The organism is Ureibacillus sp. FSL K6-2830 (genome assembly GCF_038004145.1).
Taxonomy (GTDB): Bacteria; Bacillota; Bacilli; order Bacillales_A; family Planococcaceae; genus Ureibacillus; species Ureibacillus thermosphaericus.
Genome location: NZ_JBBOQR010000001.1, coordinates 2,287,501 through 2,402,843, shown reverse-complemented (window position 1 = coordinate 2,402,843; position 115,343 = coordinate 2,287,501). Strand labels below are relative to the sequence as shown.

At 38.5% G+C, this 115,343-nt stretch carries 102 protein-coding genes, 16 tRNA genes, 2 rRNA genes, 4 pseudogenes and 3 riboswitches (2 of these 127 only partly in view); of the genes and pseudogenes, 37 read left to right on the top strand and 87 right to left on the bottom strand.

Features of this window, described 5'->3' with window-relative positions:
- Positions 1-6, top strand: the 3' portion of a protein-coding gene (locus NSU17_RS11840; RefSeq protein WP_340705091.1) for a TraR/DksA C4-type zinc finger protein. It extends 792 nt beyond the left edge of the window; 6 of the gene's 798 nt are visible here — the last part of the coding sequence; its start codon lies beyond the left edge, outside the window; the stop codon is at positions 4-6.
- 36 nt (positions 7-42) lie between these two features.
- Here the strand turns inward: NSU17_RS11840 and NSU17_RS11835 are convergent, their stop codons facing one another.
- From NSU17_RS11835 to NSU17_RS11820, 4 genes are all read right to left on the bottom strand, one after another.
- Entirely contained in the window at positions 43-834 is a 792-nt protein-coding gene (locus tag NSU17_RS11835) for an HAD family hydrolase (protein WP_016838158.1), read from the bottom strand.
- Between the two features lie 155 nt (positions 835-989).
- Entirely contained in the window at positions 990-2,510 is a 1,521-nt protein-coding gene (locus NSU17_RS11830) for a coproporphyrinogen III oxidase (RefSeq protein WP_340705090.1), read from the bottom strand.
- A gap of 161 nt (positions 2,511-2,671) precedes the next feature.
- Positions 2,672-3,016, bottom strand: a complete 345-nt coding sequence (locus NSU17_RS11825) for a YlbF family regulator (protein ID WP_016838160.1) — start codon at positions 3,014-3,016, stop codon at positions 2,672-2,674.
- An 18-nt stretch (positions 3,017-3,034) separates the two neighbouring features.
- Positions 3,035-4,177, bottom strand: a complete 1,143-nt coding sequence (locus NSU17_RS11820) for a DUF445 family protein (protein WP_340705089.1) — start codon at positions 4,175-4,177, stop codon at positions 3,035-3,037.
- Positions 4,178-4,593: 416 nt separating this feature from the next.
- Here NSU17_RS11820 and NSU17_RS11815 point away from each other — a divergent pair, with 416 nt between their 5' ends.
- Together NSU17_RS11815 and NSU17_RS11810 are read left to right on the top strand one after the other, a co-directional pair.
- Positions 4,594-5,928, top strand: coding sequence for a hemolysin family protein (locus NSU17_RS11815; protein ID WP_172597925.1), 1,335 nt, complete (start codon positions 4,594-4,596; stop codon positions 5,926-5,928).
- Positions 5,929-6,003: 75 nt separating this feature from the next.
- Positions 6,004-6,888, top strand: a complete 885-nt coding sequence (locus NSU17_RS11810) for a cation diffusion facilitator family transporter (protein ID WP_340705088.1) — start codon at positions 6,004-6,006, stop codon at positions 6,886-6,888.
- Between the two features lie 113 nt (positions 6,889-7,001).
- Here NSU17_RS11810 and NSU17_RS11805 read toward each other — a convergent pair whose 3' ends face one another.
- Together NSU17_RS11805 and NSU17_RS11800 are read right to left on the bottom strand one after the other, a co-directional pair.
- Complete coding sequence (locus NSU17_RS11805; protein WP_340705087.1) at positions 7,002-7,652, bottom strand: response regulator transcription factor; 651 nt, start codon at positions 7,650-7,652, stop codon at positions 7,002-7,004.
- 13 nt (positions 7,653-7,665) lie between these two features.
- Complete coding sequence (locus NSU17_RS11800; protein WP_016838170.1) at positions 7,666-8,781, bottom strand: GAF domain-containing sensor histidine kinase; 1,116 nt, start codon at positions 8,779-8,781, stop codon at positions 7,666-7,668.
- 195 nt (positions 8,782-8,976) lie between these two features.
- Between NSU17_RS11800 and NSU17_RS11795 the strand changes: the two genes are divergently transcribed.
- The 4 genes from NSU17_RS11795 (at position 8,977) to NSU17_RS11780 (ending at position 11,833) form a co-directional block, all read left to right on the top strand.
- On the top strand, positions 8,977-9,402 hold the full coding sequence (locus tag NSU17_RS11795) for a disulfide formation protein C (RefSeq protein ID WP_016838171.1): 426 nt from the start codon (positions 8,977-8,979) through the stop codon (positions 9,400-9,402).
- Complete coding sequence (locus tag NSU17_RS11790) at positions 9,403-9,873, top strand: thioredoxin family protein (protein ID WP_016838172.1); 471 nt, start codon at positions 9,403-9,405, stop codon at positions 9,871-9,873.
- Positions 9,874-9,929: 56 nt separating this feature from the next.
- The gene (locus tag NSU17_RS11785; protein WP_340705086.1) at positions 9,930-10,784 is read left to right on the top strand and encodes an RluA family pseudouridine synthase; all 855 of its coding nucleotides are present in this window, start codon (positions 9,930-9,932) and stop codon (positions 10,782-10,784) included.
- Positions 10,785-10,897: 113 nt separating this feature from the next.
- A complete protein-coding gene (locus NSU17_RS11780; protein ID WP_340705085.1) occupies positions 10,898-11,833 on the top strand; it encodes an IS30 family transposase in 936 nt (311 codons plus the stop codon).
- A gap of 379 nt (positions 11,834-12,212) precedes the next feature.
- Here NSU17_RS11780 and NSU17_RS11775 read toward each other — a convergent pair whose 3' ends face one another.
- Positions 12,213-13,040, bottom strand: coding sequence for an aldo/keto reductase (locus NSU17_RS11775; protein ID WP_096551985.1), 828 nt, complete (start codon positions 13,038-13,040; stop codon positions 12,213-12,215).
- A gap of 241 nt (positions 13,041-13,281) precedes the next feature.
- On the opposite strand from NSU17_RS11775, the gene NSU17_RS11770 reads away from it, so the two are divergent.
- Positions 13,282-14,892 carry a long-chain fatty acid--CoA ligase gene (locus NSU17_RS11770; protein WP_168412583.1) on the top strand — a complete coding sequence of 537 codons (1,611 nt, stop codon included), beginning with the start codon at positions 13,282-13,284 and terminating at the stop codon, positions 14,890-14,892.
- 40 nt (positions 14,893-14,932) lie between these two features.
- On the opposite strand, the gene NSU17_RS11765 is transcribed toward NSU17_RS11770, so the two are convergent.
- Positions 14,933-15,127 (bottom strand): multidrug ABC transporter ATPase, encoded by a 195-nt coding sequence (locus tag NSU17_RS11765; RefSeq protein WP_340705084.1) that lies wholly within the window; start codon positions 15,125-15,127, stop codon positions 14,933-14,935.
- 362 nt (positions 15,128-15,489) lie between these two features.
- Here NSU17_RS11765 and NSU17_RS11760 point away from each other — a divergent pair, with 362 nt between their 5' ends.
- Positions 15,490-16,374 carry a VOC family protein gene (locus tag NSU17_RS11760; protein WP_340705083.1) on the top strand — a complete coding sequence of 295 codons (885 nt, stop codon included), beginning with the start codon at positions 15,490-15,492 and terminating at the stop codon, positions 16,372-16,374.
- 175 nt (positions 16,375-16,549) lie between these two features.
- Here the strand turns inward: NSU17_RS11760 and trmL are convergent, their stop codons facing one another.
- Together trmL and queG are read right to left on the bottom strand one after the other, a co-directional pair.
- A complete protein-coding gene (gene trmL / locus NSU17_RS11755) occupies positions 16,550-17,050 on the bottom strand; it encodes a tRNA (uridine(34)/cytosine(34)/5-carboxymethylaminomethyluridine(34)-2'-O)-methyltransferase TrmL (protein WP_445684035.1) in 501 nt (166 codons plus the stop codon).
- A gap of 19 nt (positions 17,051-17,069) precedes the next feature.
- Positions 17,070-18,206: a tRNA epoxyqueuosine(34) reductase QueG gene (queG, locus tag NSU17_RS11750; RefSeq protein ID WP_340705081.1), complete on the bottom strand. Its 1,137-nt coding sequence runs from the start codon at positions 18,204-18,206 to the stop codon at positions 17,070-17,072.
- Positions 18,207-18,340: 134 nt separating this feature from the next.
- Here queG and NSU17_RS11745 point away from each other — a divergent pair, with 134 nt between their 5' ends.
- Entirely contained in the window at positions 18,341-19,042 is a 702-nt protein-coding gene (locus NSU17_RS11745) for a B3/B4 domain-containing protein (RefSeq protein WP_340705080.1), read from the top strand.
- A complete protein-coding gene (locus NSU17_RS11740) occupies positions 19,039-19,554 on the top strand; it encodes a DIP1984 family protein (protein ID WP_096551997.1) in 516 nt (171 codons plus the stop codon). Before NSU17_RS11745 ends, NSU17_RS11740 begins: the two co-directional genes overlap by 4 nt.
- Positions 19,555-22,007: 2,453 nt before the next feature.
- Here NSU17_RS11740 and NSU17_RS11735 read toward each other — a convergent pair.
- The 6 genes from NSU17_RS11735 to NSU17_RS11710 form a co-directional block, all read right to left on the bottom strand.
- Positions 22,008-22,901: a S66 peptidase family protein gene (locus NSU17_RS11735; protein ID WP_340705079.1), complete on the bottom strand. Its 894-nt coding sequence runs from the start codon at positions 22,899-22,901 to the stop codon at positions 22,008-22,010.
- Between the two features lie 122 nt (positions 22,902-23,023).
- A complete protein-coding gene (gene nagB / locus NSU17_RS11730; protein ID WP_340705508.1) occupies positions 23,024-23,737 on the bottom strand; it encodes a glucosamine-6-phosphate deaminase in 714 nt (237 codons plus the stop codon).
- Positions 23,738-23,812: 75 nt separating this feature from the next.
- Positions 23,813-25,099, bottom strand: coding sequence for a mechanosensitive ion channel family protein (locus tag NSU17_RS11725; RefSeq protein ID WP_340705078.1), 1,287 nt, complete (start codon positions 25,097-25,099; stop codon positions 23,813-23,815).
- A gap of 233 nt (positions 25,100-25,332) precedes the next feature.
- Positions 25,333-26,541: a dicarboxylate/amino acid:cation symporter gene (locus NSU17_RS11720; protein ID WP_340705077.1), complete on the bottom strand. Its 1,209-nt coding sequence runs from the start codon at positions 26,539-26,541 to the stop codon at positions 25,333-25,335.
- Positions 26,542-26,748: 207 nt separating this feature from the next.
- A complete protein-coding gene (gene pabB, locus NSU17_RS11715) occupies positions 26,749-28,500 on the bottom strand; it encodes an aminodeoxychorismate synthase component I (RefSeq protein WP_340705076.1) in 1,752 nt (583 codons plus the stop codon).
- Between the two features lie 114 nt (positions 28,501-28,614).
- The gene (locus tag NSU17_RS11710) at positions 28,615-29,502 is read right to left on the bottom strand and encodes a LysR family transcriptional regulator (RefSeq protein ID WP_096552010.1); all 888 of its coding nucleotides are present in this window, start codon (positions 29,500-29,502) and stop codon (positions 28,615-28,617) included.
- A gap of 127 nt (positions 29,503-29,629) precedes the next feature.
- On the opposite strand from NSU17_RS11710, the gene hutG reads away from it, so the two are divergent.
- Positions 29,630-30,565 (top strand): formimidoylglutamase, encoded by a 936-nt coding sequence (gene hutG, locus NSU17_RS11705; protein ID WP_340705507.1) that lies wholly within the window; start codon positions 29,630-29,632, stop codon positions 30,563-30,565.
- Positions 30,566-30,570: 5 nt separating this feature from the next.
- The gene (gene gltS, locus NSU17_RS11700) at positions 30,571-31,749 is read left to right on the top strand and encodes a sodium/glutamate symporter (RefSeq protein ID WP_340705075.1); all 1,179 of its coding nucleotides are present in this window, start codon (positions 30,571-30,573) and stop codon (positions 31,747-31,749) included.
- Positions 31,750-33,181: 1,432 nt separating this feature from the next.
- On the opposite strand, the gene NSU17_RS11695 is transcribed toward gltS, so the two are convergent.
- The 6 genes from NSU17_RS11695 to NSU17_RS11670 form a co-directional block, all read right to left on the bottom strand.
- A complete protein-coding gene (locus NSU17_RS11695; RefSeq protein ID WP_096552018.1) occupies positions 33,182-33,718 on the bottom strand; it encodes a D-glycero-alpha-D-manno-heptose-1,7-bisphosphate 7-phosphatase in 537 nt (178 codons plus the stop codon).
- Positions 33,719-33,780: 62 nt separating this feature from the next.
- The gene (locus NSU17_RS11690; protein ID WP_096552020.1) at positions 33,781-34,935 is read right to left on the bottom strand and encodes an anti-sigma factor; all 1,155 of its coding nucleotides are present in this window, start codon (positions 34,933-34,935) and stop codon (positions 33,781-33,783) included.
- Positions 34,904-35,449, bottom strand: a complete 546-nt coding sequence (locus NSU17_RS11685) for an RNA polymerase sigma factor (RefSeq protein WP_145986161.1) — start codon at positions 35,447-35,449, stop codon at positions 34,904-34,906. Before NSU17_RS11685 ends, NSU17_RS11690 begins: the two co-directional genes overlap by 32 nt.
- A gap of 64 nt (positions 35,450-35,513) precedes the next feature.
- Complete coding sequence (locus NSU17_RS11680; RefSeq protein WP_340705074.1) at positions 35,514-36,518, bottom strand: DUF1835 domain-containing protein; 1,005 nt, start codon at positions 36,516-36,518, stop codon at positions 35,514-35,516.
- Between the two features lie 314 nt (positions 36,519-36,832).
- Positions 36,833-37,129 (bottom strand): RNA polymerase alpha subunit C-terminal domain-containing protein, encoded by a 297-nt coding sequence (locus NSU17_RS11675; protein WP_096552576.1) that lies wholly within the window; start codon positions 37,127-37,129, stop codon positions 36,833-36,835.
- 4 nt (positions 37,130-37,133) lie between these two features.
- Positions 37,134-37,769, bottom strand: coding sequence for a hypothetical protein (locus tag NSU17_RS11670; RefSeq protein ID WP_096552028.1), 636 nt, complete (start codon positions 37,767-37,769; stop codon positions 37,134-37,136).
- A 258-nt stretch (positions 37,770-38,027) separates the two neighbouring features.
- Here NSU17_RS11670 and NSU17_RS11665 point away from each other — a divergent pair, with 258 nt between their 5' ends.
- Together NSU17_RS11665 and NSU17_RS11660 are read left to right on the top strand one after the other, a co-directional pair.
- Entirely contained in the window at positions 38,028-39,302 is a 1,275-nt protein-coding gene (locus NSU17_RS11665; RefSeq protein ID WP_340705073.1) for an ISL3 family transposase, read from the top strand.
- A gap of 48 nt (positions 39,303-39,350) precedes the next feature.
- A complete protein-coding gene (locus NSU17_RS11660; protein ID WP_445684077.1) occupies positions 39,351-39,857 on the top strand; it encodes a DIP1984 family protein in 507 nt (168 codons plus the stop codon).
- A gap of 582 nt (positions 39,858-40,439) precedes the next feature.
- Here NSU17_RS11660 and NSU17_RS11655 read toward each other — a convergent pair.
- Positions 40,440-41,321 (bottom strand): S66 peptidase family protein, encoded by an 882-nt coding sequence (locus NSU17_RS11655; protein ID WP_096552036.1) that lies wholly within the window; start codon positions 41,319-41,321, stop codon positions 40,440-40,442.
- 183 nt (positions 41,322-41,504) lie between these two features.
- On the opposite strand from NSU17_RS11655, the gene NSU17_RS11650 reads away from it, so the two are divergent.
- The 3 genes from NSU17_RS11650 to modB are packed head-to-tail and all read left to right on the top strand — an operon-like array spanning position 41,505 to position 44,022.
- A complete protein-coding gene (locus NSU17_RS11650; RefSeq protein WP_208650548.1) occupies positions 41,505-42,578 on the top strand; it encodes an ABC transporter ATP-binding protein in 1,074 nt (357 codons plus the stop codon).
- Between the two features lie 18 nt (positions 42,579-42,596).
- Positions 42,597-43,364: a molybdate ABC transporter substrate-binding protein gene (gene modA / locus NSU17_RS11645; protein WP_340435275.1), complete on the top strand. Its 768-nt coding sequence runs from the start codon at positions 42,597-42,599 to the stop codon at positions 43,362-43,364.
- Positions 43,345-44,022 (top strand): molybdate ABC transporter permease subunit, encoded by a 678-nt coding sequence (gene modB, locus NSU17_RS11640; RefSeq protein ID WP_340435277.1) that lies wholly within the window; start codon positions 43,345-43,347, stop codon positions 44,020-44,022. Before modA ends, modB begins: the two co-directional genes overlap by 20 nt.
- Positions 44,023-44,056: 34 nt before the next feature.
- Here modB and moaD read toward each other — a convergent pair whose 3' ends face one another.
- Genes moaD through NSU17_RS11615 form a run of 5 tightly spaced genes read right to left on the bottom strand, consistent with a single transcriptional unit; the run spans position 44,057 to position 47,564 of the window.
- Positions 44,057-44,290 (bottom strand): molybdopterin converting factor subunit 1, encoded by a 234-nt coding sequence (moaD, locus tag NSU17_RS11635; RefSeq protein ID WP_096552044.1) that lies wholly within the window; start codon positions 44,288-44,290, stop codon positions 44,057-44,059.
- A 13-nt stretch (positions 44,291-44,303) separates the two neighbouring features.
- The gene (locus tag NSU17_RS11630) at positions 44,304-44,762 is read right to left on the bottom strand and encodes a molybdenum cofactor biosynthesis protein MoaE (RefSeq protein ID WP_340435280.1); all 459 of its coding nucleotides are present in this window, start codon (positions 44,760-44,762) and stop codon (positions 44,304-44,306) included.
- Entirely contained in the window at positions 44,743-45,279 is a 537-nt protein-coding gene (gene mobB / locus NSU17_RS11625; protein WP_096552048.1) for a molybdopterin-guanine dinucleotide biosynthesis protein B, read from the bottom strand. Before mobB ends, NSU17_RS11630 begins: the two co-directional genes overlap by 20 nt.
- Positions 45,240-46,532, bottom strand: coding sequence for a molybdopterin molybdotransferase MoeA (locus tag NSU17_RS11620; RefSeq protein WP_096552050.1), 1,293 nt, complete (start codon positions 46,530-46,532; stop codon positions 45,240-45,242). Before NSU17_RS11620 ends, mobB begins: the two co-directional genes overlap by 40 nt.
- 15 nt (positions 46,533-46,547) lie before the next feature.
- Entirely contained in the window at positions 46,548-47,564 is a 1,017-nt protein-coding gene (locus NSU17_RS11615) for a MoeB/ThiF family adenylyltransferase (protein ID WP_096552578.1), read from the bottom strand.
- Positions 47,565-47,657: 93 nt separating this feature from the next.
- Here NSU17_RS11615 and NSU17_RS11610 point away from each other — a divergent pair, with 93 nt between their 5' ends.
- The 3 genes from NSU17_RS11610 to moaC are packed head-to-tail and all read left to right on the top strand — an operon-like array spanning position 47,658 to position 49,215.
- Positions 47,658-48,149, top strand: coding sequence for a MogA/MoaB family molybdenum cofactor biosynthesis protein (locus tag NSU17_RS11610; RefSeq protein WP_096552052.1), 492 nt, complete (start codon positions 47,658-47,660; stop codon positions 48,147-48,149).
- Complete coding sequence (mobA, locus tag NSU17_RS11605; protein ID WP_208650551.1) at positions 48,146-48,730, top strand: molybdenum cofactor guanylyltransferase; 585 nt, start codon at positions 48,146-48,148, stop codon at positions 48,728-48,730. Before NSU17_RS11610 ends, mobA begins: the two co-directional genes overlap by 4 nt.
- Positions 48,730-49,215 (top strand): cyclic pyranopterin monophosphate synthase MoaC, encoded by a 486-nt coding sequence (gene moaC, locus NSU17_RS11600; RefSeq protein ID WP_096552056.1) that lies wholly within the window; start codon positions 48,730-48,732, stop codon positions 49,213-49,215. The genes mobA and moaC overlap by 1 nt, the downstream gene beginning before the upstream one ends.
- Before the next feature lie 23 nt (positions 49,216-49,238).
- Here moaC and moaA read toward each other — a convergent pair whose 3' ends face one another.
- The 3 genes from moaA to NSU17_RS11585 are packed head-to-tail and all read right to left on the bottom strand — an operon-like array spanning position 49,239 to position 51,409.
- Entirely contained in the window at positions 49,239-50,240 is a 1,002-nt protein-coding gene (gene moaA, locus NSU17_RS11595; RefSeq protein WP_096552580.1) for a GTP 3',8-cyclase MoaA, read from the bottom strand.
- Positions 50,241-50,248: 8 nt separating this feature from the next.
- A complete protein-coding gene (fdhD, locus tag NSU17_RS11590; RefSeq protein WP_340705071.1) occupies positions 50,249-51,049 on the bottom strand; it encodes a formate dehydrogenase accessory sulfurtransferase FdhD in 801 nt (266 codons plus the stop codon).
- Positions 51,050-51,061: 12 nt separating this feature from the next.
- The gene (locus NSU17_RS11585; RefSeq protein ID WP_096552060.1) at positions 51,062-51,409 is read right to left on the bottom strand and encodes a DUF2294 domain-containing protein; all 348 of its coding nucleotides are present in this window, start codon (positions 51,407-51,409) and stop codon (positions 51,062-51,064) included.
- A 388-nt stretch (positions 51,410-51,797) separates the two neighbouring features.
- Between NSU17_RS11585 and fdhF the strand changes: the two genes are divergently transcribed.
- The 3 genes from fdhF (at position 51,798) to NSU17_RS11570 (ending at position 55,529) form a co-directional block, all read left to right on the top strand.
- Positions 51,798-54,722 (top strand): formate dehydrogenase subunit alpha, encoded by a 2,925-nt coding sequence (gene fdhF / locus NSU17_RS11580; protein WP_340705070.1) that lies wholly within the window; start codon positions 51,798-51,800, stop codon positions 54,720-54,722.
- Positions 54,723-54,819: 97 nt separating this feature from the next.
- Positions 54,820-55,299 carry a DUF1641 domain-containing protein gene (locus tag NSU17_RS11575; protein ID WP_096552063.1) on the top strand — a complete coding sequence of 160 codons (480 nt, stop codon included), beginning with the start codon at positions 54,820-54,822 and terminating at the stop codon, positions 55,297-55,299.
- 59 nt (positions 55,300-55,358) lie between these two features.
- Positions 55,359-55,529 carry a hypothetical protein gene (locus NSU17_RS11570; RefSeq protein ID WP_340705069.1) on the top strand — a complete coding sequence of 57 codons (171 nt, stop codon included), beginning with the start codon at positions 55,359-55,361 and terminating at the stop codon, positions 55,527-55,529.
- A gap of 935 nt (positions 55,530-56,464) precedes the next feature.
- Here the strand turns inward: NSU17_RS11570 and NSU17_RS11565 are convergent.
- From NSU17_RS11565 to NSU17_RS11550, 4 genes are read right to left on the bottom strand one after another with little or no spacing between them, the layout of a single operon-like run.
- A complete protein-coding gene (locus tag NSU17_RS11565; protein ID WP_340705068.1) occupies positions 56,465-60,883 on the bottom strand; it encodes a hypothetical protein in 4,419 nt (1,472 codons plus the stop codon).
- Positions 60,867-61,610 carry a DUF6063 family protein gene (locus NSU17_RS11560; protein ID WP_328219744.1) on the bottom strand — a complete coding sequence of 248 codons (744 nt, stop codon included), beginning with the start codon at positions 61,608-61,610 and terminating at the stop codon, positions 60,867-60,869. The genes NSU17_RS11565 and NSU17_RS11560 overlap by 17 nt, the downstream gene beginning before the upstream one ends.
- Entirely contained in the window at positions 61,597-63,105 is a 1,509-nt protein-coding gene (locus NSU17_RS11555; protein ID WP_168412867.1) for a replicative DNA helicase, read from the bottom strand. Before NSU17_RS11555 ends, NSU17_RS11560 begins: the two co-directional genes overlap by 14 nt.
- The gene (locus NSU17_RS11550) at positions 63,075-64,109 is read right to left on the bottom strand and encodes a Wadjet anti-phage system protein JetD domain-containing protein (protein WP_016838196.1); all 1,035 of its coding nucleotides are present in this window, start codon (positions 64,107-64,109) and stop codon (positions 63,075-63,077) included. Before NSU17_RS11550 ends, NSU17_RS11555 begins: the two co-directional genes overlap by 31 nt.
- Positions 64,110-64,668: 559 nt before the next feature.
- Here NSU17_RS11550 and NSU17_RS11545 point away from each other — a divergent pair.
- Positions 64,669-65,133, top strand: a pseudogene (locus NSU17_RS11545) (transposase); the annotation flags it as partial.
- A 1,007-nt stretch (positions 65,134-66,140) separates the two neighbouring features.
- Here NSU17_RS11545 and NSU17_RS11540 read toward each other — a convergent pair.
- From NSU17_RS11540 to NSU17_RS11505, 8 genes are all read right to left on the bottom strand, one after another.
- The gene (locus NSU17_RS11540) at positions 66,141-67,049 is read right to left on the bottom strand and encodes a hypothetical protein (protein WP_340705067.1); all 909 of its coding nucleotides are present in this window, start codon (positions 67,047-67,049) and stop codon (positions 66,141-66,143) included.
- Between the two features lie 412 nt (positions 67,050-67,461).
- On the bottom strand, positions 67,462-68,427 hold the full coding sequence (locus tag NSU17_RS11535) for an asparaginase (RefSeq protein ID WP_340705066.1): 966 nt from the start codon (positions 68,425-68,427) through the stop codon (positions 67,462-67,464).
- Between the two features lie 169 nt (positions 68,428-68,596).
- On the bottom strand, positions 68,597-69,283 hold the full coding sequence (locus tag NSU17_RS11530; RefSeq protein WP_340705065.1) for a phosphoribosylaminoimidazolesuccinocarboxamide synthase: 687 nt from the start codon (positions 69,281-69,283) through the stop codon (positions 68,597-68,599).
- A gap of 324 nt (positions 69,284-69,607) precedes the next feature.
- Positions 69,608-70,384, bottom strand: a complete 777-nt coding sequence (locus NSU17_RS11525) for an ABC transporter ATP-binding protein (RefSeq protein ID WP_340705064.1) — start codon at positions 70,382-70,384, stop codon at positions 69,608-69,610.
- Entirely contained in the window at positions 70,381-71,346 is a 966-nt protein-coding gene (locus NSU17_RS11520; protein ID WP_340705063.1) for an ABC transporter ATP-binding protein, read from the bottom strand. Before NSU17_RS11520 ends, NSU17_RS11525 begins: the two co-directional genes overlap by 4 nt.
- A gap of 11 nt (positions 71,347-71,357) precedes the next feature.
- Positions 71,358-72,221 carry an ABC transporter permease gene (locus tag NSU17_RS11515; protein WP_340705062.1) on the bottom strand — a complete coding sequence of 288 codons (864 nt, stop codon included), beginning with the start codon at positions 72,219-72,221 and terminating at the stop codon, positions 71,358-71,360.
- Positions 72,222-72,231: 10 nt separating this feature from the next.
- Positions 72,232-73,236, bottom strand: coding sequence for an ABC transporter permease (locus tag NSU17_RS11510; RefSeq protein WP_340705061.1), 1,005 nt, complete (start codon positions 73,234-73,236; stop codon positions 72,232-72,234).
- A 15-nt stretch (positions 73,237-73,251) separates the two neighbouring features.
- Positions 73,252-74,835, bottom strand: a complete 1,584-nt coding sequence (locus tag NSU17_RS11505; RefSeq protein ID WP_340705060.1) for an ABC transporter substrate-binding protein — start codon at positions 74,833-74,835, stop codon at positions 73,252-73,254.
- A gap of 330 nt (positions 74,836-75,165) precedes the next feature.
- On the opposite strand from NSU17_RS11505, the gene NSU17_RS11500 reads away from it, so the two are divergent.
- Both NSU17_RS11500 and NSU17_RS11495 read left to right on the top strand, forming a co-directional pair.
- Positions 75,166-75,492: a YnfA family protein gene (locus NSU17_RS11500; protein ID WP_340705059.1), complete on the top strand. Its 327-nt coding sequence runs from the start codon at positions 75,166-75,168 to the stop codon at positions 75,490-75,492.
- Between the two features lie 114 nt (positions 75,493-75,606).
- Entirely contained in the window at positions 75,607-75,762 is a 156-nt protein-coding gene (locus NSU17_RS11495) for a hypothetical protein (RefSeq protein ID WP_340705058.1), read from the top strand.
- Positions 75,763-75,946: 184 nt separating this feature from the next.
- Here the strand turns inward: NSU17_RS11495 and queE are convergent, their stop codons facing one another.
- The 13 genes and pseudogenes from queE to NSU17_RS11430 all read right to left on the bottom strand — a co-directional run bounded on the left by queE (position 75,947) and on the right by NSU17_RS11430 (position 83,828).
- Entirely contained in the window at positions 75,947-76,675 is a 729-nt protein-coding gene (gene queE, locus NSU17_RS11490; protein ID WP_340705057.1) for a 7-carboxy-7-deazaguanine synthase QueE, read from the bottom strand.
- Complete coding sequence (queD, locus tag NSU17_RS11485) at positions 76,668-77,138, bottom strand: 6-carboxytetrahydropterin synthase QueD (RefSeq protein WP_340705056.1); 471 nt, start codon at positions 77,136-77,138, stop codon at positions 76,668-76,670. Before queD ends, queE begins: the two co-directional genes overlap by 8 nt.
- Entirely contained in the window at positions 77,125-77,805 is a 681-nt protein-coding gene (gene queC / locus NSU17_RS11480) for a 7-cyano-7-deazaguanine synthase QueC (RefSeq protein ID WP_340435178.1), read from the bottom strand. Before queC ends, queD begins: the two co-directional genes overlap by 14 nt.
- A gap of 53 nt (positions 77,806-77,858) precedes the next feature.
- A riboswitch (PreQ1 riboswitch) is annotated at positions 77,859-77,902 on the bottom strand.
- Positions 77,903-77,906: 4 nt separating this feature from the next.
- Positions 77,907-78,407, bottom strand: a complete 501-nt coding sequence (queF, locus tag NSU17_RS11475; protein ID WP_016839074.1) for a preQ(1) synthase — start codon at positions 78,405-78,407, stop codon at positions 77,907-77,909.
- An 84-nt stretch (positions 78,408-78,491) separates the two neighbouring features.
- Positions 78,492-78,537, bottom strand: a riboswitch (PreQ1 riboswitch).
- A 112-nt stretch (positions 78,538-78,649) separates the two neighbouring features.
- A complete protein-coding gene (uvsE, locus tag NSU17_RS11470; protein ID WP_340705055.1) occupies positions 78,650-79,603 on the bottom strand; it encodes a UV DNA damage repair endonuclease UvsE in 954 nt (317 codons plus the stop codon).
- Between the two features lie 268 nt (positions 79,604-79,871).
- Entirely contained in the window at positions 79,872-80,264 is a 393-nt protein-coding gene (locus NSU17_RS11465) for a hypothetical protein (RefSeq protein ID WP_096552115.1), read from the bottom strand.
- Between the two features lie 22 nt (positions 80,265-80,286).
- On the bottom strand, positions 80,287-80,841 hold the full coding sequence (locus NSU17_RS11460; RefSeq protein ID WP_340705054.1) for a dihydrofolate reductase family protein: 555 nt from the start codon (positions 80,839-80,841) through the stop codon (positions 80,287-80,289).
- Between the two features lie 216 nt (positions 80,842-81,057).
- Positions 81,058-81,836, bottom strand: a pseudogene (locus tag NSU17_RS11455) (alpha/beta fold hydrolase).
- Between the two features lie 91 nt (positions 81,837-81,927).
- Positions 81,928-82,278: a DUF2200 domain-containing protein gene (locus tag NSU17_RS11450; RefSeq protein ID WP_340435168.1), complete on the bottom strand. Its 351-nt coding sequence runs from the start codon at positions 82,276-82,278 to the stop codon at positions 81,928-81,930.
- Positions 82,279-82,364: 86 nt separating this feature from the next.
- The gene (locus NSU17_RS11445; protein WP_339289655.1) at positions 82,365-82,718 is read right to left on the bottom strand and encodes a fluoride efflux transporter FluC; all 354 of its coding nucleotides are present in this window, start codon (positions 82,716-82,718) and stop codon (positions 82,365-82,367) included.
- Complete coding sequence (locus NSU17_RS11440; RefSeq protein ID WP_340705053.1) at positions 82,718-83,095, bottom strand: fluoride efflux transporter FluC; 378 nt, start codon at positions 83,093-83,095, stop codon at positions 82,718-82,720. Before NSU17_RS11440 ends, NSU17_RS11445 begins: the two co-directional genes overlap by 1 nt.
- 55 nt (positions 83,096-83,150) lie before the next feature.
- Positions 83,151-83,213: riboswitch (Fluoride riboswitch) on the bottom strand.
- 232 nt (positions 83,214-83,445) lie between these two features.
- Positions 83,446-83,598 carry a hypothetical protein gene (locus tag NSU17_RS11435; protein ID WP_340705052.1) on the bottom strand — a complete coding sequence of 51 codons (153 nt, stop codon included), beginning with the start codon at positions 83,596-83,598 and terminating at the stop codon, positions 83,446-83,448.
- Positions 83,599-83,669: 71 nt separating this feature from the next.
- Positions 83,670-83,828 (bottom strand): hypothetical protein, encoded by a 159-nt coding sequence (locus NSU17_RS11430; protein WP_340705051.1) that lies wholly within the window; start codon positions 83,826-83,828, stop codon positions 83,670-83,672.
- Positions 83,829-84,198: 370 nt separating this feature from the next.
- On the opposite strand from NSU17_RS11430, the gene NSU17_RS11425 reads away from it, so the two are divergent.
- The gene (locus NSU17_RS11425; RefSeq protein WP_340435162.1) at positions 84,199-85,197 is read left to right on the top strand and encodes a zinc-dependent alcohol dehydrogenase family protein; all 999 of its coding nucleotides are present in this window, start codon (positions 84,199-84,201) and stop codon (positions 85,195-85,197) included.
- A 48-nt stretch (positions 85,198-85,245) separates the two neighbouring features.
- Here NSU17_RS11425 and NSU17_RS11420 read toward each other — a convergent pair whose 3' ends face one another.
- From NSU17_RS11420 to rpoN, 10 genes are all read right to left on the bottom strand, one after another.
- Positions 85,246-85,878, bottom strand: coding sequence for a cupin domain-containing protein (locus tag NSU17_RS11420; RefSeq protein WP_016839083.1), 633 nt, complete (start codon positions 85,876-85,878; stop codon positions 85,246-85,248).
- A 639-nt stretch (positions 85,879-86,517) separates the two neighbouring features.
- Positions 86,518-87,738, bottom strand: coding sequence for an IS110 family transposase (locus NSU17_RS11415; protein WP_340704705.1), 1,221 nt, complete (start codon positions 87,736-87,738; stop codon positions 86,518-86,520).
- Between the two features lie 262 nt (positions 87,739-88,000).
- Positions 88,001-89,416 (bottom strand): aldehyde dehydrogenase family protein, encoded by a 1,416-nt coding sequence (locus NSU17_RS11410; RefSeq protein WP_340705050.1) that lies wholly within the window; start codon positions 89,414-89,416, stop codon positions 88,001-88,003.
- A 55-nt stretch (positions 89,417-89,471) separates the two neighbouring features.
- A complete protein-coding gene (locus NSU17_RS11405) occupies positions 89,472-89,663 on the bottom strand; it encodes a hypothetical protein (RefSeq protein WP_340705049.1) in 192 nt (63 codons plus the stop codon).
- 14 nt (positions 89,664-89,677) lie between these two features.
- On the bottom strand, positions 89,678-90,997 hold the full coding sequence (locus tag NSU17_RS11400; RefSeq protein WP_016839086.1) for an aminotransferase family protein: 1,320 nt from the start codon (positions 90,995-90,997) through the stop codon (positions 89,678-89,680).
- A gap of 391 nt (positions 90,998-91,388) precedes the next feature.
- A complete protein-coding gene (locus NSU17_RS11395) occupies positions 91,389-93,035 on the bottom strand; it encodes a sigma-54 interaction domain-containing protein (RefSeq protein ID WP_340705048.1) in 1,647 nt (548 codons plus the stop codon).
- Positions 93,036-93,165: 130 nt separating this feature from the next.
- The gene (locus tag NSU17_RS11390; RefSeq protein WP_340705047.1) at positions 93,166-94,605 is read right to left on the bottom strand and encodes an amino acid permease; all 1,440 of its coding nucleotides are present in this window, start codon (positions 94,603-94,605) and stop codon (positions 93,166-93,168) included.
- A gap of 125 nt (positions 94,606-94,730) precedes the next feature.
- Positions 94,731-96,710 (bottom strand): hydantoinase B/oxoprolinase family protein, encoded by a 1,980-nt coding sequence (locus NSU17_RS11385; RefSeq protein ID WP_340434339.1) that lies wholly within the window; start codon positions 96,708-96,710, stop codon positions 94,731-94,733.
- Positions 96,711-96,732: 22 nt separating this feature from the next.
- The gene (locus tag NSU17_RS11380) at positions 96,733-98,769 is read right to left on the bottom strand and encodes a hydantoinase/oxoprolinase family protein (protein WP_016839090.1); all 2,037 of its coding nucleotides are present in this window, start codon (positions 98,767-98,769) and stop codon (positions 96,733-96,735) included.
- A 464-nt stretch (positions 98,770-99,233) separates the two neighbouring features.
- Complete coding sequence (gene rpoN, locus NSU17_RS11375; RefSeq protein ID WP_340705046.1) at positions 99,234-100,556, bottom strand: RNA polymerase factor sigma-54; 1,323 nt, start codon at positions 100,554-100,556, stop codon at positions 99,234-99,236.
- Between the two features lie 187 nt (positions 100,557-100,743).
- On the opposite strand from rpoN, the gene NSU17_RS11370 reads away from it, so the two are divergent.
- The 5 genes from NSU17_RS11370 to NSU17_RS11350 all read left to right on the top strand — a co-directional run bounded on the left by NSU17_RS11370 (position 100,744) and on the right by NSU17_RS11350 (position 106,157).
- Positions 100,744-101,898 (top strand): acyl-CoA dehydrogenase family protein, encoded by a 1,155-nt coding sequence (locus NSU17_RS11370; protein ID WP_016839092.1) that lies wholly within the window; start codon positions 100,744-100,746, stop codon positions 101,896-101,898.
- Positions 101,895-102,947, top strand: coding sequence for an acyl-CoA dehydrogenase family protein (locus NSU17_RS11365; RefSeq protein WP_340705045.1), 1,053 nt, complete (start codon positions 101,895-101,897; stop codon positions 102,945-102,947). Before NSU17_RS11370 ends, NSU17_RS11365 begins: the two co-directional genes overlap by 4 nt.
- Positions 102,948-103,152: 205 nt before the next feature.
- Entirely contained in the window at positions 103,153-103,959 is an 807-nt protein-coding gene (locus NSU17_RS11360) for an enoyl-CoA hydratase/isomerase family protein (RefSeq protein ID WP_016839094.1), read from the top strand.
- Between the two features lie 131 nt (positions 103,960-104,090).
- Positions 104,091-105,245, top strand: a complete 1,155-nt coding sequence (locus NSU17_RS11355) for a CaiB/BaiF CoA transferase family protein (RefSeq protein ID WP_016839095.1) — start codon at positions 104,091-104,093, stop codon at positions 105,243-105,245.
- A 144-nt stretch (positions 105,246-105,389) separates the two neighbouring features.
- A complete protein-coding gene (locus tag NSU17_RS11350; protein ID WP_016839096.1) occupies positions 105,390-106,157 on the top strand; it encodes an IclR family transcriptional regulator in 768 nt (255 codons plus the stop codon).
- Between the two features lie 27 nt (positions 106,158-106,184).
- Here the strand turns inward: NSU17_RS11350 and NSU17_RS11345 are convergent, their stop codons facing one another.
- Entirely contained in the window at positions 106,185-106,982 is a 798-nt protein-coding gene (locus NSU17_RS11345) for an MBL fold metallo-hydrolase (protein ID WP_016839097.1), read from the bottom strand.
- Between the two features lie 548 nt (positions 106,983-107,530).
- On the opposite strand from NSU17_RS11345, the pseudogene NSU17_RS11340 reads away from it, so the two are divergent.
- Both NSU17_RS11340 and NSU17_RS11335 read left to right on the top strand, forming a co-directional pair.
- Positions 107,531-107,731: pseudogene (locus NSU17_RS11340) on the top strand (transposase); the annotation flags it as partial.
- Positions 107,732-108,027: 296 nt separating this feature from the next.
- On the top strand, positions 108,028-108,570 hold the full coding sequence (locus NSU17_RS11335) for a hypothetical protein (protein WP_340705044.1): 543 nt from the start codon (positions 108,028-108,030) through the stop codon (positions 108,568-108,570).
- Positions 108,571-108,905: 335 nt separating this feature from the next.
- On the opposite strand, the gene NSU17_RS11330 is transcribed toward NSU17_RS11335, so the two are convergent.
- Positions 108,906-109,184 (bottom strand): hypothetical protein, encoded by a 279-nt coding sequence (locus tag NSU17_RS11330; protein ID WP_340705043.1) that lies wholly within the window; start codon positions 109,182-109,184, stop codon positions 108,906-108,908.
- A gap of 161 nt (positions 109,185-109,345) precedes the next feature.
- Complete coding sequence (locus tag NSU17_RS11325) at positions 109,346-109,810, bottom strand: DHHA1 domain-containing protein (RefSeq protein WP_340705042.1); 465 nt, start codon at positions 109,808-109,810, stop codon at positions 109,346-109,348.
- Positions 109,811-109,937: 127 nt separating this feature from the next.
- Between NSU17_RS11325 and NSU17_RS11320 the strand changes: the two genes are divergently transcribed.
- Both NSU17_RS11320 and NSU17_RS11315 read left to right on the top strand, forming a co-directional pair.
- Entirely contained in the window at positions 109,938-110,813 is an 876-nt protein-coding gene (locus NSU17_RS11320; RefSeq protein ID WP_340705041.1) for an ISL3 family transposase, read from the top strand.
- Between the two features lie 104 nt (positions 110,814-110,917).
- Positions 110,918-111,082: pseudogene (locus NSU17_RS11315) on the top strand (transposase); the annotation flags it as partial.
- 138 nt (positions 111,083-111,220) lie between these two features.
- On the opposite strand, the gene NSU17_RS11310 reads toward NSU17_RS11315, so the two are convergent.
- The 18 genes from NSU17_RS11310 to NSU17_RS11225 all read right to left on the bottom strand — a co-directional run.
- Positions 111,221-111,303: transfer RNA gene (locus tag NSU17_RS11310), tRNA-Leu, on the bottom strand.
- A gap of 50 nt (positions 111,304-111,353) precedes the next feature.
- A tRNA-Cys gene (locus tag NSU17_RS11305) sits at positions 111,354-111,427 on the bottom strand.
- A 7-nt stretch (positions 111,428-111,434) separates the two neighbouring features.
- Positions 111,435-111,509 (bottom strand) — tRNA-Gly (locus NSU17_RS11300).
- Positions 111,510-111,514: 5 nt separating this feature from the next.
- Positions 111,515-111,589 (bottom strand) — tRNA-Gln (locus NSU17_RS11295).
- A 34-nt stretch (positions 111,590-111,623) separates the two neighbouring features.
- Positions 111,624-111,699 (bottom strand) — tRNA-His (locus NSU17_RS11290).
- Between the two features lie 26 nt (positions 111,700-111,725).
- Positions 111,726-111,801 (bottom strand) — tRNA-His (locus NSU17_RS11285).
- Between the two features lie 26 nt (positions 111,802-111,827).
- Positions 111,828-111,901, bottom strand: a tRNA-Trp gene (locus NSU17_RS11280).
- A gap of 4 nt (positions 111,902-111,905) precedes the next feature.
- Positions 111,906-111,990, bottom strand: a tRNA-Tyr gene (locus tag NSU17_RS11275).
- Positions 111,991-111,998: 8 nt separating this feature from the next.
- Positions 111,999-112,074: transfer RNA gene (locus NSU17_RS11270), tRNA-Thr, on the bottom strand.
- Between the two features lie 7 nt (positions 112,075-112,081).
- Positions 112,082-112,157: transfer RNA gene (locus NSU17_RS11265), tRNA-Phe, on the bottom strand.
- Positions 112,158-112,165: 8 nt separating this feature from the next.
- Positions 112,166-112,241 (bottom strand) — tRNA-Asp (locus NSU17_RS11260).
- 4 nt (positions 112,242-112,245) lie between these two features.
- Positions 112,246-112,322, bottom strand: a tRNA-Met gene (locus tag NSU17_RS11255).
- A gap of 20 nt (positions 112,323-112,342) precedes the next feature.
- Positions 112,343-112,418 (bottom strand) — tRNA-Val (locus NSU17_RS11250).
- A gap of 4 nt (positions 112,419-112,422) precedes the next feature.
- Positions 112,423-112,497 (bottom strand) — tRNA-Glu (locus NSU17_RS11245).
- Between the two features lie 13 nt (positions 112,498-112,510).
- Positions 112,511-112,603, bottom strand: a tRNA-Ser gene (locus NSU17_RS11240).
- An 8-nt stretch (positions 112,604-112,611) separates the two neighbouring features.
- Positions 112,612-112,686 (bottom strand) — tRNA-Asn (locus NSU17_RS11235).
- 14 nt (positions 112,687-112,700) lie between these two features.
- A 5S ribosomal RNA gene (gene rrf, locus NSU17_RS11230) occupies positions 112,701-112,816 on the bottom strand.
- Positions 112,817-112,938: 122 nt separating this feature from the next.
- Positions 112,939-115,343, bottom strand: a 23S ribosomal RNA gene (locus NSU17_RS11225); it runs 522 nt beyond the window's last position.

Genomic DNA, 115,343 nt, shown 5'->3' with positions numbered 1-115,343 from the left:
GAATAGAAAATGCGAGACGGCATATGTCTCGCATTCATTTTATTATGAAAGCTTTTCAACTAATTGTAAAAATTCCGTTAATGATGAAACTTCGTAAGTTGGTTGGATATCAGGGTTTTGCAGATTATTTTCCCGATTGATCCAAACATTTCGCATGCCTACCCGAGATGAGCCTAAAATATCTGTTTTTAAATTATCGCCTACCATAATCCCTTCATCCGCAGTAATGCCTGCCTTTTCCATCATAAATTCAAATAGAGATGCATCAGGCTTTCCTTTTCCAAAGTCACCAGAAATAATCACATGGTCGAAATAAGGGCGGATTTCTGGTGTTAAAGTTAATTTTAAGTTTTGTAAACTTGGTGCACCGTTTGTTAATAGTACTAATTGGTACTTTCCTTTTAATGCATCAAGAACTTGATACGTATCATCATAAACAAAAGGATGTTTTTTCCGTTCTTCAACAAAACGTTCTCCGAGCTCAGCGCCGAATGTTTCATCATCAATGCCTAACACTTTTAAACCGTTTGTCCAAGCATCTTTTCGATAATTCGGCACAATGTTTTTCATTTTTTGGAATGAATCAGTAGGATCATCAAAAGTTCCCCACAAACCTTCAAAAGGATTAATACCAATCAACACCGTATAATCGTAAGTTTCATAGGATTCATAAAGCTTTCGTGCTTCTTTGCGTACCGCTTCTTCCAACTGTTCAGGGTCAATATCGTATTTCGTTGCCGCATATTGACATGTTTTTTCAAAAGCTGTTTTGATACTTTTTTTATCCCAAAGTAACGTGTCATCTAAATCAAATATGATCGTCGTAATTGCCATTTCCAACTTCTCCTATTTATGATTGTAGTAATTATTATTCTAGCATATATTGAAATTCTAGCTATATAGAAATTGGAACTTCTATTTATACATTTTGTTCATTTAAAAAACACCTCCACAGTAATAGAGGGGAGGTGTTATCGTTAACGGGTAACTCAACATTCATTTTTCAATTGCACTCGATATAAATCATTGAGCATTTCAATCTTTTTCTCAATCGCATTTTCAAAAGATAAAATATACTGATAAGGCTCTTTAGGGTTATGGTATTGTGTGATTTTACCAGTTTTGGGATTTACAAATTTAGTAGCTGCCCCACAACCGATACCTAATATCGTTTGTACCTCTTCCATAATGACGATATTATAGATGCTTTCCTCGCCCGGTTTAGAGTATCCAACATTTTCTAAATTACCTAAAATGTTTTTTTGGCGATATAAATAATACGGATTGTATCCATTTTCGCGAGTCCACTTTTGAGCCATTTCCATCATCCTCGACACCGTTGGACGATCAGCCACTTTATATTTATCTTTATTTTGCGTCATTTCGGAAGCACGTTTGAAAGATAACGTATGCACAGTAAGGGATTCTGGTTGCAGTTTTTCAGTTTCATTCAAAGAATGTTGAAACTCTTCAACTCCCTCATTTGGTAAACCGATGATTAAATCCATATTGATATTATTCATTCCTAAATTGCGAGCAAGTAAAAATTTATCGATTGTTTCTTGTACGGTATGATGACGGCCTATCGCTTTTAACGTTTCATCGGTATAACTTTGCGGATTGACTGAGATGCGATCAATCCCCCACTTTTTCAACACTTCTATTTTTTCCGGTGTAATCGTATCAGGTCGACCTGCTTCAACAGTGATTTCACGAATAGATTCTGGATTTGGGAACGATTCAAACATCGTCTCATAAAGGGCATCCATTTCATCCGCTTCGATTGCTGTTGGCGTACCACCGCCCCAATATACCGATGTCACTTTCATATCATTATCCTTCAACCATTTTCCCATTTCTCTCATTTCGATATGCAATCCATCAAGGAAAGAAGAAACTCGTCCTGTTTTTCGATTCGGCGCGATTGCATAGGCTGGGAAAGTGCAATAAGCGCATTTCGTCGGGCAGAAAGGGACACCGATATAGATAGAAATTTCTTTCCCAATCTCATCTAAATCGGGAATTGTTGCCAATTGGCGTTCAACAATCGATTCCAATAATTGGATTTTTTCGGTGGATACACGAAAATCGGTTTGTAACACTTCTGCAATTTCTTTCCGTGTAAGTCCTTGTTTTCTTAATTTATGATAAAGTTTTGTTGGCCGTACTCCCGTTAAAATCCCCCAATGTTGCTTGATTCCAGTATATTGCTCTAACACGTCCAACAGCACGTGAGATAATGCGCGCTTCATTCGAATATTTTGCTCTTTTTCCGTTCCATCCGTATCATATTCTTTTGAATAAGTGCTAATAAACGTTTTTCCATCCACCTCTAACTTACTAGCAGTGTAATACACGTTGTTTTCCATTTTATATTGAAAACGAACAGACAAATCCGGATCCTCAATGATTTCGTAAAGCTTACAATCTTCAAAAAATAGATTTGCTATATGTGTTAAAACATAAATCCAGTCTTGTTTAAAACTTTCGTGAATGATTATTTTTTTCATTCATACCTCTTCCTTTATAGAACTTGTTGCACTTTTACTTGTTTACGTGATTTTTAGTTCCTGTTTATTTTAACAGCGAAAGGCTTTATTGACTATACAATCATGTATGTTTTTTATGGAAATAAAAAGACCACACATTCAGTGCGGTCCAATTACCGATCTTATAGTCCATCATAGAGGGATTGAATCGGTTTAATTAGCGAACGATTTGCTTCATCGATAAGACGGCTTAATTCCATTTCAGCTTCTAACATTGCCATAATTTTAGGATTTTGTTGAGCAAGTTGAGCAGTTTTTTGGAAGTAGAGATATTCTTCCTCTAGCAATTCTTCTCCTTGCATTTGCTTTTGTTGCAATTTTACCTGAACATCGCGGAATTGAGTGAAAATCGTTCTTGCTTGTTCATCATCACGAACAATGTCAACAGTATCTTTTAATTTTTGAAACGCTTCCGTTTGACTAATGGATGTCTCTAACTTTTGAATAAGTTCCATAAATTGATTCATTTATAATCCTACTCTCTATTAATTTAAAAATTGTACAATTAAACCTTGTACGATACCAATTAATCCTCCTAAGAAACCGCCTAATAGAGTAATCATCATTAACTCACGATTTGCAATTCCTATCACGATTTCTTCCAACTTTTCGATTGGGAAAGAGTCAACTTGCTCTCGAACAACTTCTTTAATGTCTAATTTTTTCAGTACATCTTCAAGTTTTGATTCAGCAAGTTCCAAAGCCTTATCGACAATTTTAGGCATCAAATCGTACTTTACCCAGTCGTTGCCATTTGGAAAGTAATAGTTTATGGATTTATTGAATCGTTCTTCAATCGCTAATTCTCTTTTGGCATAGGATTGGATATTTATTAGTATTGGTTCTAATTGTATCTCATTTAGGTAATTCATGATAGGCTGTTTTTTTATTTTTCCCCATTCATCATTCATAATATTCACTAATGAATTTTTTGTTTCAGATGAGCGAAGAAGTCGAACGAGCTCATGTTGAATTTTAGAGACGATGGATGAAGAATCGCTGAAAAACATTTGGAAAAGTCCACCGATTGTCCCTTTTGAAGAAAGAAAATCATCTAATAGATTTTTAATGGTGATTTCTCCTTTGGAAGATAAAATATAATCTTCCCCTCTTTGAATGATGGTTGTCACTAATTCTGGTACTTTTTGATTTATCGTTTTTGTAATATCTTCCGGCAACACTTCTTCAATCGATTTTGTCGATAAAGTATGTTTAAAAGATACAAATTGTTTTTCTATAAAATCATCCACTTGCCCTTCAATCTTTGCTAGCACCCCATTTATTCCTGCTAGTTCCAACCAATCTTTCAGTGTTTTATTATTTAAAAATATCAATTCTTCCGACTTTGATTGTGCAAACTGTAAAATTCCAAATCGAATTTCTTGAGAGAATAATTTATTTTTGATGACATCAGGTGTCAATAAATAATCTTGCACCGTCACCCCTATTTGTCTTGCCAATTCCCCGCGGCGTTTTGGAATTAGTCCTGGTGTAAAAGGAAGCTTCCATTTTCCTAAATAAAGCGCATTATATGGTCTAAAAATCATTTTAATCGCTAAAAAGTTTGTTGCACTACCAATGATTGCACCGATAATTGCCATCGATAGTATTAATAGTACTACATCCATTAATATCCTCTTTTCTAACACAATGATTTCACTAACAAAAGTTACTTTGCGAAATAAATAATAACATACCTTTTGTTATATACGATTATATTTCATTATTGTTTCATGAACATTGAAAGTTATTACGGACTATTTCTTTTTTTCGCGATTTATTTTTCCTCCCAATAATAGCTCTAACTTGCTTTAGGAAAATTATTCTTTCCCCCAAAAGATTTAAATTTATTTACAAAATCGCATACTATATATAACAAAACGACTCGCAATCTTCTGAAAATTTCAGAGATGGATGATTTGTATTTTTTTCAAAAATCCGTTATGATTATCTTATTAAAAATTAATTTTATTGTAGGAGGTGTACTCCTCATTTCACCCCTCATTCGGGCGTGGAACGGGGAAAGTATTTGGACGGAGACATAGTGGGGCTGACCATTAAGTTAGCTGTTTTTGCCTTATTAATTTTGTTTTCAGCATTTTTTGTTGCCACAGAATTTGCGATAGTAAAAGTTCGGGTAACGCGTATTGATCAACTTTTAGAAGAAGGAAACAAAAAAGCAATTAAGGCTAAAAAGGTAATTGAGAACCTTGACGAGTATTTATCTGCTTGTCAATTAGGAATTACCATTACTTCATTAGGTCTAGGTTGGTTAGGTGAACCTACTGTACAGTTGTTATTAAGTCCATTATTTAAATGGATTGGTGTAACAGGACCTATCACTGAAGTTCTTTCATTTATTATTGCATTCAGTATTGTAACGTATATCCATGTTGTGGCAGGTGAATTAGCGCCTAAAACGTTAGCGATTACAAAAGCTGAATGGGTAACGCTTAATTTTTCAGGAGCGTTGTATACATTTTATAAAGTGATGTATCCTTTCATTCACCTTTTAAACATGTCTGCTCGTGGTTTGGCAAGAATTTTCGGTGTGAAATCATTTAACGAAACCGATACAGCCCATACGGAGGAAGAGCTTCGTATGATTATGGCTGACAGCTTTAAAAGCGGTGAAATCAAATATTCTGAATTTGAATATGTAAACAGTATATTTGAATTCTCAGACCGCACTGCCAAAGAAATCATGGTGCCGCGAACAGAAATTACAACGATTGATAAGGAAGCAAAACTAAAAGATGTTTTTGAAGTAATGGGTGTGGAACAATATACTCGCTATCCGGTGATTGATGGCGATAAAGACCACGTAATTGGTTTAGTCAACTTAAAACATTTATTAACTGCATATATAAAAGATCCTAAAAATGCAGAAAAAACAATTACAGAATATATGCAACCAATTATTCGAGTAATTGAAACTGTTCCAATCAGCGATCTTTTATTAAAAATGCAACATGATCGTATACACATGGCAATTTTAATGGATGAATACGGGGGAACTTCCGGTTTAGTAACCATCGAAGACATCATTGAAGAAATCGTTGGTGATATTCAAGACGAATTCGACGATGACGAAATCCCTGAAGTTCAAGAAATTAGCGATGGCCATTATATTATAGATGCAAAAATGTTAATTGAAGATGTAAATGAAATGTTGAATATTCATATCGATGATGAAGATATCGATACAATCGGCGGCTGGTTCTGGACTCAACGCTACGACGCTGTTGAGGGTGACAGTTTTGTATATGATGGTTACGAATTCAAAATTAAAGAATTGGATGGTCACCATATTTTATACATTGAAGTCATCAAATTGCCAGAAGAACAAGAACTCGACTTGTACTCAGTTGCTGAATAACGTATTTCAAAAACGACTTTCTTTTCTAAGAAAGTCGTTTTGTCATGTTCGGAACTTTTGTAGGGAGGAAAAAAAGTGGAGCTTTATACAAATTTACGAGCAGGGGAAAAAGGTGCCTGGGTGTCAATTGGCGCATACATATTTCTCAGCTCGATGAAACTCATTATAGGTCACATCGGAGATTCACAAGCTTTAAAAGCAGATGGTCTCAATAATACAACCGATATAGTCGCATCTATAGCTGTTTTAATTGGTCTGAAGATTTCGCAACGACCTCCTGATGAAAACCATCAATACGGTCATTTGCGTGCCGAAACGGTTGCATCTTTAGTGGCATCTTTTATTATGATGGTCGTTGGACTTGAAGTAATCTTTAGCTCAATTATGAACATATTTGACCCTGTTCGCAAATCGCCATCCACTTTAACCATCATTGTTGCATTAGGCAGTGCTGCTGTCATGTACATGGTATATCGATATAACTTAGCTCTTTCTAAAAAAATAAAAAGTTCTGCGTTGAAAGCGGCTGCCTATGATAATCGTTCCGATGCACTAGTTAGCGTTGGTACAGCCATCGGTATTTTTGCTGCGATTATCGGCTATTCAATTATAGATACCATTACCGCTTTAATCATTGGAGTGATTATTATTAGAACAGCATTGGAAATCTTTTGGGAATCAGTACAAACATTGACAGATGCGTTTGATACAGAGGAAATCGAAACGTTATCAACATTAATAAAAAATGTAGATGGGGTTATTGAATTAGTGGATTTAAAAGGAAGAACACATGGAAATGCAACATTTATTGAAGTGACAGTGACAGTAAATCCATATTTAAACGTCTTGGAAAGCCATCGCATTACAGAAAATATCGAGTCAACGATTAAACGATTTGACATTAATTGTACAGCGCTTGTACATATTGAACCTCACGAGGCAGAAGAAGGTGCAGATTAAAAGAACAGAAGTACTAATTTAAAGGGAACAGTAGATCCATTTTATCGATTCTACTGTTCCCTTTAATCATTTATTTTATAAATGCTTTCCTTCCCAAATGACATAACTCGAATTTAAATTTTCCCACTTCCCTCTGTTAACCCATGTTTTACCGCATAAAGAGCTGCTTGTGTTCGATCTTGCACTTCCAATTTCGCAAATATATTCGAAATATGGGTTTTGACTGTCTTTTCCGTAACAAATAATGACGAAGCGATTTCCCTGTTGCTTTTTCCTTTCGTTAACTCCGCCAGCACATCTTGTTCACGTGGAGTTAATGGGTTTTTCACATGCGGCAGATTTCCTTCCTCCCTTAATGATTCTTCCAATTGTGTTGTGGCTACCGGGTGCATAATGCTTTCTCCACGCATTACTTGCCGAATGGAATTGACTAAATCATCCGGTTCAATATCCTTTAATTGATAGCCAGCTGCCCCAGCTTCGATGGCGGGAAGAACATGGTCTTTATCTGAAAAGCTTGTCAATATAATAACTTGTACTTCTGGCCAACACGCTTTAATTTGTTTCGTCGCTTCAATGCCATCCATCTCCGGCATGACTAAGTCCATTAATACAATATCCGGGTTTAATTCTTCCACTAATCGAACTGCTTCCATCCCATTTTTCGCTTCCCCAACTACTTCAATATCTTTTTGGGTCTTCAAAAAGAATAATAAGCCTCTACGAACAACATGATGATCATCCGCAATTAAAACACGTATCATCCTGCTTCCCTCCTCAATAAGGTAATCGAACGAACAATTCGGTCCCTTTTCCAATCTCCGATACCCATTCAGCTGTGCCGCCAATTGCAGTAGCTCGATCTCGTATCGATTGCAATCCAATGGAAGGGATGTTCATGTTTTGATCAATTTTAAAACCTCTACCCTCGTCTTTTATAACGAGTAAAATATCTGTTTGTGTCACCGTTAAGTAAATCGTTGCTTCCATCACGCCCGAATGTTTTCGGACATTATTTAATGCCTCTTGAGTGATTCGGAATAATGTTTCTTCTACTCTTGAAGGAAATTGAATGACTCCTGATACATTGATCGTTAATTTGATCTTTAACATTTCTGCATAAGCTTTTATTGCATCGATTAGTCCACTTTCCAATCCTTGAGGCCTTAATTGCCAAATAAGAGCCCTCATTTCTGTTAATGCGGACTGTGTCAAATTTTGAATTTCTTTAAAGGTTTCCTTAATTTCAATATTATCGCTCATCTCTATTCCAGCACGAGCCGTTAACGTCACGGAAAACAATAACTGATTCACAGAATCATGCAAGTCGCGCGCCAACCGATTCCGCTCTCGAACTAATGCCATTTCTTGTTCTTGTTTCGTTAAACAAATACGTTTAATGGCAGATCCCATTTGAAAAGCTACAGATTCTAGCAATTCCAATTCTTCTTCTGTAAATACAACTGTATTGGGAGTAGCGACATTTAGTATTCCGAACCGTTCATTACCCGATTGTAATGGCACCGTTGCATGATGGGTAATTCCTGCCGTATCGCCCACCTTTTCCTCGATGGCATTTTCAATTCTTTGACATTCAATAATATTTGATGCTTTTTTTAGTTCATTTCGTCGGAATCGAGAAACACACCAACAACCACCCTTTTTTAAATATTGGCAGTCATTGTAACATAACCCTTCCGGCAAGTTCTCGTGGACTACAAGATTAATCTTTCCTTTTTCATTAATAAAGAAAATCCATCCTGTTGTAAAATTAGTTCCTGCTAAAAATTTTTTAAGTGCTCCTTTTAGCATTGGTATTAATTCTGTTTCTTCATTAAGCAGTTCCGCAATTTCTTTTAATAATGTAATATTGGAATGATCATTTACTACCATATAGCACCTCAACAAACACTTTTTAGTTTAATCATAACATTCCCCTTATTCCCTCGCATTCGTTCAACTCTAAGACTTTTGAATGAATTTCCAATTTCTCGAACTTTATCGTTCTATTCGTTCGAATTCATTTACTTCGAAGTCAAAACAATTTATAATCAAACTGCACAGATTAAATCTTTTAGGAGAGTAATAATGAGCAAAAAATTAGAGAATAGTTTGCTATTTGTATGGTTAGTCTCTTTGGTAGCAACGCTAGGTTCTTTATATTTTTCCGAAGTTCGGGGTTATGAACCATGTGAACTTTGTTGGTATCAACGGATATTAATGTATCCAATTGTACTCATTTCCCTTGTGGCATATTTACAAAAAAATGCTCGGATTGCGGTAACAACAGCCGTATTTTCTTGCATTGGTGGAACGATTTCCCTATACCATTATGGAATTCAAAAATTGGACTTTTTATCGCAACATGCACCAGCTTGTGGACGAGTACCATGTACAGGCCAATATATTAACTGGTTTGGTTTCATTACGATTCCATTTTTAGCGTTAGTTGCATTTATCTTAATTGCAATTACTAGTTTTTATATGTTAAAGGTTTTGAAGGAGGACAAATAGTTGAAAAAGCTTGGAATTCTTGCAGCAATCGTTGTAATTTTATTTGCTGTGATCATTGTGTTAACAAATTTATCAAACAAAAGCAAGTTAGAAAACAATCCGTATGGCACAGACAATTTAAAACAATCTACAATTGATTTATTAGATGATGAAAATTATCAAAATATTATTTTGCCAGATGCTCTTAGAGAAAAAATTGCATCAGGTGAACCAGTTGTAGCTTATTTATTTAGTCCTGAATGTCCACATTGTAAAGAAATGACGCCTCGACTCATGCCAATTGCGAAAGAAATGAATGTTCATATCGATCAATTAAACATCTTAGAATATGAAAAAGGCTGGGACGAGTATAACGTTGAATATACACCAACGCTAATTTATTTCGAGGATGGAAAAGAAGTTCAGCGAATGGTAGGAGCACATCCTGATGAAAACATTCGCAAATTCTTTGAAGAAGTGGTATTAAAATAAGTAAAATGGAAATCGTGTTCTTTATATGGACACGATTTTTCTTTGGAGGAAAACGTATGCATTTTCACTATGAAATTTCACAAGATGGATTAACGGTAGAAACTTTGTTGCGGGAAAAATGGCGACTAGGAAAAAAACTCATTCATGAACTACGAATGGCGAAAGCTGTGAAAAATAAAGATGGTGAAGTAGTTAAATGGAATGAACCATTATCAAAAGGAACAATGCTATTTTTTATTTTTAGCGTCCCGAAATCCAACTATTCCCCAACGAAACAATGTGAAATCGAAATAAAATACGAAGATGATCATATTTTAATTGTTTCAAAACCTAAAGGAATGAGTACACATCCGAACGACAGGGACGATCACAATACTTGCATGAATCACGTAATGGCTTATATGAAAGATAAAGGGTTACAATACGCAGAGCACGTTCATCGGCTAGACCAAGGAACAAAAGGTCTGTTGATTGTTGCAAAACATCCCATTGCAAAATCAGTATTTGACCGAATGATTGAAGAAAAATCCATCGTTCGAACTTATGAAGCGGAAGTCCAAGGAATCATAAAAAAAGATCGTGGAACCATTAATGCACCAATCGGAAAAGATCGTCATCATCCTACACGACGAATCGTTTCAAAAACTGGTCAACATGCTGTCACTCACTTTAAGGTTGTGAAACGAAAAGAACATTCAACAGTTGTTCATTTACAATTAGAAACAGGCAGAACACATCAAATCCGCGTCCACATGGCTCATATCGGCCATCCTATTGTAGGGGATGTAATGTACAATGCTCGTAAAACTTCGAAGCGCGATTATGAACTTCATGCCATTCAATTAGAATTTGAACATCCTTTTCTAGATAAACGTATCATTGTTAATGATCTTAATACTGCCACACAATAATATAAGATGAATTGTAATATTAAGTGCAACACCTTCGAGTCAAAATAACAGAAGCTCATAACGACCTCGTGTAAAATGTTAGTTACCACACAAACATCAGAGGAGGAATCGTTATGAGCTATACCCATCTTACCATATCTGAACGTTCGAAAATAGAAACTTATCTTGAATTAGGCTACTCCATTCGTACGATTGCCAAGCGAATGCATAGGAGTCCTTCAACAATTTCAAGAGAGTTACGTCGCCATCCAAATTGTACAGTGGAGGAAGCTCAAATACGTTATCAGGCAAATAAATCGAATTGTGGTGCCAAGTTAAAGTTAACAGACGAATTAAAAGACGCTGTTCAAGAAAAGCTAGAGGAAACGTGGTCGCCTGAACAAATCGTCGGCCGCTTATATCCGGACAAGCTTAGTTTTAAAAGCATTTACCGCTGGATTTATAGCGGGTTATTAGAAATGCCTTTAACGGTACTTCGCCAAAAAGGGAAACGACAAAAGCCTCGTGAAACAAGAGGTCGTTTTAATATTGGTACGCCTATTTCCAAACGACCAAAAGAAGTGCGTAAGCGTGAAACATTTGGTCATTGGGAGCTTGATACCGTTGTTTCCGGACGCGGGCAAGCGAAAGGCTGTGTTGCCACATTCATTGAGCGTAAAACACGTTGGTATTTCGGTGTGTTAATCCCAGACCGTTCCGCTACATCAATGGAGAACGCTGTGAAACTGTTACACAAGCAATTGCCTGAGGGCGCCATCCAAACAGCGACAACGGATCGCGGGAAAGAATTTAGCTGTTACAACGTGCTTGAGCAGGATTTAAAAATTCAAGTGTACTTTGCGGATGCCTACTCTTCCTGGCAGCGTGGCAGTAACGAAAACGGCAACGGTCTTTTACGTGAGTTCTTCCCGAAGAAAACAAATTTTGACCACGTAACAGAGGAAGAGATGAAGCAAGCACTTCAACTCATTAATAATCGACCAAGAAAATGTCTTGGCTGGAAAACTGCATACGAGGCGTTTGAGGAAGAACTGTTGCGCTTAATTTGACAAACTATCATAAGTAAAAATAAATGAAGGCTGCTTAGAAAATAAATTTTTCTAACAGCCTTCTCTTATTTTAATCATACTATTGAATTAAAGGATTATTAAGGGAAAATAATAGTCAAACGAATGACTATAATAGCCATTCTCAATAAGTTAATAGCTATTCGTTAAAGCTTCATAATTTTGCTATTATAGTCAAAGTTGGGCAGATAATAGTCAAATGGTTGAATTATAGTCAAACTCATTAATTTATTAGCCAATCCATCAAAAGTATTGTTGAAAAAATAGGATATTATCCAAACTCAATTTAATATTAGTCAATCCAAAAAGAATAATAGTCAATCATCATAATAGCCATTCTAGATTTGCTCTTTTATTCCCCTTAAAAATCAAAATGGAAATTATCAGGATTTTGTCCATATCGCTCATTTTTATTAATCATTTTTATTTCAAGCATATCTTCATTTGATAATTCAAAGTCGAAAATTTGCATATTTTCGGCAATGCGGCTTGGTGTTACTGATTTTGGAATTGTAATCGTATCATTTTGATAATGCCAACGTAAAACGATTTGTGCTGGAGTTTTTCCATACTTTTCAGCGAGTTTTACTAAAGTGTTATCATTTAATAGGCGACCTTTGCCAATTGGTGACCATGCAGTAACGGCAATCTCATGTTCGCGGCAAAATGCTCTTAATTCATCTTGTTGCAAATACGGATGGCACTCAACTTGATTTACCATTGGCTTCACATTTGCTTTTGCGAAGATTTTTTCTAAATGATGTTGATGGTGATTTGATACACCTGGTACTCGGATTAATTTTTCCTCATACAGACGCTCAATGGCACGATAAGTATCGATAAACTTATCTTCAACAGGCCAGTGAGTTAAATAAAGATCCACGTAATCTAACCCCAATTTTTTCAATGAAGTTTCAAATGCTCGAAGCGTTTCGTCATAACCTTGATCATTGTTCCATACCTTAGTTGTTACAAAAATTTCCTCACGCGGGATGCCGCTAGCTCGTATCGCTTCTCCCACTTCTCTTTCATTGTTATATAGTGAAGCTGTATCAATTGCTCGATAGCCTAACTTTAACGCTGTATCCATTGCATTTAAAGCTTCTTCATGATCTTCCATTTTATACACGCCTAACCCTAAGTAAGGCATCTCTACACCATTGGCTAATGTTTTTGACGGTATTGCCATAAAATCACTCCCCTTACATTCATTAACCTCATTATAAACTGAAAAATATAAATAAAAAAATTATCTAATCCATCAATATTATAGGAATTAAAATTAATAGAAACTTCCTAATAAATTCATAGCATTATTTTCTCTTTAAAGTTAAAATATTCTATAATACGCCACATTTTTTTAGTAATAATGTAGTATTCTTCTAAATATATTTATTGAAAGGGAAAAAAACAAGGGGGATGATGTAAAGATGATGGATACACCTTTATTATTAACGAGTTTTTTAAAACGGGCTGAGCGCTACTTTCCTGAAAAGTTGATTATTTCGCGTACAAGCCCAGACACAATTCACCGCATTCCTTACAAAGACTATGTCAAACGCACAAGAAAACTTGCAAGCGCTCTCACAAAACTTGGGATGAAACGCGGAACAAAAGTTGGTTCTTTTGCTTGGAATCATCACCGGCATTTAGAAGCATATTTTGCAGTTCCTTGTGCCGGAGCCGTTTTGCACATGATTAACATTCGCCTTTCGCCAGAACATATCATTTACGTAATTAATCATGCAGAAGATGAAATTTTGTTAGTCGATGGCGATCTATTCCCATTATTTGAAAAAGCAATTCCTTACTTAAAAACGGTTAAACATATTGTTGTCATGCAAGATGATAAAACCGTTCCTGAATCCTCTTTCCCGAATGTCTATTCTTATGAACAGCTTTTAGAAGAAGCAGATGAATTTGAATTTCCGAATGATTTAGATGAAAACTCACCAGCAGGAATTTGTTACACTAGTGCAACTACTGGAATGCCAAAAGGTGTCGTTTACACTCATCGCGGATTAGTACTTCATAGTATGGCACTTGGTTTAGCAGACGGAATGGGAATCACCGAAAGAGACATTATCATGCCGGTTGTTCCAATGTTCCACGTGAATGCATGGGGAATGCCATTTGCTGCAGTAAATTATGGGTCAACGCAAGTATTACCAGGTCCTCACTTTACACCTAGTTTACTACTTGATTTAATTGAACAAGAAAAAGTGACGTTAACAGCAGGGGTTCCAACTATTTGGCTTGGCGTACTTCAAGAACAGGAAAAAAATCCTCGCGATATTTCTTCCCTAAAAGCTATTGTATCTGGAGGTTCTGCTTCGCCAAAAGGATTAATTCAAGCATTTGAAGACAAATACAATGTTCCGTACGTTATTGGATACGGTATGACCGAGACAACACCACTTGTTTCTCTTTCCAACTATACATCCGCAATGGAAGATTGGACGCGGGAAGAAAAATTAAATATCCGTGCAACACAAGGCCTTACTGTTCCACTTCTTGATACGGAAGTAGTAAATGAACAAGGAGAAGTTCCATGGGATGGAAAAACGATGGGCGAACTGCGGATTCGAGGTCCATGGATTGCCCATGAATATTATAAAGATGAACGAACAAAAGAAGCATTCCGTGATGGGTGGTTGTATACTGGAGACATTGCAGTTGTCACACCAGAAGGTTATATCAAAATTACTGACCGTACAAAAGATTTAATCAAAAGCGGAGGCGAATGGATTTCATCTGTCGATTTGGAAAATGCCCTCATGACTCACGAAGCTGTATTAGAAGCAGCGGTCATCGCCATTCCTCATGAAAAATGGCAAGAGCGTCCACTTGCATGCGTCGTATTAAAAGAAGGAAAACAAGCTACAAAAGAAGAACTACTCGATTATTTAAAAGATCAATTTGCGAAATGGTGGATTCCGGATGACATTGTATTCTTAAAAGAGATTCCAAAAACATCCGTTGGTAAATTCTTAAAAGCCAAACTACGAGAAGAATTAAAGAATTATAAAGTGAATGCATAATAAACTAAGGGGCGAATCTTTGTGAATTTGCCCCTTCTATTTAATTTTTACTTTTCAATCTTTCATCTTTATTTGGATGATCTACAACATCTGATTGAATTGGATCTGGAATTCGATGGTCATCTTCTAACTGCTCCCCATCCCGCAGTCGTTCCATTTGTTTCCCAAGCCAAATACAATCTTCTAGATTATTCGTCATATGTCCGCTAACTGGCATTTCATTTTTGTTTTCCACAGAAGTAACCTCCCAATTGTTTATATGAGTTATTGTGAACAAATCCTTCAAAAAAATGATATAGTAAAGTAAATTTATTTAAGCTATACTAAATTAGAGATAACATTTACTTAGGAGGTATACTTCCATGGGTACTGTTTTACTACTAGTAGTATGTGCTTCATTTCTCACAGCTATTTTAACTGCTGGACGTGAAGGAGATTACACTGAAGAATAATCTCTTATCATTCGAAATACGAAAAAAGGCAATCCTATTTTAGGGTTGCCTTTTTGTTTTATGTCTTGACTTTTTATACTTAACAAAATAAACTTAGTTACATAAAGTAAGTAGATTGATTAATATCACTTTAAGGAGACTTTGTATGGCGACACATTTTCATAAAAAACCAAACACATATGTTTCTCACGTTCAAATAAAGGTATCAAATTTAGATCGCTCTTTAGAATATTACAAAAATGTTATTGGCTTTGACGTGTTGGAGCAAACCGAAAAAGCAGCTGCTTTTACAACAGATGGAAAAACAAGCATTCTTTCCATTGAGCAAGTAGACAATGCACTTCCTTTACAGAGAGGTCAAACTGGTCTTTATCATTTTGCGATATTGCTCCCTACTAGAAAGGATTTAGGAAATTTCATTCAACATATTTCTCAACTAAATGTTCAAATTGGTGCAGGTGACCATCATGTGAGCGAAGCCATTTATTTATACGATCCGGACGGAAATGGCATTGAAGTGTATGCAGACCGTCCAGAAGCACAGTGGTTTTGGAATGGAAATACCGTTTATATGACAACGGAACCCGTTAATTTCCGTTCCCTTCTTGATTTAGCGGATGGTCATTGGAATGGATTACCTAAAGGAACAGTGATGGGGCATATTCATTTATCTGTATCTGATCTTTTAAAATCAGAAGAATTTTATACAAAAGCTTTAGGTTTTGAAGTTGTTACAAGATATGGAAGCCAGGCGTTATTCATTTCCACTGGAAAATACCATCATCACATTGGATTAAACACTTGGGAGAGCTTAGGAGGTTCTCCTTCTAGTGAAAAAAGTGTTGGTTTAAAATCCTATACATTAGTGCTGGATAACGAGGAACAAGCAGAAAAAATTAAAGGTAATTTAAAAGATATGGGGTATGTTGTAGAACGATTTGAAGGAGCTTCAAAATATGGAGGCCATCAAGAGTTTTCAACCATTGACCCTTCAGGAATCCGCATTGTTTTTACATTGGATGGCGAATAAATATTAAAAGGTGTCTTGAAAGTCGAAAACTTCCAGACACCTCCTTTCTAGTTGAAGCAAGTTTCCCCTATCCTCGTCGCAAACTGGCCGTCTTTTGGACATTTGTAAAAACTCCCTATTTGTATCGATGATTTAATAGGGAGCATTTCATTTTTTCAGCCCATCCCTTTGCAATTTATTTTAGCCCAGGGAAATTTTGTTGGCGTAATGCTTCGTAAATGATGATGGCTGCCGAGTTCGATAAATTCAAAGAACGCACTTTATCTGTTTGAGGAATTCTTAGCACTTTATCGCGACGTTCGTATGCAAAATCTTTCGGCAAACCAGACGTTTCTCTCCCGAACATGAAATAAATGTCTTTTTCCCTATCGCTAAAATCATGAGTTGTATAAGGCTCATCGCTATACGTTTCGATTAAATATAATTCCCCATCCTTTGCATATTCGAGAAAATCTTCTAAAGAGTCATGGTACAGGATATTGACATGTTCCCAATAATCTAATCCTGCACGTTTCAACATTTTATCGTCAGTAGAAAACCCTAGAGGATGAATTAAATGCAAAGTTGTATTCGTAGCAGCACAAGTACGTGCAATGTTTCCAGTATTAGCTGGAATTTCGGGTTGATATAATACGATATGTAATGGCAAAACTAGACACTTCCTCCTTTTATACATCTTTTATTTGGAATAAGGGCTAGCCTCTTTCCACTAGTTCCAGCCCTTTTTTTATTTCACGCCGCACTTCTTCATCTTTTTCTTGATGATATGCTTCAAGCAATGCATCTTTTGCCTTCTCTCCACCAATTTTCCCGAGAGCCCATGCACTAGTACCCCGAATGACAGGACGTTCATCCTTTTTCAATAATTCAATTAACTCTGGCACGGCTGATTGTTCTTTAAAATGAGCCAGTGCAAGGATTGCATTTCGCTGAATGGGTTTTTTCCCTCGCCATGAACCCGCCATTGTACCGAATTTGTTTTTAAATTCTTTATTCGAAAGTTTCAACAGTGGAACGAGGAGCGGCTTTGCCAGTTCAGGATCTGGCAAAAATTCATCATGAATCCAATTCGTCTTCCCCTTATTTTTTGGACAAACCGTTTGACATGTATCACAGCCATATACTCGGTTTCCAATTTTTGTTCGAAATTCATCCGGTACAACATCTTTCGTCTGTGTTATAAAGGCAATACAGCGTTTTGCATTTAATTGCCCTGCATCGACTAATGCACCAGTCGGGCAAACATCTAGGCATAACCTGCAATCGCCGCATTCATTTTCAATCGGAGAATCTGGTGGAAATGGAATATTTGTAATCATTTCTCCTAAATAGACATATGAACCGAATTCAGGGGTAATAATCGAGCAGTTTTTCCCGCTCCAACCAATCCCCGCTCGTTCTGCAACAGCACGGTCTACAAGCTCACCCGTATCGACCATCGACTTAACCGAGACATTGGGAACTCTTTCTCGTAGCCATTGTTCCATCAATTCTAGTCGTTGTTTTACTGCCGCATGATAATCCAATCCCCAAGATGCTCTTGCAAAAATCCCTCTCCGTTCACCTTTTTTACCAGTTGGGGGATTTTTCATTTTAGATGGATAAGCTAAAGCAATCGCAATAATGCTTTCTCCTTCAGGCAATAGCTTCTTTGGCTCTGTTCGCTTCTCGATATCCTCTTCTTCAAAGCCGGATTGATAATTCAATTCCTGTTGCCTTTTCAAACGATTTTTCATTTCTTGAAAGGGAGACGCTGTGGTAAATCCGATTTTATCTACCCCGATGGACTTCGCATATTCAATTAAATCCCTTTTCAATTGTTCTACATTCATATTCTAATCGCGATGAAAAAGTCGCAATTTGCACCTCCCCTCGTTCACATCATTCAAAGTCTAATGAGAATCAATCTACTTTCCTTTTCATTTATGGTACAATAGGTTTACAAATAATTGGCAGGTGAATGTTAATGAACCTTTCAATCAATAAAGAACTATTTTCTCAAGTCCCGCAACTAAAAATCGGCATTATTCATTATACCAAAATTGTTGTATCACAATCGCCTCAAATGTTGAAAGGACGAATGCAATTATTTCAAGAAAATTTATTTTTTGAACTGCAAGAATCTCCTGTAACAGAACGTCCAGGTATTAAAGAATGGAGAACCGTTTGGAAAGCGTTAGGTGCTGATCCGAACCGTTACCGTCATTCTGCTGAAAGTTTAATGCGGAGAATTGCGAAACAAAACTATTTATCTCCTGTTCATTTAGCGGTGGATTTAAATAATTTCTTTTCGCTAGAACATGAAATTCCTATTGGTATTTACGATGTCGATCATATTGTAGGGGACGTTGAAATTAACTTGGGTAATGATGAAACCGGCTATGATGGATTAAATGGCCGATATAACAAATTAACAAATATTTTATATAGCAAAGATGAAAAAGGGGCTTTTGGAAGTCCATTTGTCGATTCAGTCAGAACAAGCGTTACGGAAGAGACTACGGAAGCATTGCAAATTTTTTATTTACGTCCATCTTTAGAAGAAGACTATTGCAACAAACTCCTTTCATCTTGCGGTAAAATGTTTACACAAGTTGCAGGGGGAGAATTTACGACCGCATTATTATCCGCCGATAATCCGAGCGTAACGATTGAGGTGAAAAAATGAAAACTATTCCACTGGCAGAAGGAATCAAATTAAAAAGCATTTTAACGAAAAAAGTTCAAGAATTAGTGTATGAGTTTCAAAAAAATGCTCATGTCGTCGTTGAAAAAGGTGAAACACCAAAACAAACGGGCCGTTCTTTAAAAGAAATTGAAGCAGAGCTGGCACAAGTGAGAAAAGATATCCGCACATTAGACAAACTGATTTATCGGGCGAATATTGAAAATACAATCGAATTTAAAGGGGAAGTTATGCCCATTGTTGAAGCTATCGAACTTGCTACTCAATTGCGGGCAGAGGTTTCCTTATACAAAACTTTAGGCAACTCTGAAAAGGAAAAAATCTACACTTCAACTGGTGAAGGAGTTGTTCTATACGAAGTTGCCATGTACGATCCACGCGAATATCGTGAGCGGGCAAACCAGCTCGAAAAAGAAGCGCACCGCCTATCTAATTTAATTAATGCCAAAAACTATGAAGTTCATATTGAATTTGATGATTCCAATTATTTCTAAAACAAAATCATTTCCTCGGGGAGGTGAGAGTCCTCCCCGAGGTATAACGGCTGTCAAACTTGATATAGTGCATAAATGGCAAACCAATAACCATTAACCTGTTACTATGTAACCTGTAACTAATGACCAACTAGCGCAAAGGCAATCGATCGTCAAAATACCTAAGTGTTTTTTCTTGTACAGCCGTTATAACAATAGGCTGTTTAGAAAATGATATCTTTCTAAACAGCCTTACTTTTTTCTAACGGAGATTCTTATTTTTGATAATAGTCAAAGTTCAAGTTTTATTAGTCAAACTTCTTTGGATTATAGTCAAACTCGGGAAGATATTTGCCAATCGAAAAATTTTAACTCCCCAATCAAAGGATAATAGTCAAAGTCCATGATTTATTAGTCAAACTCAGCTGGATTATAGTCAAACTCGGGAAGATATTTGCCAATCAAAAAAATCCGACTCCCCGATCAAAGGATAATAGTCAAAGTCCATAATTTATTAGTCAAACTCAGCTGGATTATAGTCAAACTCGGGAAGATATTTGCCAATCGAAAAATTCCGACTCCCTAATCAAGGGATAATAGTCAAAGTCCATGATTTATTAGTCAAACTCAGCTGGATTATAGTCAAACTCGGGAAGATATTTGCCAATCGAAAAATTCTAACTCCCCAATCAAAGGGTAATAGTCAAAGTCCGTGATTTATTAGTCAAACTCAGCTGGATTATAGTCAAACTCGAGAAGATATTTGCCAATCGAAAAAATCCGACTCCCCGATCAAAGGATAATAGTCAAAGTCCATGATTTATTAGTCAAACTGCTTTGGATTATAGTCAAACTCGAGAAGATATTTGCCAATCAAAAAAATCCGACTCCCCAATCAAAGGATAATAGTCAAAGTCCGTGATTTATTAGTCAAACTCTGCTGGATTATAGTCAAACTCGGGAAGATATTTGCCAATCGAAAAATTCTAACTCCCCAATCAAAGGGTAATAGTCAAAGTCCGTGATTTATTAGTCAAACTCAGCTGGATTATAGTCAAACTCGAGAAGATATTTGCCAATCGAAAAAATCCGACTCCCCGATCAAAGGATAATAGTCAAAGTCCATGATTTATTAGTCAAACTGCTTTGGATTATAGTCAAACTCGAGAAGATATTTGCCAATCAAAAAAATCCGACTCCCCAATCAAAGGATAATAGTCAAAGTCCATGATTTATTAGTCAAACTCAGCTGGATTATAGTCAAACTCGGGAAGATATTTGCCAATCAAAAAAATCCGACTCCCCAATCAAAGAATAATAGTCAAAGTCCATGATTTATTAGTCAAACTCAGCTGGATTATAGTCAAACTCGGGAAGATATTTGCCAATCAAAAAAATCCGACTCCCCAATCAAAGAATAATAGTCAAAGTCCATGATTTATTAGTCAAACTCAGCTGGATTATAGTCAAACTCGGGAAGATATTTGCCAATCAAAAAAATCCGACTCCCCAATCAAAGGATAATAGTCAAAGTCCATGATTTATTAGTCAAACTCAGCTTGATTATAGTCAACCCAGGGAAGATATTTGCCAATCGAAAAATTCTAACTCCCCAATCAAAGGATAATAGTCAAAGTCCATGATTTATTAGTCAAACTACTTTGGATTATAGTCAAACTCGGGAAGATATTTGCCAATCGAAAAATTCCGACTCCCCAATCAAAGGATAATAGTCAAAGTCCATGATTTATTAGTCAAACTCTGCTGGATTATAGTCAAACTCGGGAAGATATTTGCCAATCGAAAAAATCCGACTCCCCGATCAAAGGATAATAGTCAAAGTCCATGATTTATTAGTCAAACTGCTTTGGATTATAGTCAAACTCGAGAAGATATTTGCCAATCAAAAAAATCCGACTCCCCAATCAAAGGATAATAGTCAAAGTCCGTGATTTATTAGTCAAACTCTGCTGGATTATAGTCAAACTCGGGAAGATATTTGCCAATCGAAAAATTCTAACTCCCCAATCAAAGGGTAATAGTCAAAGTCCGTGATTTATTAGTCAAACTCAGCTGGATTATAGTCAAACTCAGCTGGATTATAGTCAAACTCGGGAAGATATTTGCCAATCGACTCCACACAAGTGAAAATGGGTAAACTACAATGAATTATAGTCAACTCCGTGACGATATCCCTCAGATAACACTTCACAACTATTTTTTTGACCTATTTGAAAAAACAAACACTAACGGAGGAAAGAAGAGTATGAAACCAAACCATCCGAATGAAATAAAAATCGGAATTAATAAAAAGGAAATACCAGAAATAATCGTTAATATTGATCGTTTCTTTAATCCATAAATTCCAATCAGGAAACCTAACGCAATACATAATAAGGACAGAACTTTCAACCAATCCATATCATCACCCCTAAACCATCAAAGATGCATATCTCGCAACTTCATTCAAAAAACTATTCCACTCCTGGCAAAAATCGCAACAATTTTTCATCAGCATCTAATATAACATCCACCCCAAGGGGAATGCCTATGTTTGGTGTAGAGTGGCCAATGTTAAATCGCGCAACTGTAGGTTTTTTATATGGCAACAAATATTCTTTTATTAAGGATAATGCGTTCTCTTCTACACCACCATTTCCTAATCGCCCAATCACAAACCCACATGCCTCTTTCAATTTCCCTGCCAATCTTAAATGATTAAACATACGGTCAATTTCTTCAATACTCAATCCTTTATCTTCAATAAGTAAAATTTTATCGCGCGTGTCAATTTCAAACTTTGTGCCGAGTGTATCGACAATTCTACGCAAATTTCCGCCTATAAATTCACCACGTACAGAACCAGGTATTAAACTTTCAAGAGGTGAAATTGTTTCATCATAATAAATTTCAAAAGGCGAAAATAATTGGTAAAACATTTTTTTCGATTGTTCGTCCAATTCTTTTGAAAGAGAAGGTCCATGGAATGTGACAATATTTGAATATTGTTGAATGGCTATATGTAAAAAGGTAATGTCTGAAAATCCCCAAAATATTTTTGGATGTTCAGTTAGTAGTGGATAGTCGATTTTATCAGCTATTTTCGCAGCACCATATCTATCAGTGGCACAAAAAATTCCTTTCACTTCAGGGTCTTCAATCATTTGATGCAAGTCATGAACCCACGCTTCATCTGTTTCCTCAAAATCATGTTCATTAAGCTCAATGGTTTTTCCTAATTTATAATGTAATCCCATATCGGTGAATAGAGATATATTTCGTTGCAAACTTTCCAAATCAATAGGACCGCTTAGTGCTATAATCCCTACAGTATCTCCTTTATTTAAGTGCATTGGCCTTATTTTCATTGAGTTCCTCCTACAATTTATTGATACTACAACTATATTAACAAATGGCGTTGAACAATGCTTCTAGAGATTAGTCCAGAAAAAAAGAGCCGTCTCACCTTACGCGGCCCTTTTCACTTATTTTATTTAACTCCTGTATAAATAACCGTTACATCAGGATGTTGGTGTAAAGCACTTGCCGGTAAATCTTCTGTTATTACACCGGTACGAAGACGGTCATAAGCTTCTTGTTTCGCTTCTCCGGAAATTAACAAAATAATCTTCTTTGCATTTAAAATTGATTGAATACCCATTGTGATTGCTTTTCTAGGCATATCCTCTGGTTTTTCAAAATACTTTTGATTTGCTTCTATTGTGGATTGGGTTAATTCTACAATATGTGTAAGAGAATCGAAAGGTGTGCCAGGTTCGTTGAATCCGATATGTCCATTTACTCCGATACCAAGTACTTGAAGATCGATTCCACCTGCTTCTTTTATTTGTTGTTCATATGTACGACATGCAGTTTCTAAATCAGAGCTATGACCTTCTGGAATGTGGATGTTTTCCTTTTGAATATCTATATGTTGGAATAAATGATAATTCATGAAGTAGTGATAACTTGCCTCATTATTTGGGTCAATTCCAACGTATTCATCTAAATTAAATGAAACCACATCTTTAAAAGAAACTTTACCTGAATGATATTGTTGAACTAACTCTTTATACAAGCCAATTGGCGTACTTCCTGTCGCTAACCCAATTACTGAATTTGGTTTGTTTTGTAATTGTTCTACAAAGATGTCACAAGCTTTTTTACTTAAATCCTCGTAATCTTTTGTTTCAATCCATTTAATTGAGCTCATTTTTTCCTCCTATAATTTAAATTTGGCGCCCTTTTTTATTTTATTATCAACTAACAATAATGACCATTATTTTTTCGCAACAAGTTCAACGTATCTTTCATTCATCTGCGCATTGTCAAGAATATGCGGCATATTTTTTAAATCGCTTCCGGTCGGCATTTGGAAAAGACGAAGACCGAATTCTTGTGCAACAGCAAATAAATGATCAAAAATATCAGATTGAATGGACTCATATTCCGTCCATACCACTGTATTGGCAAAAGCATATATTTCCAATGGTAATCCGTTTTCAGTCGGTGCTAATTGCCGAACCATTAATGTAGCTTCCTCATTGATACCTGGATGATGTATTAAGTATTGAGTGATGTACGCACGAAATAATCCAATATTCGTTAAAGCTCTACCATTCACTGAATTGGCTAATCGGTCAATTTGATGCTTTTGGTTATATTCTTCAATCTCCTTTTGGCGATGAACAATGTAATCTTTGAGCAAATGAATTTTTTTACATTTTTCAAGCAATTCTTCGGAACAGAAAGAAATACTTGTAATATCTATAAACAACGATCGTTTAATTCGCCGATTACCCGATGCCTGCATTCCTCTCCAGTTAATAAAAGAATCAGAAATTAACGCATAACTCGGAACAGACGTAATCGTTCTGTCGAAATTTCGCACTTTCACAGTATTTAAGGAAATATCAATGACATCTCCATTCGCACCATACTTCGGCATTTCAATCCAATCGCCAACCCGTACCATATCATTAGCTGTCAGCTGGATGCCGGCTACAAGACCTAGCAAAGAGTCGCGGAACACTAACATAAACACAGCTGATAACGCACCGATTCCACTTAAAAGAATAATTGGATTTTCTCCTAATAGATTAGCAATTATCAAAATCGTTCCGATAATATAATTGGCAATTTTAGCTACTTGAATATAACTTTTGATTGGTCGAATTTTCGAAATCTCATACGTTTGATAAATATCATGAAAAGCTGTTAATAGGCTATTCAGCAAACCTAAAGCAACAATGATCATGTACGTTATCGCAAACTTCTCAATTGTACTCTGATAAGTAGGAAAAATGGCAGCAGAATAAAAAATAATAATAGCAGGTACTAAATGAGACAGCCTATGAAATATCTTACTTTCCAGCAAGATGTTATCCCAAGTAAATTTATTTTTATGTATGATTTTGATGATAAAACGAATGACGATTTTTTTGGCAATAAAGTTCGCAATGATACAAACAATGATAATGAACGCAATCATGATGGCAATTGATAAATAACGAACCCACGTGTCGTTCAATTCATAACTTATAAGGTAATTGCGTATAAATTCCATCACATTCCCCTTCTTATTCAATTCTTTACTTCACTAATACCCATTGAGCAAATCTCCACTATTATAACAAAAGGGTTTAATTAGGCTAAAATAAAAGCAGACATGCAAATTATGGAATAACTATTTGTTCTTCATTATCATCAAAACGAACATACAAAAAGCAACTACAGTTCAAACTTGAACCGAATTGCTTTTTTGTATGATAATATAACGCTTACAAATTGTTTAACGAATCATTCCGCGGAATCCGCCCCTTGCTTATCCTCAAAAGCTTGAACGACAACCGCTGCAGATGCATCTCCTGTAACATTGGTTGATGTGCGAATCATATCTAAAACGCGGTCAACCCCTGCAACCAATGCTAATGCTTCTAATGGTAATCCAACTGCTGTAATCACCATTGTCAGCATGATTAACCCAGCCCCTGGAACACCTGCAGTACCAATTGATGCAAGCGTTGCAGTTAATACAATAATTAATTGCTGTGTAAATGAAAGATCGACACCTAAAAACTGGGCGATAAACAGCACGCATACCCCTTGATACAATGCCGTTCCATCCATATTGATGGTAGCCCCAAGCGGCAATACAAAGCTGCTTACTTTCTTTGACACGCCCAAATTTTCTTCCGTATTTTGAATTGTGATTGGCAATGTGGCAGAACTGCTGGACGAACTAAATGCAACTAAGCTTGCAGGCAAAATCCCTTTGAAAAATTTAACTGGGCTATAGTTGGCTAAAAACTTCACTGAACTTGAATATACAATAAGTGCATGAAGAATACATCCAATATAAACAACGAGAATCAATTTGATGAGTGGGAGGAGGACAGAAGCACCGTATTGTCCTACAACTGGAGCAATTAAACCAAAAATCCCGATTGGAGCAACTTTCATCACAATATGGGTAATTTTATACATAATTTCTGCAAGTCCATCGAAAAAATCATAAACGGGTTTTGCTCTATCTCCAACCAACGCAATGGCTACTCCGAGGAAAAGTGCGAAGAAAATTATTTGAAGCATATTAGCGTCAACCAATGATTGAATAGGATTTGTAGGAATAATATTCAACAACGTATCAATAGCTCCCGGCACTTCCTTAGGTTCAGCTGCTTCTTCAGAAATTGTTAAATTTAAACCTGAACCGGGCTTAAAAATATTAGCAAGAATTAATCCAATCAATACAGCAATAGCTGTCGTAATTAAATAATAAGCAAAAGTAATTCCACCCATTCTGCCGATTCGCTTTATATCACCTGTACCGGCAACTCCAATCACAAGGGATGCAAGTACTAATGGAACAATAATAAATTTAATAAGTCTTAAAAATAAATCCCCAAGAGGTTTTACCACTTCAATACTTGGTCCAACAATGACCCCCACAATAATCGCAAGAACAAAGGCGATTAAAATTTGTGTTAACAGACCAATCTTTCTCATTATGAACCCCCTTTTGTGTAATTCCGTGACTTACCCATCCCAAACAATGATTTAGTTGTCTCCCCCCTTACAAAAAAATTGAACAAAACAATGATTGTTTTATCCTATGCTAGTCATTGTTTCAGATATGAATTCCTTGCTTATGAAAACTAGACTCGTCTCTTTTCCACAAAAAAAGGACTTCCAAATTAGAAGTCCTAAAATGCCTTAAACAAATTCTACTTCAATCCATTTTCTTACACTATTGATAAACCATACTTTCGAACACTTTTTCAAATCTTCCAATGTCAAAACCTTTTCTTTAATCTCTCCTGCTTTTAATAAATGTTCACGGAAAGTCCCGGCAAGCAATCCGCTGCTAACAGGTGGAGTCCAAAGTTTTCCGTCCATTTCTAATACAACATTGCCGTTTATAAACTCCGTCAACTCTTCTCTTTCATTCCATAAGAGAACGTCAAACATATCTGATGATTGAGGCTTGAACGATTCATAAACATCTCGATTCGTTGTTTTATGATATAAAAATACATGTTCCGAATTTACTGGAGTTTTAGCAAGTGCAACCTTTTTAGGAGACTCCATTTTCACGATTGATTGCCCTTCAATTGTACATGTACCACTTGGATTGACAAGTAATCGAACTTTCCATTGTCCTGATTGATTAGCTTTTGCAAACTCTTTCAACTTCTGTTTTACTTCATCGATATCCAGTTGATATGAAAAATACGCTGCTGATTTCCCTAATCGATTCAGATGTTCCTCTAGTAAGAAGAATTCTCCATCTTCCAACAATAAGCTTTCTAATAATTGAAATTCTTTCACTTCACGAGTAAGGAAATCAGATTTTGCAAGAACTTCATTAAATTCATCTTCAGCAGTGGAGTCCCAAGTAATGCCGCCTCCTACACCATAAGTGGCCTTTCCTGATTGATGCTCAATCAGTACCGTCCGAATTGGCACATTAAAAATAGCTTCTTTATTTGGAGTAATGTATCCAATAGCACCACAATACACTTCACGAGGCGTTTTTTCTAACTTTGTAATAATGTCCATTGTACTAGCTTTCGGAGCTCCAGTAATCGAACCGCACGGAAAAATAGCTTTTAACACATCTACTAGTTCTGTTTCTTTTTTCAAGGTTGCAGTAACAGTCGATGTCATTTGATGGACCGTTGGATACTGTTCAATATCAAATAATCGGGGTACCGTCACTGTTCCGGTTTCGGCAACAGCCCCTAAATCATTACGCAGCAAATCAACAATCATTACATTTTCTGCTCGATTTTTTTCTGAATGATAAAGCCACTTTGCCTTTTCTTGATCTTCTTCAAAGGTTTTTCCCCTTTTAACTGTCCCCTTCATTGGGCGAGTTGTAATGTGGTTCCCTTCAATATGGAAAAACAATTCAGGAGAAGCTGATAGAATACTATGTTCTCCTGTATGAATGTAAGCGCAATAATTTGCCGATTGAGCTTTTTTCATTTTATTGAATAATGCAAATGAATCACCTTCAAATTGCGCATGTAAACGAATCGTATAATTCGTTTGATATGTAATTCCCTTCGCAATGGAATCTTTAATAAATTGGATGGCTTCCCGATACTCTTCTTCATTTACATCAGGCTTCCATTCTGTTAGTGAATAGGAATTCATCACTGCTGGCGATTCATGTAAAGGTTCTTTAAAAAGACCAAACCATAGCAATGGCATTGTATGACCAGGCTTTACTTTAAGCGCAGAGTCAAAAGCCGCAGCACTCTCATAAGACAAGAAACCTGCCGCGTAATATCCATGCTTAACCCCTTTCTGCACTTCTTGAAGACAAGTTAACACTTCACTGATATCGTAAGTCGAAATGATTTTATCAGGATGAAGAAACGTAATCGGCTCTATATTTCCTTTAGAATTCGCAAATTCAAAATACAATCGTGGTGTTTGCTCTGAAATTTGTGTATTCATGTTCCATTTCCTTTTCTATTTTAGAAATTTCTATACATAGTAGTATAGAAAAATTAAGTAGTTATGAAAACTCTTTTTGAATTCATGCAAATGACGAAGCATGAATTATTGAACTTATGCTCTAGAATAATGCTCTTGTACTAATTCGATATACCTTCTAATGGATTTTGGTAAGTAGCGTTGATTTAAGTAAGTGAGATGCACAGTACGTTTAAGATTTGGATGTTCAATTACTTTTTGAATAACCGCTTCACTTGTAGAACCCTTTAAATAATTTTCAGGCAAAATCGTCACGCCCAATCCTTCCTGTACTAGGGAAATGGCTGTTTCGAATCGTTCAATCTCATATTTATCATTTATAGGCAAATTGTTCATTTCAAATGCTTTTAAAACATCTAAGCGTGTTTGGAATCCTTCAGTACTAATTATAAATGGTTCCTTATATATATCTTTCAATTCCAAAGTGTCTTTCTCTTTTAAATGATGATTCTTTGGCAAAACAGCTACTAATCTTTCTTCGTATAGCGGTATAGAAACAATATCTTTTTCGTTAATAATTTGATTGGTAATAATGACATGCGATTGATGCGTTCGTAAAGCTTGTTTGACACTTTCCGCACCTAAAATATCGACTAGCTTAACGTTGATGAATGGATAATCTTGTTTTAATTTCTTTAATGTTTGCGGTATCCAATGTTTTGCTGATTCAATTAACCCTAATATCAAACAACCATCCCCAACTGAACCGATTTCTTGCAATTCAATTTTTAATATATCTAAGTTCTCCAAAATCTCCTTGGCTCTACCGTATAGAAATTCCCCAACATCTGTTAATTGAAGTTTTCGAGTATGTCCTTCAAACAAAGGATAGCCTACGTCAGATTCTAATTTTTTCATTGCAATACTTAACGAAGGCTGGGCAATGTGTAATTCTTCTGATGCTTTCGTATAACTCATGCATTCCACAAGTTTTATAAAATAACGTAATTGCTTCGTATCCATTCAATCACCCTATTTATAGTTATTATCTATAATATTATTCAAATTATATATTAGATTTATGAATCAATTCAATCTATACTGTTACTAACTACTCAGAATATTTCAAAATTAAGGGGATGCGTTTTTGATGACATCATTACGACGAATTTGGTCTGGAAGAACTGACTATGGAGATGAAAAAAGCAAACGATTCCATGAAATCGTACAGCTAGAAAAAAATATTGACCCAATACCAAACGTGGCAATCGTAGGCTTCCAATGTGATGAAGGGGTTCGTCGAAATCAAGGACGAATCGGTGCCAAAGAAGGACCTAATGCCATTCGAAAAGCTTTGGCAAATATACCTTGGCACGGGGAATCGGCTTGTATCGCTGACTTAGGAAATATAAGCTGTGAAGATGCGGAATTAGAAAAAGCTCAAAAATTATTAGGGGAAAAAATAGCGGAAGTACGGACAAACGGTTCGAAAGTGATTGTGCTCGGGGGAGGACACGAAACATTATATGGTCACTACTTAGGTATTCGACAAACCATAGGTCGTGATAAAAAATTAGGAATCATAAATATCGATGCTCATTTTGACTTGCGAAGTTATGAAGAAACGACTTCATCTGGAACGATGTTTAAACAAATTTTAGATCATGACAATCATGCATCTTATTGTGTAATCGGTATACAACAATACGGAAATACACTGGAACTGTTTGAAAGAGCAAAAGAGTTTCGAGTCACTACAATTTTAGAGCAACAAATACGAGAAAATATGAATCAAGCTCTAAATGAAATCGATTCTTTTATCAATCAAAATGAAGTGATTTTGTTAACACTTTGCATGGATGTCATTAATGCAGCAGAAGCGCCTGGGGTCAGTGCCCCATCACCTTTTGGACTAAATGCTGTTGAGGTTCGAAAAATCATCCAGCATGTGCTTCAATCTCCAAAGGTGGCTTCATTCGATATTTGTGAAGTAAATCCAACCTTCGATTTAAATGGCCAAACTGCAAAATTAGCGGCGTATTTCGTCAATGAAGTGATCATGTTCATGATAAAACAAAGGGGGTAAAAACGATGGCGTTTGATCAAATTACAACTATTTTCTTAGCGGTGTTGTTTTTAACAATTGGTACATTCATTATTAAAAAGGTAGGAATTTTTCAACGTTTCTGTATACCAGCGCCAGTTGTAGGGGGATTATTATTTGCGCTGATTGTCACGATTTCTAAGTCTGCAGGTTTTGAAATCACTCTTGATACTTCATTGCAAAGTTTATTTATGATAACATTCTTTACTACAGTAGGATTAGGAGCCAGTTTTAAATTAGTAAAACTCGGCGGAAAGCTGCTTATTATTTACTGGCTCGCTTGTGGTTTTTTAGCGTTAATGCAAAACGTCATTGGGGTGGGATTAGCATCACTTTTAGGCATTGAACCATTAATCGGAATGATGGCTGGTGCAGTATCAATGGAGGGTGGTCACGGTGCCGCGGCTGCCTTTGGTCAAACGCTCGAAGAATTAGGATTTGAAGGCGCAATGACAGTCGGTGCAGCAGCTGCAACGCTTGGACTTGTAGCAGGTGGATTAGTTGGTGGACCTGCAGCGAAACATTTAATTTCAAAATATGATTTAAAACCATCTAAGGAGGAAATGGAAGTTTCTTCATTGGATACAGATCATGAACAAGTGACAACTCAAACGTTCTTTACTCAAGTATTAATCATCACATTCTGTATGGCGGTTGGTTCATATATAGGAAAATGGTTCTCCGAGCTAACGGATTTTGTATTACCTGGCTATGTTGGTGCTATGTTTGTAGCGGTTATTGTTCGCAACATTCTTGATAAAATCAAACCGGGTGCTATCAATATGAAAACTGTATCCATTATTGGGGATATTACCTTAGGAATATTCTTATCCATGGCGTTGATGAGTATTAAGCTTTGGGAAATTACAGATTTAGCATTGCCTTTATTAATCATTGTGTTGGTACAAGTGTTATTTATTGTTTTACTTGCTATGTTTGTATTATTTAGATTGCTCGGCAAAAATTACGATGCGGCAGTCATGATTTCAGGTTTTCTCGGACATGGACTGGGAGCCACTCCAAATGCGATGGCAAATATGCATGCCATTGTCGGACGATTCGGTCCATCGCAAAAAGCTTTCCTCGTAGTGCCAATTGTAGGTGCATTCCTCATCGACGTATTTGGAATACCGATTATTATTACAACTATTAATCTATTTAAATAATTCATAAGTAAAAAAATGGCTCTATCATATTTGGTTTTCATATTCTAGCACCAAATTGATAGAGTCATTTTTTGATTTTCGTCATTTTATATTGGATTCTTATTAACCAAAACTTCAAATTCGTTGTTTAAATTACACATATAGGCCTGTGAGGAGCACGATTTGTTGAAGCGAGAGATGAATCGTCTTCTAATTTGACGGTACGATGTTCAGTTTTTCAATTACCAAATAATACACCTCCTCTGTAATCGATAACTCTAACTTACAGGGAGGTGCAATCGATTTATATGCGTCGTTTGAATTCGGTATTATATAAATTACGGGTTAGTGCAAAATTTAATGTTTTTTCTATCTAAACTATGAGGCCAACAACTTTGAAAAGTGAAAAGGTGTGGCTGATTTTGCATAGATTAAGCGAGATATTAGCCAAAGATGGCACAATAATAGTCATTCTGCTTATGTTAATAGTCAAATTTGTGAACATAATAGCCAATCAATCGAAAAAAGTTTACGAAATAATCGATAATAGTCAACTCTTTGAACATAATAGTCATTCTTTAGAAGATAATAGTCAAACTTATGAATTTAATAGCCAATAAATTAAAATCAACTTCAAAAATCGGCGATAATAGTCAAAGTTGATTCGATAATAGCCAAAATGCCAAGGATAATAGTCAAACTTGGCAAAATAATTGCCAAAGCATTAATCGAGTAGGAGGGAGCGATTAACTCCCGTCCTCTCACACCACCGTACGTACGGTTCCGTATACGGCGGTTCAATTAAGATCATTGACGCAAGTCTTTATAACTTCCGTGAATAGCTGTTCTCTTTATGCCAGTGGTCACTCCACCCTCCAAGAGGTCTCCCACGGGATTCACCGCTTCCTTCCTCAAGTGAGGTACTACGTTTTCTGTTTTCATCATGACTCACTGAATGCCAAGGGCTATTCTCTCTTAATTGTTCGGTCCTTCTTAGTTGTTCTAGACCAACTAATACTATGACCTCTGCTGACTTCTGACGGTTCAGCTACTTATCACTAAGTAGGTTATGAAGCGTACTTCACCTATCCGCCAGACCTCCCCGGGTAAGTACATGCACTTTCACACCATCTATCCGCCTCATCTACTCGATATGACCTTCGACAGAAAGAGCTTTGTTTTGTTTCGCAAACTCACTCAATCATACCTAGCCTTATATGAGGTTCGTGTTCCTCGGACCGGTGTTTTGCCTCCAGCTTCCTTCAGATTCCGCGTCACCACGGACACCCTTGCTCTTGGCTAACCTCTACTTCTGTCTTCGGGGTTCGGGACTTACACCCTATAGTTCATGTACATGCCGGGCGCACGACTAGTTGCAAATACTTGCCGGTTTGAGCCAAGTATTTGCAGTGGGTAGCAAATTATCTGCAGCTTTCCGCAATATCCTTGCAGCTTAACAATCATTTTTTTGGGCATCCTTGATGATCCAATCCGCCGCACTTTGCAAATCAGGAAATGCCGCATCGGCCAAAGGATCCTCTTCACCGATAAAAACCGTCTTCGTTCCCGCTTTTTTCCCTGCTTGAATGTCCGTATCCGTATCGCCCACCATGTAAGAGTTGGACACATCCACTTGATATTTTTCAGCCAAATCTTCAATCATTTTGGAACCCGGTTTGCGGCAGGCGCATCCCGCTTTTGGTTTATGGGGGCAATAAGCGATATCATGGATAATGGCTCCGTGTTTTTTCAATTCATTCACCATATGCTCATGCACCTTTTGAAGCTGGGATTCCTTCATAAACCCAAGGCCTACTCCCCCCTGATTCGTGACAACAAAAATATAATCAAAATGCTCATTCAATTTGCGGATCGCTTCCGGTACACCCGGCAAAAAATGAAGATCTTTCGGCTTGTTTACAAATTTCACCCGTTCTGTTAACACTTCATTGATGACGCCATCCCGATCCAAAAAAACGGCTGTTTTCATGTTCTCCCCCCTCATTATTATTGTTTACGCAAGGAGCGGAATTCATGAAATGGCAGGCACATTCAATTATAAAGTGCGCCGCCGGTCTGTTTTCCGGTCCAGTTCCAAAAATCCACTTCCCCTAAAGCGGCATAGGTAATATGTTCATTGTCAGCGAGTTTTGCCAACTCTTTTGTCGGCCCCGTCAACACAACCCCATAGCATTTCACGCCATGTTCGTCCACATAATCCAGCATTTCCTTAATGGATTCTTGATCAAAATCCCAAATGACGCGTTTTGCCCAAGTTGCATGTTCCGCCAAAAATGCCAGTCCTTTTTTAAAGGCATCTTCTTTTGTGGCCTTATCGGATTCATCATCACCTAACAGTTTGTACCAAGCGTATTCATGAATGCCCCACAAATCTTCGCCTATACTGACATCAATCGTATCATTGTCCCTTGCCGTACCCGTATCAATGGCATACCAAACAATATCGATATCATAATCCTTGAACAGCCTTTTTACTTCATCAAAGGTATAAACCCCATCCAAACTGACCGCTATCTCTGAAACCGTCCCTTCCGGCAACTTATTCAACGCTTCCCAAGTCTCATCGCCAAGACGATAAACCTCAAGATTTTCTTCATAAGCGCCATTGAGGAAACCAAGTGGATAATGGAAAATTAAGCTTAAATCATATCGGCCGTCCACCCATTCCTTCGATATTCCGTTCAAATAATTCAATATCATTTTTCCATGGTATTTTCCGATATATCGTTCTTCGCTGCCCACACTTTTCTGAAGATCCCCCTGTATATCCGCGTTAAAATAAAAATTCGTACTCGTTCCTGCGCCATCACTATACACATTGGGCAGCGTCATTTGAATCGCCGTTTGAATCACCCGATTGGCTGTCAACCCGGTATTTTTATAATAAAGTCCCGTAACGATTGCCGACCCAATGCTGATGATAAAGAAGAGGCCAAAAACGGTAAATGCAGTGGAAAGTCGATTTTTCCATTTCGCCTTGCGCACAATTTTGCGCTGTTCTATGTAAGATAGCTCCGGAACATTCCAATCCTTTGCCGATATCTTCTTCTGATTGATATGTTCTTCCATTTCCCGTTCGCATTCTTCGCAAGTTTGCAAATGTTCTTCTATGGCCAGTTCTTCTTCATTTGTGCACGTTCCGTTAAGATAATCCTCAAGTTTTTTTCTGACTTCCTCGCAACGCATCCTTCTCACTCCCCTTCATTTTCGTTCGCAGCTGTTTTCTGATTCGGAAAATCGCCACCTTTACATTTGAAATGGGCATCCCGAGGATTTCCGCAATTTCCTGGTAAGAAAATTGGTAATAATCCCTTAAAAGAATGAGGTTTCTCTTATGAACCGGCAAAGTATCAATAAGCGCCAGCCATTCATGGATATGTTGCCGGTTCATGACCGTATCCTCTGTTGCTTCGGTCACTTTTGGATGAACCGTTGTCATATCGCCCACATAGGTCAACCGCTTCTCTTTCCGAATCCAATCAATAAACGTATGATAGGCCACTTTAAACAACCAGGGCCGGATTTGCTCCTCTTTGTAACTTTCAAGATACAGGAAGGCGCGATAGAAGGTTTCCTGCACGATATCTTGAGCCAAGTCCTGATTTCTGCAGAGAGAAAAAATATATCGATACACATCTTGAACATGTAAAACATACATTTGCTCCAAATTCATCGCTTCACTCTCACGCCCTCCTTTCACTATATCCACGTTTAACGCAGAAAAAAGTTACATCAAAAATAAAAAAGGCATGTCTTAACATGCCCTATTGAACGAATGCTTCCTTCAATTTCACTTCATAAAATCTCATTGCGCGGAGTTCACCTTGATACTCCACTTTTCCTTGTGCAATTAACTGGCGCAAGCGATACTCAATCCATTCATCGCTTGTATATTGATCCAGGTGGCCAAGCACCTCTCCAATGACTCTTGCTGCTTTAATGAATTTCTTATTGCCCTGTAGGTTCTTCATCTTTCCGATGATCAATGCATCATCCCGATGGTTTTCCGCACCGAAAATTTGGCCTTTATTGTAAGTCCGCAACACTGCATCGGAATGCAAGCATTCTTCCCCTTCTTTCGCATAAGCCTGTCGCTGTTCTTCCGTCAATTCCTCAAGCTCCCCAAGTTCATAAAAAAGGAGCAACTGCTCAGGGGACAACTCTCCCGTATGCCGAGGAAAATCTTCATGCATTCCATTGTAAAACTTGCGATAGGCATCATACGTATTCAAAACAGACATTTCATTCGTTTTTTCCTTCAATAAGTAGAGCGAAAATCGAAGGCCCGTCCCTTCACTGGCATTTTCACCAGTCCAAATGACCACCCGCTGCTCCGGAGGAATCGAACGGATCTTTTCAAAGGCTTGTTGCATGTTGTTTTTGTACCACTCTGCTTGGTCCTTTTCCCACCGGTAGTTTTCCTTCAACCACTGATACCGTCGCTCAAACCCTTCCGCAGTGTGAAGATGATGTATTGGACCTTCCGCCAAGTTATCTGGCACTTCGATGATTTCCTCCGTTTGTTCGTATGGTGTATCCCGAAAAGCATATCTCAAGCTGCCTGCCGCGGAGCTACCAAATACAATATGTACGGTATGCACATTTTTCCCGGCCGGTGTCTCCATTCTTTTCATAAGCGCTTCTTTTACAGACCGCACAAATTCCGGAAAATCTCCGTATTCCGAACGTATCAACAGTAAATGCAGCAGGCTTTTTGCTTCCTGTTCGTTTAGTGTGGAAATGGATTTCTTTAATTGAAAAAGTTCCAAATGTCTTCAACCTCTCTGAAATTTTGTGGATACAAAAAAGGCGACGGATGCAGCGATCGTCATTAACAGAAACGACCACTTGGAAGTCTCACCGAATGTGACCGTTTGAGTTGAAGCCCCGGTTGAGAAGTTTGGCGTATTAAGGATTGTCAAAATGAAACCGGAGAAAAGTTGGAAAACGGCATAAAGAAGAATGAAACTGATGATAAATACAAGATATTTTTTCATTCTGATCCACCTCAATCGGAAATTATTTCATTTATTTACGCCCAAACATTGCAAAAAGTTTCAAAAAATCCGTAAGGCAGTCTGTTTCATTCTTCTTTGAACCTCAATCCCGCTTCGTCCAATGCCTCTTTCATTCTCACAAGCGCGGTTTTCCCCACGCCGTGAAGGGACATGATTTCCTTTTCCGTGTAGTCCGAGAGTTCTTCCACCGATGTGATGCCTTTCCCTTCCAACGCTCTTCTTGCCGGGGCGGATAAACTGGCAAGGAAGCCTTCCTTTGGTTTCCGTTCCGCCTCGCAAACAGGGCAGCTGTTGCAATCGCTGCTCTTATAAAAACGGTGCCCTTTTTCGCAAATTCTCAACGTCTTTTCTGAAGGTTTCATTCCGTCATTCCTTTCCTGTTTCATTGTTCCAATCCCATTCATCTTCGTCCGACAAAGAAGCCCGAATCAAGTAAAGAAGAGGAACATCCCCATTTTCTTCAATGAATTCTTTCGGGTCTGTCACGTTTGTTCTGAAACTCACAGAATTTCCGTCATCCGCTTCAAAAAACGCCATATATCCCAACACCATGTCTTCGGTAAATTCCATTTTGTCGTTAATGACCGGACCCCATGTTCCCGCACCCAGCTTTTCGTCCGGTTTGGGAATTTGACTGTTTGAAATGGCATAGCCCGATTCATCTGTGATCACTTTGCGCAAGTAAAAATTGTCCCATTCGGAATCTTCCAGAAAGCAGAATAACATTTCCCCCTTGGCATCTTCCGTCATTCCAATTCCAACGCCACCAGCCTTCTCAGCCAACTTCCCATATTCATACCGTTCAACCCATACTCTTAAAAATTTCCCTTTTTCCGCGGAGTATTCATAATAAAAGCTTTTATCGCCCACCACCGCCTTTAACAAGTGATCCCCATCGGAAAAATCTTTTTGCTGAATCATATTTTTCGTTGTCTTCTCCCCATCGCTGCAAGCAACAAGCAACATTGCAACAACGGCCAAAATGAACGCACGGATTTTCACTTTCCCCCATCCCTTCCAGACGAAATGTGAACTTTTAGTAATTATAGATTTTGTTCCCTTATTTTTTCAATAGTCTATTTGCCCAAGGGTAATAAAAAAGAGCCACGGTGAAAAGTTTTTCCTTTTCCGGCTCTATAATATTTGGTGTTGGTGAGTATAAACCAGCACCAATTTTTTTGAACAAAAAAAAATGAGACAGTGACAAAACTCTGGTAAAATGTAATCGCCAAAACACATTTTCCAAAGGAGTTGTGTCACATGTCTCACCATCATTCTATACGAAACCTACTCAATATAAAAGACAAAAATATCACATTTGATGAAAATTTTTGTGCAGAAGAACTCATTAAAGGGGTCCAATCAAAAGTCTTTTATGGCCAATTAACTTACCAACCAAAAGCTTGTTATGCTTGTGGACATGTCTTTGATGTTCAAATCATTAAACACGGTTTTAAAACGTCTCTCATTAAAATGCCTAGCATTTCAGGTTTTCATACCTACTTAAAATTGCGTAAACAGCGTTATTTCTGTAAACATTGTCATTCCACGTTTACTTTAAAAACGAGCGTCGTGGCTAAAAACTGTTGTATTTCCAACAATACTAAAGTAGCGATTGCTTTAAACGCCAAAGATAAAATATCCGAAAAAGATATTGCGATGAAACATAATGTTTCTCATGCCACTGTCAGTCGTGTCATTGACAGCTTTTATAGCTACTATCAACCAAATGTTCACTACCTTCCAAAGCATTTGTGTTTTGATGAGTTTAAATCAGTGAAATCCGCAGCTGGAGCGATGTCCTTTATTTTCTGCGACTCTGAAACGGGGGAGATTGTGGATATCGTGGAGGACCGGAGATTACATGTCCTCAAAGAGTATTTCTTACGGTATTCCAAGAAGGCGAGAGATGCGGTAAAAACGATTGTCATCGATATGTACAGCCCTTATATTTCCTTAATCCAAGAAGTTTTCCCTAAAGCGGAAATCGTACTCGACAAATTCCATATCCTCCAACTATTTAGCAGAGCTTTAAACAAAACGCGCATCAACGTCATGAATCGGGATAAAAAGAATTACAATAAATTGAAAAAATACTGGAAGCTCCTTCTGAAAGATCAAACAAAACTTGATTATAAGAACTATACATATCATCGTTGCTTTAAAAAGCATATGTGTGAGGTGGAGATTCTCCACTATCTCATTGATTTAGATTCTGAATTAAAAGCGTCCTATGAGTTATACCAATACGTTCGCCATTGCATCAAAACCAAAGACTTTGAGCTCCTAAAGAAAACATTAGAGAATAAACAAAATATCGTTTCCAGCTATATGAAAACCGCCATCAAGACAATCAACAAATACATCAATTACGTCGAGAATACGCTAAAGTACGATTATAATAACGGCATTTTAGAGGGGATTAATAACAAAATCAAAGTGATTAAACGCATTTCTTTCGGTTATCGATCCTTCTATCACTTTAGAAACCGAATATTCATTACCCAAAACTTAGCGAAAATAAAAACAGCTTAGGGGAACCTCGAATTTCCCCTAAGCCATCCGATTACATATTACCAAATAATGTCACTAAAATTTATTCACCAACACCATTTGACAAAGAACCAAAAAATTCAAGAATTGGTGTATGAGATGCACAACAACGCCCATGTGATTGTAGAAAAAGGAGAAACCCCAAAACAATCCGGCAGAGCTTTATCGGAAATTGAAGCGGAACTCGCAGAAATACGGAAAGATGTGCGGACATTGGATAGACTCATCTATCGGGCAAACATTGACCATGCGATTGAGTTCAAAGGGGAAAAAATGCCAATTGTAGAGGCCATTGAATTGGCGAAACAACTGAGAGCAGAATCAAGTTTGTATAAAGATTTAGGGAATACAGAGAAAGAAAAAATTTATACAACGACTGGCGAAGGAACGGTGCTTTATCAAATTGCAACATATGAACCTCGAGAATACCGGGAACGGGCCATCCAGCTTGAAAAAGAAGCTCATCGCCTTTCAAATTTAATCAACGCGAAAAACTATGAAATTCATATTGAATTTGATGATTCTAAATATTTCTAATGCCTCGGGGCGGTGAGAGTCCTCCCCGGGGTGTAACGGCTGCAATGGTGTTTGAATCGATAGTTGGTAAACCGATTACCGTTGACCTGTCACTTGATCACTTTTAACCAATGACCAACTAACGCAAAGGAAGTCAAACAAGATACCTAGTTTTTTTGGTGCAGCCGTTATAACAATAGGCTGTTTAGGAAGATTTTTCTTTCTAAACAGCCTTTTTCTTTGGGCAAGGCTTTTTCGATTGGCGATTTCTTCTAAAGCTCTATTTTTTTTCGTTTGGCGATTATCTTATCCTAGGTGGCGATTAACTTTTACGCTTTGGCGATTATTTTGCTAAAGCCGGCGATTATCCAGCCTTCTACTTTTTCGATTTGTTATTGGAAAAAACAAACACTAACGGAGGAAAGAATAAAATAAATCCATACCATCCAAATGAAAAGAAAATCGGAATTAGTAAAAAGGAAATCCCTGAAATAATGGTCATATAGATCTTTTCTTCAAACCGTAAATACCTATAATAAATCCGAGTGCGATACAAATCAAAGACAGTATTTTTAGCCAATCCATGTAACTCACCTCTAACGCTTATTCCACTCCTGGCAAGAGCCGCAGCAATTTCTCATCCGCATCCAAAATCACTTCAACCCCTAGTGGAATACCGATGTTTGGCTTCGAATGCCCAATGTTGAATCCCGCTACTGCTGGCTTTTTATATGGGGATAAATATTCCTTGAATAAAGCTAATATGTCTTCCTTACCAACACTTCCAATTGCAAAGCCGCTTGCTTCTTTTAACTTTCCTGCAAGCCTCAACTGATTCAGCAAACGGTCGATTTCTTCAATCTGCAAATCTGCTTCTTCCAAAAGCAAAATTTTTCCAAGCGTATTAATTTCAAATTTTGTGCCAAGGGTATCCACAATTCTTCGCAAGTTCCCGCCGATAATTTCTCCCTGAACCGCGCCAGGAATAATGCTCACAAGCGGCGAAAGGCTTTCATCATAAAAAATTTCGTAAGGTGCAAATAATTGGTAAAGCATTTTTTTCGATTGTTCATCTGCAATTTTTGAAAGAGCAGGTCCGTGGAAGGTTGCCACATTGGAAAACTGATGAAAGGCAATATGTAAAAACGTGATATCTGAACATCCCCAAAAAATTTTAGGATGTTCAGCAAGCAATGGATAGTCAATTTGATCAGCTATTCTTGCAGCACCATATCCGTCTGTCACGCAAAAAATCGCCTTTACCTCCGGATCGATAATCATTTGATGCAAATCCTGCACCCGCTCTTCATCTGTTCCTGCCAAGTACTTTCCAGAAAGTCCGATGGTTTGTCCTAATTTGTATTGTAATCCCATTTCACTAAAGATCGATAAAGGATTTTGCAAACTTTCTACATCCATCGGATTGCTAAGGGCAATCACTCCAACTGTATCTCCTTTGTTTAAATGCTTCGGTCGTATAATCATGGATTTCCTCCTGCGTTCTTTTTACTAAAGTTATATTAACAAAATTGCCTCAGAAAAAACCATTACATAAATCCGATTTCTTTGGACTAAAACAAATAATTAACAATTTTTTCCTTTAAATTCGTCATTAATTATTATACAATCTTTGTAACTATTCATTCCAACCTCCAAAGGATGAGTAACATGGTCAAGTTAAAATTAGAGCATCTGCACAAAGCCTATCACCAATTCGATGCTATTAAGGATGTCAATTTTGAGATTCAAGATCAGGAATTTATTGTGATTGTTGGTCCTTCCGGCTGCGGTAAATCGACTCTATTGCGACTTATTGCAGGGTTGGAGGAGCCTTCCCACGGACAAATTATCATGGATGGGCAATGCATCAATCATCTTTCACCAAAGGAACGCAATGTTTCCTTTGTCTTTCAAAATTTTGCCCTTTATCCCCATATGAATGTTTACCACAATTTGGCCTTCGGATTAAAAAGCCGGAAAACCCCAAAAGAGGAAATTGAATCTCGCATCCAAAATATTGCTAAACTTTTGCATATTGAAGATTTATTAAAACGAAAGCCTAATGAACTTTCAGGAGGGCAGCTGCAGCGCATAGCCATTGGACGGGCCATTATCCGGGATGCCAACCTTTTGTTAATGGATGAACCCCTTTCCAACTTAGATGCTCAACTACGCATAAAAATGCGAAAAGAGCTCATTCAACTCCATCAACACCTAAAAACAACAACCCTTTATGTAACCCATGACCAAGCTGAAGCTATGACGATGGCTACTCGCCTTGTCGTCATGAATCAAGGAACTATCCAACAAATCGGAACACCGCAGGAAATATACAATCGGCCAAAAAATGTATTTGTGGCAGGGTTCATCGGCTCACCAAGCATGAACTTTTTCAACGGCATCATAAATAACGGAAAAATTCAAATCGACTCCCTTTCAATTCCTCTATTAGAAAGTCAATTGACTCTTTTAGAAGATTACAATCAGCAAGAAATCATCATCGGAATTCGGCCGGAAGATTTTTCATTCAATCCAAAAAGAGGCATCAGTTTCCAAGCAAAAGCAGAAATCGTTGAATCTTTAGGTGCTGAAGTTCTTGTCCACTTCAAATTAGGAGAGCAGCCCTTCACCGCCCGATTGAAACCAACAGCGAATGTTCAAGCTGGACAACCTCACACCTTATCAATAGATTTAGAGAAAATACATTTTTTTGAAAGCCAAACAAAAAATCGGATTTTTTAAAGACTGGGGTAATTGTTGATGAAAAAATTGTGCATGTTCACGACAATTTTGTTATGTTCTTTCATTCTTGCAGCATGTTCGAACTCCGACCAGGAAAGTAAAGAGGTTAAACTTACGGTATCCGCAGCAGCTAGTTTAAAGGATGCTTTAGATGAAATAAAACAGCACTACGAAAAGGAACATCCGGATGTTTCCTTAACCTTCAATTACGGCTCTTCTGGTTCTCTTAAGCAGCAAATCCTTCAAGGGGCGCCTGTCGATTTATTCTTCTCTGCGGCAATAGAGCCCTATAACGAACTTGTTGAAAAAGGCATTATAGAAGAAGGTACCAACCTGCTTGGAAATGAACTTGCATTAATTGTTCCCAAAAACAATTCTTCCATTAAACGTTTTGAAGACCTTGCAGCTGAAGAAATCCATAAAATGTCCATTGGAACGCCTGAAACTGTCCCAGCCGGCCTATACGCAAAAGAAACCCTTGAACGGATGAATTTATGGGAAGCTGTGGAATCCAAATTGGTGTATGCAAAAGATGTCCGACAAGTGTTGTCCTATGTGGAGACGGGCAATGTGGATGCAGGCATTGTTTATAAAACGGATGCATTAGTTTCCGATAAAGTCAAAATTGCAGCAACAGCAGATGAAAGCATCCATGCGCCAATAATGTATCCTGTTGGGGTCATCAAGGAATCACAAAATTATGATGCAGCCAAATCCTTTTATCAATATTTGCAAAGCGAAAATGCAATAAAGGTGTTTGAAGCCTATGGATTTAGTGTTAAATAAAGAATTTTGGACTCCGGTTTGGCTATCGATTAAAACGGCTGCCATTGCAGGAATGATTGTAATCGTCTTTGGAACGATTGCCGGAAGGTTGCTCTCGCGGAAAAATTTTAGAGGGAAAGTTCTGCTAGAAACGTTTCTTCTGCTTCCGATGGTGCTTCCTCCAACCGTTGTCGGCTTTTTCCTTATTGTGATTTTTGGGAAAAACAGCCCAGTGGGACAATTTTTAGAGTGGTTATTTCAGCAGCCCGTCATTTTCACTTGGTATGCAGCGGTAATTGCAGCGGTGGTCGTCGCTTTCCCTTTAATGTATCAATCCGCAAAAGCAGGATTTGAAGCCATCGACAAAGATATTGAAGATGCCGCAAGAATTGACGGGGCAAGCGAATGGAGAATTTTCTTGTATATTTCTATCCCCCTTGCTTCAAAATCGCTCATCTCCGGAAGCATATTAAGCTTTGCCCGGGCGTTGGGGGAATTTGGGGCAACGTTGATGTTTGCTGGAAATATTCCGGGAGAAACGCAAACTATCCCAACCGCCATTTATATTGCCATCGAATCAGGCAATATGGCTTGGGCTTGGATGTGGTGCATATCCATCTTCCTGCTTTCCTTCGCACTACTTTTAGTGGTTCAATTGAAAAATAAAAGGAGGCTCTAAAATTTAAGAGGCCTCCTTTTTATTTGCTTCAAGTTCACCCTCCGCTAATCGGCGGAATGAAGGCAAGGGTATCGCCATCTTTTACGACTGCATCATCTGTGACAAATTCTTCATTCACTGCAGCCATCATTTGCTCCAAAGAAAGTTGAGGATATTCCTTCTCCATCCATTTCTTCACATCTTGTACTGTGCAGCCCTCTAGCTCTACCATGACCTTTGATTGTCCAACGGCTTCTTGCAAGTGGGCAAATAACAATACCTTAATCATCCTTGTTCACCTCTCAGAATCGTGGTTTTCCTTCCGCATATGGCACATTTTCCAATTGATCGCCAATCCATTCGCTGCCGTCTTCCCAATGCTCTTTTTTCCAGATTGGCACAATTTGTTTAATTCGCTCAATGGCATATTCATTCGCTTCATATGCTGCTTTCCTGTGGGGGGAAGATACGGCAATGACTACAGCAATTTCTGTAATTTCCAACCGGCCCACTCGATGGGTAATGGCGATTTTCGCTTCCGGCCAGCGTTCCTTAATTTCTTTTGCAATCTGTTCAAACATTTTTACCGCCATTTCCGGATATGCTTGATATTCCAAAAATAACGTCTTTTTCCCATTGGTCATTTCACGCACAGTTCCGACAAATAAGGTGATTGCGCCGGCATTGCGGTTTACCACTTTCTTTCTGACCTCTTCAACATCAATGGGATGTTCAACAATTTCAAACAATGACGTTTCCATGATTTCCCCTCCATTCTTCCATCAAAAATTTTATGTACCGTTCCTCTTCGTCAATGGAGAAAACAGGATAATCCATCTTTTTCTCTATTACACAAGTTGGCCAGTGGATGACGCATAAAATATTGGACAACTTTTCAAGCAGCTCCATCTCCTCTGGACTTCGCAAAAGAATCACTTTCCTGAATCGTTCCTGTTTATAGCCTTCTATCAAAATGAGATCGAGATTAAACAAATCATACATCATTAATATTTCATCCAATGTCCAGCTCTCCTGATGAATGCTTAAACGCAATGTACCGTGCCCTTCCACTGCTGCAACACAGGCTCCTGCTTGTTCATGGCGAACGTTGTCTTTAGAGAATTCCTCTGGGATGCCTCCATGCCCGTGGTGTTTAATTGCACCAACGCGCAAACCTTGAGCAGCTGCTTGGGAAATAAGATTTTCCATCAACGTAGTTTTTCCGCTGCCAGAATACCCTACAATTTGTAAGATTTTACGATATCGTCCCAAGGCCACTCACTTCCTTCTTGGTCATCAAGCAACAATACATCCACCTGCATTCCCTTTTCATATCCCCTGGAACCCCTTGGGAGTACAATGAAAGCATTGGCTTTTGCTAAAGAAGAAACAGCACTTGATTTATCAAACCCGGAAGGAATGGCTTTTAATGTCCCATTTTCATGAAAAGCTGTTCCTCTCACAAAACGGGTAAAAGGATTTGGTTTTGGAAAGTCCGCCCCTAAGATGGCCTGGGCTCTTTTTAGGTGCGGGCGTTTAGAGCCAAATGCTTTCCGAAGAATTGGACGAACGAACAGTTCAAATCCAACGTAGCAGGCGGATGGATTTCCGGAAAGCCCAAACAATAGCTTCTCATCCTTCACAGCCACCGTTGTCACGCTTCCCGGCCGCATCGCCACTTTATTAAACAATACTTTTGCGCCGATTGCTTCATAAATCGCAGGCACATTGTCAAAATCGCCGACAGATACGCCGCCAGTAGTGATTAATAAATCCACTTCTTGCATTGCTTTCAAAACAGCATCAATGCATTCTTCAAGGTCATCTTTCAACTTGCCTAAATACATTGCCGTACCCCCTGCCCGCTCCACTTGAGCCATCATCATATAAGCATTGCTGTTGCGGATTTTTCCCGGCTGCAAAGCTTCCCCCGGCTCCACCAGTTCGCTGCCTGTTGCAATCACGCCAACAACCGGTTTTCGGAAAACAGGCACATCCGACACCCCAAAGGTTGCAAGCAACGCAATCACTCCAGGGTTAATGAACTCTCCTTTTTCGATGAGTGCCTCTCCCTTTCGAACTTCCTCGCCGCGATAAGAAATATTCGTTCCTGCTTCAAAAGGACGTTTAATGGACATAAAACTTTGGCCATTTTCTTCAAATTCCTGGGTCAACTCTAGCATCACCACAGCATCGCATCCTTTAGGAATCGGAGCGCCCGTCATAATTCTTACCGCTTCTTGCTTGCCCACCGTTCCCTCAAAGACATATCCTGCACCAATTTCCCCCACGACTTTAAAAATTACGGGATTGTCCCTGCTTGCACCCTTACTATCGATAGAACGGATTGCAAAACCGTCATAAGGAGAGCGGTCAAAGGCTGGAACATCTATATCTGCCGCAATATCTTCCGCTAAAAAACGGCCATGCGCTTTCGTTAAAGGCACAACTTCTTTCTTCGCTTCAAAGGCAAATTCCATTACCCTACGAACCGCTTCCCCTACTGGTATGGGATTTCTTTTTTCCAACAACTTAACACACCTTCTTTATCCTAATAATCGATAATAAATGCTTTTCGCTTTTTCAATTTCTTGAATGCCATGAATCATGACGCGTCCATCTTTGAAAATCACCACTCGAACATTTTCCATTAGACATGAAATTAAAAATGGATTTCTTTGGATTCTCCCGTAATTTTGCAGGCGATGGGCAAGTTCGTCCAAAGAATAAGAAAGGGGTTTTGCCGGACGAATTTGCACCGCATCCCGACCGCACAATACTTCCAATTTCGTTTGAGATTCATAAGATAAAAACGGAAACGTCGGATGCATCCCGCATGAAGGACAATCCTCATTCTGCATTTTTTCCACATTGATTTCATAATGCTGATTTTTCCATACATCAAAGAGTAAATACGTCTTTCTCAGCGCCTCTTCATCACCCACTAAAATTTTCAACACCTCTGCCACTTGATAGGCTGCGGTAATTTGAACCGCTGGGCTAATGATGCCAATCGTGTCGCAAGTGAGCCCTGTATTCGTAATGACCTTTTGCAAACAGCGAAGGCAAGGGGTTTTTCCGGGAAAGATGGTGTAAGTGGCACCGTAGCTTCCCACACAGGAACCATAAATCCAAGGAATGTAATATTTTTGGGAAAGGTCATTGATTAAATAGCGGACATCAAAATTATCCGTTGCATCCAAAATTACATCCACATCTTTTAAGAGTTCCGCAAATGGTTCGGAGAAAGCGTCAAGTACATACCCTTTTACTTCAATGCTTGAGTTGATTGCTTGAAGCCGGTTTTTTGCTGCAATCGCTTTAGGCAGTTTCTCCTCTGCATCCTGCTCCGTGTACAATTGCTGCCTTTGCAAATTGCTCCACTCCACATAATCCCGGTCCACCAAGGTAAGTTTCCCGACGCCGGCTCTTGCTAAGGCTTCTGCCGATGCGCTGCCCAATGCACCAATGCCTACAATCAGGACGTGTTTTTGCTTCAGCATCTCCTGTCCTTTTTCTCCAATGGGGCGAAATAATTGTTGTCTTGAATATCGATCACTCATCATGACCCATCTTTCCTTTACAAAAATTTGCTTCAACTATTATGATAAACTATAATTTCCTAAAAATAGAAATGTACCAAAGGAGGGCTACTATTGCACCTTACAAAACAAATTCCTATCCATGCCGCTATCTTAACGGTAAGCGACACACGTACAAAAGACGATGACCTCAGCGGACAAAAAATCAAATCATTGCTTGAAGGGGCTTCTTTTCACGTTGCAGATTACCAAATCGTCAAAGATGAGCCTTCAGAAATCGCAAGCCACATTCAAAACTGGTGCGAACATGAAAGCATCAATGCCATTATCGTGACAGGGGGCACCGGCTTTACACCAAGGGACCAAACTTACGAAACGATTGTTCCACTTTTGGAGAAAGAAATGACTGGCTTCGGGGAATTGTTCCGCTACTTAAGCTATGAAGAAATCGGAGCAAAAGCGATGTTTAGCCGTGCCACAGCGGGATGCAGAAATCAAACAGCCATCTATTTATTGCCAGGCTCCCAAAATGCCGTAACGCTTGCCATGACCAAACTTATTCTCCCAACGGTGCAACATTTTGTGAGCGAGCTGAACCGCCAATGAACATGGCAGGGGTTGTCTTAGCAGGAGGTCAATCATCGAGATTCGGCCGCCCCAAAATGTTTGAAATCTTTGAAGAAGAACCTTTGTATAAAAAAAGTTTAAAAGCTTTGCAAGGAAATTCTTTGCATCCTATCATCATCGCAACCAATGCCGAACTACAGCCAAATTTTGCGGAAGAAAATGTGGTGTTCCATATTGAAACAACACTGCATCAAGGGCCTTTAGTTGCACTCCAAAACGTCATGCAACATTTTCCTGATGTTGATTGGTTTGTTGTGCTGGCAAGCGATATGCCTTTTATAGACGCAGATTTTATCCGCAAAATGCTAAACCAAATCGATGACCGGTATGAAGCCATCGTCCCAAAGCAAAATTCAAAAATCCAGCCCCTTGCTGCCATTTATCGGCGTAGAACTTTGCCGATACTTGATTCTGTCATTCAACAACATAAAAGAAGCATGAAAGACTTTTTAAAGGAGCTGAAGGTTTGCTATGTTAAATTTGATGAGGAATGCCAAACCTTTGCCAATATTAATACCCAACAAGATTTGCTGGAAATTCTAAAAAAGGAGAAAAAATGATGCGTAATTTTTCCCATTGGAATGAAGAAGGTCGTCCGAAAATGGTCGATATTTCCGAAAAAGATACAACAAAGCGTACAGCCATCGCACGCGGCATAATTACCTTATCCGATGAATTGTACGAAGCCATACAAAAGGGAGGAATCAAAAAAGGCGACCCATTGCAAGTGGCGCAAATTGCCGGAATTATGGGGGCGAAAAAAACGCCGGACCTTATTCCAATGTGCCACCCAATCATGTTGCAAGGCATTGATTTTGAATTTGAATATACGAAATCGAAAAGCGGCTACGAATTGCATATCCAAGCAACGGTAAAATGCACCGGAAAAACCGGCGTTGAAATGGAGGCATTAACGGCTGTAAGTGTGGCGGCCCTCACTTTTTATGATATGTGCAAAGCTGTTGATAAAAGGATGGTCATTAAAGATATTTATCTTGTCCAAAAAACAGGAGGAAAAAGCGGAACGTTCGTGCATCATGTATAGATCGGCGAATGCCGCTTTTTCTTTTATCCTCCGATATGGGACATTTCCACTTTCGGCTTGTTCTTTGTATATTGATTGCGTTCTTCGGAATAGCGGTCTTTCCGGTTTTCCCACACGTTAATTACACAATGCTGGATGGTTTCATCATCCGCGCCATTCCTTAACAAACTCCGCAAATCCGTGCCGCTTGAAGCAAATAAACAAGTATACATTTTTCCTTCAGCCGACAGCCTAGCCCGGGTACAAGTTGCGCAAAAAGGCTCTGTAACCGATGAAATAACCCCGATTTCCCCATCTCCATCTAGATACTGATAACGTTTTGCCACTTCCCCTCGGTAATTGGGCTTAATGGGTTTTAAAGGAAACACATCGTTCAATTGTTCAAGAATCTCTTGTTTTGTGACAACTTCATCCAATTTCCATCCATTGGTGTTGCCCACATCCATATATTCAATAAAACGGAGAATTTGCTTTCTCTCTTTGAAAAATTTTGCCATGGCGACAATATCTTCCTCATTGGCTCCCCTTTTTACCACCATATTGACTTTCACTTTTAAGCCTGCTTCATGGGCTTTTTCAATGCCTTCTAAAACAGCCTTCACACTGCCCCGATGGCCGTTTATTTCCGAAAAACGGCCTTCATCCAGCGAATCTAGGCTGACTGAAACTCTTTTCAGCCCCGCCTTTGCCAAATCCTCCGCATGCTTTTTCAACAAGCTGCCGTTCGTTGTAAGGGCCAAATCCTCCACTCCACTAATAGCGGCAATACGTTCTATCAATTCCGATAAACGGGGGCGCAACAAAGGCTCTCCCCCTGTAAACCGAATTTTTTTCACACCCAGCGACACAAAAATCTTGACGAGCCGTTCGATTTCATCAAAAGTAAGCAGCTGCTCCGATTTCAAAAAAGGATAATCCGGGCCGAAAATTTCGGCAGGCATGCAATATTGGCAGCGGAAATTGCATCGGTCTGTCACCGATATTCGCAAATCCCGCAAAGGTCTTTTCAATTGGTCTTGTAGCATTGTAATAGTCAATCGCCTTCTTTCGTTAGCCGGATTCTTTCTGGATGGGTGTAAATATTCATCGACTTATTGCGGATGAATCCGACCGTTGTGATGCCCAGCTGTTCTGCTAAATTAAGGGCCAATTCTGTAGGAGCAGATTTCGATAAAACCATTGCACAGCCGATTTTAGACACTTTCATTAAAATCTCCGAGGAAATGCGCCCGCTGAAAACAATGATTTTATCTTTTACCGGGATGTTATTTCGCAAACAATAGCCATATATTTTATCAAGGGCATTGTGTCTCCCAATATCCATGCGGCTGATGACAATGCCTTTTACATCGCAAAGTGCGGCATTGTGGACGCCGCCCGTCTGTTTAAAAACTTGCGCAGAATCTTGCATTTCCTTCATCAATCGAAAACAATCTTCCGGAGCGATGCTAAGTTTCACATCTTCCAAATTTTTAGAAGCCAATGCATCGCTTGCAAAGACAAATCCTTGCCGGCTCATCCCGCAGCAAGAAGTCAAATACCGTTTATTTTGCAGTCGTTGGACAAAAGGGTTCACTTTCCTTGCTTTAATATGCACAAAGCCCTCTTCTTCCTGATGCCAAATATCCTCAATATCTTTGTAATGAAGAATGCGCTCTGAAACGAGATAGCCAATGACCATATCTTCCACATATTCCGGCGTGCAAACCATTGTCACGATTTCCTGTTGGTTGACCTTTACAGTGAGTGCATATTCCGAAACAATTAAATCCGTGACTTGCTGTTTTTCGCCGTTTTCAATTCGGATAATTTCCCGAGTAACCGTAGTTTTCATCGATTTTCTCCTTTATTCCGAAATTGGATCTTCAAAAATAAAGACCGAAACAGCACAGTCTTCCTCGATTTTGATGTCGGTAAACAAATGGAGCAGTTTAGAGCCCATCAATTCTTCCATTTCTTTCGGCGTTGATTTGGCATATAAATCTTTAATCATCGTTGTGCGGGCGGTATGCACCATTTTGGCTCCTTCTGGCGTTGTGGCAATAAATCGTTCTGTTGGGGTTAGATTGCCGTATAAAAGCGATACAACGATATTATCAATAAACACCGTATGAATGCGGTCCGGCCCTTTTCCAAATAAATTTTTGCGCAGTTTTCTGATGAGATTATTAAATTCATGTATCTTTTTAGACAAGTTGAACCCTCCAACATCTAGAAACTCGTTTATAATTTGATTATAATAATAACAAATTCTGAAAAATAAAAGAGAAAATATTTTCGAAAATTAAGAAATTACTTTTCTATTGTTGAATTGAACGTTCCGCGTTATGATATAAAAAAGGATATTGTGGATGAATTGGATATATTTTGATTTTTATGTATATGTCAAAACCTATGCATGAAAATCATAATATATTTTCCAAATGATAATGTTTGAGATTGGGTTTTTAGTAAGAGTTTGCTAAAAATTTAATCCACCATGACTAAGCAGCATGAACATTCATGCCGTTTCATGGTGGATTTTTTATTTTTTCAGGTGTCAAAACTAGAAATCTTTCGCTCACGATAAGGGGGTTCTCAATTTGGAGAAAATCAATATTAATGGCACTCTTTATGATATTCCTGAAGGGGCAACGATTTTGGATATTTTGAATCAAAACAGCATCCCTCACCCGCAAATTTGCCGTGCGCCGATTGTTGATCCAATTCAAACTTGCGATACATGCATTGTGGAGGTGGATGGAGAGCTTGTTAGATCCTGTTCCACCAAAGCCTTAGATGGCATGAATGTGAAGCTGGATTCAGATAGGGCGAGAGCTGCTCGAAAAGAAGCGATGGACCGCATTCTTGAAAATCACTTATTGTACTGCACCGTTTGCGACAATAACAATGGCGACTGTATTCTCCACAACACAGCGATGATGATGGGCATCAAATCGCAAAAATATCCATATCGTCCAAAAGTGGATCCTGATGAAGTCGATATGTCCCATCCTTTCTACCGTTATGACCCAAACCAATGCATTGCCTGTGGCCGCTGTGTGGAGGTTTGCCAAAACCTACAGGTAAATGAAACAATCTCCATCAACTGGGAAGCAGAAAGACCTTTAGTAATTTGGGATGATGGCGTAAAAATCAATGAATCTTCCTGCGTCAGCTGCGGACAATGTGTGACTGTTTGCCCAACCAATGCGTTGATGGAAAAATCCATGCTTGGGGAAGCTGGATTTCTAACAGGGCTGAATAAAGAAATTTTAAATCCAATGATTGATTTAGTGAAAGAAGTGGAACCGGATTACAGCACGATTTTCGCCATTTCCGAGATGGAAGCGTCCTTGCGCAAAAAACGCATCAAGAAAACGAAAACGGTTTGCACTTTCTGCGGCGTCGGCTGTTCCTTTGAAGTATGGACAAAAGGGCGAAAAATTTTGAAAGTGCAGCCTTCTGAAGGTCCAGTCAACGGCATTTCCACTTGCATCAAAGGAAAATTCGGCTGGGATTTCGTCAACTCTAAAGAACGGCTTACAAAACCTTTAGTCCGGAAAAATGGTGAATTTGTGGAAGTGTCATGGGATGAAGCATTAGACTTTGTGGCAGAAAACCTTCTCCGCATTCACAAAACTTATGGTCCGGGTTCAATCGGCTTTATCTCTTCTTCCAAAACGACAAACGAAGAAAATTACTTAGTGCAAAAAATGGCTCGGCAAATTTTCCAAACAAACGATGTGGATAACTGCTCCCGCTATTGCCAATCGCCGGCAACTGACGGACTGATCCGCACGGTAGGTTTCGGCGGTGACTCTGGAACCATCAAAGACATCGAAAAAGCAGGGCTTGTCATCATCGTTGGCGCTAATCCTGCAGAATGCCATCCGGTTTTAGCAACGCGAGTTAAACGCGCCCATAAATTGCACGGTCAAAAATTGATTGTGGCTGATCTTCGCAAAAATGAAATGGCAGAACGAGCAGATATTTTCCTCCGCCCGAAACAAGGAACAGACCAAGTTTGGATTATGGCCGTCACAAAATACATTATTGACCAAGGTTGGCATGATGAAGCCTTTATCCAAGAAAATGTCCTAAACTTTGAGGAATATAAACAACTCCTTGAAAAATATACCCTTGACTATGCGGAAGAAGTGACAGGCATTCCGAAAGAAACGTTGATGCAAGTGGCGGAAATGATTCGCAATGTAGACGGCACATGCGTACTTTGGGGAATGGGGGTTACCCAAAATACAGGCGGTTCCCATACTTCTGCGGCTATTTCCAATCTTCTATTAGCAACAGGAAACTATCGACGTCCTGGGGCAGGTGCTTTCCCTCTCCGCGGCCACAATAATGTGCAAGGGGCTTGCGATATGGGCTCATTGCCAAATATGCTGCCAGGCTATCAAAGGGTAACGGATGAAAAAGCCCGGGAAAAATTTGAAAAAGCTTATGGTACCAAAATTCCTTCTACACCTGGTCGCACAAATCCGGAAATGCTTGATGCCATTATGGAAGGCAAAATGAAAGCAATGTATTTAGTCGGGGAAGAAATGACTTTAGTGGACTGCAATGCCAATCATGTAGATGAAGTCCTTTCTAAATTGGAGTTCTTTGTCGTACAAGATGTGTTCTTCTCTCGTACTGCCCAATATGCGGATGTCATTTTGCCGGCTTCTCCTTCGTTAGAAAAAGAAGGAACTTTTACGAATACAGAACGCCGCGTGCAGCGGTTGTATCAAGTATTGCCGCCTCTTGGGGAATCAAAACCAGATTGGCAAATTCTTCAATTAGTGGCGCAGCGTTTAGGCTATGATTGGAACTACAGCCATCCTAGTGAAATCTTTGATGAAATGGCAAGCCTCACCCCCATCTTCTCCCAAGCCAACTATGATGTGTTGGCAGGCTGGGGAAGCTTCTGCTGGGGCAGCCTCGATGGTAAAGATACGCCTTTACTCTATTTGGACGGCTTTAACTTCCCGGACAAAAAAGCCCGTTTTGCTTTAGACGACTGGGTAGAACCAGTGGAATATGAAGGACAATTCGATTGCATCATCAATAATGGACGGATGCTCGAACATTTCCACGAAGGCAATTTGACGAACAAATCCACAGGCATTCAATCGAAAGTGCCGGAAATCTTCGTGGAAGTATCGCCAGAGCTGGCAAAAGAGCGAGGCATTGAAGATGGCATGTTCGTGCGCCTTGTATCTCCATATGGGGCATGTAAAGTCAAAGCCCTTGTGACAGACCGGGTGAAAGGAAACGAACTCTTCCTGCCAATGAACTCTGTAAGCAAAGATTCGGCCATCAACTTCTTAACGGGTCCGGCAGCGGATGTGAACACAAAAACCCCTGCCTACAAACAAACAAAAGTGCGGCTAGAGGTATTGAAAGATAAAGGAAAACGCCCGCTTCCAAAAACAAATCCAAGAACGAAAAAACGAAATCCGCAAAATGGTGTCGAAGTGGAACGAAAATGGAAGCGCCCTGATTACGTGCCGATCACGACTAATTAGGAGAAGCAGTAATAGAGCAGCTCTGCACAATCGGAAATTGCATTGGGCAGAGCAGTTCTGTCCAATCACAAACAAGCAATGCAAAAGGAGGGAAAACATGGCCTCACCAATTCGGACAATTCGAAAGCAGCCAGTAACAAAAGAAGAAATCGTAGAACAAAATTTGGAGAACTTGAAAGAGCTTGTTTCGGAAAATAAGGAAACTATTCATCAACTCTTTTCGATTTTAAATGAACTTCAGGAAATGGGTGCACTAGAAGCAGCGGAAAAACTCCTTGAAGCTCGGGAAGATGTGGCGGAAATCGCCCTTGGCCAACTGACTAGAAAACCAGCGACAAATCTCATGAATCATTTGATGAATGCAGCTGGTGCATTATCTACCATCGACCCGGAAGCAACGAAAACATTAGCGAATAGTTTCACCAATGGCTTAGATGAAGCGAAAAATGCATTGAACAATGATGAAAAACTCGGCGTATTCGATGTATTAAAAATGCTCAACGACCCGGACGTCAACCGCGGCCTCCACTTCGCCCTTCACTTTTTGAAAGGCTTTGGGAAAAGTTTGAAGGAATAAATGAATCCCCCGCTTTCGTTTTGGAAAGTCGGGGCGATTGCTCTATGTGGGAATGACCCGTGCCCGGGACTATAACCCGCGATTTTTCAAAAGCAACTTGGCTCAATGAACAAATGGCAACAGATGGCCGTCCGATCCTTTCGGCAATCCGGGTTGGCGAAGAGGATGGAGAAATCATTGTCAACGGACAGTCCTTAATCAAAAGGATTCAGGAGTCATCGATTGTTTAATTGAACTGCCGGACGGATGGGTCATCATCTACCATAAAACATTCCCGGACCGCGAAGAACTTTTGGCAGCGCGTACCTAAGATCTATGCCCACGCTTTGACCGAAGCTTCCGGCAAACCGGTGCTGGAAGGCTGGATCCATATGCCGATTGTCGGCAACATGGTGCAATATACAAAAGAGGATTTAGTGATCAAAGATTGGAATAAGCTCTCGTTGGGGTGAAACTTGGCAATCGAGTAGGAGGGAGCGATTAACTCCCGTCCTCTCACACCACCGTACGTACGGTTCCGTATACGGCGGTTCAATTAAGATGATTGACGCAAGTCTTTATAACTTCCGTGAATAGCTGTTCTCTTTATGCCAGTGGTCACTCCACCCTCCAAGAGGTCCCCCACGGGATTCACCGCTTCCTTCCTCAAGTGAGGTACTACGTTTTCTGTTTTCATCATGACTCACTGAATGCCAAGGGCTATTCTCTCTTAATTGTTCGGTCCTTCTTAGTTGTTCTAGACCAACTAATACTATGACCTCTGCTGACTTCTGACGGTTCAGCTACTTATCACTAAGTAGGTTATGAAGCGTACTTCACCTATCCGCCAGACCTCCCCGGGTAAGTACATGCACTTTCACACCATCTATCCGCCTCATCTACTCGATATGACCTTCGACAGAAAGAGCTTTGTTTTGTTTTGCAAACTCACTCAATCATACCTAGCCTTATATGAGGTTCGTGTTCCTCGGACCGGTGTTTTGCCTCCAGCTTCCTTCAGATTCCGCGTCACCACGGACACCCTTGCTCTTGGCTAACCTCTACTTCTGTCTTCGGGGTTCGGGACTTACACCCTATAGTTCATGTACATGCCGGGCGCACGAAAAGAGCGAATGAGAAAGCCAATCATCATTCTCATTCGCTCTTTTGAATAAACCCACGTTTTCTAGAACAAAGACATTTGTTCCTTTTCTGTCAGTCTTTCCAACGCTTCCGGTTCATGGTCGCGGAAGTATGCGTGGTGGAGCCATTTTTCCGTTGCGACGATTTGTTTATTGGCTTGTTTGGCTTCACGGAGTTTGCAGCTATAAATTACAGGGAAATAATCCCGCAAAAACTTCCCTTCCGCATGGGCAGTCAATGCGATGATTTGAAATCCCAATTGTTCCGCAACAAAGAAAACCGGACTGAGCACATGGTCGCTCGATGCTTTGCCGAATGGATTGTCCAAAATCACCACCCGGCTGTGCTTCATGTTTGTTTTTTGATGCTGTTTCTTTTCAGCGACGTATTTTAACAAGCCCAAAAACAACGTCATATTTTTGCTCCATTTTTCTCCGCCTGACCATACATTGCTCTGCTCCCAAGAATAGGACCTTGTCGACACTTTATTTTCGTTTGTCACTTTGCGGCAACTTACTTTCATGCCTTCATTTTTCATCACCACTTGCAGAAGCTGTTTGGTTTGCAGCCACATTTCAATGTCATTCCGAACTTTCGTTTCATCCTGAAGGCCATTTTCTTTTACATAACGATCCGACTCCAGTTGAAGCATAATCCACTCAATGTAATCGCGGATCCGCTGCTTACCTTCTTCTTCGTCCCATTGAGGGATCGTAAAAGTATAAATCGTTTTCCATTGATCCTCTTCTTTTACTTTTGTATGTTTTGGAATTTGTTTCAACTCTTCTACCACTGTTTTTAAATGGTTATGGATTTGGTTGATATATGCCTGCAATTCCTCATCTTTTTGCCGTATATGTTCATTGGCATAATTCGTCGACCGCTCGATTCGGATCATCATATTCTTTTTAAAATCCAATAACTCTTCATAACCCGTCTTATAATCCACACCTTCAATCGCCATTTTTTGCAATTTATTATCAGAAATCGTTGAACAAAACTGCTTATAAGCTTGTTTTTGGGCATCCACCGCTTCCTTTTCCTTCTCCACTTGTCCACTATGTTGCTCCAATTCTTGGATAATGGCTTTCACCATTTTCTTCCGATTATAGATAAAATCCATTTTTTCATTTTCACTTAAAGGGATTGTCACGACTTGCGGTGCGTTAAAATGATGTTTTTCAATGAATTTGATCAGCTCGCGTTCCGCTTCATCAATCTTGTTTTGCTCCCGTGACACTTGTTCCATCTGTTCATCCAAATAATTCTTCTCTTTTTGAAGCGCCTTCTTTTCTTCAGCAAGCTCTTCTTCCGCTTGGTTTAATGGAACGGAGAATGTGTAAATATCATAATCCGGAAAATTTTCACGGAAAAGCTGTTTCAAATGATTTCTTTTTCCTTTTTGCTCTTCCTTTGCAGAAAGCTTTTCTGTAACCTGTTTTTCCAACTTGTTTAATGCCTGTTTCAACTCTTTTATTTTGATAATCTTATTTTGCAATAAATGTTCTCCATCTGATGGAAATTCCCAATGTTCATGCACATTTTCACATTCATTGCGGATCTGATCCATCTCTTCCTGCAGTTTAGTCAAATTGTGTTTGGCATTGGCCAGCTTTTCATTCAATTCCCCGATACTTTTTGACGCTTGATGGATTTTCAAATTCAGCGTCTGGATTTTGTCGCGGAGATTTTTCCGGCTTTCCCCGGTAAAAATTGGGGTCAATGATTGCACTTCTTTATACTCTTCATCATTTTTAAGAGAATCTAATTTCCATTTTAAATTTTGTTTGCGTTCCTCCAGTGCAGCCTTTTGTTCGTTATAATCCAATAATTGTGCGGCTAAATGTGTTTTTTTGGCTTTTATATTGGCCAATACGTCTTTCAACTCTTTTTCAACTTCCTTGGCCTCTTTTACTTCACGGCAATAATGGAAATATTGATTCCCTTCCTGGATTTTCCGTTCAAGCCCTTGCATTTCTTCTTGGCAAAGTTCCATTTGTTCCCCGATGGTTGTGATTTGATGCTTCAGATTCTTTCGCTGCTGCTCCGCATTTTCAATTTCTCTTTCGATTTGTTCGATTTTTAACATTGTTTCCGACCATCTTTTTTGAAAATCGGTCAGCCGTTCATATGGATAGTCTTTCAAAAATTGTTGGAAGGTTTGTAGGGCATATTCCCATTCTTTTTGTTCCGTTTCTTTCAGTTCTCTTTCCTTCGTCGCTTTTTCCGCATCCACACGGACTTTTTCTTTCCATTGCCCAAAGGTCTCTTCCATCATCCCTTTTTCCCAATGAGCAGGAATAATCCAGGATGGCTCCGGTTGGACGGCATCTTTCTTTATCTTCGCCGCTTCTTCGGTCGTCAGTATTTGAATCGGGTATCGAAGTTCATCTGCAAGGTCTTCCACTTTCTTTTGCAATTCTTCCTTCGATTTATTGGTTGTAATCAAAGTGACAGCCCATAACGGATAGAAGACTTTTTCTTCATAATCCGCTTCATTCAGCATCTGCAAATATTCAATACCCGTTACGCAATAGTCCAATTGATTTTTCCATGATTTTATCCGCGCTTCAATCAACGGATCGCTGAAAAATGTTTTCTGTTCCCCATAATCATCGACTAAACGCAATGCCACCCGCTCTTTGTATAATAAAACCTCTTTTTCCTTTTTCAATTTTTCGATGGTTTCATAAAGCCGGTTATAAATGGAGTGTTCATTTTCATAGACCGATTCCAGAATGGCCCATTGCGGTCTTAATCTTCCCAAAATTCGAATCAATTTTCTTTGTTCATTTTCAATTTGGCTTTTCTCGTTTTTCAATTGTTCTTTGGCAACATGCAAACCGTTCTTCTCATTTTTTAATTTTTCGATGGTTTCATCCAGCTCAATCGATTGCTTCTCTTTTTCCTTCTTCTCTCCGTGAAGCCGTATCAGTTCTTCATCCAAAAATTGATGGCGGTTTTGCCATTCGGCCATTTTCTCTTCCACTTGTTCGTGCTGTGGATTGGAAAGCAAAGTTTGTTTCAACCTTTCGATATCCGCTTCCCTCATTTGGATGGTTTTCTGAACACCGGCGATTTCCCTTTGCTTATCCAAATCATGTTTTTCGATGGACCGCTTTTCTTCCTGCAATGTATCGATTTGCCTTACAATCGGATTGAGTTCGAATTGGATTTGTTCCATATTCTTTTTCATGTCATCCATCTGTTCAATAAAATGTCCGAGCAGCGCCTGCTTCGTTTCTTCCAATTGGTTTTGCAAATCCGAGAGCTCTTCTATTTCTTCCAGCTTCTTCATTTCGCTTTCAACAAACGCAATTTCCTTTTGATAATGATTCAAAAGTTGCTTGCATTTCGCAAATTTCAATGAATAATAGGCAAGGCTATGTTGCTCCAGTTCTTCCTTTTTTGTGCCATATTCAACATTTGCCAGATCATAATCTTTCTGCAGTTGTTCGTATTTTTCTTCCTCAACGGCAATCTGATAAGACGCCACTTTCACTTCATGTTCTTTTTTCTTTTGAATCCAAAGATTGAATTGCTCTTTATTCTTTTCCATTTCCTTTGCAACATCGATTTTTTGAATTTGAATCTCTTCCCAGATTCCCTTTGCCTTCTGCTTCGACTTGTCATAGGCAAGCTGGGAGGAATGCAGTTTTTCAAACGTTTGCACGTATTTTTCCAGTTGATGTTGGATCCGCTTGTTCTCTTCAATGGTTTCTTTCAGTTTTTTATAAAGTTTCAAATTATCCAGCTGTTTTTCAAAGATATCGGCAAAAAGGGTTGGATGATGACCCGCAATCGATTGTTCAACGGTCGGTATCAATAAGCGGTCAAATAACTGGGTGGTGTTTTTGCAGGCTTCGAAAAAGGCCTCGACGCCCCCTTCCGAGCTGTTGATTGTCACAATACTTTCCCATTCATCGGCAATAATATGGTATTGTTCTTCAATAAACTTCCGATATTCTTTGATTGTCGAAAACGTTCTTGCCGATAAAGGATATCGTTCCTTCATGCCATTGTAATAATCAAGCATTTCTCCCTTGTCGGCAGGTCTGGTGCCGCCTTGTCCTTCCCGAACAAAAGGAATGCCTTCGATTCCGTTCTGATCCCCTTCATCATATTCATAAACATAGCGGTAAGAATCCAATCCTTTATCCGTCATAAAAAGGGTCACCGCCGTCACAACATATCGCCGTGGACGTTCGTTGAGTATCCATTCGATCGCAATATGGGCCGGGGCATTTTCCAACACCAAAGTGTTTTTAATTTTTCGATCCGCCAAATCGGTATGGGGAATCATCCCTTGCAATACCGTTTGGATAAAAACGGTCTTCCCTCCGCCGTTTTCAAGAAGAATCGCCCCATTATATCCGTTGAATAAAAAGAGTTCATCATTATAACGCTTGTTGCCTTCTTCATAGACAATATTGGTCAATCTGATTTTATTGATGGCCGGCATGTTGTCCCTCCTTATCAAAACCGTAAAGAAACTCAAAAATCCCTTTGTTATATTCCACTGCCATGAAAAATCGCTGGATGATGGTCATCGCTTTTTCCGTCAAGGTGATTTCATTATTCCCGATTTCCCGGATCAACTGTTGGTCGTTCAAAAACTTTGCAACCATATGCAGGAAGCTCATTCGGCTAATCGTATTTCCTGATTGCCGCTTAGCGGTTTCCTTAATATCATCCATATCATCCCATTTTTCGATGATAGCGCTCCAATTGTAAGAAAACTCTTTTTCCGATGCTTTTAATTGTTCCTCATCATGGGATTTTAAATGATCAATCCGCTCCTGAATCAGCCGGATCCAATCATCCATGCCGATAAATTGCCTTGTGGGATGCGGACTTTGATAGGAATCATAAAAACTGCCGAAAAGAACAAGTATGCAAAAATAAAGAAGATACATATCCGCATTCGTCGCACCGGAACGCAAATATTTCCGTTTAATCCACTCATTGCTTACATGGAATGGAGACAGCTTCGGTTCAGGAACGAGAAACAGTTCTTCACTCGTTTTGATTATGGCGCAATGCACTTCCTGGCTGAACAACTCAAGAAGGGCGCGCACATCTTCATCGGCATTATAGATTTGAACGGCCTCTTTGCCCAAAACCCCGTCCCTTGCCAGTTTCGTATATAGTCGAAAGGCTTGCAACACTGTTTGTTCAGAATAGTTCATCTTCATCCTCCAACTTTATGTTCATTTCACTGATGGAATAGCGATCTACTTTTTGAATGATCGCTTTATCTTCCGTAACGATTAATTTGCGTTTTCCCAATAATCGAAAGGCCTCATCAAAAACCGTTCTGCTTTCTTCATCATCCGTTCCCGCTTGAATAGGCGAACGTTGGTGGAGAACAATCCAAAAATCGTAGAAATACCGCATTTGGAATAGATTCTCCAATTGATTTCTTTCGAGATAGGATATGAACTCGGATAACGTATTGCCGCTATTTTCTTCATAAGCCTTCAGAAAATGTTCCATCAGCTCTTTATATTTTTCTGAAATCCATTGTTTATATGAATTGAAGCTGTTTTCGTCATCCACTTCATAAAAGTGATATTCCACCTTCTCTTTTCGGTCTTCCACGATATTCTGTTCTTCCAAAACAGCAAGCGGCGACCAAAATTCATTTTCTTCCACTTTCAGGAAAGGATGGAGAACGCCTTTCATCGCATCCAACGGCAAAGGGGTGGACACAATGAGAGACACGATATCTTGGTCGAAGTTAAAGGAATGCATGCCCGTATAATAAAGCGACTCCTGGGCTGTAATCAAAGTCGTGTTTTTCAAATGGAGAGTCTGATTCAGAAGCTCGGAATGTTCATAGTGCACTTTCTCCAATTCCCTGTTGATCTGCAAAATGTATTGATACGTTTTCTGCTCCTTTTGATGAATATTTTCGGCAAACAATCGTTCCCTCGTTTCTTTGACAAACTCCCTCAATTCTTTGAATTCTTCATCTTCCCGTTCCAGCCTCTGAAAAATATCATCAAGCAGCTCTTTATACCGCTCAAACGTTTCTTCGGACACAATGCTTCGCTGGATTTCATGCTTCAATTTGACAATGCGTTCCTGCAACGTCTCGACGGCCACCCGCATTTCATTGATTTGCCGGAGTGCCCCCTTAAATTCCCCCTTTTCCAGCTGTTTCCGTAAAATCAATTGGTTGATGGATATTTGGAACTCACTATAAAATTCCTTCGTTGCAAAAATCAATTCCAATCCATCTTCATCCAATGTGTAGAATTGGGTATTCGTTCCGGCATCAAAATCGTTCGCCTTCAAAATGGAATATTCAATGGTCTCCTCCGCCTTTTCCTCCCAATCAAAATAACCGTAGCTGCGTTTTTTTCCGTGGGTCGGGCGGAAATTTTGAATCAAGGTTCTGGCCAGTTCTTCATAGGTTTCCTCTTTCAGCATATACACTTCTTTCGTGGCCTCTTTTAAAAAGGAAGCCAATTCTTTGACACCTGTCCTTTGATTTCGCATCAACTTCTGTTCAAAGAAAAAAAGCAAAGTGAGGAGGCCAAGCCCTTTCATATCAATCTTCGTCCCATTTAAATCAACATCCCTTTTCCGATCCAGTTCATTCAACGGTTCAAAAAGGGCGATGCGCCGGATCCGATCTCTGTATCCGCTTAATAACGCTTGCATATCCATCTGTTCCAATCGGATCCCCTCCAAATTTCCTGCAATTCTTTTGATTTTAAGATTTCCTGCGGGTAATACTTCCCTTGCGAAAACATCATCGCCAGTTGTTCTTGCTCCTTTTGCGGAAATTGGCTAATGAATTTTTCTTGAGCTTCAGTATATTGTCTTTGATATTCTTTTCCGGCGATCGGCTGTTTTTCAAGACAAGCTTTATAGAATGGCAATGCCAAATGGGCTTTGATTTTTTGATTCAACGAATGCCAAATGGACACTCCTTCCCGGTCAATGTCGCCGAAATAGAAAAAATGATGCTGGGCGTTGACCGGATATTGGTCCTGGAACTGTTCGATGCTATGGATGATTTTCTTCCCACTTCCGTAAATCAATGTGGAAAATTCAGTGGATGGCAAAGCCGGAAGCAGACCTTGATAAGTCGTTTTATTTTCAACAATCAGGTGAAACTGTGTCTCCTTTGTCACCAGCTTGGGATGGATGGCAAACATCAACGGGTCGGAAACAGGGATGATGTTAAAAGAATGGAAGAGTCCGATACGCTCCAGCAGCTCTTTTCCCCCTTTTTCAGTGAGCCATTTTTCATCCTGGACCAGTTCAAAACTGCGCTCCGGTGCAGGAACGGACTCTTCCGGAAAACCAAATGTTTTTATGTATTCATCGATTTTGATGAGATAAGGAAGATCGTGCCGCCAAATGGAAGGATCTTTTTTGTAATATTCATCAAGGTTTATGGATGGATGGAACTTGTTGCGATAATGTTGAATCTCTTGATGGAAACCGGTTTGAAGCAGACTTTTATTGATCCGGTACTGAAAGGCGAGCGATGGATTTCTTGTCGTTCTTCCTTTAGACTTCACCATCTCCAAAATGCCTTCCTGTTCCAGCTTCAAAATAAAGCCGGCATATTCTTCGTATGTATGAAAGAAATTCCCCATGATTGCTTCCAATGCGGATAATCCTATCATTCTTTTCGGATAGCCATTAAGTGCGCGGTAAATTTCATCCACTATCCTTACCTCCGAACATTCTTTTTTCCTATTTTACTTAAAATGAAGGGAAATTGGAAATACAAGTCTGTGAAGAAAGTTAGGGGAATGTTGCACAGTTCAAGAAATGTTTGGTTTTGGGGAGGGGATTTCAATAAAGATCGTTTTACGGGCAATCAATAGATTTGTCTAAACAATAAAAAATGGAAATTTTTGTTGAGAAGTGTTTCCGTTTCTTTCCATTCATGTATTCCTTATTTTCGAAACTTATGAATTTTTATACATCGTAGTGTGTTTCTCTTTATATTCACTATAATAAGAAATTAAATACCTTTTGTAATTATTATGGATTCGCCGATCGGACACTAGTGTCGCATAAAAAATATCAATAGACATAATAAAACTGAATTTTCTCACTAGCGTCGCATTAAAATAATTTAACACCTTCAAATAAACCGAATTTTCTGAAATATAATCCAAACACAAAAAAATCCTTTATAATGGTTGGGTGGTAGTAAACCATCCAAATCCAATACAAAGGACAAAACCATGGATAAGTTTACACGAAAAACATCATTTAAAAAACGCTGTCGTCCGTGTGTTAGAACGATTTTCGTTACCTGAAGATTCGCCTGTATTCTCCGATGAAATGGTGGATATTGGAACCACGCAAAATCGTTCTGAAAACGCGTTCCGTCTCATCAAATTATTGGATACAAAAGGAAATGAACTTCATTTACGGACGAATCGTTTTGATATGGATGCAGATGAAATCGCCGAAATCTATCAGTCACGTTGGGCCATTGAACTCTTTTTCAAATGGATGAAACAACACTTGAATAGCAAGAAGTTCTACGGCCACAGTGAGCAAGCCGTACACAACCAAGTATACGTAGCGATGATTGTATACTGTTTAAATGTGTTAGCTCAGTTGAACACGAATAGTGACCGAAGTACGTTACAAATAAGTCGATATTTGAAAGCAGCTTTATGGAAATCTGCACACATTTGGTTACGGAAAATCGAAGGGAAGAGCGTTCCTTAAAGGTTGATTTGTCGTTGTTGCACTCATCTTAAGCTATAGGTAATTACTACCTTTATTTAGGTGTTTTCGTTTTTCGCTAATTTTCCAGAAAAATAAAATCTGAAATTTCAAAACTTATTTATGCGACGCTAGTGATATTATCTTAATGTTAAGAAATGGGGGGATACAAAATATAACCCCCCTAAAATTAAAATACACAAGGCCATCAACAATTGTTATTTGTAACATCTAGTTAAAGCTTAATTTTCTAAGTGACAATATTTTTCGGTTAAATATAAAAACTATGAAACGTTGTCTGTAAATTGTAGAAACAAGAAGATGTATTGGAAATCATTAATCTTTAAAGGATTAGATTATTCAAAAATAAATTGTTGTTCAATCATAGTGTTTTCACTTCACCCAATATGCACTATGTCACTATACTTTAAACCATTTAAAATTTTTGCTTTAAAGTGTTTTTATTTACTGAATTCATAGCCATTCGTTTTTATACTTTTGATCCATTAATAATGAAGGGATAAAGCTATTCTAAATTTAGGTTTGCCAATTCTTTTATGTTTGGACACACTTTTTAGGTCGGAATTTTGTCCCTTCCACCTTTCGGTAAATCCCTTTTTAATTTTTAATCATCTTGATCATTCTTCTCCTCTTGAAACCATGAGAGGCTTATTTCATACATTTCTAAATAAGGATGTAAATGCCACTGATCTTCTTCCGATAGTTTAGCTGAACCTTTTTAAAAAATATAACAGATTCTTTTTTATTTTCCGATTATACGAATGCCATTCTTTTTTTGTACTCATCCTCAGACATCATCCAAAATCAATAAACCCAGCGTGTTTTTGGCAAGTAGAAATTTAGTTTGCCATAAACACCATACTGTAAAGATGAACTGATATCTCAATAGTGGAAATGGGAAAATAATATGTAAAAATATAAGCTACTTAACGTAAAAAGCCAAGTTAGCTCAAAGAAATACACGTAATTCAATTAACCGTATTTATTGTTCATTCAATTATAACAACCGGTTCAAACAACCAATCTCTTGATTTGTAATTATCATCGTCTCTATTTATAACTTCCCGAGTGATGCCATTTTCAATTAACAAATCTCTAAATTTTTTACTCAGAAATACAGGTCTATACGCCCAGCTTCCATTAGATTTCAACTCTTTCATGATATTTATATCTTTAATAGGATATTGTTCAAGATCCCTTTTATTATAGTGATATGGATAATCAATCCGTCCTCTAATGTTACACGTTTGACATCGTTCTTCCGGTTCCGTAATAAAATAATAATGTTTCATTTCGGAACTCCATGATGGAAGAACATTTGTAGGAATCACTTGAAATACGGGCTGTGCAGGCTTTTTACCGCTATGTATCACCTCTCTCAATTCGTACCCTGTTATTTCCCACTCTTTCATTAAATACGCCATTTTCTCCGATACAACCCAGTAATCGACACCGACATTGACCATATATCGATCCCCCACTTTTGAAGTATCCATGACTAAAGGGGAAGTCTGAACTTTTTCCTGAATGCCGCAAGATGGGCAAATCGTCTTCCATTCAATTCCATCCTCTTTGTGTTCTAAAAACGCTTTTGATGAATTACCTGTAGAAACCAACCTAAAAAAAGGCGATCGTTCAAAATCTAAATAATTAAACCTGCAAGAAAATGATTCACCACATGAAATCTGGTATTCTTTTTTTAAATGAGAAGTGATATAAGAAATTGTATCTATTCCTACCTTTCCGTTGAGTCGGATTGGAACCTGAAGATATACTTCAGTCCCCATTTTCGGCTTATCCGGAAAGTTTAATGAAATATCAAATTTTCCAAAAAGTCTTTCGAGTTCACTTTTTAAAGAATATTCGGCAAAAAAATCTATACATACATAAATATCCATACAGAAACATCCTCTTTTATAAGATTATGGGAAAGAGTGAGTCAAATTATATACTACCCACTCCACCCAAAAAACTACTATAATTTTAATAACAAAGACAGTATTTATTACTTAGCTTTATATTGTTTAGCTTTAGAAAATTGATACAAAAATTCCCATAATGGATCGCCAGTTTCATTCCAAAGTTCTTTATAAGCATATCCAAAAAAACATGATTCATAAATTCTACTTTTGTTGTTTCATATACAATCATGCGAAAAATTACAGCAGTCAATTATATTTTTTCTTAAATTTTACAAATTTATTATATAAATGCAAATTAGTGAATTATGATTTTCATAATTTTTCCAAAAAATAAAAAGCATCCACAGTTCATGAACAGAGATGCTTTTTACATAATTTTCCACTTGTATTAAAATCTTTCCTTAATCTCCCCCACACCTGCTGCAATCATCACCGCCAACTTCATGCGGGCTTTTTTGCTGTCGTAGTCGCGGCCGAGGATGGCACCTTTCTTTTGTAAGTCGTAGGCAGTTCCTGGTGTATCGTACACCACTTTGACGTTTCCTTCCGCCGTGCTTGTTGTCACCACCACGACGACGCCTTTTTCAATCGCATATTGCACTTGTTCCGCAACAGCTGGATGGACTTGTCCACGGCCGAACGCTTCAAGGACAATGCCTTTTGCTCCCGTCTCCACCGCATACTTAATCAAGCGGCCATCGGAGCCCAATGAACATTTGATGATTTCCACATAAGGCAATTCGGACTTCAGCTCATACGTTTCCTTTTTCACCGCTTTCCCGTAAAGGATGACTTCTTCCTCATCCACATACCCCAAATGGCCGAACCCCGGCGCGTTGAAGCCGTCCACATTAGAAGCATGATGTTTCTTCACATAGCGGGCAGGAAGAATCTTTTCATTAAATAACACGACCGTACCTAAGCTTCTTGCTTCTTCGCTTGCAGCCAAAATGATGGCTTGGCGCAAGTTAGCAAATGAGTCAGTGCCAATACTTACTGGACTTCTTTGCGCTCCTGTCACTACGATTGGGCGTTCATCATGGATCGTTAAATCAAGAAAGTATGTCGTTTCTTCTAACGTATCTGTTCCATGAGTGACAACAATTCCTGCTACTTCTTCTTTTTCAAATACATTTTCAATTTTCTCTTTTAAACGCACTAAATGGTCAAATGTCATTTCATTGCTCGGTAATTGGAAAATGGTTTCTACCTGCAATTCGATGTATTGTGGTAAAACACATTGTTTGGACAGTTCTTCACCCGTTAACATCCCGGAAGACAAAAGACCTGTTTCAGGATTTATACCACTAGCGATTGTTCCACCAGTACTGATTAAAACAACTTTTTTTCTCATTCCTCGCACCCCTAACATTAAATACAATCATATTCTAGAAAATATTAATTCATTGTTGGAATAACTTCAACTAATGGACTAGAAATCCCTACCGCTAAAAAATCGCATTTTAATTGGCTATCTTATTCTTATAAAAACCCCTTGGCACTCTTACCAAGGGTTCTTATGTTTAACCTTCTAAAATTAATTTTTCTAATTGCAACGGCTCAATATATTCTCCGTTTTTATAAGCTCGCATGTTACCGCCAGAAATTTCATCAATTAATAAGATTTCTTTTGTTTCACGATCACGGCCGAATTCAAATTTAATATCGTATAATTCGATGTCTTTTTTCGCCAATTCTTCTTTTACAATGCCAGCGATTGTTTGTGTCAGTTCTTTTAATACTTTGTATTCATCTTTTGATAAAATACCAAGCATATCTAAAGCATCTTCGCTAATAGGTGGGTCTTCTCTTTCATCGTCTTTAATTGTTACTTCCACAAATGCATCAAGTGGCTGCCCTTCTTGTGCATATAAACCATATCGACGTAAGAAACTTCCCACTGCACGGAAGCGGCAAATCACTTCCAAGCCTTTGCCGAATGTTTCCGCCGGTTTCACTTTCATCGTCTTTTTATCGATATCCGCTTCAATAAAATGCGTTGGGATGCCTTTTTCATTTAGCAATTCGAAGAAATATTTCGTCAATTTTAAGCCTGCAAGTCCGGCACCTTCAATTGTTAACCCAACCGAATTGGCACCTGGGTCAAAAACTCCGTCAACGCCCGTTACATCATCTTTAAATTCTAATAAGTAGTTGCCGTCTTCTAGTTCGTAAACATTTTTCGTTTTACCAGTATAAATGTGCTTCATGTCAAGTCTCCTTCTTCTCTTAGCCTTTACATCGATTAGAATTGATGTTGTCTATATAATAAATCAAAAAATTATTCTAGTACAAGGGGGATCACCTCTTATTATCTACCTCTTCTATATATTCTAAAAATTAAAAATTTTTAATTAGTGTGTAGCTGCTTATGTAATAGAAAAATATTAGACTTATATATGGAAATATTTCAAAGTGCTGCTCAAACAATAAACCAAGATAATAACGATTATATTAATGCATAATAAACGCACCTACGAATTCATTCGAGGTGCGTTTAATTTCATATGCTTTGTTCCCACAAGATAGCCTTATTACACATAACTCTCAATGTTCACACTTAACACCGAAGAAAGAAGCTTTTTCGTATATGGGTGTTCTGGATGCTCAAAGACCTTCTGGGTTTCCCCAACTTCCACGATCTCCCCTTTATACATCACCGCTACCCTTTGACACATATAACGGATGACGGCCATATTGTGAGAAATAAATAAATACGTTAACTGTCTTTCTTTCTGCAATTCTTTTAATAGGTTCAACACTTGCGCTTGCACGGAAACATCCAATGCTGAAGTTGGTTCATCTAAAACGATAAAAGAAGGGTCTGTAATAAGTGCGCGTGCTATTGCAATTCTTTGCCGCTGTCCACCGCTAAATTCATGGGGAAAACGGTCTAAATGTTCCTCTTTTAGTCCAACTCGTTTTATCAACTGTATAAGTCGTTCTAACTCTCCTTTTTCTTTTCTTTCGGGTTTTGGTAAACCATGTAAAGGTTCCTTAATAATATCTCTTACCCGCATTCTCGGATCTAAAGAACTTTGAGGATCTTGGAAAACGGTTTGAATTTCCCCTGGCCTTGTTCTTTCATATTTATTATTCTTCCATAATGGTTTTCCTTTATAAGTAATCGTTCCACTTGTCGGGGCTTCCAATCCAACTATCATTTTCCCTAATGTACTTTTTCCTGAGCCAGATTCTCCAACAATCCCTAACACTTCTCCCTCACATATCGTTAAATTCACAGATTTTACAGCTTTCATCGTTTGCTTTCTCGTGTTATATATTTTTTCAAGATTTGTAATTTCAATCATACTGTCACCTTCTCCAGCCAACAAGACACATGGTGACCTGGCTCGATTTCCTTTAATTGCGGATGGTTACTCTTGCAAATATCCATAACTTGATTGCAACGATCGGAAAAGGCACATCCAACAGGCCTTTTCAATAAATTTGGAGATTCACCTTCAATAGCTTGTAGTGGCTCATCTGGAGTAACAGAATCAGGCAAGGCCTTTAATAGTGATTTTGTATATGGATGGCGTGGGTGAATTAACACCTCTCTTGTCTTACCGCTTTCCACCACTTCGCCCGCATACATTACGATAATCCGATCACACATGTTACTCACAACGCCTAAATCATGGGAGATAAATAATACTGAAGTTCCTCTTTTTCTATTTAATTCTTTAATTAATTGTATAATTTCATATTGTATCGTTACATCCAATGCTGTTGTTGGTTCATCGGCAATTAATAAATTCGGAGGGGCAGCCATCGCAAGAGCTATAACGACTCGCTGGCGCATTCCACCACTTAATTCAAAGGGATACTTGTTAGCAACAAGTTCTGGTTGATCTATATGAACTTCTTGCAAAGCTTTAATCACTGCTTCTTTCGCTTCTTGTTTTGGCAATTGTCTATGTTTTTTGATGACATGAAATAATTGTTGTCCAATTTTCATCGTCGGCTGTAAAGCGGTCATTGGTTCTTGGAACACCATTCCGATTTCTTTTCCTCTTAATGCATGCAACTCTTTCTTCTTAAGCTTTAGTAAATTTTTCCCTTTATAATAAATTTCCCCTTGCACAATTATGGCATTTTCTTCAAGTAATCCTAATATTGATAAAGCTGTAATGGATTTTCCAGACCCTGACTCCCCAACAATCCCGACAATTTCACCTGAGTCTATTGAAAGATTCATATTTTTTAAAGCTTCAGTAATGCCATATAACCCCCGGAAATTCACATGCAGGTTTTTGATTTCAAGTAACACCTCAACACCACCTAACGAGCAGATTTCGGATCAAGTACATCTCGAATTCCATCACCGATTAAATTCAAAGCCCCAGCAGCTAAAAATAAAAATAGCCCAGGAAATACTGGATACCACCAATAAGTTAAAAGGTATGTCCAGCCTACACTAATCATCGCACCCCATTCAGGCGTTGGAGGTTGTGCACCTAACCCTAAAAAACCTAGAGTTGCAATTAGTAAAATCGTATCTCCTATATCAAGAGTGGCTTGAATAATTACCGGTGAAACTGCGTTTGGAATAATGTGTTTAATGATAATCAATGGTTTAGAAATTCCAAAAGTTTCTGCTGATTTCACAAAAAGCTTCTCTTTTAACCCTAGTGCTTCAGCCCTTGCTAGTCGTATATAGACAGGAACTTTTACGATGGCAATGGCAAGCATGGCGTTTTGTAAATTTGGTCCTAATACTGCCGCCAATGCCATCGCTAAAATTAAACTTGGGAATGCCAAAATCATATCGACAAGTCGCATAATGATGGTGTCCACAATTCCACCAAGATAACCTGAAATACTGCCAATTATAAGACCGACCAAAGCTGCAATAAAAATAACGACTATACCAAGCCCAAGGGATAAGATGGCACCATAAAAAATTCTTGTAAAAATATCTCTTCCTACTTCATCGGTACCAAACCAATGACTATTTGACGGTGGTTGAAACTTATTTGCTAAATCGATTTTGTTTGGATCATAGGGAGAAATAAAAGGCACGAGTATCGACAGGACCACAATGATACATAAAATTGCTAAACCAACGAGGGTCATTTTGTTTTGTTTCAATTTATACCAGAAGGGATTTTTTGTAGTTTCCAACTTATAGAATCTGCTTACCATAATTTCCCCCTTATCGCTTCAACTGCGGATTTAAAATCAGATAAATTATATCCACTGTTAAATTAATCAACACATATCCAACTCCAATAAAAATCGTAAAGCCCATAATTGCAGGAAAATCTAAATATTGTATAGACTCCACAACAAATTTCCCCATGCCTGGCCACCCAAAGATTGTTTCCGTTACAATAGCTCCGCCTAGCAAAGATCCAAAGGCTACACCAATTACTGTCACTGTAGGAATTAATGCATTTCGCAACGCATAGGAAACAATTAACAATCTGCCTTGAATTCCATTTGCAATAGCTGTTCTTATATATTCTTGTTTCATTACTTCCAACATACTCGCACGTACTTGTCTTGTAATTACAGCCAATTGTGCAAAAGATAATACGATGGCCGGCAACAATAAATGTTTGATGCTACTTTTTAGCGCAATAGTGTCTAGAGTCAGAATGCTATCAATAATGTAAAATCCTGTAATATGTGTTGGTGGGTTTACATCTGTTCCAATTCTTCCGTTTGAAGGCAGCCATCCTAACATTCCATAAAAAATTAAAATGGCAACCAATCCGCTAAAAAACACTGGTATGGAAACCCCACTAATGGAAAATACGCGGCTAACATGATCCCAAAAAGTGTTTTTCTTAAGTGCAGCTAACACCCCAAGAGGAATCCCTATTAATATCGCAATGAAAAAAGCTGCAATTGCCAATTCCAAAGTAGCAGGGAAAAATTGAAGTAAATCATTTAAAACAGGGCGTTGTGTTCGAATAGATGTACCTAAATCTCCTTTTAATAAATCACCTATATAATTGAAATATTGGATCCAGACTGGCTGGTCTAGACCCAATTGTTTACGAATGGATTGCAATGTTTCTTCACTTGCTCTTTGTCCAGCAATCATACTAGCAGGATCACCTGGAATGACACGGGACATAAAGAATGTCACCAATGTCACTCCAAAAATAACAAAAACTAATAATCCAAGCCTTTTCACAATTATCTTGAGCATGTATGCCACCCCGTTTTATTTAGACATCTCATGCAAATTGTACTGTCCTTCTAACATAGGATTGTAAACAAATCCTTTTACTCGTTTGTTCATCGGTAAAATAAAGTCTTTTTGATAAAGCAAAATATAGGGTGCATCTTCTAACACAATATCCTGAACTTGTTTATAAAGATTATGGCGAACTTCTTGATTATTTTTCGCCACAGCTTCTCTTAATAACTTATCTACTTGAGGATTTGTATAGAATGCACGATTTCCTGCTAAACCATGGTTTTCTGAATCAAACCAATAGTTCATGAACATATATGGGTCACCAAAGTCTGGACTCCATACGCCTAGCATCAAATCAAATTCACCTTTATCCATCATTTCACGAGAAGTAGCATAAGCAACTTTATTTAGATTTACTTTCACACCAATTTCCGCTAAATTTGCTTGAATTGTAATCGCTTCTGACTCCCACCATGACTTATTATCAGAATATAGTAATGTCAACTCGAGATTTTCCGCTCCTGCTTCTTGCAATAATTGTTTAGCCTTTTCCACATCATGGTTATATTGTTTCACCGATTTGTCATGTCCCCAAAGCCCTTCTGGAATTGGTCCGTGCATTTGAGTCGCAAATCCAAGTTGCACTCCGCTAATTAAACTTTCGTAATCAATTGCGTAGTTTAGTGCTTGTCTTACCCGTTTATCTTGTAGCGCAGGATTTCCATTTTTCGTATTGATATATACATAGTCAACTAGTAAACTAGGTTCTTGCAAAATCGTTACATGTTCAACATTTTCTAGCGTATGGATTTGATCTACTGGGATTCCTTCTGCAATATCGATTTCACCTTTCTCTAACTGCATTCGTTGAACAGATGGATCGTTAATAATTCTGAATAAAACCTTTTTAAAATGAGGTTGAATTTTTGAATGTTCGTTTACCTCTAATGTAATGGACTCTCCTTTTTTCCATTCCGTTAATTTATATGGACCACTACCCATCGTTGCACTAGCTAGATAGTTTTGCCCTAAATCTCCATTTTGGTCTTGTTCCATAACTTTCGGGTTTACAATATTTCCGTAGTTTGCTGCAAGAGTTGATAAAAACGGCGGGAATGGTTCAGATAATATAAATTTCACAGTCAATGGATCTTCTACTACAATTTCAGAAACCATGCTAAATACACTTGCTGGTCCTTGGTTGATTTTCAATGTTCTCTCAAAGCTAGCTTTCACCGCTTCCGCATCCACTGGTGTACCATCAGAAAATTTATGACCTTCTTCTAGATAAAAAGTCCAAGTTTTTCCGTCTTCACTTACTTCCCATTCTTTTGCAAGTCCAGGTTTAATATTCGTTGTTGCCCCATCATAATCTACTAATCTTTGATAAACATTATAGACAACTTTCCAAGTTGTATTATCCATCGTGATGGCAGGATCTAAAGATGTAACATCTGCTGGTATTGCAACAACTAGCTGGTCTGAACCAGACTGCGTTCCTTCATTAGTCGTTGCATCTTCTTTTGCTGGTGCGTTAGCATTTTCTTGACAAGCTGCAAGTAAGAAGACTAATGCAATCATTAAGAAATTAAACCAATTTTTTCTCATAACATTCCTCCCTAATAAATGTTTCATTTAATTTCTCCGATTTCAGACTTTGGTTTGTATGTTGAGTCCGCTTATGCTGATTAGAAGAAATTTAATAGAGTTTGCTATAATAACTAATCAATTTGAAATAAATATTTAACCTTCGTAATAGAATAGCTTTATTATGATATATGCACTGTAGAACTATTTTATGTTTAATGAGAACTATTCTTTTTCTATCAAATGTAATGAATTGAGAGGGAGAAATCTTAATAGGAAATATAAATAATAGAATGCAAAACAATCTTCGAATATATTTAATAGAGTTTTAATTATTAGGGAGTGTATAAATTGATTAAAGCAATTGTACTTTTTGTATTTGCAGGGTTAGCAGAAATTGGGGGAGGCTATTTAATTTGGCAGTGGTTAAGAGAAGATCGTTCCGCTCTATTAGGTTTAATTGGTGGAATTGTTCTATTCCTATATGGGGTCATCGCCACATTCCAATCCTTTCCAAACTTCGGCAGAGTCTATGCAGCTTATGGAGGCGTATTTATTTTTCTTTCAGTGCTTTGGGGATGGAGCGTTGATAAGAAAACCCCGGATATTTATGATTGGATAGGAACTGCAATATGCTTAGCTGGTGTTGCGGTCATGTTATTTGCACCGAGAGAATAATGTCTTAATATTTATGTATTTGTACATGGAATTGCTTTAGCATTGGTGAAGGACAACTAGATATTATAGAATAATATAAATACATACTTTTACCATTTTATTTAGGAGGCCGTCATGGAAAACGAATATGTGGTTGGTTGGGGAACTTTGGCATTAATAAATGCAGGTCTGGCACAAGGAAAAAATCGCTCTGGATTGAACTGGTTTTTGCTTTCCCTATTTTTAGGTCCTGTAGCAACATTGATTTTATTATTTGTAGAAAAGCGTTAAATTTTATTTCTTAAAAAGAGGGCGTCATTCGATTTGACATTATTAGAATGGACGCCCAATTCTTTTTATATAGATGTAAAAGCCCCTTACTCCATCAAAAAAAGACCGCTTAAATAGCATAGCACTTAAGCAGTCTTAACGATCACAATTTGATTTACAAAATCCGATAACTTGGAGAGATATTTTAAACCCCTCTTTTATTCCCCCACACAAGGGTATGGAGTTGCGGCAGTACTTTCACGTTTTGTAATTCCGCATCTGCCATTACTTTGTTAATGAGCCTTTCATATTTTTTCAGTAAATGGCTAACGAGTTTCGTTTGATCTTTTGTAGTTGTGTCATCATTGCCAACCTGTAAGAAAAATGGAATAGTCGGATATCTTAAATGTACTTTTTTTGCATATTCATAATCTTCCTCATCAAATACAACGACTTTCAATGAAATGTGCTGGTTGCCGTTTCGGGCATTTAGCTTATCTATGATTTCAGTAAGCACCGTAAAATCCGTTTTCATCCCAGAACTTGGCGGTTTAGGGGAAATCGTTAATTCATCGATTTCATACAGCCAATCTTGCCATCTGCTCCCTTGCGTTTCAACGCCAATTCTTATATCATTTTCCTTTAAAATCCGAACTAATGCCTCTAGATGACGAATCAATACAGGATTTCCACCAGAAATGGTAACAAAAGAAAATCCATTTCCTCCTAGCCCTTTTAACTCAGTCCAAATCTCTTCCGCTGTCATTTGCTTAATCAAACTTTTGCCGCTGCCATCCCAAGTAAAGGCAGAATCGCACCAGGAACAGGAATAGTCACAACCTGCCGTGCGGACAAACATCGTCTTTTGCCCGATGACCATCCCTTCCCCTTGGATGGTCGGTCCAAAAATCTCGATGACGGGGATTTTACTCATCTTCCATCCACTCCCGTCTAGCTTCTGCATAACTTGTAGGAGTCTCATAGAGTCGAATAAATTCCACCCGCGCCCCGTCAAAACCTTTCTCCTGCAACGCTTCCGCCAATTTTTCATAAATCCAAACGACCATATTCTCAGCCGTTGTGTTCATCGGGGGCAACGTTTCATTTAAATAACGATGATCCAAATAGATTTCTATTTTTTCTTTCCAGATTTTTTTAAGATCGGCAAAATCAATCACCAATCCCCGGTCGTCCGGATAGCCGCTGACGCCCAGCACCACTTTGTACGTATGGCCATGGAGATTTTTACATTTCCCATCATAAGCATGTAAATGATGAGCTGCGTCAAAAGTAAATTCCTTGCTGACGAGCACACGCTTCGAGTGATATCTCAATTGGTCTCTTTGAATATCTTCATCTAGTTTTTGAAGCTTATCAACAATTCTAAAATCTAACATGTGAAGCACCCTTTCTAGAACGTAAATACTCATCAAGACCTCTTTTTCTCAACTTACATGCTGGACATTCTCCACAGCCATCTGCAATGATTCCGTTATAGCAAGTCAATGTATTGTTTCGTACAAAATCAAGCACACCTAATTGATCTGCCAGTTCCCATGTTTGTGCTTTCGTTAACCACATGAGCGGCGTATGAATGACAAACGTATCATCCATCGCTAAATTCATTGTTACATTCAACGATTTGATAAAAACATCACGGCAATCAGGATAGCCACTAAAATCCGTTTCACATACGCCTGTTACGATATGATTTGCTCCTACTTGGCTTGCTAACACCCCTGCAAAGGAAAGGAATAGCAAATTGCGCCCCGGCACAAAGGTAGAAGGAAGCTCGCCATCTTTCCCTTCCTCAACTTCGATATCATCCCGTGTTAGTGCGTTTGGAGCTAGCTGATTTAAAAGGGACATATCAAGAATGTGATGCTTCACTCCTACTTCCTTTGCGATTTCCTTTGCACATTCAATTTCCAATCGATGTCTTTGACCATAATCAAACGTCACAGCTTCCACTTCTTTAAACTGTTCTTTTGCCCAAAACAAACATGTCGTGCTGTCTTGTCCACCACTAAATACGACGATTGCTTTTTCTTCTTTTAATATCATTAAAGACACTCCTTCATAAAGAAAAAAACAGCATCCTAAGAAGGAAATGCTGTTTCTTCTTAGTTTTTTATAGAGGGTAGCTAAGAACCTCTGTTATTCAATTATCGATTATCCACTTTTTCTGGATATAAATCATGATTCATTAAACGGTAATTTGCCATTTCTTCATATTTCGTTCCAGGTCTTCCGTAGTTGCACCATGGATCGATGGAAATTCCCCCGCGCGGAGTAAATTTCCCCCACACTTCAATATATCTTGGATCTAATAATTCAATTAAATCATTCATAATGATATTTACGCAGTCTTCATGAAAATCTCCATGATTTCGAAAACTGAATAAATATAATTTCAGCGATTTGCTTTCCACCAATTTTTTATCCGGAATATAAGAAATATAAATCGTTGCAAAATCCGGCTGCTGTGTAAGCGGACAAAGACTAGTAAATTCAGGACAATTGAATTTTACAAAATAATCCCGATTGACATGTAAATTATCCACTGCTTCCAATACTTCTGGCGCATATTTTGTTGGATATGACGTCTTTTGATTACCGAGCAGCGTCAAATCCTTTAAACCATCTTCTAATTTGCGACTAGACATAAAAAAACCTCCTTGCAAAATGTTTCCCAACATTTTCAAGAGAGGTAAACCCAATTCATTCTATTAAAACTGATGAAATAACATTGTTTCATAGTTTTTTATAGAGGGTTATGCTATGAACCTCTCCCGTTCTAGTCGGGTATTCAACTTTACTTAGTAATATTATAGAATATAGTGAAAAAGGTCAAATTTTTTTAGAAAGTTTATTAAAAAAGCAATGAGATAATCAATGGATTGCCATTTCAAATCTCAATTATCCCACCACTGATTCGCTTAAAGCCGCGCAATTTCCCTAGCTCCTCCACAAAACGGAGGCATGCAAGATCTTTCGCTTTTGCTTCAATCATAATATCTGCAGATTTTCCGAAATCCTTTAAGGCTTTAATTAATGGAAAAGCAAAATCCATATCAACATAATCCGCATGTGCCCGTAACATTTTTTCAGATTTTGGTGATGATAAATGAAATTTCGGAACTTTCCCTGTATGTTCCCAAGTCGCAAAAATCCTTGGCAACAACTCTTCTAATTCACAGTCTCCTTTATTTACTATATAGTGATGGTAATCAAATACAAAAGGTACTTTTAATTTTTCACAAATGGCTAATGTCTCTTCTGCTGTATAGGTTTTATCATCATTTTCCAGAGTCGTTTGCAAGCGAATTGTTGAATCTAATTTTTGGAAGTTTTGATAAAATCGAGAAATAGATGCATCTTTATCCCCGTAAGCTCCTCCTACATGGATATTTAACATTGCCTCTTTTTCTAGCCCCATTGCCTGCAACATTTTAAAATGATAGGTCATATCCACAATGGCATTGTTTGTTACATGAGCTTGTTTACTTGTGAATAAAGTAAACTGTCCTGGGTGAAAGCTGACCCGCATTCCATAATTTCGAACCATTTCTCCGATTTCTTTAAAAAGATGTTCAAACGGGGAGATAAACTCCCAATCCACTTCCGGATGTGCAGCTAATGGAATGAGAGATGAAGACATTCGGTACACTAGTATTCCGTGGGCAATATTGTAATGGAGAATGCGAATTGTATTTTTTAAATTTCGCTCCGTGATGGTTAATAATTTCTCGGCTCTACTTGTTTCATCGAGTTTTTTCCAGTTGGTAAAAGTAATTGAATGTGAAGGAGACGCTTCCCACAATGGGAGCGCCATTGAAACATAACCAAATCGAAGTATCATCTGTACACCATCCTAAAAAAGAATGATGAGGATAGTGTTTGTCAATGGAGAACGATACATACATCATGAAAGGAGGATTATGAAATCTGACAATAGTGATTACCCCACTATTTCTTTTCGTTTCTATAAATTTCATTCGAGATACTTCCAATCATTGACGAAATGAGATGAGGAAAGTTTGAAAAAATTATCCCATTCCATAATTTTATTTAAATCGTTACAATAAGATTCAATTCGAACAATTGATTTTGAATAATAACTAGAATTACTAATAATTCTCTAAAAAAATCTTGTATTGATTACCTATGAAATTTTTTAATAATACCATCTTCTCTTTTGTATCTATTACTTCAAATGGAATAAATACTTCATGCTTTTTTAATTTAAATGTTCTCATTTGCCCGATATCAAAATTTAAAATCTTTTGTATCTCCTTTTGGACGATTTTTCCTTTCGCAGATTCAGGATTTCCAGGATCAACATGCAAAATTAAACAACGATATCTTTTATCACCATTCAAAGTTGCAAATTTTTTAGAAGCACCTCTAATGGTAATTGGTTTATATCCTAATGATAAACTCTTATTAGCAATAGTACATTCGATAAAACCTAAGCTATTTAAGTATTTATGTAGTTCACCAAATACGAGTAATTCTTTCATTATTTTCCGCTCCATTAAATTTTTATTTTTTATGATAAATCAATTGAACAACTCCCGATGGAAACGTCTTTGCTTCTACAAGTTTTAGTGCTACTCTATGTTGAATATCAATAAATAATGGTTTCCCCTCTCCTAGAATAATTGGATGGACTGATAAACGATATTCGTCAACTAAATCATGATTAACAAATGTTGTAATGAGACTGGCTCCACCATATAACCAAATATCTTTCCCAGGTTTATTTTTTAATTTATTTACTTCTTCTACTACATTGCCGTTGATGTAAATAGCCTTCCCATCAGCACTTTGTTGTGTTCTAGAAAACACATATTTCTCTTTGCTTTCGATTATTTCCCACATTTCTATTTCTTCTGCGCTTGCATTTTCTCCAGGTGAATATTGTCCCCACAATTCATAACTTTTTCTTCCGTAAAAAATTGTATCGATTTGATGGAGAAATTCCGTAAAGTTCATTTCTGGTTCCATAATGCACCAATCGATTTCTCCATTCTTTCCTTCTATAAAGCCATCTAACGTCACGGCTAAATCTAGTATAATCTTTCTTTGGTTTTGCATCATTTCCCCTCTCTTCCTTAGATTTTCGATTGGAAAACTACTATATCATACGCTTGAACTTTATTGTCAAATATCTCCTTGATAGTGACAAAATCTTATGTTAGCATGATTGATTTTTCTAAGATTGGACGAATGATCCTCGTTGAAGTTGCATGTTCAGTGTTGGGCTAAAGAAGACAAATGACAAAAAGCGAATTGGGATCACTCCAATCCGCCTTAAATAAATTGCCATAATACCTCATTAAATCGATCCCGTTCTTCCCAAAACGTTCCATGGCCGCTATATTGGAAAGGAACGACCTTCGAATTTGGTATGAGTTCATTGAGTTCTTGAGCTTGTGCAAAAGGGATTACTTTATCATGTATTCCATGAATGATTAACGTAGGCACATGAATTTTTGAAAGATCCGCATATAAATTTTCATCTCTTAAAGTATTAATGATTGCAATTGTCGACCAAATTGCTGCATCCAATCCCATTTTCATAAACCAATCAGAAAATTTTTTGTAATATATTGGAAGAAAAATCCGTCGATTACTTTTTGCATCATTTTCGGTCGATCATTATATGCTAGTTGAAGAAAACTTTGTGCAGTCTCTTGTGTAAAGCCGATTGGAACTGCACTCGCAACAAGAATTAATTTCGATACACCAAAGCCATGATGACGAGACATATAACGTATTGCAATAGCTCCGCCAGTAGAATGGCCTACTAATGCAAAATTGTTTAATTTTAGAGCATCCACAACTGCACGAACATCATCAGCTAACCTGTTGTAACAATATCCTTCAAAAGGTCTATCCGATTTTCCGAAACCTCTCCAATCAATGCCGATACAACGATATCCTAACATCGGCAAGACGTTATACTGATATTCAAACTGATTATGATTTAAAGGCCAACCGTGTAAAAACACAATGGTTTTCTTTCCATGAGGATTAATATCTTCCACATATAATTTCACACCCGAATCAACGGTAACAAAATAGCCCATGCATACCCTCCCGTAATTCAGTCTCGGAATAGGATATTCAGGGCTGAAAATATAGGTGAATCTCTTAGTCGATAAAGAAACAACTTTTAATTTATGCTCGCAAAATTTTTTCCATCGCTTTTCCTTTTGCCAATTCATCGATAAGTTTATCCAAATAGCGAATTTCCTGCATCAAAGGATCTTCAATCTCTTCTACCCGCACTCCACAGATAACGCCTTTGATGAGTTTACGGTTAGCATTTAACTGAGGAGCTTCATTAAAGAACGTTTCAAAATCTGACTCTTTTTCTAATTGCGCCTCTAATTCTTCTTGGCTATATCCAGTTAACCAACGAATTATTTCATCTACTTCTTCTTTTGTACGACCTTTTTTCTCTGCTTTCTGAATATAAAGAGGATATACACTTGAAAATTTCATGTTATAAATCCGATTGTTTTTCATCACATGCTACTCCTTTTCTTCAGGCGAAATATTTTTTTCATTATATCGAAGTTCGAAATGAATAAACAGCCGCAACTTCCATACAGTTAGTTCCAACAAATTATTCCAATCAAATACCCTAAAACTGCTAAACCAATTCCTCCACCGTAAGTGATTATTATGTACAAAAGAAAATGCTTTTTATTCTTTAAATAAAATTGAATGAGTTCTAACTTCAATGTTGAAAAGGTTGTAAATGCCCCAAGAAATCCTGTCCCTAAAAGTAAGAGCAAGGTTTCATTTGCTTTTGCACCCGTGATGATGCCTAATATAAACGCTCCTAATAAATTTACAGTCATTGTTCCAAAGGGCAGTGACTCTTGTTTATTTAAAACTTTAGCAATGGCAAATCGAGAGATAGCGCCTAGAAAACCCCCAATTCCCACGTATACGAAATGCATCAACAAGTCGAATCAACCTCCTTACTGCCTTTAAAACCTAATCGGCTCATAACCAATCCACCGATAATACTTACTAAAATATAAAGCACTCCTAACAAATAATGCTTATTCTCAAACAACTCAATCGTTTCGACGCTCAATGTAGAAAAAGTTGTGAATGAACCGACATATCCTGTACTAATTGCCGTTGCTATGATTGGCGATACAGAAATTCTGTTGAATAATGATGTAGTCAACCAAGCTAATAAATAACTTCCAACTAGGTTGACGATAAGTGTAGTCCAAGGAAACACGCTATTAGTCATAAAGGTGATTCCGATGAAATATCTAGAAATGGCACCTAGTGCACCTGCAATGCCAACATACATATAAACCATTTGATTTTCCTCCTTTCCATAAAAAAACTCCTGCTCGTGATAGGGAAATTCCATATCACCAGCAGGAGTCATCAGCCAACTTCGGCGGTTAAAGGTGAACTCCATCACCTATTGTACTTATTTGGTAATTAACTTATAACATGATATCATACATTTTTCAATTATTTTGTACGATAGGATAAATTCTGTTTTGGCGTATAGATATCCTTAGCTCGTGCGGATAATCTACATACTGGTGCGTTTAGCTTCTTCGCTTGTACGGATAATCACTCGGCTTGTGCGTTTACCTTCTTTGCTCGTGCATATAACCACTCAGCTTGTGCGTTTACCTTCTTTGCTCGTGCATATAATCACTCAGCTTGTGCGTTTACCTTCTTTGCTCGTGCATATAACCACTCAGCTTGTGCGTTTACCTTCTTTGCTCGTGCATATAACCACTCAGCTTGTGCGTTTACCTTCTTTGCTCGTGCATATAGTCGTGCATATACTCTCTGCTCGTGCACATAATCCACTCCCTTGTGCGTTTACCTTCTTTGCTCGTGCATATAACCACTCAGCTTGTGCAGTTACCTTCTTAACTCGTGCACATAGTCATACATATACTCTCAGCTCGTGCACATAATCCACTCCCTTGTGCGTTTACCTTCTTTGCTCGTGCATATAACCACTCAGCTTGTGCGTTTACCTTCCTTGCTTGTGCATATAGTCGTACAAATACTCTCTGCTCGTGCACATAATCCACTCCCTTGTGCGTTTAACACCTTAACTCGTATGAATAGTTTCATTACTCGAGCATATAAACTTCCTTCTTGTGCGGATAACTACAGTTCTTGTGTAGATAATACATCCTCTTGTTCAAATACGATCCCAACTTGTGTGGATGATTACTTAGCTTGTGCATATAGCTTCCTGACTTGTGCACATCCCCTTATACTTGTGCATTTCACATCGTAACTCGTTTCCCTATCCAACCTCCACTAGATTAAGAGAATTTTTCTATTTAAAACTCATCCTAAATTTGTAATTTCTCAAAATTGGGAATAAAATCAATTTTATAGCATTAATTATTCATCGAGTTCTTAAATAAAAAAGGAGTGCAAGAAATGAAAGCTCAAGTCATTCAAACTTTTGGTAATCCATCTGTCTTTCAAATTCAATATCTTCCCACACCTGAAGTCATTCCTGGCCATGTGCTCATCCAAGTAAAAGCAACGAGTGTCAATCCCATTGATACAAAAGTTCGCTCTGGTTTCGTTCCCGCTGTTGCTCCTGAATTTCCAGCTGTATTACATGGAGATGTGGCTGGAGTCGTTTGTGCAGTTGGGGAAGGGGTCTCAAAATTTCAAGTAGGAGATGAAGTTTACGGCTGTGCCGGTGGATTTAAAGGAACTACAGGGGGAGCGTTGGCAGAGTACATGCTCGCTGATGCTGATTTACTTGCCCATAAACCAAAAAGTTTATCAATGGAAGAAGCTGCTGCTATACCGCTTGTTGCCATTACCGCTTGGGAAGCATTGTTCAATCGAGGAAAGCTGGCTCCTGGACAAAACATATTAATCCATGCAGCAACAGGCGGTGTGGGACATGTTGCCATCCAACTGGCAAAATGGGCTGGTGTGAAAGTCTACTCAACTGCATCTTCAAAAGAAAAGCTTGAAATCGGCGCTCGTCTTGGGGCTGATGTAACAATCAACTATCTGGAAGAAAGCGTCCAAGATTATGTACAAAAATATACGAATGGTAAAGGTTTTGACATCGTATTTGACACAGTTGGAGGGGAGAACTTAGACCGCTCTTTTGAAGCAGCTGCTTTACACGGAACAGTTCTAGCAATTGCTGCTCGTTCTACCCATGACCTCTCCCCTCTACATTCGAAAGGATTATCACTTCACGTTACATTTATGTTGTTAAAAATCTTAAACAAAGAATCACGAAAAGAATATGGTGAAATTTTAGAGAAGATTACAATTATCATTGAAGATGGAAAACTTCGTCCACTTCTTGATCCAAACATTTTCACATTTGATGAAGTCTCCAAAGCCCATGAACACTTAGAGTCCGGTAAAGCAATTGGAAAAATTGTTTTAGTAAATAAATGGTAAGATAAAAAACTCACAATCCTTTTATGAAAGGGTTGTGAGTTTGGCTATTTATTGATGGTTTTCCTGTGCCATGGCTTCAGCTTTCGTTCTTTGAACCGTTCCATGTGGGTGATGTGGCGGTGCGTAAATCGAATAAAGCTTTAATGGGATATTTCCTGTATTTATTACATTATGCCATGTTCCAGCAGGTACCATAATGGCTGAATCTTCTTTGACTCTTCTTCGATAATTCAAATGATTTTTAGTTCTTCCCATCTCCACAATTCCTTCGCCCTGTTCAATTCGTAAAAATTGATCAGTATCTGGATGAATTTCTAAGCCAATATCTTCTCCAGGAAGTATGCTCATCAATGTTACTTGCAAATGTGGACCTGTCCATAAGGCTGTACGATACGCATTGTTATTCTTCGTTTCCTTTTCAATATCTACCGTAGCTGGTTCAGGACCCAAATCTTGACTAGGGAATTGAGAGTAACCATGAGGATTTGGAAATAAGGGTAGCATTCTCTGATAATCTACATTATTTCCGCTATAATGTGGATTTCTGTACGGCATATGGTAATTGCTTGAATCGTAATAAGGATAGTGTTGTACATATTCTAAATTTCTATTCATATAATACGGAGATTCATAAAAATAATAAGGATATCCATAAGGGTTGTGATAATGGAAAAAATTCATTGCCCCATCCTTTCATTTTGTAATGAAAATACCTAATTAAATAGTATGAGAACGTAGTTAAATGTCCTAGGCAATAAACCAACTATTACCGAGGTTTATAAAAAACCGATACAAGTATGGCTTATATAAGGGCTAATTAAAAAATTTGTTTTCATAATTACTTTTTCTCCATTTCTTTAATTGGTGGATACCCTTAATTTCAGTTAACTTGCTATTGCCAAAAAGTGGGCGTCTGAAAAGATTTTGAGACGCCCACTTTGCGGCTGTCGCACATGCTTTCGCCGCAGATAAATTGCGGCTGTCGCACTTGCTTCGCCGCAGATAAATTGCGGCTGTCGCACATGCTTTCGCCGCAGATAAATTGCGACGAGGAGGCGCGTTTGATGTGACCACCGCAGGAGCAAAGTTTTTAAGAGAATATTACTATAAGAAGTAAGGCTGTTCAGAAAGTGTTCGACTTTCTGGTCAGCCCCTTCTTACCTCTAGTCAAGTGTTTTTTATTAAATAATTTGGTTAACATAGATTTTATTTTGGAAGGAAGGGGTACCCCTTCCTTCCAAAATAAATTTTCGCATGACAAATAGACCTCACGATTTCCATTTTTTTCGCCAGGTCTTTGTGATATAATCTTACTTACGATTACTGATGCATTGTTGCCTTTTCGTAATCGTATTTCAGATTATGTGTGATAAGGTGATAAGCCGATTTCAAGAACTTATTCACGCATGCTATGGACGCAACTTTATGAGGTTTCCTCTGGGGTTGCGTTTTTAATTTATCATAATAATCTACAATATGATTTTGTGTATTTTTCCGTAGTTGGATCATGGTCTGGATCATGTAAAATAGAATCTTTCTAAGTTTGTTATTTCCTCTTTTATTAATCTTGTCTTTATAAAAGGTATTCCCAGATTGATATCTCATGATATCAATACCGACGTAAGCATTCAGTTGTTTATGGTTTTTGAATCGTCGAATATCTCCTAATTCTCCAATTAAACGAACTGCAGTCGTTTCTCCGATTCCTGGAAATGAAATTAAAATCTGATACTCTTGTTTATCTTTCGATAATTTAACCATCTTTTGGACAAGTTGATCTCTTTTCTCCTTCAAGTCTGCAATCCGTTTGGCATAATCCCGCACTTGTTCACAGCGAATATCATCTTTTGAAATTGCTGGATACGCTTCTTTTGCTGCTTCGATTAAAGCGATCCCTTTTTCTTCAGCACGTGCCAATGATAAGTTTTTTCTTGTGTTGGCTTTTAAACGATTACGAATCACTGTTTTTGAACAAACTAACACATGATCCGGATGAGGGTATAATTGAACGACATTCAAAAATAAAGCAGAACGTTTACTGAATAGCTTTTCTAACTCGGGAAAACTCAATTGTAGAATCGCATGTAAACGACTATATAAATGCGTCATTTCACTACTTAATTCATCATAATATCTCGTCATTGCACGCATTTGTTTATAATAATCCTCTTCTTGATAAGTTTGTTCACGTTCAACTCTAAAGTGAGTTTTCGCAAGTTCATGAGCGTCGCTTTTATCTGTTTTTTGTCTCCTCATTGAAGCCATTTGAATATTCGCTTCGAGTGGGTTAACTCGATAATACATATAACCTTGATCACCTAAGAATCGTTCTAGTGGTTTTGAATATACGCCTGTTGCTTCAAAGACAATATCAGGTGCCTGTCCATCTTTTTGTGTTAAAGTTATAAGGGTTTTGTTTAATTTCTCGAAAGAGTAACGGTTATGGGTTATTTCACCCTCATATTCGCATTGACGATAACGGTCGTAAATGACCATTGTACTTTTCCCCATACTGACATCAAATGCCACTACGTGTTTCATATTTTCTGCCTCTCCTTTTTAGCCAAACATAGAAGTTCTTCACATTGCCTTATCGATTCCATTTTCTTATACACGGTCTCTATGGACCCAACATACTAAACTGATTCAAATAAGGGTGTGAAGTTGGTCTGTTTTTAATACGGACTCTATTTGGTCCCAGGGGCTGTTCGACCTTCCTTCACTTCTACTATAAAAAAATAGTAGCACAAACCTTGGCCTAGGTCTGTACTACTAATGTTAGTATGTTTTTAAATTGGTTATACTATTGTTCGCACTTACCTTTCACACGAATCCCATTGATTGTTACAGTTTTCAAAACAGTGAAAAATTCTTTGGCAGCTTGACCCTGCTCACGAAAACCTGTACTTGAATTTTTCATGCCGCCAAACGGTGCTTGCGGCTCAGCGCCACCTGTTTCATCATTAATTTGCACAAGGCCAACTTCGCTGCGTTCAATAAAATCAAAAGCCTTATGAATGTTCGTCGTATAGATGGAAGCACTTAATCCAAACTCCGAATCATTTGATAAGCGAATTGCTTCTTCATAATCTGCCACTTTAAATATGGCTAAAACTGGACCGAATATTTCTTCTCTTGCCAAATCCATATCATGCGTAACTTCAGTAAACAATGTCGGTTCTACAAAATATCCATGGGATAACTCTGCGACAGGTTTTCCACCGAAAATGCATTTCGCTCCCTGTGCTTTTGCACGTGCAATATGTTCAATAACGCTTTCGAATTGCTGTTTTGAAGCAAGAGGCCCCATTGTTTCTCCTACTTTAATTTTCTTTGCATTTTCGATTAATTTTTCCACTACCGTATCATACACAGATGCTTCAATATACACCCTGCTTGTAGCGGTACAACGTTGCCCTGTTTGCTTCATTGCACCTTCAATCGTCAGACGGGCTGCCAAATCTAAATCCGCATCCGCAAGAATGATTGCCGCATTTTTTCCGCCAAGCTCCAATTGAATTTTTTTATTCATTGGACCAGCTGTATTTAAAATCTGTTGGCCAACTGCGTTTGAACCAGTAAACGAAATAGCTTTGACTTTAGGAGACTTTATAATTACTGCCCCAAGTTTCGATCCGCGTCCCTGTACAATATTCAATACATTTTTCGGCAAACCCGCTTTTTCAAACAAATCAGCGATATACTGGCTTGTCAGCGATACTTCGATTGATGGCTTCCACACAACCGTATTGCCATACACAAGTGCCGGAGCTATTTTCCAAAGCGGAATCGCAATCGGGAAATTCCAAGGAGTAATAACTCCTACAACTCCTAAAGGAACGCGCTTCGTATAAAGCATTTTATCTTCAGAAGCAGATGGTAATACCTCACCAGCAGCACGCATACCTTCCTGTGAGAAATAACGTAAAATCGAAGCACCCCGTTTAACTTCACCCATCATTTCCGGAACCGTTTTTCCCATCTCTTTCGAAGCAAGCTCAGCTAATGGCTCCAGATGTTCGATTAATAAATTGGCCATAGAATTTAAAATTTCCCCACGTGATACAGATGACAATTTGCTCCACTGTTGGAATGCCTGCTCACTTGCTCTAATTTTCACTTCCGTTTCTTCAATTGTGTGTAACTCGATTTTTCCAATACATTCCGATGTATTCGCAGGGTTAAACTGTTCACGAATTTCTCTTACGCCCATTACCATTTCAATTCCCCTCCTACTTCAAATAATGGTGTATACGGCATGTTATGCGCCTCCGCTACTGCCTCATACGTAATTTTTCGGCAATCCCATTTAACCCTTTCACCTGTGCCAGATTTTCTGAACAAGCACGCTCGTAACCTTTATTGACAATTTGTAATGCATGTGTGATCGTAACGTTTGATAATGCCATTGTCGATGTTCGTGCAACTGCACCCGGTATGTTGGCCTTTGGAACTCCGATAATCATGTCATACTACCCCTTTATAATAATTTCTTTTTGAAATAATCAAATGTCTCATCAACAATGCGCAACATCTCATTCAGTTCATTTTTTGTGATGATTAATGGTGGAGCAAAAACGATTGTATCTTGATCGTACGTCACTGTACGCAAAATCAACCCGCGCTTTGTCATTTCCTTTATAGCAATCGGGCTTAATAGCGGATTGAATAGCTCACCTGTCTCTCGATTTTTTACAATTTGAATTGCCCCCAATAACCCGAATGTTCGGACTTCGCCAATAAAGTTATACTTTTGCTGCAACACTTTAAAACCTTTTAGCATTTCCTCGCCCATGACTTTCGCATTTTGCACAAGCCCTTCACGCTCTAATATCTCAATATTCTTTAATCCTACTGCACAAGCAGTTGCATGGCCACTGTACGTGTAGCCGTGCATGAGTACTCCCCTGGATAAAGTGCACAAATCTTTATGAATTTTTTCAGAAATTAACACTCCACCCAACTGTGCGTAACCACTCGATACCCCTTTGGCAAAAGTTATTAAATCCGGAACTACATCAAAATGTTCAATCGCGAAGTTCTTCCCTGTACGTCCAAATCCGGTAATCACTTCATCAGCAATAAATAAAACTCCAAACTCATCACAAATTTCACGCACTTTTTTGAAATAATCCGGCTTTGGCACATTCACTCCGCCTGCTCCTTGCACCGGCTCTGAAATAAATGCCGCCACATTTTCCGGACCAAGCTCAAGAATTAAATTGCGCAACTCTTCCGCAGAATCTTTATTGACATAATGGAAATCAGGGGCCGGTGAATTTGTAAATTTGCGGAACCCTTCAATACCCGTTGCATTTGTTGATCCGAATGCGACCCCATGATACGACAATGTTCGGGAAATAATTTTTTGGCGATTTGGCTGGCCTTTTAAAATCCAATAATGGCGTGCAAGTTTTATAGCTGTATCATTCGACTCTGAACCACCGGAAGTGAAAAATACAGTATTTAAATCTCCAGGCGCCAACTCAGCAATTTTCGCTGCAAGCTTGATTGCCGGTTCATTGCTGAACGTTGCAAAACAGGAGCTGAAAGCCAGCTTCTCCATTTGCTCTTTTGCCACTTCTGCAATTTCTTTGCGCCCATGTCCGACATTTACATTCCAAAGAGATGACATGCCATCAATGTACGTATTACCCTCTAAATCTTTTAAATAGATTCCATTTCCTTCATAAAAGATTGCCGCCGGACCGTAAGTTTGCTGCTCTTCAATTGAAGTTGTTGGATGCAAGAAATGCTTTTGGTCCAAATATTTTAATTGCTCAACTAATTGAATTGCCATTATATCAACCTCTTTCTTTTGAAATATTGCAATGAACAAAAAAAGTTTTTATTCACTACTGGCGTATTTATAAATAAATGAGCAAATCTTGTGCCAAGTAGCCAAAAATAAAAAAAATCGTTTATTTTATTTGAGTCGGAAGAAATTTTTTTGAGGCAAACATCCTATGAATCTTCAATCCTATTACAGGAATAACGAAAAATAGGCATTCCAGAAGCTCTCTTGCTTTCTGGAATGCCTATCACTCATTACTAAAAAATTAAAATAAATTTTTTCATTTTGTTGTGTATGTTTAAAACTTGTTAGGTTTCTTTACATAATTTAATGCAAAAATTAACAGATTGATGAAATTTTGCATCACTTAATGCATTAAAGTATAAATTTTGCATAATTAATTATATGTTACGTTTTTTGTCAGTTTATAACGCTGAATTTTCCTGACCAATGTAGATTGATCGCAGCCTAATGCTGTTGCTGCCTTTCTGATGCTATCATGCTCAGATAATGCTTTTTTTATGACTTCCTTTTCAAAAGCTGCCACTTGCTCCTTTAGCGTTCCGTTATATTGGGATATATCTATATTTTTTGCTAGATCGATAGATTCCTTAGGTTGCTTTTTCGTTTTGCTGCTCTTTTTCGATGCTTCTTTTAGTTCCTCACGAATCATGCTTACATTAATTTCCGGCTGATTCGCCAATAAAGATACTCTTTCGATAATATTTTTCAATTGGCGGATATTCCCCGGCCAATCGTACTCTTCCAATACCTTTAATGCTTCCTTATCAAACGTTCGATGAATATCATATTTTTGTTCAATTTGAGTTAAAAAATGATAGGCAAGTGGAACAATATCTTCCCGCCGCTCTCTTAATGGAGGAATGTCAATCGGAATGATATTTAAACGATAATATAAATCCTCACGAAACATTCCTTGTTGCACCATTTCAGCCAAATTGCGGTTGGTTGCTGCTATGATTCGCACATCAATGGGAATTGGCTTCGCACTTCCAATCCGCTGCACTTCCGATTCCTGCAATACCCGCAAAAGTTTTGCCTGCAATTGAAGCGGCATCTCTCCAATTTCGTCCAAAAAAATTGTACCGCCCGATGCAGTTTCAAATAATCCCGCTTTCCCACCTTTAATGGCACCTGTAAAAGCACCTGCTTCATAACCAAAAAGCTCCGATTCCAACAAAGATTCCGGAATTGCACTGCAGTTGATTGTGACCATTTGTTTTGTACTTCTTCGGCTGTTTAAATGAATTAGCTTTGCTGCTTCCTCTTTTCCGACACCTGATTCACCCTCAATTAAAACGGTGGAGTCCACCTCAGCAACCCGCAACATGCGTTTTAATACATTTTGCATCACCGGGGATGTTGCAATGATATTCACTTTTTTTCGTTCAAGTTCATTCAATTCTCTAATTTTTTGCTTAAACTTTTCATTTTGAATCTCGAGTTTTTTTACTTCTTCTTCCAAACTTTTCAATCGCGACATATCCCGGGTAATAATCAATACATACTGCAGTTCTCCCGCTTCATCAAAAATCGGTTTCCCTGTCACCAAAAAGCATTTATTATTCAAAAAAGATTGGAAAATAGTGACATCTTCTTTTGACTTCAACACTTTCAATGTCAGCGAGTCACTCATTGCTCCCTCAGCAATCAAATCCTTAGCGTATCGGTTGACACAATTGATGCCAACAATTTCAATATCAATGTCATTTTGAAATATAATCTTGCCATGTTTGTCGCTGATTGTAATACCATCCGAAATTGAATTTAATAATTTTATAGATAAGGGATTCAAAATATCCAAATCGGTGTACTGTTGAATTGGCATGAGGCAAAAAAGCATTCCATTTTGAGAAGGAAGCACATGCACATGAAAATCTTCCGCCGTGTAAAACTGCTTGCCTTTCTCATAATGTACAAAAATTTTTTCTATTTTCTCCATAGGAAGATTACTGGAAAACTTAATCTGATTGTCTTGTACATAAAAAAAGTGCTCTGTTTTTTGCATTTTTTGAACCGCCATAGATAATCTCCCTTCCCAAACTATTTTCTCTTAATTTTTATATGCTTATTTCTCTTAGCAAATACAAAAAATAATCTGCTCCAAAATGCAACCTTAGGATTACATTTAAAGGAGCAGGGCTTTTATCACATTAATTCGTTTCAGACACAGTTTCTTTCACTAATGTTTCTACTTCTTTTTTGGATTCCGATGGAGCGGGGTTAATCTTTCTCATGACAAAAAATAATGCAATTGAAGAAACAAACACCGCAGTACTTAAATAAAACTGCGATTGTAAACTTTCAATGAATAGTTGAGAAATGTATACTGCCACAAGCAAGAATATCGTCCCATAGGTTAAATAAGGGAATAACCACATACGAATCGGCAATTTTTTTTCATTCCACTTCAAGAATTCTTTGCGGAAGCGGAGTTGTGATATCGCAATGAAAATATATACAATAATCATTAAACCGCCTACACAGTTTCCTAAAAAGTAGAAAATCACATCCGGCGAAATAAAATATAACATAGCACAAATATACGCAACGATTGTACTGCCAATAATGGAAGGAACTGGTGCGCCCCGTTTGCTATTGATTTTGGAGAAAAATTTTGGGGCATCTCCTTGTTGAGACATGGACAATAACATACGTGAGCTTGTGTATAGTGCGGAGTTTAATACTGAAACCAGTGACACGAAAATAACGATTTGCATTAATTCAGCTGCGATTGGTAAGCCTGCCATCCTCAAAATGTTTGCATATGGTGCTGCTAAATTGTCAGCATCATTCCATGGCAATATTAAAACCATCAAAGTAACTGACCCTACAAAAAACAATGCCAGCCGAAAAACAACATTCCGGATTGACCGGACAATATTTTTCGCCGGATTTTCCGATTCAGCAGCTGCGATTGCCGCTACTTCTGCTCCACAAATGGAGAAAATAACAAATACAATTGCCGTCAAAATCGGAACTAAACCTTGTGGAGCAAAACCTCCATGTTTAAATAAAATACCGAATCCCTGTGGATTAAATGTCGGCCATACACCGAGCACCATTAACGTACCTACAATTAAAAACACAACAATTGCCGTTACTTTTAAGAAAGAAATCCAGTACTCAAATTCACCAAACGTTTTTACAGAATACACATTAATAATGGTCATAAGCAATGTAATGCCAATAGAACCCGCCCAAATAGGGATGACAGGAAACCAAGCATTAATCATTCCACCAATTAACGCTGCTTCCAGTCCAACAATGAATACCCAGCTTGCCCAATAAAGCCAACCAACTGTAAAACCTGCCCAATCACCAATGTATTTCGAAGCATAGGAAGCAAACGAACCCATTTCCGGATCGCCGTTTCGATTCATTCCTAAAGCCAGTTCACCAGAAGCCATTTCACCAACCATTTGCATAATGAATACAATAATCAAACATGCAATTAGATAAGAAAAAATGACAGCTGGACCGGTGCTTAAAATATTTTTACCTGTTCCAACGAATAGGCCTGTACCTATTACCCCACCAATAGAAATCATTGTAATATGCCTAGTCTTCAATGAATTTTGCAGTTTTCCCATTTGATTCCCCCTTTTTATGAAATTTAAAGTAAAATCCATAGTTAACGATCAAATCAATTTTTTATATTTTCAGAAATCGATGAATGGAAAATTTTAAAAAAACTACCATTATACCAAATGCATCATTAATCCCAATACGCCATTGAACGCTTGATCATCGTTTCCCTATATTGCTCTGTCGATTTAATCAATACTTGATTCGTTGTATAATCTATAATTACACCGTAACGGCGAATTACATCTAATTGATTGATTTCTCCATTTTTATACATCTTTTCTACTTCAAATGGATTTACACTGAGCCATACTTTTCTATTTTTTCGAATGTATTCTCTTTCTTTTTTAGTAGCCTCAAAGTCAATTTCAAATAGATCCAAATCTCGATTGATTTCTGTAATGACTACACCATAATCCTTTCTGGCTCTTTCGATTGATACGTACCCATCAATGACATCTTCCAAGACAGCGTTTACATCTCGTTCCAATGGATCACCTAAGCCGCCTCCACCAGCGGATGGTCTAGTAAACGAATCCCCCTTTTTCAAAGGAACATTTGAGAAAATGGTACCTAAAAATTGTTCTCTCTCCGTATCAGGATATAAAATGGCTCCTTGTGGAATCGATGGCAGACCTCCCATAATTCCCCAAGTAATCGAACGGGAACGGTCACAACAATAAGACATCACCCCGCCGAATACGTCTGTTAAAATGCCGCCTTTTTCAACTCCACATCCACCCCGATACTTTCCAGGTCCTCCTGAATCGGTGATAATTTCATGTTTTGTCGTAATAACAGGTGACAAACGCTCTTGCCCTTCACAAGGCTGTACGCTGAGCCCTACTCCAAAAACAGGTGAGGTTGCATTCGCTCCGTCGCGGTCTATGCGTCCGCCATGACCTCCCGCCATCCAGTCATACCACATAAAGTAATTGTTGGCTGCATTGCGGCGATCATATCCTCCAATTAATAAATATTCCAGATTGAATGAACACGCAATTGCACGTTTTGGCATTATTTCAGACCAAATCTCGAAACAAGCATTCATAATTTTTTCAAAAGCACCTGAACAGAAACCAGAAACAGCAACAGGTTCAGGAGCATTCACTACTGAATTTTCAGGCAAGTATGCTTTTACAACCCGGTAAAATCCGGAGTTTAGCGGTACTTCCGGGAAAAATGTTTTTGTACCTGCATATAATCCTGATAATGCTGAACCAAAACCTGCATTTAAAAAGCAGCTAATATATGGATGAGTTCCACTTAAATCATAATGGATTTCATTATTTTGAATCGTCATTTTCACTCGAATAGGAATTAACCCGTCTCCAACTTCAGGGTCCATATCAATATAGTCAACCGCTTCCCACGTGCCTTCAGGTAATGACTCGATTTTTTTTCTCGTTAAGCGTTCAACGTAATCCTGCACTTCCTTAAATGCAGTTAACACCGTATCAATTCCATATTTATCAATCAACTCTAACAGTTGCTTTTGCCCAACTTTTGCCGCTTCCACTTGTGAACGCAAATCGCCTAAGCGCTCTTTAGACACTCGCATATTCGAAATCAAAAGATTGACGACATCTGATAAGTATTCGCCTTTTCTGTAAATACGGACTGGTGGAATACGGATCCCCTCTCCAAAATGGTATCTGGACTTCACATCAAAAGATCCTGGGTTAGAACCACCAACGTCTGCCCAATGCCCATTTGTTTGCATGAAAGCAATTAATTTGTCTTCATAAAACACCGGTAAAATTACCCTTGTATCACAGAAGTGAGTGCCACCCCTATAAGGATCGTTCACTAAAAACACATCACCTGGATGAATATCATCTTTAAAATCTTCCAAAACTGCTTTTGCCGTTAAATGCAATGTCCCTACATGAACCGAAATATCATGTGTTCCTTGCATCACTGTATTTCCATCTGCGTCACACAAGGCACAGCTGAAATCACGGTTGTAAATGACAAATGAGTAACATGTTCTTAACATCTGTTCTGCCATTTGGTCAACCAAATTCACAAAACCATTTTTTAACACTTCAAAAGTAACCGGATCTAAAGTTGACTCCTGTTTAGGAATCGTTTTTTGTGAAGAACTCATAAATCATTCCACCTTTCCAAAATTATTCTTGATTTACAGAAATAATAATGTTTTTGTACTGATCAACCTTTGCTGTAAATTCCGGTGGGATTACAGTTGTTGTATCCAATTGTTCAATAATTGCTGGCCCTACAATTTCAGCTTGCACTGGAATTTTGTCCCTATCATAAATTTTTGTCGTTACAAATTTGCCATCGAAGTAAACTTTTCTTGTCCCTTTAAGGGCATCTTCAATTTTTCCTGCCGAGTTATACTTTGGAAATTCAGGTTTTGGCACAGTACCGATTGCTGTAACGCGAAGCCCATAAATTTCAACTTTTTGTTCCCTGTCAGAATATGCAAACTCACGCTCATGTTCTTTATGGAATAATTCTAAAATCTCTTCGATTGATGAATTACTTTCGCTTACTGGTACCGATAACGAACGCCATTGACCTTGATATCTTAAGTCAATGAAATTCATTAAAGTGGAATGTTCTTCAGGAATTCCTTCCTCAACAAGCAACGCTTTTGCCTCAGCTTTCATGTTTTCGAATTCCAGCTGTAAATCATCTAGTGTTATTTCCGAAGCTTGCTTTAAATATGTTTTTGAAATATCGTGCCGTACATCTACTAATAAACATCCCATCGCTGCTGCTACACCTGGATAAGGCGGAATGATGACTGTAGGGATATTTAATTCTTTCGCTAAATGAGCACCATGCAATGGACCTGCTCCGCCAAAGGCTACTAAAGCAAAGTCTCTTGGGTCATACCCTCTGCGAACAGAAATGAGTCTTACTGCATCGCTCATATTAGCATTGGCCACTTCGATGATTGCATTTGCCGCTTCTTCGATTGAATAGCCGAATTCATCTGCAATTTTTTGTACAGCTTCTCTCGCTTTCTCTAAATTCAATTTCATCGTACCGCCTAATAATTCTTCATTTAAACGTCCCAACACCAGATTTGCATCCGAATTCGTCGGTTCAGTACCACCGTGGCTATAACATGCTGGACCTGGTGAAGCGCCTGCACTTTGCGGACCATTTCGCAATGAACCGCCCTCATCAATCCAGGCTAAACTTCCACCGCCTGCACCAATAGTTAAAATTTCGATACTTGGGAAACCAATCGGATAACCATATTCAATTGCCCAATCTTTTGTAATCCGAATGTTACCGTCATACATTAATGAAATATCCGTACTTGTTCCACCCATATCTAAACCAATCGCATTACTATAACCGCATAATTTTGCAATATGTTTGCTTGCAATGGCACCTGCTGCAATTCCTGAGCTTGCAAGTCTGGCAGCATAACGAGGGACTGTACTGGATGTCATCACACCGCCGCCGGAATGTAAAACCAAAATATCGTCTTTATAACCGCGCTCATGCATTTCTTCTTCCAACTTATTAATGTACGAAGTCATAATCGGTCCTAATACAGCGTTAATAATCGTCGTACTCATTCGTTCATGTTCAAAGATTTCAGGTAATACTTCACTGGAGATACACACATATACCCCTGGTAATTCCTCTTGAAGAATTTCCTTCACCCTTGCTTCATTTTCTCCATTCACATATGAATTAATGAAACATACTGCTACCGATTCTGTTCCACGTTTTTTCAGTTTTCTTGCTAATTCACGAACCTCATTTTCATCTACAGGGATCAAAACATTTCCTTTATAGTCTGTCCGCTCTGTCACTTCAAATCGATCGCGCCTTTTAATATATGGTCTTGCTTTATCCTTATAAGTATCCCAAATATCTTCTTTTGTACCTCGTCCTATTTCAATTACATCCCTGAAGCCTTTTGTTGTAATCAGTGCTGTTTTGGGCAGTTTTCTTTCAATGAGTGCATTCGTACCTACTGTCGTTCCATGGGAAAAGACTTTAATATCCTCTCCATTAATTTTCGCCTTTGCAATTCCCTCTAATATTCCTTTCTCAGGATTGGATGGTGTTGACGATGTTTTCGTAACAAAAATTTCACCGGTTTCCTCGTTGAATACAAAAACATCAGTAAAAGTACCCCCGACATCAATAGCTAAACGTTTTTTGGCAGTAATCATGACATCCCCTTCTTTCTATAAAATTATCTGTAAATTACTAGAACACAATAGCTTCTGGTATGACCGCTGTTCTTAAATGCGTGAACTAATCACAATGCAGTTACAAAATTTAAAGCAAAAAATATGCCAACTTTCCCGTCATATCCTCAATCATTTTTTTCATAAAATATTAAAAAATGCATAAAAAAACTATTTTTTTAAAATTGACTTCAAAAAAAGCCATATTCAGCAAGTAATTAAAATTAGTATGAATAGAACTTGTTAACTGTTTCATAATTTATTTATGGCTAGTATTTTTTTATATTCCGATAAATGAATATTAATTCAAGAATTATTTAACAAAATTAATAGGTCTTTAACCTGATAATTCTTTCAATGGTTTTGATTTAACCAAAAAACCATCTTTGTATGCAGAAATTCAATTGTTATGCATTATTGCATCGGTTATTGTAATTTGAAATTATTTATAATGCCCTGTTAAATGAGCTAGCAATATTCATTTCTATTCGATACTTTGCCACTGTTCGTCTGGAAATACTTATTCCCTCATTATTGAGTTGGATTGCTAATTGTTCATCGGTTAAAGGTTTTCTTTTATTCTCTTGTTCTATTAATTCCTTTATCCGTTTTTTAATAAATATAATTGAATCTGATTTTCCTGATGAACTTATAATTCCTTTTGAAAATAATGACTGAAAACTATAAATGCCATGGGGAGTCTGCAGATATTTTCCTTTAACCATTCGACTAATCGTAGAAATATGGACTTTTAGATGATCTGCTATATCTTTTAATCTCATAGGTTTTAATCCTACTATTCCTTGTTCAAAGAAGTCAGGTTGAATCTCTAATAGCAACCGAACAAATTCATAGATTGTTTTATTACGCTTTTCGATTCCTAATAAAATTGCTTTTGCATCTTTCAAATAACGTTTTAAAAATTGCTTGTTTTCTGTTTGTTGTTTTAACAATTCCACATATTCTTCATTGATTTGAACCGCAGGCAAATTCTTTTGAATCACTTGAATAGCCCATTCTCCACCTGCACGGTATACTTCAATATCCGGAACAATATAATGAATGGCTGTTTCTTTAAAACCAGCAGGAATTGGTTTTAGATTTTTTATAAATGCAACAGCTTGCTGAATTTCTGATAAAGATTCGCTGTATTTTTTCGCTACCTGTTTAAGTTTATTTTCCGCAACTAAGTGCAAATCATTTTTTATAATCTCTTTTATGAATGGGGGCACATTGGGAAATCGGTTCGTTTGAATCAATAAATACTCAATGTAATTACGTGCTCCAACTCCGACAGGCTCAAGCGTCTGAAGCAATTGGATGATCTCTTCAACATGAGCTGAAGTCGTATGAAATTTTTCAGCTACTTCAGCTAATTCAACATCTAAAAATAAACGGTCATCTAAAGAACAAATTAAAAATTTTAATATTTTTACATCCAAATCACTTAGAGGAACCGCTAGTGGAATTTGCTCAATAAAAAATTGTTCAAAATTCTCTTGAACTCTTGCGCTGCGCTCAATAAAATCCCAATGATTTTCTTCGCTCGAAAAGGATGGAGACATTTTTTCTTTGATATAAGAGGTTTCCAAGAGCTTCTGAAAACTATTATTTTCACTATCTAAAGTAAGCAATGGGTTCTCATTTGCTTTTTCAATTAAATATTGTTCCAACTCCAAACTGGACATTTGCAAGATTTCCAAACTTTGAATTTGATCTAATCGCAGAGTTTTCATTAATCTATTTTCCAATTTTACTTGCATTTGCATTGTGTTCCCCCCATTTTTTAATCCCCATTTAATTTTTCCCTATAAAATTATTTATCTACATGAAAGAGAAAAAATAACAAAATTGTTAGAATTTTTTATATTTTTTATTGACACCTTAAAAAACTATGATTATATTTGTAATACGATAACGATTACCGTAATACGGTAAAATAAGGAGGATGATGTCATGTTTCGATTGCCAACAGTACAATTTACGCAGGAACAAGAAACGTTTCGTTTAGAAGTCCGCAAATTCCTGCAAGAGCATGTTAAAAAAGGAACCTTTACCCCAAAATGCGATTCCTGGTTGAGCGGTGTCGATCCTTCATTCTCAAAACTCATCGGTGAACAGGGCTGGATTGGCATGACGTGGCCAAAAAAATATGGAGGTCAGGAGAGGAGCACTATTGATCGCTATATTTTAACGGAAGAGTTTTTAGCAAGTGGAGCACCTGTTGCAGCCCATTGGTTTGCGGATCGTCAAACGGGGCCATTGCTACTTCGTTACGGTACAGAAGAACAAAGGCAATTTTTCCTGCCAAAAATCGCCCGAGGGGAATGCTACTTTGCCATTGGTTTAAGTGAACCAAACAGTGGTTCGGATTTGGCTTCGGTTCGTACACGGGCAGAAAAGGTAGAGGGTGGTTGGATTGTGAACGGTCAGAAAATTTGGACAAGCAACGCCCACGTATGTCATTACATGGTGACTCTTGTACGCACAAGTCCATTTGATGGAAAAAACAAACATGCAGGATTGAGCCAACTGATTATCGATTTACATGCAGAAGGAGTATCAATAGTTCCGATTAAATTTTTAACAGGTGAACATCATTTCAACGAAGTATTTTTCGATAATGTGTTTGTTCCAGACAATATGGTTGTAGGCCAGATTGGAAATGGATGGGAGCAAGGCTTGGCAGAACTTGCATTTGAGCGAAGTGGTCCGGAACGTATTTTAAGTACGTATCTCCTAATAGACGAATTGATTCAAGAATTAAAGCTTCAGGACAATAAAGAAGGATTAAAACAAGCAACAAAACTTCTTTCCCGTTTATGGAGCCTGAGGAATTTATCCATTGGAGTTGCAAAATTATTGGAATCCGGCGATGGAAAAAACGTTGCCATACCTGCATCTTTAGTAAAGGCAATCGGTACTAAGTTTGAACAAAGCGTTCCTGAGGTTGCACGACTGCTCGTTGAAACCTATCCAAAACTGGATGCAGAGAGAAAATTTGACCGCTATATGGCTCAGTCCATTTTACATTCACCCGGTTTTACAATCCGCGGTGGTACAACAGAAATTCTATACGGTATGTTGGCGAAAGGGGTTGTGGCGAAATGAGCGAAATGAAAGAGATGATTTTAGATGTTGCGGAACGCATGTTGGAAGATCGTGTTACAAAAGACGTAGTGGATGTGCTTGAAAAAGGTGATTGGTCAAAAGATACTTGGACATTATTTGTAGAAAACGGTATGGTCTCCGTTGCCCTTTCAGAAGAACATGGCGGTGCTGGAGGAGACTTAGAGGACCTTCTAAATCTTGTACGTTTAACAGGTAAATATGCTGCACCCATTCCTTTTGCAGAAACAGCATTTGCCAACTTCATACTTGAAACCAGCAATCTGGCAGTAGTTGATAAAATTGCGACTTACTCCCTTCAAGATGGATTTATTTCTCAGAATAATCAAATTAATGGTGTATTGCACAACGTTCCTTGGGCAAGACATGCCAAATATCTAGTAGCCCTTGTACAAAGCAATCAAGGGGTGCATGTTGCACTAATCGATTTGGCTAATGCTACGATACAGCCAAGCACTAACTTGGCAAGCGAGCCACGGGATACAGTCATATTGAATAATGCGCAAGCACACTCTTCAGCCGTTTTATCGGATGAACAAATTTTCTATTTCAAAACAATCGAAACTGCATTTAAAATCGCTTTAATGACGGGGGCCATTGAAAAAATCAATGAGTTATCTGTCCAATATTCAAAAGAACGGGAACAATTTGGACGCCCAATTCACCGCTTCCAGTTGGTGCAATACCAAATCGCACAATTAGCTGGGGAAACCGCCATTGCAATTGCTGCATTCAATAACGTTTGTGCCGCTATTCAATCACAAAAATTATTGCATGAAGTTGCATTTGCGCGCATCCGTTTTGAAGACGCAATTTCAACAGTTGCTTCCGTTTCCCATCAATTGCATGCTGCAATTGGTACGACACATGAACATGCATTACACCAATACACTCGACGTTTATGGGCTTGGCGGGATGAAGGAACAAATGCGGATTTTTGGAGTGAACATATTGCCGACTATTTATTGAATCGTGATGCTGAATTGTGGGCTTATCTCACAAAAACAGCTCAAACAGTTGTAAAAAAATAATATTTCTCAATTGAGTAAATTTAAGAAAAGCCGTGCTTTCGGGACGTTTTACTGCACTTTCCTCCAGTGTTTCACTGGAAAGATATCAGTAAACATCCCGTATCACCTTCCCCTTTCACCTTTTGAAATTTTTTGACTCAGATATTTTTTTAATAACGAAACTTAGCAGAAAGATAGAACAAGAATTTTAAAGGAGAGATTTTTTATGGCTGATTTAATTTTTGAAGTAGAAAATCATATTGCTACGATTACATTAAATCGTCCTGAAAGCTATAACGCTTTTAGCGAAGAAATGATTGCCAATTGGATAAAAGCACTGGAAACAGTAAGAGATGATGATTCGATACGAGTGGTCATTGTAAAAGGAAACGGAAAAGCGTTTTGTGCTGGGGGCGATGTGAAAGCCATGCAAGCTGGAGAAGGTTTTTTCAAAAGCAAGGAGGACATCTCTTCCACCGGATTGGCACGTAAAAATTCACTATGGAAGAAAATTCAACGAATTCCTTTGCTTTTGGAAGAAATCGATAAACCTGTGATTGCACAAATACACGGCTTTGCAATGGGAGCTGGACTGGATATGGCATTAATGTGTGACATTCGAATTGCTGCAGTCTCAACAAAGTTATCGGAAAGCTATATAAACGTTGCCATTGTGCCAGGAGATGGTGGTGCATATTATTTACCGAAACTTGTTGGCATCGACAAAGCATTGGATATGTTTTGGACCGCAAGGATTTTTACAGCTGAGGAAGCAAAAGAATTGGGATTCGTAACCTTTGTAGTAGATGATAATGAACTTGAACAATTTACCCGCTCGTATGCAGAAAAGCTTGCAAATGGACCGCAAACAGCCATTCGTTTTATTAAACGGGCAGTTTATCAAAGCCAAAAAATGGATTTACGCTCAGCGCTTGACTACATTTCATCTCAAATGGCCATTGTGACAGAACTTGATGACTTTAAAGAAGGCGTAGATGCAGTAGTCAATAAGCGTAAACCTTTTTATAAATAAGACAACTATTCGGGTGCAATATAGATGTAGTAATGAAAAAAGAAGCCGAATGATATATAACTTCATCAAGTATAGGGAAACATGCAGTACGTAAATTCTCTGGAAAGTAAATTTAGAGAGGAGAATTGAATATGCAACAGCCTCTACAAAATATAAAAGTCATAGATTTATCCCGAGTTTATGCTGCACCAGCAGGCTCTATGATTTTAGGCGATTTAGGTGCAGAAGTCATCCGCATCGAGCATCCAAAAGGCATGGACAGCATGCGTGATTGGGGTCCATTCATAAATGGACAAAGCACCTACTACCTTTGTGCCAACCGCAATAAACTCTCCATCACGCTTGATTTAAAAACGGATGAAGGGAAAGAACAATTAAAAAACTTAATTAAAGATGCAGATGTTTTATTAGAAAACTTCAAAACTGGCGATATGCAGCGGATGGGGCTTCATTACGAAGAACTAAAAAAAATCAATCCCCGCCTCATCCATTGTGCAGTAACAGGATTCGGCCAAACTGGTCCTCTCGCACATATGCCTGGATTCGATCCAGTCATTCAAGCAATGAGCGGTTTAATGGACGTTACAGGGCAACCGGATGGCGAGCCGACAAAAGTCGGGGTGCCTATTGCCGATATTTTAACTTCTCTATATGTTGTCATTGGCGTATTATCAGCATTGCGCATGCGTGACATGACTGGAGAAGGACAATTTATCGATCTTTCCCTGCTTGATGTGCAAATTAGCAGCCTTGCAAATGTTGCAAGTGCCTATATTAATGCCGGCTTCATTTCTAAACGTTTAGGCAACCTTCATAATAATGTCGCTCCATATCAAGTTTTCAATTGTGCAGATGGTCCATTGATGATTTGTGCAGGTACAAATGACCAGTTCCGTAAACTATGTAAAATGCTTGGCCACGAAGAATGGGTGGAAGATGAACGTTTCTTAACGAATTCCCTGCGCAAAAAACATGAATCGATTCTTAGCCAAATGATATCTGAAATTACGCTTACTAAAACACGGGATGAATGGATTCTCTTATTACATCAATATAAAATCCCTTGTGGAAAAGTGCATACCATTGCTGAAGCTCTTGAGCAGCCTCAAGTAAAAGCTCGCAACTTAATTGGAGAACTCGAACATCCTCAATATGGCAAAGTCAAATTCATTAAAAATCCATTGCAATTTTCGGGCTTAAATATCCAATATAAACTTGCACCTCCATTGCTTGGCGAACATTCCGATAAGTATTTGGAACAACCAATAAATTTTAAACAGTCATAAAACACTTTCGTTAATATGAAACAACTTAAATATTCTTATATAATAGTGGAATAGCAAAAGAACTCATTTTGCATTTTCTCTTTAATGAAGTAGGTTTCCCGGACAAGTGTTAAACTAAAAAACTGCATGAAGTAGGTGTAAGAATTGGATAAAGTAACATATGAAAAAAACTATACAATTACATCGCTGCACAAAGCCATTCGAGTATTAAAAGCATTCTCAAATGATGAACCGAGTCTTTCCTTAACAGAACTCAGCAAAAAAACTGGAATAACCATCTCCAGTTTGCAACGCATTGTTTCTACCTTCGTTGTTGAAGGATTTTTGCATAAAAATGAGCAAACAAAGCGTTATCAACTCGGCCACTCATTATTATATTTAGGAAACTTAGTGAAACAAGAGTCGAGCTTAATTCTTGTAGCAGAACCCATTTTAAAACGTTTAAACGAAGAAACAAAAGAAAGTCTTTCACTTAATATCATCGATGGTTATGAACGAAGATGCATTTTAAATTTTGATTCATCATATCCACTTTCAACAAAAATGCTAGTAGGTGACACTTCCCCACTTTACGCAGGAGCATCATCAAAAACGCTGCTTGCATTTATGCCTAATTATAAGGATTATGTAAATAATGTTCAATTAGATAAGATTACTGAACATACCGTAAAAACAAAGGAACAGCTCCTGAAACAATTGGAACAAATTCGTGAGCAAGGGTATTGCATCAGCAACGGTGAAAGAGTTCGCGGAGCATGGTCCATATCTGTTCCCATTTTAAATGCAGCACAGGAATCCATTGCATCAATCAGCATAGTCATTCCAGTAATTCGATATACGGATTACAATGAAACAGAACTCATACAAAAAATGCAACAAGCCGCAAAAGAAATTGAAAATCAATTGTATTAGGTGCCAGGCACTTTTTGTACCTAGCACCTATTCATTCAACAAGAACCGTACATTTTCCTCATGGCACTTCTTTAAACTTCTTTTGTAACGATATGAATCAACTAAATGTTCATGTTCTGCATTGGACTGAATCACTTGTTTAAGGTTATTAATATATTTAAGGCTATCCTGTTTTCTTATTAGAATTTCTTCTGTGCTGCGAGCAACATGGCCATGCCCTGTAATTAAGAATTTAATTCGGTGAACCGATAAAATCGCTTCCGTTTTTTCTAATGTTTTCATATAGTCGGTTGAACTTGAATAAATAAATGGGAATTCTATATCGGATAAATAATCGCCTGCAATCCAAATCCCGAGAGGCTCAACAATTGCAAAGATGCCATCATCCGTATGTCCCTTCGCTTCATAAAAAGTGAGCGTGGTATTGCCGATTTTCAGTTGCTCGCCGTCTTTCTTCACAACAATATCCACGTTGGGATAAACTACCGGAGTTTTTCGATCGATATAATACTCATCATCAAACGCCTTTACTTGTTCCAGAATCTCATTTGGATTTTTCAACTGAAAGGCTTCGCTAGCAATAACAATTGCTTCTGGAAATGCTCCAGCCCCCACGATGTGGTCCCAATCGGAATGAGTGATAATCAAATAAACAGGTCGGTTTCCTTTCATGCTTACTACATGCTCACGAATTTCATCCACTTCAGAAGGAAGCAGACATGGATCGACGACAATCACACAATCTTCAGTTTGAATAACAGTGGACGTAGTTTTATAAAGTTGGCTTTCGAATACGGTGAGGTGTTTGTCTTGATATTGAATCATATTGATCTCCTCTTTGTATTAATTTGTCACTATCGTAAATCTTCAATATTACCAATTTGAATCTCTTTCAATGATTGCTCTAAACAATATTCTAAGTCATTACGAGTACGTAATAAACGTTGAAAAGTACGCCCTTAGCTATCTTAAAAAGGAACCGTATTTACTTTTCACGTTACTCTATATACTGTTTTGTTTAATGGTGGTTAGTTTTTTAATCAAGAATTTGTCGGGAGATTTTGATATGTTGTTTTTTGATTAACTCATTTCATTTTTGTCTTTTATAACAAGCTTGCTTAACTTATTGATTTCTTGTAATTCTGTAAAGATAAAAAATTTTATTCCATTCTTTGATAATTATTATGGGAATTTGAATTTTAGAAAGTAAAAAAACTGTGGGATTGAACCCACAGTTAATTTTTTAATATTTCAATGAAATAATTTAGTTTGTCTATTGAAGTGATATTTTCATTACTAGATGTAGTATAGATTTATGGACACAACTTGGTTAAGTCATTAATATTAAACTAACGAAAGGTTGTGTCCGAATCATGAGTCAAAAACGGTATAATCAAGAATTTAAACAAACAGTAGTTGAGCTTTATCGCTCAGGCACTCCAGTCAGTCAACTCTCTAGCGAATATGGTGTTTCAGAAGTAACGATTTATAAATGGATTAAGCAACTCTCTCCAATTGAATGTGAACAGGAATTAACTTTGGCTGATATAGAAGCCATTCAAAAAGAAATGATTGAGCATTTTTTAGAGCCTGCTAAAAGTGCTGAAGAGATTAAAAATGATGAAAGTCTAACAGGTTTAAGCCTTCTAAAAGCAATGTCACCTAAATTTCAGAACTGGACAATTCTTGAGGCAAAACATTATTATCATAAAGTTTTTTCTGTTGAACCTCAAGATCATGAAATTCAATTATTTTTTGAATATCTTGGTACATTAGCTGAATTAAAAGCATACCAACAGGAAGAGAAAGATTTAAAACATAAAATTGAAAAATTAGAGAAAGAAATCAGAAGATTAAAGGGGGAAATGGTGTGAGTAAGGGTTTGATTTCACCAGAATTAAGAGAAAAACGCATTTTAATTTTACAATCTTTATTAGAATCTTTAAAAGTCCATTATCCTAACGCGATTTTTGATAAAAGCAAGGAAGGGAGGTATAGATTGTTAATCCCCTATACAACAAAGGATCAGTTTATCGTTGATTTTTCATCTGAAGTACCAGATGGAATTAGAATGGGATTTGTATTAGACATTGATCAACCAGAACCTAGAGATGAAGGAAGAAGAAAAGAATTTCAAAAAATAATAGCTCCATACCTTCCTCAGTTAGCAAAGATGTTAGATGCCGTAGTAATTGAAAAACAAAAGAATGAATCGATAATAAAGGATGGCCGTTTTTCCTGGATAAAAAATTCTGCCCATCGAAGAATGGGATTACATCAGTATAGAAGATTTTCAAATATTAATTTTGAAAATGACTCAGTTGACGATATCACAATAGTCATATTACCTGTTATTGAACGTTTTATAAAGTCAGTTTCAGAACTAATAACCAAAATAAAATTGCCTAATTAATACTCAGGGGGGATGATGAATGGCTAAAACAACAGGGGTACTTAGAGGATTTGATAAAGCTGGCAGATTCGTTATTCCTGCTGAATGGTTAGAACGTTAGAACTTGGAGTGGATGATCTTTTAGAAATTAGCTACGATGGTACCACAATATATCTCCGTAAACATCAACCGTTTTGTGTTTTTTGTGGTGAGCAGGATGAAAAGCTGGTTTCATTTAAAAATAAAAACATTTGTCAGTCTTGTGCAGCAGAGATAACTTCAGTAGTTCAAAGTTCATTAAAGGTAGAAGAAATAAAATAAGCAAAGGAGCCTTGAAAAAAGCCAAGGCTTCTTTGTTATTTAGCTAAGCGAAGATCATGAATAAGAAAGTCTTTTGTTATTGGACAGTTAGGCGTATATAAGAATTCGGTCAATGGGTATGCTTGGAGTTTTGTTACGTATCCCCCTTTAAAGAAAGCAATTGCTTCTTTTTTGTTTGTCGTTAATTTTAAGTGTTCATTGTTTTTACCGAATGTTTGAAACTGTTTGATTGCCAGCGGTGAGCAGTAAAACAACGGCTTTGGAAATGACATTCCGAATGGTTCTAACGCGCTTAAGTCATCAAAAATATGCATAGGGAACTGATGTAAGGGAATGGTACTAATATATTTTAATTTTGGATTTAGTGGCGGTTCGTCTAAGGCTGCTAGTTGAATCGCTTCTTTAAAAGCATGGATATGATCGAAATCGAGTTGAATCGAAAAACCAGCAGCGGCTCGATGACCACCGTATTTGGTTAGGAAATGTGAGCATTTCTCTTAATCACATTAATAATGGAGAAATCTGTACTATTTACACTTCTGGCAGAACCGGCTCCTGTCGAGGAAATCACAACCGCTGGCTTTTTGAATTTATTTGCTATTTTTGCGGCAATGAGACCAATAATTCCGCTGTGAAAATCATCGCAAACAACAATAACATTTTGTTTGTACCATTGGTTTTGAATAATTTGTTCCTCAATACGTCGGAATTGTTCTTTTGTCATTTGTTGCCGCTTTTTATTTAAAGTCATTAATGAATAAAGATCGGCTTTTGCACATAAAGGGTTGACTAGGATATCGACAGCTTGGTTTGGATCACCAATTCGTCCCGACGAGTTAAAAATCGGTCCAATTTGAAAGCTAATGGTGGAACTATCGACATATTTAATTCGTAACATCTCAAAGAGTTTTTTTAATACAGGGGTTGGTGTATAATTCATTTTCTGCAATCCAAGTTTACAAATAATACGATTTTCTCCTTTAAGAGGCATTAGATCCGCAATCGTACCTAACGTGGCAAACTCAATAAATTCGTAAACATGTTTATCCCAAGGAAAAGATATTGCGATGAAACATCATGTTTCTCATGCCACTGTCAGTCGTGTCATTGACAGCTTTTATAGCTACTATCAACCAAATGTTCACTACCTTCCAAAGCATTTGTGTTTTGACGAGTTTAAATCAGTGAAATCCGCAGCTGGAGCGATGTCCTTTATTTTCTGCGACTCTGAAACGGGGGAGATTGTGGATATCGTGGAGGACCGGAGATTACATGTCCTCAAAGAGTATTTCTTACGGTATTCCAAGAAGGCGAGAGATGCGGTAAAAACGATTGTCATCGATATGTACAGCCCTTATATTTCCTTAATCCAAGAAGTTTTCCCTAAAGCGGAAATCGTACTCGACAAATTCCATATCCTCCAACTATTTAGCAGAGCTTTAAACAAAACGCGCATCAACGTCATGAATCGGGATAAAAAGAATTACAATAAATTGAAAAAATACTGGAAGCTCCTTCTGAAAGATCAAACAAAACTTGATTATAAGAACTATACATATCATCGTTGCTTTAAAAAGCATATGTGTGAGGTGGAGATTCTCCACTATCTCATTGATTTAGATTCTGAATTAAAAGCGTCCTATGAGTTATATCAATACGTTCGACATTGCATCAAAACCAAAGACTTTGAGCTCTTGAAGAAAACCTTGGCGAATAAACAGAACAGCGTTTCCAGCTATATGAAAACCGCCATCAAGACAATCAACAAATACATCAATTACGTCGAGAATACGTTGAAATATGATTATAACAACGGCATTTTAGAGGGGATTAATAACAAAATCAAAGTGATTAAACGCATTTCTTTCGGTTATCGATCCTTCTATCACTTTAGAAACCGAATATTCATTACCCAAAACTTAGCGAAAATAAAAACAGCTTAGGGGAACCTCGAATTTCCCCTAAGCCATCCGATTACATATTACCAAATAATGTCACTAAAATTTATTCACCAACACCATTTGACAAAGAACCCAAATACATCAATTACGTCGAGAATACGCTAAAGTACGATTATAACAACGGCATTTTAGAGGGAATTCATAACAAAATCAAAGTGATCAAACGCATTTCTTTCGGTTATCGATCCTTCTATCACTTTAGAAACCGAATATTCATTACCCAAAACTTAGCGAAAATAAAAACAGCTTAGGGGAACCTCGAATTTCCCCTAAGCCATCCGATTACATATTACCAAATAATGTCACTAAAATTTATTCACCAACACCATTTGACAAAGAACCCATTATTACTGAAGGCTTTGATGATATAAGGTTTCCTTGAATCCTAATGCCGATGGTGGGAGTCGAACCCACACTCCTTTTGGGAACACGATTTTGAGTCGTGCGCGTCTGCCAATTCCGCCACATCGGCATAATAAAAAAGAGAAAAAAATAAATCGGTTAAACCGATATTTATTTTTTTGGAGGCGGCTACCGGATTCGAACCGGTGATAAGGGTGTTGCAGACCCGTGCCTTACCGCTTGGCTAAGCCGCCAAATTACTGGAGCGGAAGACGGGGTTCGAACCCGCGACCCCCACCTTGGCAAGGTGGTGTTCTACCACTGAACTACTTCCGCATGAATGGCTGGGGTACCAGGATTCGAACCTGGGCATGACGGAATCAAAATCCGTTGCCTTACCACTTGGCTATACCCCAATAATATTATATAAACAACTTATATTCTATTTTATGGGGCGGCTGATGGGAATCGAACCCACGTATGTCGGATCCACAATCCGATGCGTTAACCACTTCGCCACAGCCGCCAAAAGCAGGCATATTAAAATATGTATGGGGCGACTGATGGGAATCGAACCCACGTATGTCGGATCCACAATCCGATGCGTTAACCACTTCGCCACAGTCGCCAAAATATCTTGATGAAAATTAAAAATGGCAGGGGCAGTAGGAATCGAACCCACACCAAAGGTTTTGGAGACCTCTATTCTACCGTTAAACTATGCCCCTGTAATGGTGGAGGGGGGCGGATTCGAACCGCCGAACCCAAAGGGAACGGATTTACAGTCCGTCGCGTTTAGCCACTTCGCTACCCCTCCGGAAAGTATGGTGCCGGCGAAAGGAATCGAACCCTCAACCTACTGATTACAAGTCAGTTGCTCTGCCAATTGAGCTACACCGGCATATTTATGGTGGGTCGGGACGGAATCGAACCGCCGACACTTTGATCTTCAGTCAAATGCTCTACCAACTGAGCTACCGACCCACTTTTTATGGCGGTCCCGACGGGACTCGAACCCGCGATCTCCTGCGTGACAGGCAGGCATGTTAACCGCTACACCACGGGACCACTTTGGTTGCGGGGACAGGATTTGAACCTGCGACCTCCGGGTTATGAGCCCGACGAGCTACCAGACTGCTCTACCCCGCGATAATGTTAATTATTTTTTATGGTGGAGGATGACGGGATCGAACCGCCGACCCCCTGCTTGTAAGGCAGGTGCTCTCCCAGCTGAGCTAATCCTCCTAATTGGTGACCCCTACGGGATTCGAACCCGTGTTACCGCCGTGAAAGGGCGGTGTCTTAACCACTTGACCAAGGGGCCAATCTCTTAATTATGGCGGAGAGTAAGGGATTTGAACCCTTGAGACAGGTTATCCCCGTCTACACGATTTCCAATCGTGCTCCTTCAGCCTCTCGGACAACTCTCCAAGAAGAATGGCTCCGAAGGTAGGATTCGAACCTACGACCAACCGGTTAACAGCCGGTTGCTCTACCACTGAGCTACTTCGGAATGATTTTATATAAGCCTAGCAACGTCCTACTCTCACAAGGGGAAGCCCCCTACTACCATCGGCGCTAAAGAGCTTAACTTCCGTGTTCGGTATGGGAACGGGTGTGACCTCTTTGCTATCGCCACTAGGCTTGATTCCTTACCGAAAGACAAGTATTATTATATCATATTCTATACTTTTTTCAAGTATTTTTTATATTTTTTAATTACGAGAGGTTGTTCTCTCAAAACTGGATAACGACATTGAAATGATTGGTTAAGTCCTCGATCGATTAGTATCCGTCAGCTCCACACGTCACCGTGCTTCCACCTCGGACCTATCTACCTCATCGTCTTTGAGGGATCTTACTTGCTTATGCAATGGGAAATCTCATCTTGAGGGGGGCTTCATGCTTAGATGCTTTCAGCACTTATCCCGTCCACACATAGCTACCCAGCGGTGCCTTTGGCAAGACAACTGGTACACCAGCGGTGTGTCCATCCCGGTCCTCTCGTACTAAGGACAGCTCCTCTCAAATTTCCTACGCCCACGACGGATAGGGACCGAACTGTCTCACGACGTTCTGAACCCAGCTCGCGTACCGCTTTAATGGGCGAACAGCCCAACCCTTGGGACCGACTACAGCCCCAGGATGCGATGAGCCGACATCGAGGTGCCAAACCTCCCCGTCGATGTGGACTCTTGGGGGAGATAAGCCTGTTATCCCCGGGGTAGCTTTTATCCGTTGAGCGATGGCCCTTCCATGCGGAACCACCGGATCACTAAGCCCGTCTTTCGACCCTGCTCGACTTGTAGGTCTCGCAGTCAAGCTCCCTTATGCCTTTACACTCTGCGAATGATTTCCAACCATTCTGAGGGAACCTTTGGGCGCCTCCGTTACCTTTTAGGAGGCGACCGCCCCAGTCAAACTGTCCACCTGACACTGTCTCCCAAGCCGATCAGGCTTGCGGGTTAGAATTTCAGTACAACCAGGGTAGTATCCCAAGGGCGCCTCCAGGGAAGCTGGCGCTCCCCCTTCTACGGCTCCTACCTATCCTGTACAAGTTGCACCGAAATTCAATATCAGGTTACAGTAAAGCTCCACGGGGTCTTTCCGTCCTGTCGCGGGTAACCTGCATCTTCACAGGTACTATAATTTCACCGAGTCTCTCGTTGAGACAGTGCCCAGATCGTTACGCCTTTCGTGCGGGTCGGAACTTACCCGACAAGGAATTTCGCTACCTTAGGACCGTTATAGTTACGGCCGCCGTTTACTGGGGCTTCAATTCGGAGCTTCGCTTGCGCTAACTCCTCCTCTTAACCTTCCAGCACCGGGCAGGCGTCAGCCCCTATACTTCACCTTACGGTTTTGCAGAGACCTGTGTTTTTGCTAAACAGTCGCCTGGGCCTATTCACTGCGGCTCATCAGGGCTTGCACCCCAATGAGCACCCCTTCTCCCGAAGTTACGGGGTCATTTTGCCGAGTTCCTTAACGAGAGTTCTCTCGCTCACCTTAGGATTCTCTCCTCGACTACCTGTGTCGGTTTGCGGTACGGGCACCTCCCGCCTCGCTAGAGGCTTTTCTTGGCAGTGTGAAATCAGGAACTTCGCGCATAACGCGCTCCCCATCACAGCTCGGCGTATTAGGAAGCGGATTTGCCTACTTCCACGCCTTGCTGCTTGGACACGCTCGACCAACGGCGTGCATTCCCTATCCTCCTGCGTCCCCCCATCACTCAAACGGCGGGGAGGTGGTACAGGAATATCAACCTGTTGTCCATCGTCTACGCCTTTCGGCCTCGACTTAGGTCCCGACTAACCCTGAGCGGACGAGCCTTCCTCAGGAAACCTTAGTCATTCGGTGGATGGGATTCTCACCCATCTTTCGCTACTCATACCGGCATTCTCACTTCTAAGCGCTCCACCAGTCCTTCCGGTCTGACTTCGACGCACTTAGAACGCTCTCCTACCACTCGTGCAACGCACGAATCCACAGCTTCGGTGAATCGTTTAGCCCCGATACATTTTCGGCGCAGCGTCACTCGACCAGTGAGCTATTACGCACTCTTTAAATGATGGCTGCTTCTAAGCCAACATCCTGGTTGTCTAAGCAACGCCACATCCTTTTCCACTTAACGATTACTTTGGGACCTTAGCTGGTGGTCTGGGCTGTTTCCCTTTTGACCACGGATCTTATCACTCGTAGTCTGACTCCCGTGTATAAATAGCTGGCATTCGGAGTTTGTCTGAATTCGGTAACCCGAGGTGGGCCCCTAGTCCAAACAGTGCTCTACCTCCAGTATTCTTCACACGAGGCTAGCCCTAAAGCTATTTCGGAGAGAACCAGCTATCTCCAAGTTCGATTGGAATTTCTCCGCTACCCACACCTCATCCCCGCACTTTTCAACGTGCGTGGGTTCGGGCCTCCAGTGAGTGTTACCTCACCTTCACCCTGGACATGGGTAGATCACCTGGTTTCGGGTCTACGACCACGTACTCAAAACGCCCTATTCAGACTCGCTTTCGCTGCGGCTCCGCATTTTCTGCTTAACCTTGCACGTAATCGTAACTCGCCGGTTCATTCTACAAAAGGCACGCCATCACCCGTTAACGGGCTCTGACTACTTGTAGGCACACGGTTTCAGGTTCTCTTTCACTCCCCTCCCGGGGTGCTTTT

Bases quoted from the DNA above. Each gene is read 5' to 3' on its own strand.
- NSU17_RS11835 (WP_016838158.1), bottom strand. From the start codon at position 834: ATGGCAATTACGACGATCATATTTGATTTAGATGACACGTTACTTTGG.
- NSU17_RS11830 (WP_340705090.1), bottom strand. From the start codon at position 2,510: ATGAAAAAAATAATCATTCACGAAAGTTTTAAACAAGACTGGATTTAT.
- NSU17_RS11825 (WP_016838160.1), bottom strand. From the start codon at position 3,016: ATGAATCAATTTATGGAACTTATTCAAAAGTTAGAGACATCCATTAGT.
- NSU17_RS11820 (WP_340705089.1), bottom strand. From the start codon at position 4,177: ATGGATGTAGTACTATTAATACTATCGATGGCAATTATCGGTGCAATC.
- NSU17_RS11805 (WP_340705087.1), bottom strand. From the start codon at position 7,652: ATGATACGTGTTTTAATTGCGGATGATCATCATGTTGTTCGTAGAGGC.
- NSU17_RS11800 (WP_016838170.1), bottom strand. From the start codon at position 8,781: ATGGTAGTAAATGATCATTCCAATATTACATTATTAAAAGAAATTGCG.
- NSU17_RS11795 (WP_016838171.1), top strand. From the start codon at position 8,977: ATGAGCAAAAAATTAGAGAATAGTTTGCTATTTGTATGGTTAGTCTCT.
- NSU17_RS11785 (WP_340705086.1), top strand. From the start codon at position 9,930: ATGCATTTTCACTATGAAATTTCACAAGATGGATTAACGGTAGAAACT.
- NSU17_RS11780 (WP_340705085.1), top strand. From the start codon at position 10,898: ATGAGCTATACCCATCTTACCATATCTGAACGTTCGAAAATAGAAACT.
- NSU17_RS11775 (WP_096551985.1), bottom strand. From the start codon at position 13,040: ATGGCAATACCGTCAAAAACATTAGCCAATGGTGTAGAGATGCCTTAC.
- NSU17_RS11770 (WP_168412583.1), top strand. From the start codon at position 13,282: ATGATGGATACACCTTTATTATTAACGAGTTTTTTAAAACGGGCTGAG.
- NSU17_RS11760 (WP_340705083.1), top strand. From the start codon at position 15,490: ATGGCGACACATTTTCATAAAAAACCAAACACATATGTTTCTCACGTT.
- trmL (WP_445684035.1), bottom strand. From the start codon at position 17,050: ATGTATAAAAGGAGGAAGTGTCTAGTTTTGCCATTACATATCGTATTA.
- queG (WP_340705081.1), bottom strand. From the start codon at position 18,206: ATGAATGTAGAACAATTGAAAAGGGATTTAATTGAATATGCGAAGTCC.
- NSU17_RS11745 (WP_340705080.1), top strand. From the start codon at position 18,341: ATGAACCTTTCAATCAATAAAGAACTATTTTCTCAAGTCCCGCAACTA.
- NSU17_RS11740 (WP_096551997.1), top strand. From the start codon at position 19,039: ATGAAAACTATTCCACTGGCAGAAGGAATCAAATTAAAAAGCATTTTA.
- NSU17_RS11735 (WP_340705079.1), bottom strand. From the start codon at position 22,901: ATGAAAATAAGGCCAATGCACTTAAATAAAGGAGATACTGTAGGGATT.
- NSU17_RS11725 (WP_340705078.1), bottom strand. From the start codon at position 25,099: ATGGAATTTATACGCAATTACCTTATAAGTTATGAATTGAACGACACG.
- NSU17_RS11720 (WP_340705077.1), bottom strand. From the start codon at position 26,541: ATGAGAAAGATTGGTCTGTTAACACAAATTTTAATCGCCTTTGTTCTT.
- pabB (WP_340705076.1), bottom strand. From the start codon at position 28,500: ATGAATACACAAATTTCAGAGCAAACACCACGATTGTATTTTGAATTT.
- NSU17_RS11710 (WP_096552010.1), bottom strand. From the start codon at position 29,502: ATGGATACGAAGCAATTACGTTATTTTATAAAACTTGTGGAATGCATG.
- hutG (WP_340705507.1), top strand. From the start codon at position 29,630: ATGACATCATTACGACGAATTTGGTCTGGAAGAACTGACTATGGAGAT.
- gltS (WP_340705075.1), top strand. From the start codon at position 30,571: ATGGCGTTTGATCAAATTACAACTATTTTCTTAGCGGTGTTGTTTTTA.
- NSU17_RS11695 (WP_096552018.1), bottom strand. From the start codon at position 33,718: ATGAAAACAGCCGTTTTTTTGGATCGGGATGGCGTCATCAATGAAGTG.
- NSU17_RS11690 (WP_096552020.1), bottom strand. From the start codon at position 34,935: ATGCGTTGCGAGGAAGTCAGAAAAAAACTTGAGGATTATCTTAACGGA.
- NSU17_RS11675 (WP_096552576.1), bottom strand. From the start codon at position 37,129: ATGAAACCTTCAGAAAAGACGTTGAGAATTTGCGAAAAAGGGCACCGT.
- NSU17_RS11665 (WP_340705073.1), top strand. From the start codon at position 38,028: ATGTCTCACCATCATTCTATACGAAACCTACTCAATATAAAAGACAAA.
- NSU17_RS11660 (WP_445684077.1), top strand. From the start codon at position 39,351: ATGTCACTAAAATTTATTCACCAACACCATTTGACAAAGAACCAAAAA.
- NSU17_RS11655 (WP_096552036.1), bottom strand. From the start codon at position 41,321: ATGATTATACGACCGAAGCATTTAAACAAAGGAGATACAGTTGGAGTG.
- NSU17_RS11650 (WP_208650548.1), top strand. From the start codon at position 41,505: ATGGTCAAGTTAAAATTAGAGCATCTGCACAAAGCCTATCACCAATTC.
- modA (WP_340435275.1), top strand. From the start codon at position 42,597: ATGAAAAAATTGTGCATGTTCACGACAATTTTGTTATGTTCTTTCATT.
- modB (WP_340435277.1), top strand. From the start codon at position 43,345: ATGGATTTAGTGTTAAATAAAGAATTTTGGACTCCGGTTTGGCTATCG.
- moaD (WP_096552044.1), bottom strand. From the start codon at position 44,290: ATGATTAAGGTATTGTTATTTGCCCACTTGCAAGAAGCCGTTGGACAA.
- NSU17_RS11630 (WP_340435280.1), bottom strand. From the start codon at position 44,762: ATGGAAACGTCATTGTTTGAAATTGTTGAACATCCCATTGATGTTGAA.
- NSU17_RS11615 (WP_096552578.1), bottom strand. From the start codon at position 47,564: ATGAGTGATCGATATTCAAGACAACAATTATTTCGCCCCATTGGAGAA.
- mobA (WP_208650551.1), top strand. From the start codon at position 48,146: ATGAACATGGCAGGGGTTGTCTTAGCAGGAGGTCAATCATCGAGATTC.
- moaC (WP_096552056.1), top strand. From the start codon at position 48,730: ATGCGTAATTTTTCCCATTGGAATGAAGAAGGTCGTCCGAAAATGGTC.
- moaA (WP_096552580.1), bottom strand. From the start codon at position 50,240: ATGCTACAAGACCAATTGAAAAGACCTTTGCGGGATTTGCGAATATCG.
- fdhD (WP_340705071.1), bottom strand. From the start codon at position 51,049: ATGAAAACTACGGTTACTCGGGAAATTATCCGAATTGAAAACGGCGAA.
- NSU17_RS11575 (WP_096552063.1), top strand. From the start codon at position 54,820: ATGGCCTCACCAATTCGGACAATTCGAAAGCAGCCAGTAACAAAAGAA.
- NSU17_RS11565 (WP_340705068.1), bottom strand. From the start codon at position 60,883: ATGCCGGCCATCAATAAAATCAGATTGACCAATATTGTCTATGAAGAA.
- NSU17_RS11560 (WP_328219744.1), bottom strand. From the start codon at position 61,610: ATGAACTATTCTGAACAAACAGTGTTGCAAGCCTTTCGACTATATACG.
- NSU17_RS11540 (WP_340705067.1), bottom strand. From the start codon at position 67,049: ATGGATATTTATGTATGTATAGATTTTTTTGCCGAATATTCTTTAAAA.
- NSU17_RS11535 (WP_340705066.1), bottom strand. From the start codon at position 68,427: ATGAGAAAAAAAGTTGTTTTAATCAGTACTGGTGGAACAATCGCTAGT.
- NSU17_RS11530 (WP_340705065.1), bottom strand. From the start codon at position 69,283: ATGAAGCACATTTATACTGGTAAAACGAAAAATGTTTACGAACTAGAA.
- NSU17_RS11525 (WP_340705064.1), bottom strand. From the start codon at position 70,384: ATGATTGAAATTACAAATCTTGAAAAAATATATAACACGAGAAAGCAA.
- NSU17_RS11515 (WP_340705062.1), bottom strand. From the start codon at position 72,221: ATGGTAAGCAGATTCTATAAGTTGGAAACTACAAAAAATCCCTTCTGG.
- NSU17_RS11510 (WP_340705061.1), bottom strand. From the start codon at position 73,236: ATGCTCAAGATAATTGTGAAAAGGCTTGGATTATTAGTTTTTGTTATT.
- NSU17_RS11505 (WP_340705060.1), bottom strand. From the start codon at position 74,835: ATGAGAAAAAATTGGTTTAATTTCTTAATGATTGCATTAGTCTTCTTA.
- NSU17_RS11495 (WP_340705058.1), top strand. From the start codon at position 75,607: ATGGAAAACGAATATGTGGTTGGTTGGGGAACTTTGGCATTAATAAAT.
- queE (WP_340705057.1), bottom strand. From the start codon at position 76,675: ATGAGTAAAATCCCCGTCATCGAGATTTTTGGACCGACCATCCAAGGG.
- queD (WP_340705056.1), bottom strand. From the start codon at position 77,138: ATGTTAGATTTTAGAATTGTTGATAAGCTTCAAAAACTAGATGAAGAT.
- queC (WP_340435178.1), bottom strand. From the start codon at position 77,805: ATGATATTAAAAGAAGAAAAAGCAATCGTCGTATTTAGTGGTGGACAA.
- queF (WP_016839074.1), bottom strand. From the start codon at position 78,407: ATGTCTAGTCGCAAATTAGAAGATGGTTTAAAGGATTTGACGCTGCTC.
- uvsE (WP_340705055.1), bottom strand. From the start codon at position 79,603: ATGATACTTCGATTTGGTTATGTTTCAATGGCGCTCCCATTGTGGGAA.
- NSU17_RS11465 (WP_096552115.1), bottom strand. From the start codon at position 80,264: ATGAAAGAATTACTCGTATTTGGTGAACTACATAAATACTTAAATAGC.
- NSU17_RS11460 (WP_340705054.1), bottom strand. From the start codon at position 80,841: ATGCAAAACCAAAGAAAGATTATACTAGATTTAGCCGTGACGTTAGAT.
- NSU17_RS11450 (WP_340435168.1), bottom strand. From the start codon at position 82,278: ATGAAAAACAATCGGATTTATAACATGAAATTTTCAAGTGTATATCCT.
- NSU17_RS11445 (WP_339289655.1), bottom strand. From the start codon at position 82,718: ATGCATTTCGTATACGTGGGAATTGGGGGTTTTCTAGGCGCTATCTCT.
- NSU17_RS11440 (WP_340705053.1), bottom strand. From the start codon at position 83,095: ATGGTTTATATGTATGTTGGCATTGCAGGTGCACTAGGTGCCATTTCT.
- NSU17_RS11425 (WP_340435162.1), top strand. From the start codon at position 84,199: ATGAAAGCTCAAGTCATTCAAACTTTTGGTAATCCATCTGTCTTTCAA.
- NSU17_RS11420 (WP_016839083.1), bottom strand. From the start codon at position 85,878: ATGAATTTTTTCCATTATCACAACCCTTATGGATATCCTTATTATTTT.
- NSU17_RS11415 (WP_340704705.1), bottom strand. From the start codon at position 87,738: ATGAAACACGTAGTGGCATTTGATGTCAGTATGGGGAAAAGTACAATG.
- NSU17_RS11410 (WP_340705050.1), bottom strand. From the start codon at position 89,416: ATGGTAATGGGCGTAAGAGAAATTCGTGAACAGTTTAACCCTGCGAAT.
- NSU17_RS11405 (WP_340705049.1), bottom strand. From the start codon at position 89,663: ATGATTATCGGAGTTCCAAAGGCCAACATACCGGGTGCAGTTGCACGA.
- NSU17_RS11400 (WP_016839086.1), bottom strand. From the start codon at position 90,997: ATGGCAATTCAATTAGTTGAGCAATTAAAATATTTGGACCAAAAGCAT.
- NSU17_RS11395 (WP_340705048.1), bottom strand. From the start codon at position 93,035: ATGGCGGTTCAAAAAATGCAAAAAACAGAGCACTTTTTTTATGTACAA.
- NSU17_RS11390 (WP_340705047.1), bottom strand. From the start codon at position 94,605: ATGGGAAAACTGCAAAATTCATTGAAGACTAGGCATATTACAATGATT.
- NSU17_RS11385 (WP_340434339.1), bottom strand. From the start codon at position 96,710: ATGAGTTCTTCACAAAAAACGATTCCTAAACAGGAGTCAACTTTAGAT.
- NSU17_RS11380 (WP_016839090.1), bottom strand. From the start codon at position 98,769: ATGATTACTGCCAAAAAACGTTTAGCTATTGATGTCGGGGGTACTTTT.
- rpoN (WP_340705046.1), bottom strand. From the start codon at position 100,556: ATGCAAATGCAAGTAAAATTGGAAAATAGATTAATGAAAACTCTGCGA.
- NSU17_RS11370 (WP_016839092.1), top strand. From the start codon at position 100,744: ATGTTTCGATTGCCAACAGTACAATTTACGCAGGAACAAGAAACGTTT.
- NSU17_RS11365 (WP_340705045.1), top strand. From the start codon at position 101,895: ATGAGCGAAATGAAAGAGATGATTTTAGATGTTGCGGAACGCATGTTG.
- NSU17_RS11360 (WP_016839094.1), top strand. From the start codon at position 103,153: ATGGCTGATTTAATTTTTGAAGTAGAAAATCATATTGCTACGATTACA.
- NSU17_RS11355 (WP_016839095.1), top strand. From the start codon at position 104,091: ATGCAACAGCCTCTACAAAATATAAAAGTCATAGATTTATCCCGAGTT.
- NSU17_RS11345 (WP_016839097.1), bottom strand. From the start codon at position 106,982: ATGATTCAATATCAAGACAAACACCTCACCGTATTCGAAAGCCAACTT.
- NSU17_RS11330 (WP_340705043.1), bottom strand. From the start codon at position 109,184: ATGCATATTTTTGATGACTTAAGCGCGTTAGAACCATTCGGAATGTCA.
- NSU17_RS11325 (WP_340705042.1), bottom strand. From the start codon at position 109,810: ATGAATTATACACCAACCCCTGTATTAAAAAAACTCTTTGAGATGTTA.
- NSU17_RS11320 (WP_340705041.1), top strand. From the start codon at position 109,938: ATGAAACATCATGTTTCTCATGCCACTGTCAGTCGTGTCATTGACAGC.